The 112314-nt window shown below is 61.2% G+C and carries 109 protein-coding genes, 6 tRNA genes and 3 rRNA genes (2 of these 118 running past the window's edge); 86 read left to right on the top strand and 32 right to left on the bottom strand.

The genetic code is table 11. From position 1 onward, the window contains the following. The 4 genes from OEG79_RS02600 to rpsU all read right to left on the bottom strand — a co-directional run. Nucleotides 1-914, bottom strand: the beginning of a protein-coding gene (locus OEG79_RS02600; RefSeq protein ID WP_264147330.1) for a bifunctional diguanylate cyclase/phosphodiesterase. 2821 nt of this gene lie to the left of the window's left edge; the window shows 914 of its 3735 coding nt (coding positions 1-914); its start codon is at nucleotides 912-914; its stop codon lies off the left edge, out of view. Between the two features lie 149 nt (nucleotides 915-1063). Next, entirely contained in the window at nucleotides 1064-2911 is a 1848-nt protein-coding gene (gene rpoD / locus OEG79_RS02605; protein ID WP_264147331.1) for an RNA polymerase sigma factor RpoD, read from the bottom strand. A gap of 67 nt (nucleotides 2912-2978) precedes the next feature. Continuing rightward, the gene (gene dnaG / locus OEG79_RS02610; protein ID WP_264147332.1) at nucleotides 2979-4979 is read right to left on the bottom strand and encodes a DNA primase; all 2001 of its coding nucleotides are present in this window, start codon (nucleotides 4977-4979) and stop codon (nucleotides 2979-2981) included. 147 nt (nucleotides 4980-5126) lie between these two features. Beyond that, nucleotides 5127-5342 (bottom strand): 30S ribosomal protein S21, encoded by a 216-nt coding sequence (gene rpsU, locus OEG79_RS02615; RefSeq protein WP_003290642.1) that lies wholly within the window; start codon nucleotides 5340-5342, stop codon nucleotides 5127-5129. Nucleotides 5343-5545: 203 nt separating this feature from the next. On the opposite strand from rpsU, the gene tsaD reads away from it, so the two are divergent. Continuing rightward, nucleotides 5546-6571, top strand: a complete 1026-nt coding sequence (gene tsaD, locus OEG79_RS02620) for a tRNA (adenosine(37)-N6)-threonylcarbamoyltransferase complex transferase subunit TsaD (protein ID WP_264147333.1) — start codon at nucleotides 5546-5548, stop codon at nucleotides 6569-6571. Nucleotides 6572-6613: 42 nt separating this feature from the next. Here tsaD and plsY read toward each other — a convergent pair whose 3' ends face one another. After that, entirely contained in the window at nucleotides 6614-7183 is a 570-nt protein-coding gene (gene plsY, locus OEG79_RS02625) for a glycerol-3-phosphate 1-O-acyltransferase PlsY (RefSeq protein WP_264147334.1), read from the bottom strand. Nucleotides 7184-7257: 74 nt separating this feature from the next. Here plsY and folB point away from each other — a divergent pair, with 74 nt between their 5' ends. Both folB and folK read left to right on the top strand, forming a co-directional pair. Next, nucleotides 7258-7614 (top strand): dihydroneopterin aldolase, encoded by a 357-nt coding sequence (folB, locus tag OEG79_RS02630; RefSeq protein ID WP_264147335.1) that lies wholly within the window; start codon nucleotides 7258-7260, stop codon nucleotides 7612-7614. Next, on the top strand, nucleotides 7605-8138 hold the full coding sequence (gene folK, locus OEG79_RS02635; RefSeq protein ID WP_264147336.1) for a 2-amino-4-hydroxy-6-hydroxymethyldihydropteridine diphosphokinase: 534 nt from the start codon (nucleotides 7605-7607) through the stop codon (nucleotides 8136-8138). The genes folB and folK overlap by 10 nt, the downstream gene beginning before the upstream one ends. A 154-nt stretch (nucleotides 8139-8292) precedes the next feature. Here folK and OEG79_RS02640 read toward each other — a convergent pair whose 3' ends face one another. The 11 genes from OEG79_RS02640 to OEG79_RS02690 form a co-directional block, all read right to left on the bottom strand. After that, nucleotides 8293-9522: a multifunctional CCA addition/repair protein gene (locus OEG79_RS02640; RefSeq protein WP_264147337.1), complete on the bottom strand. Its 1230-nt coding sequence runs from the start codon at nucleotides 9520-9522 to the stop codon at nucleotides 8293-8295. A 98-nt stretch (nucleotides 9523-9620) separates the two neighbouring features. Then, entirely contained in the window at nucleotides 9621-11186 is a 1566-nt protein-coding gene (locus tag OEG79_RS02645; protein WP_264147338.1) for a SpoVR family protein, read from the bottom strand. A gap of 10 nt (nucleotides 11187-11196) precedes the next feature. Further along, nucleotides 11197-12468, bottom strand: coding sequence for a YeaH/YhbH family protein (locus tag OEG79_RS02650; protein ID WP_264147339.1), 1272 nt, complete (start codon nucleotides 12466-12468; stop codon nucleotides 11197-11199). A gap of 74 nt (nucleotides 12469-12542) precedes the next feature. Further along, nucleotides 12543-14465, bottom strand: coding sequence for a PrkA family serine protein kinase (locus OEG79_RS02655; protein ID WP_264147340.1), 1923 nt, complete (start codon nucleotides 14463-14465; stop codon nucleotides 12543-12545). Nucleotides 14466-14748: 283 nt separating this feature from the next. Then, nucleotides 14749-15078, bottom strand: coding sequence for a thiosulfate sulfurtransferase GlpE (glpE, locus tag OEG79_RS02660; protein ID WP_264147341.1), 330 nt, complete (start codon nucleotides 15076-15078; stop codon nucleotides 14749-14751). A gap of 39 nt (nucleotides 15079-15117) precedes the next feature. Beyond that, nucleotides 15118-15936, bottom strand: coding sequence for a symmetrical bis(5'-nucleosyl)-tetraphosphatase (locus tag OEG79_RS02665; protein ID WP_264147342.1), 819 nt, complete (start codon nucleotides 15934-15936; stop codon nucleotides 15118-15120). Beyond that, on the bottom strand, nucleotides 15936-16316 hold the full coding sequence (gene apaG / locus OEG79_RS02670; protein WP_264147343.1) for a Co2+/Mg2+ efflux protein ApaG: 381 nt from the start codon (nucleotides 16314-16316) through the stop codon (nucleotides 15936-15938). The genes OEG79_RS02665 and apaG overlap by 1 nt, the downstream gene beginning before the upstream one ends. Before the next feature lie 28 nt (nucleotides 16317-16344). Beyond that, nucleotides 16345-17154, bottom strand: coding sequence for a 16S rRNA (adenine(1518)-N(6)/adenine(1519)-N(6))-dimethyltransferase RsmA (rsmA, locus tag OEG79_RS02675; protein WP_264147344.1), 810 nt, complete (start codon nucleotides 17152-17154; stop codon nucleotides 16345-16347). A 114-nt stretch (nucleotides 17155-17268) separates the two neighbouring features. Further along, complete coding sequence (gene pdxA / locus OEG79_RS02680) at nucleotides 17269-18264, bottom strand: 4-hydroxythreonine-4-phosphate dehydrogenase PdxA (protein WP_413247524.1); 996 nt, start codon at nucleotides 18262-18264, stop codon at nucleotides 17269-17271. Nucleotides 18265-18362: 98 nt separating this feature from the next. Beyond that, complete coding sequence (locus OEG79_RS02685) at nucleotides 18363-19655, bottom strand: peptidylprolyl isomerase (RefSeq protein WP_264147345.1); 1293 nt, start codon at nucleotides 19653-19655, stop codon at nucleotides 18363-18365. Then, nucleotides 19636-22455 carry an LPS-assembly protein LptD gene (locus OEG79_RS02690; protein ID WP_264147346.1) on the bottom strand — a complete coding sequence of 940 codons (2820 nt, stop codon included), beginning with the start codon at nucleotides 22453-22455 and terminating at the stop codon, nucleotides 19636-19638. The genes OEG79_RS02685 and OEG79_RS02690 overlap by 20 nt, the downstream gene beginning before the upstream one ends. A gap of 124 nt (nucleotides 22456-22579) precedes the next feature. On the opposite strand from OEG79_RS02690, the gene OEG79_RS02695 reads away from it, so the two are divergent. The 3 genes from OEG79_RS02695 to OEG79_RS02705 are packed head-to-tail and all read left to right on the top strand — an operon-like array spanning nucleotide 22580 to nucleotide 25035. Beyond that, nucleotides 22580-23605, top strand: a complete 1026-nt coding sequence (locus tag OEG79_RS02695) for an aminoglycoside phosphotransferase family protein (RefSeq protein WP_264147347.1) — start codon at nucleotides 22580-22582, stop codon at nucleotides 23603-23605. Beyond that, complete coding sequence (gene murU / locus OEG79_RS02700; protein WP_264147348.1) at nucleotides 23602-24273, top strand: N-acetylmuramate alpha-1-phosphate uridylyltransferase MurU; 672 nt, start codon at nucleotides 23602-23604, stop codon at nucleotides 24271-24273. Before OEG79_RS02695 ends, murU begins: the two co-directional genes overlap by 4 nt. Next, nucleotides 24274-25035 carry a DnaJ domain-containing protein gene (locus OEG79_RS02705; protein ID WP_264147349.1) on the top strand — a complete coding sequence of 254 codons (762 nt, stop codon included), beginning with the start codon at nucleotides 24274-24276 and terminating at the stop codon, nucleotides 25033-25035. Here OEG79_RS02705 and OEG79_RS02710 read toward each other — a convergent pair. Next, the gene (locus tag OEG79_RS02710; RefSeq protein ID WP_264147350.1) at nucleotides 25032-26030 is read right to left on the bottom strand and encodes an alpha/beta hydrolase family protein; all 999 of its coding nucleotides are present in this window, start codon (nucleotides 26028-26030) and stop codon (nucleotides 25032-25034) included. The two genes, OEG79_RS02705 and OEG79_RS02710, sit on opposite strands and share 4 nt — an antisense overlap. Nucleotides 26031-26143: 113 nt before the next feature. Here OEG79_RS02710 and OEG79_RS02715 point away from each other — a divergent pair, with 113 nt between their 5' ends. The 16 genes from OEG79_RS02715 (at nucleotide 26144) to trpC (ending at nucleotide 45346) form a co-directional block, all read left to right on the top strand. Further along, nucleotides 26144-28549, top strand: coding sequence for a PAS domain S-box protein (locus OEG79_RS02715; protein WP_264147351.1), 2406 nt, complete (start codon nucleotides 26144-26146; stop codon nucleotides 28547-28549). Next, the gene (locus OEG79_RS02720; protein ID WP_264147352.1) at nucleotides 28546-29175 is read left to right on the top strand and encodes a response regulator transcription factor; all 630 of its coding nucleotides are present in this window, start codon (nucleotides 28546-28548) and stop codon (nucleotides 29173-29175) included. The genes OEG79_RS02715 and OEG79_RS02720 overlap by 4 nt, the downstream gene beginning before the upstream one ends. Nucleotides 29176-29478: 303 nt before the next feature. Beyond that, entirely contained in the window at nucleotides 29479-30576 is a 1098-nt protein-coding gene (locus tag OEG79_RS02725; protein WP_264147353.1) for an ABC transporter ATP-binding protein, read from the top strand. Between the two features lie 53 nt (nucleotides 30577-30629). Next, nucleotides 30630-31661 (top strand): ABC transporter substrate-binding protein, encoded by a 1032-nt coding sequence (locus OEG79_RS02730; protein ID WP_264147354.1) that lies wholly within the window; start codon nucleotides 30630-30632, stop codon nucleotides 31659-31661. A gap of 66 nt (nucleotides 31662-31727) precedes the next feature. After that, the gene (locus tag OEG79_RS02735) at nucleotides 31728-32975 is read left to right on the top strand and encodes an ABC transporter permease (RefSeq protein ID WP_264147355.1); all 1248 of its coding nucleotides are present in this window, start codon (nucleotides 31728-31730) and stop codon (nucleotides 32973-32975) included. 134 nt (nucleotides 32976-33109) lie between these two features. Next, nucleotides 33110-33937: an ABC transporter permease gene (locus tag OEG79_RS02740; RefSeq protein ID WP_264147356.1), complete on the top strand. Its 828-nt coding sequence runs from the start codon at nucleotides 33110-33112 to the stop codon at nucleotides 33935-33937. A 103-nt stretch (nucleotides 33938-34040) separates the two neighbouring features. Beyond that, a complete protein-coding gene (locus tag OEG79_RS02745; protein ID WP_264147357.1) occupies nucleotides 34041-35411 on the top strand; it encodes a sigma-54 interaction domain-containing protein in 1371 nt (456 codons plus the stop codon). 180 nt (nucleotides 35412-35591) lie between these two features. Then, on the top strand, nucleotides 35592-36740 hold the full coding sequence (locus OEG79_RS02750) for an iron-containing alcohol dehydrogenase (RefSeq protein WP_264147358.1): 1149 nt from the start codon (nucleotides 35592-35594) through the stop codon (nucleotides 36738-36740). An 82-nt stretch (nucleotides 36741-36822) separates the two neighbouring features. Beyond that, nucleotides 36823-38202, top strand: coding sequence for a DUF3360 domain-containing protein (locus tag OEG79_RS02755; protein WP_264147359.1), 1380 nt, complete (start codon nucleotides 36823-36825; stop codon nucleotides 38200-38202). Nucleotides 38203-38260: 58 nt separating this feature from the next. After that, nucleotides 38261-39715: an NADP-dependent succinate-semialdehyde dehydrogenase gene (gene gabD / locus OEG79_RS02760; RefSeq protein ID WP_264147360.1), complete on the top strand. Its 1455-nt coding sequence runs from the start codon at nucleotides 38261-38263 to the stop codon at nucleotides 39713-39715. A 94-nt stretch (nucleotides 39716-39809) separates the two neighbouring features. Next, nucleotides 39810-40484 (top strand): ribulose-phosphate 3-epimerase, encoded by a 675-nt coding sequence (rpe, locus tag OEG79_RS02765; RefSeq protein WP_264147361.1) that lies wholly within the window; start codon nucleotides 39810-39812, stop codon nucleotides 40482-40484. Beyond that, nucleotides 40481-41161 (top strand): phosphoglycolate phosphatase, encoded by a 681-nt coding sequence (locus tag OEG79_RS02770; RefSeq protein WP_318840828.1) that lies wholly within the window; start codon nucleotides 40481-40483, stop codon nucleotides 41159-41161. The genes rpe and OEG79_RS02770 overlap by 4 nt, the downstream gene beginning before the upstream one ends. Before the next feature lie 205 nt (nucleotides 41162-41366). Next, on the top strand, nucleotides 41367-42857 hold the full coding sequence (gene trpE, locus OEG79_RS02775; protein ID WP_264147362.1) for an anthranilate synthase component I: 1491 nt from the start codon (nucleotides 41367-41369) through the stop codon (nucleotides 42855-42857). 13 nt (nucleotides 42858-42870) lie between these two features. After that, a complete protein-coding gene (locus tag OEG79_RS02780) occupies nucleotides 42871-43467 on the top strand; it encodes an aminodeoxychorismate/anthranilate synthase component II (RefSeq protein ID WP_179543870.1) in 597 nt (198 codons plus the stop codon). Further along, the gene (trpD, locus tag OEG79_RS02785) at nucleotides 43464-44510 is read left to right on the top strand and encodes an anthranilate phosphoribosyltransferase (protein ID WP_264147363.1); all 1047 of its coding nucleotides are present in this window, start codon (nucleotides 43464-43466) and stop codon (nucleotides 44508-44510) included. Before OEG79_RS02780 ends, trpD begins: the two co-directional genes overlap by 4 nt. Beyond that, the gene (trpC, locus tag OEG79_RS02790; protein WP_264147364.1) at nucleotides 44507-45346 is read left to right on the top strand and encodes an indole-3-glycerol phosphate synthase TrpC; all 840 of its coding nucleotides are present in this window, start codon (nucleotides 44507-44509) and stop codon (nucleotides 45344-45346) included. The genes trpD and trpC overlap by 4 nt, the downstream gene beginning before the upstream one ends. Nucleotides 45347-45394: 48 nt before the next feature. Here the strand turns inward: trpC and crp are convergent, their stop codons facing one another. Continuing rightward, on the bottom strand, nucleotides 45395-46039 hold the full coding sequence (crp, locus tag OEG79_RS02795) for a cAMP-activated global transcriptional regulator CRP (protein ID WP_220804025.1): 645 nt from the start codon (nucleotides 46037-46039) through the stop codon (nucleotides 45395-45397). Nucleotides 46040-46273: 234 nt separating this feature from the next. Between crp and OEG79_RS02800 the strand changes: the two genes are divergently transcribed. Beyond that, nucleotides 46274-46696 (top strand): OsmC family protein, encoded by a 423-nt coding sequence (locus tag OEG79_RS02800; RefSeq protein WP_264147365.1) that lies wholly within the window; start codon nucleotides 46274-46276, stop codon nucleotides 46694-46696. A gap of 45 nt (nucleotides 46697-46741) precedes the next feature. Here the strand turns inward: OEG79_RS02800 and coq7 are convergent, their stop codons facing one another. Continuing rightward, a complete protein-coding gene (coq7, locus tag OEG79_RS02805; protein ID WP_264147366.1) occupies nucleotides 46742-47389 on the bottom strand; it encodes a 2-polyprenyl-3-methyl-6-methoxy-1,4-benzoquinone monooxygenase in 648 nt (215 codons plus the stop codon). Between the two features lie 305 nt (nucleotides 47390-47694). Continuing rightward, nucleotides 47695-48525: a formylglycine-generating enzyme family protein gene (locus OEG79_RS02810; RefSeq protein ID WP_264147367.1), complete on the bottom strand. Its 831-nt coding sequence runs from the start codon at nucleotides 48523-48525 to the stop codon at nucleotides 47695-47697. 121 nt (nucleotides 48526-48646) lie between these two features. Between OEG79_RS02810 and OEG79_RS02815 the strand changes: the two genes are divergently transcribed. Then, nucleotides 48647-50128: an AAA family ATPase gene (locus OEG79_RS02815; RefSeq protein WP_264147368.1), complete on the top strand. Its 1482-nt coding sequence runs from the start codon at nucleotides 48647-48649 to the stop codon at nucleotides 50126-50128. Here the strand turns inward: OEG79_RS02815 and OEG79_RS02820 are convergent. The 5 genes from OEG79_RS02820 to hemJ all read right to left on the bottom strand — a co-directional run bounded on the left by OEG79_RS02820 (nucleotide 50115) and on the right by hemJ (nucleotide 54656). Further along, nucleotides 50115-50912, bottom strand: a complete 798-nt coding sequence (locus OEG79_RS02820; RefSeq protein WP_264147369.1) for an SDR family NAD(P)-dependent oxidoreductase — start codon at nucleotides 50910-50912, stop codon at nucleotides 50115-50117. The two genes, OEG79_RS02815 and OEG79_RS02820, sit on opposite strands and share 14 nt — an antisense overlap. A 9-nt stretch (nucleotides 50913-50921) precedes the next feature. Next, the gene (locus OEG79_RS02825) at nucleotides 50922-51866 is read right to left on the bottom strand and encodes a DUF805 domain-containing protein (protein WP_264147370.1); all 945 of its coding nucleotides are present in this window, start codon (nucleotides 51864-51866) and stop codon (nucleotides 50922-50924) included. 126 nt (nucleotides 51867-51992) lie between these two features. Next, nucleotides 51993-53258, bottom strand: coding sequence for an alanine racemase (locus OEG79_RS02830; RefSeq protein ID WP_264147371.1), 1266 nt, complete (start codon nucleotides 53256-53258; stop codon nucleotides 51993-51995). Continuing rightward, nucleotides 53255-54217, bottom strand: a complete 963-nt coding sequence (locus OEG79_RS02835; protein ID WP_264147372.1) for an NAD(P)H-dependent flavin oxidoreductase — start codon at nucleotides 54215-54217, stop codon at nucleotides 53255-53257. Before OEG79_RS02835 ends, OEG79_RS02830 begins: the two co-directional genes overlap by 4 nt. A gap of 10 nt (nucleotides 54218-54227) precedes the next feature. Beyond that, complete coding sequence (gene hemJ, locus OEG79_RS02840; RefSeq protein ID WP_264147373.1) at nucleotides 54228-54656, bottom strand: protoporphyrinogen oxidase HemJ; 429 nt, start codon at nucleotides 54654-54656, stop codon at nucleotides 54228-54230. Between the two features lie 134 nt (nucleotides 54657-54790). Here hemJ and argC point away from each other — a divergent pair, with 134 nt between their 5' ends. The 4 genes from argC (at nucleotide 54791) to erpA (ending at nucleotide 57443) form a co-directional block, all read left to right on the top strand. Further along, nucleotides 54791-55825, top strand: a complete 1035-nt coding sequence (gene argC / locus OEG79_RS02845; protein WP_264148664.1) for an N-acetyl-gamma-glutamyl-phosphate reductase — start codon at nucleotides 54791-54793, stop codon at nucleotides 55823-55825. Beyond that, entirely contained in the window at nucleotides 55822-56565 is a 744-nt protein-coding gene (locus tag OEG79_RS02850) for a DUF6776 family protein (RefSeq protein WP_264147374.1), read from the top strand. Before argC ends, OEG79_RS02850 begins: the two co-directional genes overlap by 4 nt. Continuing rightward, nucleotides 56555-56965, top strand: a complete 411-nt coding sequence (locus OEG79_RS02855) for a bactofilin family protein (protein WP_264147375.1) — start codon at nucleotides 56555-56557, stop codon at nucleotides 56963-56965. The genes OEG79_RS02850 and OEG79_RS02855 overlap by 11 nt, the downstream gene beginning before the upstream one ends. Nucleotides 56966-57092: 127 nt before the next feature. Beyond that, nucleotides 57093-57443: an iron-sulfur cluster insertion protein ErpA gene (gene erpA, locus OEG79_RS02860; RefSeq protein WP_013717362.1), complete on the top strand. Its 351-nt coding sequence runs from the start codon at nucleotides 57093-57095 to the stop codon at nucleotides 57441-57443. Between the two features lie 48 nt (nucleotides 57444-57491). On the opposite strand, the gene OEG79_RS02865 is transcribed toward erpA, so the two are convergent. Together OEG79_RS02865 and OEG79_RS02870 are read right to left on the bottom strand one after the other, a co-directional pair. Beyond that, a complete protein-coding gene (locus OEG79_RS02865; protein ID WP_264147376.1) occupies nucleotides 57492-58583 on the bottom strand; it encodes an anhydro-N-acetylmuramic acid kinase in 1092 nt (363 codons plus the stop codon). Between the two features lie 3 nt (nucleotides 58584-58586). Then, complete coding sequence (locus OEG79_RS02870) at nucleotides 58587-60011, bottom strand: peptidoglycan DD-metalloendopeptidase family protein (protein WP_264147377.1); 1425 nt, start codon at nucleotides 60009-60011, stop codon at nucleotides 58587-58589. Nucleotides 60012-60192: 181 nt separating this feature from the next. Here OEG79_RS02870 and tyrS point away from each other — a divergent pair, with 181 nt between their 5' ends. The 56 genes from tyrS (at nucleotide 60193) to bfr (ending at nucleotide 104957) form a co-directional block, all read left to right on the top strand. Beyond that, nucleotides 60193-61392 (top strand): tyrosine--tRNA ligase, encoded by a 1200-nt coding sequence (tyrS, locus tag OEG79_RS02875; protein ID WP_264147378.1) that lies wholly within the window; start codon nucleotides 60193-60195, stop codon nucleotides 61390-61392. Nucleotides 61393-61954: 562 nt separating this feature from the next. Continuing rightward, nucleotides 61955-63490: ribosomal RNA gene (locus OEG79_RS02880) — 16S ribosomal RNA — on the top strand. 88 nt (nucleotides 63491-63578) lie between these two features. Beyond that, nucleotides 63579-63655, top strand: a tRNA-Ile gene (locus OEG79_RS02885). Between the two features lie 20 nt (nucleotides 63656-63675). Beyond that, nucleotides 63676-63751, top strand: a tRNA-Ala gene (locus OEG79_RS02890). Between the two features lie 240 nt (nucleotides 63752-63991). After that, nucleotides 63992-66884 (top strand): 23S ribosomal RNA (locus tag OEG79_RS02895). 137 nt (nucleotides 66885-67021) lie between these two features. Beyond that, nucleotides 67022-67137: ribosomal RNA gene (rrf, locus tag OEG79_RS02900) — 5S ribosomal RNA — on the top strand. Together the 16S, 23S and 5S rRNA genes with 2 tRNA genes alongside form the textbook arrangement of a ribosomal RNA operon. Before the next feature lie 218 nt (nucleotides 67138-67355). After that, a complete protein-coding gene (birA, locus tag OEG79_RS02905; RefSeq protein WP_264147379.1) occupies nucleotides 67356-68318 on the top strand; it encodes a bifunctional biotin--[acetyl-CoA-carboxylase] ligase/biotin operon repressor BirA in 963 nt (320 codons plus the stop codon). Beyond that, entirely contained in the window at nucleotides 68308-69057 is a 750-nt protein-coding gene (locus tag OEG79_RS02910; RefSeq protein WP_264147380.1) for a pantothenate kinase, read from the top strand. Before birA ends, OEG79_RS02910 begins: the two co-directional genes overlap by 11 nt. 8 nt (nucleotides 69058-69065) lie before the next feature. Further along, entirely contained in the window at nucleotides 69066-69752 is a 687-nt protein-coding gene (locus OEG79_RS02915; protein WP_264147381.1) for an SPOR domain-containing protein, read from the top strand. 141 nt (nucleotides 69753-69893) lie between these two features. Next, nucleotides 69894-69978: transfer RNA gene (locus tag OEG79_RS02920), tRNA-Tyr, on the top strand. Nucleotides 69979-70002: 24 nt separating this feature from the next. After that, nucleotides 70003-70076, top strand: a tRNA-Gly gene (locus OEG79_RS02925). A 26-nt stretch (nucleotides 70077-70102) separates the two neighbouring features. Next, a tRNA-Thr gene (locus OEG79_RS02930) sits at nucleotides 70103-70178 on the top strand. Between the two features lie 84 nt (nucleotides 70179-70262). Then, nucleotides 70263-71456: an elongation factor Tu gene (gene tuf, locus OEG79_RS02935; protein WP_104730409.1), complete on the top strand. Its 1194-nt coding sequence runs from the start codon at nucleotides 70263-70265 to the stop codon at nucleotides 71454-71456. Between the two features lie 53 nt (nucleotides 71457-71509). Then, nucleotides 71510-71585: transfer RNA gene (locus OEG79_RS02940), tRNA-Trp, on the top strand. A 42-nt stretch (nucleotides 71586-71627) separates the two neighbouring features. Next, entirely contained in the window at nucleotides 71628-71996 is a 369-nt protein-coding gene (secE, locus tag OEG79_RS02945; protein WP_264147382.1) for a preprotein translocase subunit SecE, read from the top strand. A 9-nt stretch (nucleotides 71997-72005) separates the two neighbouring features. Beyond that, complete coding sequence (gene nusG / locus OEG79_RS02950) at nucleotides 72006-72539, top strand: transcription termination/antitermination protein NusG (RefSeq protein ID WP_004373446.1); 534 nt, start codon at nucleotides 72006-72008, stop codon at nucleotides 72537-72539. Nucleotides 72540-72658: 119 nt separating this feature from the next. Continuing rightward, a complete protein-coding gene (rplK, locus tag OEG79_RS02955) occupies nucleotides 72659-73090 on the top strand; it encodes a 50S ribosomal protein L11 (protein WP_143504859.1) in 432 nt (143 codons plus the stop codon). Further along, a complete protein-coding gene (gene rplA / locus OEG79_RS02960; protein WP_004373442.1) occupies nucleotides 73090-73785 on the top strand; it encodes a 50S ribosomal protein L1 in 696 nt (231 codons plus the stop codon). The genes rplK and rplA overlap by 1 nt, the downstream gene beginning before the upstream one ends. A 211-nt stretch (nucleotides 73786-73996) precedes the next feature. Continuing rightward, a complete protein-coding gene (rplJ, locus tag OEG79_RS02965) occupies nucleotides 73997-74497 on the top strand; it encodes a 50S ribosomal protein L10 (RefSeq protein WP_017363913.1) in 501 nt (166 codons plus the stop codon). 80 nt (nucleotides 74498-74577) lie between these two features. Next, nucleotides 74578-74949 carry a 50S ribosomal protein L7/L12 gene (rplL, locus tag OEG79_RS02970; protein ID WP_264147383.1) on the top strand — a complete coding sequence of 124 codons (372 nt, stop codon included), beginning with the start codon at nucleotides 74578-74580 and terminating at the stop codon, nucleotides 74947-74949. 221 nt (nucleotides 74950-75170) lie between these two features. Beyond that, the gene (gene rpoB, locus OEG79_RS02975) at nucleotides 75171-79244 is read left to right on the top strand and encodes a DNA-directed RNA polymerase subunit beta (RefSeq protein WP_264147384.1); all 4074 of its coding nucleotides are present in this window, start codon (nucleotides 75171-75173) and stop codon (nucleotides 79242-79244) included. Nucleotides 79245-79307: 63 nt separating this feature from the next. After that, entirely contained in the window at nucleotides 79308-83507 is a 4200-nt protein-coding gene (rpoC, locus tag OEG79_RS02980; protein ID WP_264147385.1) for a DNA-directed RNA polymerase subunit beta', read from the top strand. A gap of 146 nt (nucleotides 83508-83653) precedes the next feature. Continuing rightward, nucleotides 83654-84025, top strand: coding sequence for a 30S ribosomal protein S12 (gene rpsL / locus OEG79_RS02985; RefSeq protein ID WP_004373429.1), 372 nt, complete (start codon nucleotides 83654-83656; stop codon nucleotides 84023-84025). Nucleotides 84026-84129: 104 nt separating this feature from the next. Then, nucleotides 84130-84600, top strand: a complete 471-nt coding sequence (gene rpsG, locus OEG79_RS02990) for a 30S ribosomal protein S7 (protein WP_003246741.1) — start codon at nucleotides 84130-84132, stop codon at nucleotides 84598-84600. Between the two features lie 30 nt (nucleotides 84601-84630). Continuing rightward, entirely contained in the window at nucleotides 84631-86766 is a 2136-nt protein-coding gene (fusA, locus tag OEG79_RS02995) for an elongation factor G (RefSeq protein ID WP_264147387.1), read from the top strand. Nucleotides 86767-86796: 30 nt separating this feature from the next. Then, complete coding sequence (tuf, locus tag OEG79_RS03000) at nucleotides 86797-87990, top strand: elongation factor Tu (RefSeq protein WP_104730409.1); 1194 nt, start codon at nucleotides 86797-86799, stop codon at nucleotides 87988-87990. Between the two features lie 230 nt (nucleotides 87991-88220). Next, nucleotides 88221-88532: a 30S ribosomal protein S10 gene (gene rpsJ, locus OEG79_RS03005; protein WP_003243886.1), complete on the top strand. Its 312-nt coding sequence runs from the start codon at nucleotides 88221-88223 to the stop codon at nucleotides 88530-88532. 83 nt (nucleotides 88533-88615) lie between these two features. Then, nucleotides 88616-89245 carry a 50S ribosomal protein L3 gene (gene rplC, locus OEG79_RS03010; protein WP_264147388.1) on the top strand — a complete coding sequence of 210 codons (630 nt, stop codon included), beginning with the start codon at nucleotides 88616-88618 and terminating at the stop codon, nucleotides 89243-89245. Between the two features lie 14 nt (nucleotides 89246-89259). Beyond that, nucleotides 89260-89862, top strand: a complete 603-nt coding sequence (gene rplD, locus OEG79_RS03015) for a 50S ribosomal protein L4 (RefSeq protein WP_003243889.1) — start codon at nucleotides 89260-89262, stop codon at nucleotides 89860-89862. Then, entirely contained in the window at nucleotides 89859-90158 is a 300-nt protein-coding gene (rplW, locus tag OEG79_RS03020) for a 50S ribosomal protein L23 (protein WP_003243891.1), read from the top strand. Before rplD ends, rplW begins: the two co-directional genes overlap by 4 nt. Before the next feature lie 14 nt (nucleotides 90159-90172). Then, on the top strand, nucleotides 90173-90997 hold the full coding sequence (gene rplB / locus OEG79_RS03025) for a 50S ribosomal protein L2 (protein WP_104730405.1): 825 nt from the start codon (nucleotides 90173-90175) through the stop codon (nucleotides 90995-90997). A 16-nt stretch (nucleotides 90998-91013) separates the two neighbouring features. After that, the gene (rpsS, locus tag OEG79_RS03030; protein ID WP_003243896.1) at nucleotides 91014-91289 is read left to right on the top strand and encodes a 30S ribosomal protein S19; all 276 of its coding nucleotides are present in this window, start codon (nucleotides 91014-91016) and stop codon (nucleotides 91287-91289) included. 11 nt (nucleotides 91290-91300) lie between these two features. After that, on the top strand, nucleotides 91301-91633 hold the full coding sequence (gene rplV, locus OEG79_RS03035; RefSeq protein WP_003103908.1) for a 50S ribosomal protein L22: 333 nt from the start codon (nucleotides 91301-91303) through the stop codon (nucleotides 91631-91633). 13 nt (nucleotides 91634-91646) lie between these two features. After that, nucleotides 91647-92333: a 30S ribosomal protein S3 gene (gene rpsC / locus OEG79_RS03040; protein ID WP_003243898.1), complete on the top strand. Its 687-nt coding sequence runs from the start codon at nucleotides 91647-91649 to the stop codon at nucleotides 92331-92333. Nucleotides 92334-92345: 12 nt separating this feature from the next. Next, nucleotides 92346-92759, top strand: coding sequence for a 50S ribosomal protein L16 (gene rplP / locus OEG79_RS03045; RefSeq protein ID WP_003243901.1), 414 nt, complete (start codon nucleotides 92346-92348; stop codon nucleotides 92757-92759). Next, nucleotides 92759-92950, top strand: a complete 192-nt coding sequence (rpmC, locus tag OEG79_RS03050; RefSeq protein WP_003243902.1) for a 50S ribosomal protein L29 — start codon at nucleotides 92759-92761, stop codon at nucleotides 92948-92950. The genes rplP and rpmC overlap by 1 nt, the downstream gene beginning before the upstream one ends. Before the next feature lie 2 nt (nucleotides 92951-92952). Beyond that, complete coding sequence (gene rpsQ, locus OEG79_RS03055) at nucleotides 92953-93219, top strand: 30S ribosomal protein S17 (protein ID WP_061240715.1); 267 nt, start codon at nucleotides 92953-92955, stop codon at nucleotides 93217-93219. Nucleotides 93220-93242: 23 nt separating this feature from the next. After that, nucleotides 93243-93611: a 50S ribosomal protein L14 gene (rplN, locus tag OEG79_RS03060; RefSeq protein ID WP_003243907.1), complete on the top strand. Its 369-nt coding sequence runs from the start codon at nucleotides 93243-93245 to the stop codon at nucleotides 93609-93611. A gap of 11 nt (nucleotides 93612-93622) precedes the next feature. Beyond that, the gene (gene rplX / locus OEG79_RS03065; RefSeq protein ID WP_003243909.1) at nucleotides 93623-93937 is read left to right on the top strand and encodes a 50S ribosomal protein L24; all 315 of its coding nucleotides are present in this window, start codon (nucleotides 93623-93625) and stop codon (nucleotides 93935-93937) included. A 19-nt stretch (nucleotides 93938-93956) separates the two neighbouring features. After that, complete coding sequence (gene rplE / locus OEG79_RS03070) at nucleotides 93957-94496, top strand: 50S ribosomal protein L5 (RefSeq protein ID WP_003243911.1); 540 nt, start codon at nucleotides 93957-93959, stop codon at nucleotides 94494-94496. Nucleotides 94497-94511: 15 nt separating this feature from the next. Next, on the top strand, nucleotides 94512-94817 hold the full coding sequence (rpsN, locus tag OEG79_RS03075) for a 30S ribosomal protein S14 (RefSeq protein ID WP_003243912.1): 306 nt from the start codon (nucleotides 94512-94514) through the stop codon (nucleotides 94815-94817). A gap of 191 nt (nucleotides 94818-95008) precedes the next feature. Continuing rightward, complete coding sequence (gene rpsH, locus OEG79_RS03080; protein WP_003243915.1) at nucleotides 95009-95401, top strand: 30S ribosomal protein S8; 393 nt, start codon at nucleotides 95009-95011, stop codon at nucleotides 95399-95401. Between the two features lie 12 nt (nucleotides 95402-95413). Further along, entirely contained in the window at nucleotides 95414-95947 is a 534-nt protein-coding gene (rplF, locus tag OEG79_RS03085; protein WP_003463285.1) for a 50S ribosomal protein L6, read from the top strand. 11 nt (nucleotides 95948-95958) lie between these two features. Beyond that, entirely contained in the window at nucleotides 95959-96309 is a 351-nt protein-coding gene (gene rplR, locus OEG79_RS03090) for a 50S ribosomal protein L18 (RefSeq protein WP_013717343.1), read from the top strand. Between the two features lie 3 nt (nucleotides 96310-96312). After that, nucleotides 96313-96813, top strand: a complete 501-nt coding sequence (rpsE, locus tag OEG79_RS03095) for a 30S ribosomal protein S5 (RefSeq protein ID WP_013717342.1) — start codon at nucleotides 96313-96315, stop codon at nucleotides 96811-96813. A 2-nt stretch (nucleotides 96814-96815) separates the two neighbouring features. Further along, nucleotides 96816-96995: a 50S ribosomal protein L30 gene (rpmD, locus tag OEG79_RS03100; RefSeq protein WP_003243922.1), complete on the top strand. Its 180-nt coding sequence runs from the start codon at nucleotides 96816-96818 to the stop codon at nucleotides 96993-96995. Nucleotides 96996-96997: 2 nt separating this feature from the next. After that, nucleotides 96998-97429, top strand: a complete 432-nt coding sequence (gene rplO / locus OEG79_RS03105) for a 50S ribosomal protein L15 (RefSeq protein WP_013717341.1) — start codon at nucleotides 96998-97000, stop codon at nucleotides 97427-97429. Continuing rightward, nucleotides 97430-98758 (top strand): preprotein translocase subunit SecY, encoded by a 1329-nt coding sequence (secY, locus tag OEG79_RS03110; RefSeq protein WP_104730402.1) that lies wholly within the window; start codon nucleotides 97430-97432, stop codon nucleotides 98756-98758. Between the two features lie 28 nt (nucleotides 98759-98786). Beyond that, nucleotides 98787-98903 (top strand): 50S ribosomal protein L36, encoded by a 117-nt coding sequence (gene rpmJ, locus OEG79_RS03115; RefSeq protein WP_003093693.1) that lies wholly within the window; start codon nucleotides 98787-98789, stop codon nucleotides 98901-98903. A gap of 133 nt (nucleotides 98904-99036) precedes the next feature. After that, the gene (rpsM, locus tag OEG79_RS03120; protein ID WP_012019780.1) at nucleotides 99037-99393 is read left to right on the top strand and encodes a 30S ribosomal protein S13; all 357 of its coding nucleotides are present in this window, start codon (nucleotides 99037-99039) and stop codon (nucleotides 99391-99393) included. Between the two features lie 30 nt (nucleotides 99394-99423). Further along, nucleotides 99424-99813 (top strand): 30S ribosomal protein S11, encoded by a 390-nt coding sequence (gene rpsK / locus OEG79_RS03125; protein WP_003243933.1) that lies wholly within the window; start codon nucleotides 99424-99426, stop codon nucleotides 99811-99813. A 17-nt stretch (nucleotides 99814-99830) separates the two neighbouring features. Beyond that, the gene (gene rpsD / locus OEG79_RS03130; protein WP_024309654.1) at nucleotides 99831-100451 is read left to right on the top strand and encodes a 30S ribosomal protein S4; all 621 of its coding nucleotides are present in this window, start codon (nucleotides 99831-99833) and stop codon (nucleotides 100449-100451) included. 22 nt (nucleotides 100452-100473) lie between these two features. Next, entirely contained in the window at nucleotides 100474-101475 is a 1002-nt protein-coding gene (locus OEG79_RS03135; RefSeq protein ID WP_264147389.1) for a DNA-directed RNA polymerase subunit alpha, read from the top strand. A 44-nt stretch (nucleotides 101476-101519) separates the two neighbouring features. Beyond that, nucleotides 101520-101906, top strand: a complete 387-nt coding sequence (gene rplQ, locus OEG79_RS03140; protein WP_003243945.1) for a 50S ribosomal protein L17 — start codon at nucleotides 101520-101522, stop codon at nucleotides 101904-101906. A 238-nt stretch (nucleotides 101907-102144) separates the two neighbouring features. Beyond that, a complete protein-coding gene (katG, locus tag OEG79_RS03145; RefSeq protein ID WP_264147390.1) occupies nucleotides 102145-104355 on the top strand; it encodes a catalase/peroxidase HPI in 2211 nt (736 codons plus the stop codon). A 137-nt stretch (nucleotides 104356-104492) separates the two neighbouring features. Then, nucleotides 104493-104957, top strand: coding sequence for a bacterioferritin (bfr, locus tag OEG79_RS03150; RefSeq protein ID WP_264147391.1), 465 nt, complete (start codon nucleotides 104493-104495; stop codon nucleotides 104955-104957). Between the two features lie 46 nt (nucleotides 104958-105003). Here bfr and uvrA read toward each other — a convergent pair whose 3' ends face one another. Further along, nucleotides 105004-107838, bottom strand: coding sequence for an excinuclease ABC subunit UvrA (uvrA, locus tag OEG79_RS03155; protein ID WP_264147392.1), 2835 nt, complete (start codon nucleotides 107836-107838; stop codon nucleotides 105004-105006). Nucleotides 107839-108029: 191 nt separating this feature from the next. Between uvrA and OEG79_RS03160 the strand changes: the two genes are divergently transcribed. Together OEG79_RS03160 and OEG79_RS03165 are read left to right on the top strand one after the other, a co-directional pair. Then, entirely contained in the window at nucleotides 108030-109424 is a 1395-nt protein-coding gene (locus OEG79_RS03160; protein WP_264147393.1) for an MFS transporter, read from the top strand. A gap of 9 nt (nucleotides 109425-109433) precedes the next feature. Beyond that, the gene (locus OEG79_RS03165) at nucleotides 109434-109925 is read left to right on the top strand and encodes a single-stranded DNA-binding protein (RefSeq protein WP_003463262.1); all 492 of its coding nucleotides are present in this window, start codon (nucleotides 109434-109436) and stop codon (nucleotides 109923-109925) included. A gap of 103 nt (nucleotides 109926-110028) precedes the next feature. Here OEG79_RS03165 and OEG79_RS03170 read toward each other — a convergent pair whose 3' ends face one another. The 4 genes in view from OEG79_RS03170 to OEG79_RS03185 are tightly spaced (each overlapping or abutting the next) and all read right to left on the bottom strand, a layout consistent with a single transcriptional unit that may run on beyond the window. Next, nucleotides 110029-110730: a TadE/TadG family type IV pilus assembly protein gene (locus OEG79_RS03170; protein WP_264147394.1), complete on the bottom strand. Its 702-nt coding sequence runs from the start codon at nucleotides 110728-110730 to the stop codon at nucleotides 110029-110031. Further along, nucleotides 110727-111146, bottom strand: coding sequence for a tetratricopeptide repeat protein (locus OEG79_RS03175; RefSeq protein ID WP_230925650.1), 420 nt, complete (start codon nucleotides 111144-111146; stop codon nucleotides 110727-110729). The genes OEG79_RS03170 and OEG79_RS03175 overlap by 4 nt, the downstream gene beginning before the upstream one ends. Then, complete coding sequence (locus OEG79_RS03180; protein ID WP_264147395.1) at nucleotides 111128-111481, bottom strand: DUF192 domain-containing protein; 354 nt, start codon at nucleotides 111479-111481, stop codon at nucleotides 111128-111130. Before OEG79_RS03180 ends, OEG79_RS03175 begins: the two co-directional genes overlap by 19 nt. Next, nucleotides 111478-112314, bottom strand: partial view of a type II secretion system F family protein gene (locus OEG79_RS03185; RefSeq protein WP_264147396.1) — the 3' portion only. It continues 42 nt past the right edge of the window; the window shows 837 of its 879 coding nt (coding positions 43-879); its start codon lies beyond the right edge, outside the window; its stop codon occupies nucleotides 111478-111480. The genes OEG79_RS03180 and OEG79_RS03185 overlap by 4 nt, the downstream gene beginning before the upstream one ends.

Genomic DNA, 112314 nt, shown 5'->3' on the forward strand with positions numbered 1-112314 from the left:
TCCTGTTCCAGCGCCTCGCGGTTGCGCATCTCGCATTTCAACCGACGGTTGACGCTGAGGATGATGGCAATGATCGCCAGCAGGCCGAGTACGGCTGGCAGGCCGTAGAGCAGGGCTTCATGCCAGGCCTTGCGTGTGTCCAGCACGCCACCGACCCACGGATCCTGCAGCGCGGCGATTTCTTCGGCGCTGAGTTCGGCGAAGAGTTTGTCGAGAATGCCGATCAGCACGTCATGCCCGCGTGGTGCGGCCATGGCCAGCTGATAGCGATAGGGCGTCTCACCGCTGATGTAGAGACCATCGAGTTTCAGTTGGCGCAGACTCCAGACGCTGGAAGCGAGATCGCCGACCATGGCGTCGGCCTGGTGGGTGGCCAGCGCCTGCAGCGCGGCAGCGACGTTCTGCAGCGGTACCAGGTTGAGGTCGGGATGTCGCTGGCGCAGCAGTTCATGCGTGGCGTAATCGCGGACCACTGCGACCTTGAGCCCATACAGGTCTTTGAGCTGCTTGGGCTGCGGGCCGCCGTCGCGGGCCAGGATGATGAGCGGGAAGTCCAGGTAGGGGCGGGTGAAGGTCAGGTATTCCTGGCGTTCGGTTGTCGACATCAGCCCGGGAAGCAGGTCGACCTGCCCCTGGCGAGCCTGTTCCAGCACCGCGCTCCAGTTGTCTTGCTCGACGGCCCGAAAGGTCACGCCAAGACGGTTTTCGATCAGGCGCACGTAGCCGGCGCTCAGACCCTGATACTGGCCCTGTTCGTTGCGGAATTCGAAAGGTGGCCAAGAGACATCGACGCCCAGAGCCAGCTCGGGGTTGTCCGCCAGCCAGGTGCGTTCATTCTCGTTGAGAGTCAGGGCCAGGGCGGGAGTCATCCCGTAAGCCAGACACAACAGCAAAATGGCCGGCAGGCGGGGCATAACGGCCTCGTTTCAGAATCGATATGGTCGCAGTGTAGACCGGTCGATGCGCAGATGGCAGTTTGATTGCAATGCTCTGCGTTGGCGCCATTTTTCGAGGCATGCCGGCCCGGAAAGCAGAACCCCCGGACTGGCCGGGGGTTTTGGTATCACTCGTCGAGGAAGGAGCGCAAATGCTCGCTTCGCGTCGGGTGACGCAGCTTGCGCAGTGCCTTGGCTTCGATCTGGCGGATACGTTCGCGTGTGACATCGAACTGCTTGCCCACTTCCTCGAGGGTGTGGTCAGTATTCATGTCGATACCGAAGCGCATGCGCAGAACCTTGGCTTCACGGGCGGTGAGGCCAGCCAGTACTTCGCGAGTGGCTTCCTTGAGGCTTTCGACGGTGGCCACGTCGATCGGGGACTGCATGGTGCTGTCCTCGATGAAGTCGCCAAGATGCGAATCTTCGTCGTCGCCAATCGGGGTTTCCATGGAGATCGGCTCTTTGGCGATCTTCAATACCTTGCGGATCTTGTCCTCGGGCATTTCCATGCGCTCGCCCAACTCTTCCGGAGTGGGCTCGCGACCCATTTCCTGCAGCATCTGGCGGGAGATGCGGTTGAGCTTGTTGATCGTCTCGATCATGTGCACCGGAATACGGATGGTGCGCGCCTGGTCAGCGATCGAGCGGGTGATCGCCTGGCGGATCCACCAGGTGGCGTAGGTCGAGAACTTGTAGCCGCGACGGTATTCGAACTTGTCCACCGCCTTCATCAGGCCGATGTTGCCTTCCTGGATCAGATCGAGGAACTGCAGGCCGCGGTTGGTGTACTTCTTGGCGATAGAGATCACCAGACGCAGGTTGGCCTCGACCATTTCCTTCTTGGCGCGGCGAGCCTTGGCTTCACCGATGGACATGCGACGGTTGATGTCCTTGATCTCGGCCAGGCTGAGATTGGTCTCGGCTTCCAGGTCGGCCAGCTTCTGCTGGCAGCGCTGGATGTCGGCCTGCAGGTTGCCCAGGGCTTCGGCGTACTTGGCCTTGCCCTTGGCCAGGTCGGCGGCCCAGTCCATGTCGACTTCGTTGCCCGGGAACAGGCGCAGGAAGTCGGCTCGCGGCATGCGTGCATCACGTACACACAGCTGCATGATGGCGCGCTCTTGCGCACGCAGGCGGTCGAGAGCACCGCGCACCTGGCTGACCAGGGCGTCGTACTGCTTGGGCACCAGCTTGATCGGCATGAACAGCTCGGCCAGTGCGGCCAGCTCTTCAGTGGCCTGCTTGCTGCCACGACCGTGCTTCTTCAGGGCCTTCTGGACTTTTTCCTGCTGCTCGGCCACGGCGTTGAAACGGCGGGCTGCCTCTTCCGGGTCCGGGCCGCCATCGCCTTCTTCTTCCTCGTCGTCGCCGCTATCGTCTTCTTCTTCGTCGTCGCTTTCTTCAGCGGCGGCGCCTTCCTTGACGGGAACGGGGGCTGCGGCTTCGTCAGGCACGCTGCCGTCATCCGGGTCGATGTAGCCACTGAGGACTTCGGCCAGGCGGCCGCCTTCGGTGGTGACGCGGTTGTACTCGGCGAGGATGCCGTCGACAGTGCCGGGGAAGTGAGCGATGGCGCTCATGACTTCGCGGATGCCTTCCTCGATGCGTTTGGCGATTTCGATCTCGCCTTCGCGGGTCAGCAGTTCCACGGTACCCATTTCGCGCATGTACATGCGCACCGGGTCGGTGGTGCGGCCGATATCGGTTTCAACGGCGGCGAGGGCAGCAGCGGCTTCTTCGGCTGCAGCCTCGTCGGTGTCGGCTTCGGCCAACAACAGGGCGTCCGCATCCGGAGCACTCTCGAATACGTTGATCCCCATGTCGTTGATCATGCGGATGATGTCTTCCACCTGTTCCGGATCGGAAATATCTTCCGGCAGGTGGTCATTGACCTCCGCGTAAGTCAGGTAACCCTGCTCGCGACCACGGCTGATCAATTCTTTCAAACGAGACTGCTGTTGCGCTTTTACGGACATAACACCCTATCCACTGAAGGTCTTGGCGGGCTGAAAACAAGCCGAGGATTATACCTTGGTTTTGACTTTAGGCGCCAGTTGGGGACTTGCTGCTCGGCGAGGAGGTGAGGCTGTAATGCTCTCTGAGCAACGTCTTTTCCTCGTCTGTGAGCTCGCTGGGGCTTTTATGAATGATGCTGCGGAGCGCCTTTTCACGCCGCCTCTGCGATTGACTGTGTGCAAGTGTAGTAATGGTGTCGAAAAACTGCTGTTCAAGGTTGTCTCCCTGAATCAGCCATTCCTTTTCCGCCAGCGCCCGTAGCAGGCGACCCTGTTCGGTGCCGTGCCAGCGGGCGATCAGTTGCAGCGAACGCAGGTTGGGCGTCTTCTGCAGGGCACCGACCAGCGCTACCAGAAGTTGCGCGTAGGTGTCCTCTTCGTCGGCGAAATGGCTGACATCTTCGACTTTCTGCGCAAGGTGCGGATGATGCAGCAAGGTGCGCAGGGCGATCAGATGTGGTGATTCGACGCTCACCGCGGTGCGCGGGGCACGTGGCGCGAAATCGCCCTTGCCCTTTTTGCTCCACTTTCCGCCGTCTTTCTTCCAGCTGCCTTTGCCGCCTTCGTTATTGCGCTCGTAGTACTGCTGTTGGGGTGGGGCGGGCTGCTCGTAACCGCCAACGTCCGGCAGGCTGTCGTAGTAGGCGCTGTCGGGAATGTCGCCGTAATCCGGGTAATCGCTGCTGGGAGGATGGCTGGGTGTGCTCGGTGCATGGCTGCGTGGTGCACTGGCAACCTGGTTCATGGCTTCGCCGGAAAGACCGGTGATTTCGCTCAGGCGCTGACGCATCAGGGCGCGTAGGTTGTTGCCGGGAATCTTCTCGATCAGCGGTGCGGCCAGGGTGACCAGATGCGCCTTGCCTTCCAGCGAGCGCGGGTCGGCTTCTTCGCAGAGTTGCTGGAAGAAGTAGTCGGCCAGCGGCTGGGCATGCTGGTTGATGCGCGCGCGGAAGGCATCGGTCCCTTCGGCACGCACCAGAGTGTCCGGGTCCTCGCCTTCGGGCAGGAACAGGAAGCGCGCGCGGCGACCGTCCTGCAGGCTCGGCAGGGTCGACTCCAGGGCGCGCCAGGCAGCGTTGCGCCCGGCGGCGTCGCCGTCGAAGCAGAACAGTACGCTGGGCACGATGCGGAACAGACGCTTGAGGTGTTCTTCGCTGGTGGCCGTGCCCAAGGTTGCCACGGCGTTGCGCAGGCCCTGCTGGGCCAGGGCGATGACGTCCATGTAGCCTTCGACCACCATGATCTCGTCGAGATCGCGGTTGAACTTGCGCGCTTCGTACAGGCCGTAGAGTTCCTGACCCTTGTGGAATACCGGGGTTTCCGGCGAGTTCAGGTACTTGGGCTTGTCGTCGCCCAGCACGCGGCCGCCGAAGGCGATAACCCGGCCGCGAGTGTCGCGGATGGGGAACATGATGCGGTCGCGGAAGCGGTCGTAGCGCCGGCCGTTCTCGGCGTTCTCGATCAGCAGGCCGGCATCGATCATGACCTTCTGCTGCAGGGCGTCAGCGCCCAGGTGCTTGAGCAGGTTGTCCCAGCCGGGTGGAGCGAAACCTATGCCGAAGTCGCGGGCGATTTCGCCGGTCAGGCCGCGGCCCTTGAGGTAATCCACGGCGTACTTGCGCTGTGGGTGGCTTTTCAGGGCCTGGCGATAGTGTTCGGCGGCAGCATTGAGCAGCGGGTAGAGTGGCGAGTCGACAGGCTGTCTGGGCTTGTGGCCGCGACCGCTTTCCTCGCGTGGCACCTCCATGCCGGCGCGTTTGGCCAGTTCCTCGATCGCCTGGGGAAACTCCAGTTGATCGTGGTCCATGACGAAACCGAGGGCATTGCCGCCGGCGCCGCAGCCGAAGCAGTAGTAGAACTGTTTGTCCGGGCTGACGGTGAAGGAGGGGGTCTTTTCCTTGTGGAAAGGGCAGCAGGCGCTGTAGTTCTTGCCGGTCTTCTTCAGCTGGATGCGCGAACTCACCACATCGACGATATCGGTGCGGTTGAGCAGGTCATCGATGAAGGATTGCGGGATCAGGCCAGCCATAGATGCTCAGCATACTGTCCGGCGCAAGCGCTGGACAACGGATGGGTAGAAAAGCAAAAACTCCGCTCACTCGCTAAGGCGCGAGGCGGAGTCTTTAAAATGCAATGCCCGGCCGAAGCCGGGCATTCGAGCGTTGCGTGTACGCTATTAGTACAGGCGAACGCTGCGGCGCTGCTCGCGCTGCACTTTCTTGGCGTGACGCTTAACAGCGGCAGCGGCTTTGCGCTTACGCTCAGCGGTCGGCTTTTCGTAGAATTCGCGGCTGCGAACTTCAGCCAGTACACCGGCTTTTTCGCAGGAGCGCTTGAAACGACGCAGGGCTACGTCGAAGGGTTCGTTCTCTTTAACTTTGACGGCTGGCATCCAGGTCGTACCTATCTTTAATTACCGGTTTCAACGCATGCCCGGCAGGTGGCTCGGGGTGCGTCGGTTTTCAAGGGTTGCGGATGTTACCGTCTCGCCGCGCGGAATGCAAAGCCCTTAGGTCGAAAAGCGCTGGTCGCTCCGCCGGGCGGCGCTTATCATGCGCGCCTTTGTTCCACGCGGCAAACCAAGGTTCAAGCTCTATGCTCGTACTGGGATTGGAAACTTCCTGCGATGAAACCGGCGTCGCGCTCTATGACAGCGAGCGTGGCCTGCTGGCTGACGCCCTGTTCAGCCAGATCGACCTGCACCGAGTGTACGGCGGCGTGGTGCCTGAATTGGCCTCGCGTGATCACGTCAAACGCATGCTGCCGTTGATCCGCCAGGTACTGGATGAGGCGGGCAAGCAGACCGCCGATATCGATGCACTGGCCTACACGGCGGGCCCCGGTCTGGTCGGGGCGCTGCTGGTGGGTGCGTCCTGCGCGCAGGCACTGGCCTTTGCCTGGGGCGTGCCGGCCGTCGGCGTGCACCATATGGAAGGTCATCTGCTGGCGCCGATGCTGGAAGAGCAGCCGCCGGCCTTTCCTTTCGTCGCCCTGCTGGTGTCCGGCGGCCACACCCAGTTGGTGCGGGTCGATGGCATCGGGCAGTACCAGTTGCTCGGCGAGTCGCTGGACGATGCCGCCGGCGAAGCCTTCGACAAAACTGCCAAGCTGATGGGTCTGAATTATCCCGGTGGTCCGGAAATCGCCAAGCTGGCCGAACAGGGCACGCCGGGGCGCTTCGTCTTCCCGCGGCCGATGACCGACCGTCCGGGCCTGGATTTCAGTTTCAGCGGCCTGAAGACCTTTGCCCTGAATACCTGGCAGCAATGCCGTGACAACGGCGACGACCTCGACCAAGCCCGTCGCGACATCGCGCTGGCCTTCCAGCAGGCGGTGGTCGAGACTCTGACCATCAAGTGCAAGCGTGCGCTCAAGCAGAGCGGGTTGAAAAGCCTGGTCATCGCCGGTGGCGTGAGTGCCAACAAGGCGCTGCGCGAGCATCTGGAGCGTATGCTCGGCGAGATGAAGGGCAAGGTGTTCTATGCGCGGCCGCGTTTCTGCACCGACAACGGCGCGATGATCGCCTATGCCGGTTGCCAGCGTTTGCTGGCCGGGCAGCACGAAGACCTGGCGATCAAGGTGCAGGCGCGCTGGCCGATGGATTCGCTGCCGGCGATTTGATGCCAGGAGCGGCTTCAGCCGCGATTCGTTGCCACCGAATGCTTAAAAATGCCGTTCGCGACCGGCGAACAGATCACGCAGATTGCTGCGGTGACGCCAGACGATCAGTCCGGTGAGCACGCAGGCCGGTAGCAAGGCCGCAGGCTGTTGCCAGGCCAGCAGTGGCAGCGTCAGTGGTGTGGCGATCAGCGATGCCAGTGAGCTGGTGCGAGTCAGCAGGAATAGCAGAGCCCAGGTCGCCAGGGCGAGCAGGGCGGCCGGGGCATAGAGGCCGAGCAGCATGCCGGCGGCAGTGGCCACGCCCTTGCCGCCACGAAAACGAAAGTACAGCGGGTACAGATGGCCGACCACGGCCGCCAGACCGATCCAGGCCTGCTGGTGCAGGTTGAGGCCGAAGAGTTTGGCGATCAGGATCGGCAGCAGGCCCTTGAGCAGGTCGCCGATCAGGGTCAGCACGGCGAGTTTCTTGCCGGCCACGCGCAGCATGTTGGTGGCACCGGGGTTGCCCGAGCCACTGGCACGTGGGTCCGGCCTGCCAGCGAGTCGGCTGAGCAGGATGGCGAAGGACAGCGAACCGAGCAGGTAGGCAAGGATTGCCAGAAGCCAGAACATGGTGGCCATTCCAGGGCATGGGATGGCCCGATTCTAACGAGGTGCAGCGCCCTTGTCGTGGCGCGGAGAGTGCGGTGGACAGAGTATTTATCGAGGGGCTGGAAGTCGACACGGTGATCGGCGCCTACGATTGGGAGCGCGACATTCGCCAGTGCCTGCGTCTCGACCTGCAGATGGCCTGGGACAACCGCCCGGCCGCAGCCGATGACGATCTCGACCTGGCGCTCGACTATGCCTGCGTGTCCACGCGTATCCAGGCCTTCGCGGCCGAGTCGCAGTTCATTCTGGTCGAGACCTTCGCTGAGCGTCTGGCGCAGCTTCTGATGGATGAGTTCAACATTCCCTGGGTTCGGCTGAAACTGACCAAGCCCGGTGCAGTTCCGGCCGCACGTGGCGGCGTGGGTGTGGAGATCGAGCGCGGATGTCTGTGACTCGGGTCTTTCTCGGCCTCGGCAGCAATGTGCAGCGCGAGGCTCACCTGTGTGCCGGGCTCGATGCGCTGTCTGCTCTGCTCACCGATATGCGCTGCTCGCCGGTTTTCGAAAGCCACGCGGTGGGCATCAAGAGCGGCAACTTCTTCAATCTGGTGGTGGTCGGTGAAACCGAGCTGCCGCTGCTGGAGCTGGATCGCCGGCTGAAATTCATCGAGGCCGATAACGGCCGCTATGCGCCGGATCGCAAGGGCCTGCCGCTGGATATCGACGTGTTGCTGTATGGCGAGCAGGTAGGCAACTTCAACGGCCTGATCCTGCCGCGTGCGGAAATTCTCAAGAACGCCTTCGTGCTCTGGCCTTTGGCCTTGCTCGCACCACAGGTATGTCACCCGCTCGACGGTCGGTCATTCGTCGAACTGCGGACGGCGCTGCAGATCGATCAGCAGCTGTGGCCTGTTGCCTTCCAGTGGCGCGGTGCCGAGCTGACACCGGCCGAGTTGCTACAGGCGCGCTCTTCGTAGCCCGGATGCAATCCGGGGGAACGGACGCTGGGAATGTCCCGGATTGCCTCCGGGCTAAGGGTTGGCATTGACCGGTAGGAGCGGACTTTCCACGAAAAGGTGGGCCGCGGAGCTGTGATGATCGCGGCTGAAACGGAATGCCGCCCAGCCGCTCCTACGAGGCGTGCTGCTCTTTGTAGGCCTTCAGTGCCTGCAGGCGCTCGCGATTGAGCGCCTCGCCCAGCTCCGCGCCCTTGAATCCCTTCTCCAGTAGCGGCTTGACCGCCACCTGCCTTGCTGCCTCGGCGGCGCCCAAAAGGTAAGCGGCTTGCGGGTAGTCGCGCTGCTCCAGGCCCTGACGGCCGCGCGCATCCATCTCACAAGCTGCAACGAACTCGGTGAAGCGCTGCGGGCGGCGGAATACATCGAAGCGCTGCAGCAGCTCAAGCAGCGTCGAGGGGCGAAGTTCCAGCGCTCGGTGGCCGTGGGTATGGAATTCACCCACCAGCATTGCCAGTTCGGCGCAGTCGCGCGGCGCCTTGCAGCGCTCGTTGATCGCCTGGATCAGGCGCAGCCCCTTGTGTTCATGGGCGATATGCCGCGGCCATTCGGTTTCAGGCGTCAGGCCCTTGCCGACGTCATGCAGCAGGCAGGCCCAGCGCACGTTCAGCGGCTGGTCGTGTTCCGCGCACTGGCGCAGCACGCTCAGCACATGCACCCCGGTGTCGACCTCGGGATGGTGCGCTACCGGCTGCGGCACGCCGAACAACTTATCCACTTCCGGCAGCAGCGCAGCCAGCGCGCCGCAATCGCGCAGCACCTGGATGAACACGTCGGGGCGCGGCTCCATCAGTGCACGGGAAGTTTCCTTCCAGCTACGTTCGGCGGTGAGGTGGCTCAGCTCGCCAGACTCGGCCAGCTGACGCATCAGTTCGAGTGTTTCTGGCGCAACGCTGAAACCGAGTAGCGCATAGCGTGCGGTGAAGCGGGCGACGCGCAGTACCCGCAGCGGATCTTCAGCGAAGGCCGGTGATACATGACGCAGCAGGCGGGCCTGCAGATCCCGCTGCCCGCCATAGGGATCGATCAGCCGGCCCTGGTCATCCTCGGCCATGGCGTTGACGGTCAGGTCGCGGCGGATCAGGTCTTCTTCCAGCGTGACATCGGGGCTGGCGTGAAAGGTGAAGCCGCCATAGCCGCGGCCGCTCTTGCGTTCGGTCCGCGCCAGGGCATATTCCTCGCCCGTCTGCGGGTGCAGGAACACCGGAAAGTCGGCGCCCACCGGGCGGTAGCCGAGCTCCAGCATCTGTTCTGCACTGGCGCCGACTACGACCCAGTCCACTTCGCTGACGGGACGGCCGAGCAGGCGATCACGCACTGCGCCACCGACTTTGTAGATCTGCATGTCTGTTCCTCCACTGAGCGCAGAGGATACCGAAGATCTTCAGGGAGCGCCGCGCGCACCGGTTGCCTGATAGCGCAGGCTGCCTGGCCGGCAATCGATCAGATGGGCGGAATGATCAGGTCCAGTCGCGGGTATTCGCTGTCGTTCTCCGCGTTGCCACGTGGCGGTACATGCTGGGTGGTGATCAACTGGTCGCCTTGGCATACCTCCAGGTGGATATCGAAGCCCCACAGCCGATGCAGGTGCTTGAGTACCTCGCCAGTGGAGTCGCCCAGTGGTTTGCGGTCGTGCTGCTGATGGCGCAGGGTCAGCGAGCGATCGCCGCGGCGGTCGATGTTCCAGATCTGCACGTTGGGTTCGCGGTTGCCCAGGTTGTACTGCGCGGCGAGCAGCTCACGGATGGTGCGGTAGCCGGATTCGTCATGGATGGCGGGCACCACCAGCTCGTCTTTCTGGTCGTCGTCGAGGATGCCGAACAGCTTGAAGTCGCGGATCACCTTGGGCGAAAGGAACTGCAGGATGAAGCTCTCGTCCTTGAAGCTGGTCATGGCGAACTTGAGGGTGGTCAGCCAGTCGCTGCCGGCGATGTCCGGGAACCAGCGTTTGTCCTCTTCGGTCGGGTCTTCGCAGATACGGCGGATGTCGCGATACATGGCGAAGCCCAGCGCGTAAGGGTTGATGCCGCTGTAGTAGGGGCTGTCGAACGGCGGTTGGTAGACCACGCTGGTGTGCGACTGGAGAAATTCCATCATGAAGCCGTCGGTGACCAGGCCTTCGTCGTACAGGTCGTTCATCAGGGTGTAGTGCCAGAAGGTGGCCCAGCCTTCGTTCATCACCTGGGTCTGGCGCTGCGGATAGAAGTACTGGGCGATCTTGCGCACGATGCGGATCACTTCGCGCTGCCAGGGCTCCAGCAGCGGCGCGTGTTTCTCCAGGAAGTAGAGGATGTTTTCCTGCGGCTCTGCGGGGAAGCGTTTGCTGTCCTTCTCGCTGCTCTTGTCGGCACTCTTGGGAATGGTGCGCCACAGATCGTTGATCTGCCTCTGCAGGTGTTCTTCGCGATCCTTCTGGCGGCGCCGTTCCTCTTCGGCAGAAATGGGGTAGGGGCGTTTGTAGCGGTCGACGCCGTAGTTCATCAGCGCATGGCAGGAGTCGAGCAGCTCTTCCACGGCGTCGATGCCGTAACGCTCCTCGCACTGCATGATGTACTGCTTGGCGAACACCAGGTAATCGATGATCGAGCTGGCGTCGGTCCAGGTGCGGAACAGGTAGTTGCCCTTGAAGAAGCTGTTGTGGCCGTAGCAGGCGTGGGCGATTACCAGCGCCTGCATGCAGATGGTGTTTTCCTCCATCAGGTAGGCGATGCACGGGTCGGAATTGATCACGATCTCGTAGGCCAGGCCCATCTGACCACGCTTGTAGCCCTTCTCGGTGGCGAGGAAATGTTTGCCGTACGACCAGTGGTGATAGCCCAGCGGCATGCCGACCGAGGCGTAGGCATCCATCATCTGCTCGGCGGTGATTACCTCGATCTGGTTGGGGTAGGTATCCAGCGCGTAGCGCTCGGCGATGCGTGCGATTTCCCTGTCGTACTGGCGGATCAGGTCGAAGGTCCATTCCGATCCGGTGGAGATCGGCTCGCGCTTTCTGTTGCTGGCATTCATGGTTTGGCCCTCAACTCACCAGGCGACGCTGGAACAGTTCGCGGAACACCGGGTAGATGTCCGCAGCGGACACCAGCTGCTGCTGGGCGAAGCTGTCGGCGAAGGCCTCGGCCACCTGTTCGTACTCGAACCACAGTGCCTGGTGCTCACGTGGGGTGATCTCGACGTAGGTGAAGTACTGCACGAACGGCATGATCTGGTTGATCAATATATCCCTGCAGACCGGCGAGTCGTCGTTCCAGTTGTCACCGTCCGACGCCTGGGCGGCATAGATATTCCATTCGTTGACCGGATAGCGCTCGGCCATCACTTCCTGCATCAGCTTCAGGGCGCTGGAGACGATGGTGCCCCCGGTCTCGCGGGAGTAGAAGAATTCCTCCTCATCCACTTCCTTGGCGCTGGTGTGGTGGCGGATGAATACCACGTCGATCTTGTCGTAATTGCGCTTGAGGAACAGGTACAGAAGGATGAAGAAGCGCTTGGCCACGTCCTTGGTGGCCTGGGTCATGGAACCGGAGACATCCATCAGGCAGAACATCACCGCCTTGGAGCTGGGGTTGGGCTGCTTGACCAGCAGGTTGTACTTGAGGTCGAAGGTGTCGAGGAAGGGCACGCGGTGGATGCGCGCGCTGAGTCGTTCGATTTCCTCCTGAATGGCCCGGATATCGCCGAAGTTGTCCGGTTCTTCAAGTCTGAGTCGTTCCAGCTCGGCCTTGGCTTCGCGCAGTTTGGCGCGACTGGAGCCGGACAGGGCGATGCGTCGCGCATGCGCCGAGCGCAGGGTACGTACGATGTTGATGCGCGAGGGGTTGCCCTCGTTGCTGATGCCGGCGCGCACGGTCTTGAAGGTTTCCGCGCCGGTGAGGTGGCGCTTGACCAGGTTGGGCAACTCCAGGTCCTCGAACATGAAATCGAGGAATTCCTCCTGGGTGATCTGAAAAACGAACTCGTCCATGCCCTCGCCGGAGTTGCTCGCCTTGCCGCTGCCTCGTCCGCCACCACCGCCTTGCGGGCGCGGGATGCGCTCGCCGGTGGTGAATTCCTTGTTGCCGGGGTGGACGATGGTCTGCTTGCCGCCGCGGCCGTGATGCAGCACCGGCTCGTCGATATCGCGGCCGGGAATGCTGATCTGCTCGCCGTGCTCCATGTCGGTGATGGAGCGTCGGCTGACGGCTTCCTCCACCGCCTTCTTGATGTGCTCACGGTAACGCCGCAGAAAGCGCTGGCGGTTCACCGTGCTCTTGTTCTTGCCGTTGAGGCGTCGGTCGATCACATAGCTCATGACGGCTCCCTAGCACGCCCGCAGCCGCGGCCGTGCAGCGATTGAGACGGCGCGACGGACGCGCCGTTCAGGGCTTACTGAGACTTGCGAACCCGCAGGTACCACTCCGACAGCAGGCGCACCTGCTTCTCGGTGTAGCCGCGCTCGACCATGCGTTTGACGAAGTCGTTGTGCTTCTGTTGATCCTCCTTGCTGCCCTTGGCGTTGAAGCTGATGACCGGGAGCAGATCCTCGGTGTTGGAGAACATCTTCTTCTCGATCACCACGCGCAGCTTCTCGTAGCTGAGCCAGGTTGGGTTCTTGCCGTTGTTGTTGGCACGCGCGCGCAGCACGAAGTTGACGATCTCGTTGCGGAAATCCTTCGGGTTGCTGATGCCGGCCGGTTTCTCGATCTTCTCCAGTTCTTCGTTGAGCGCCACGCGGTTGAGAATCTCGCCGGTCTCCGGGTCTCGGTATTCCTGGTCCTGAATCCAGAAGTCGGCGTACAGCACGTAGCGGTCGAAGATGTTTTGCCCGTATTCGCTGTAGGACTCGAGGTAGGCGGTCTGGATCTCCTTGCCGATGAACTCGATGTAGCGCGGCGCCAGGTATTCCTTGAGAAAACGCAGATAGCGTTCGCGCACTTCGGCGGGGAACTGTTCCTGTTCGATCTGCTGCTCCAGCACGTAGAGCAGGTGCACCGGGTTGGCGGCCACTTCATGCGGGTCGAAGTTGAATACCTTGGAGAGGATCTTGAAGGCGAAGCGGGTCGACAGACCGTTCATACCCTCGTCGACGCCAGCGCTGTCGCGGTACTCCTGGATCGACTTGGCTTTCGGGTCGGTATCCTTGAGATTCTCGCCGTCATAGACGCGCATCTTCGAGTAGATGTTGGAGTTTTCCGGCTCCTTGAGGCGGCTCAGTACGCTGAACTGCGCGAGCATCTTCAGGGTGTCCGGTGCGCAGTGCGCCTTGGCCAGCGAGCTGTTGATCAGCAGCTTGTCGTAGATGCGGATCTCATCGGTGACGCGCAGGCAGTAGGGCACCTTGACGATGTAGATCCGGTCGATGAACGCCTCGTTGTTCTTGTTGTTGCGGAAGCTGTGCCATTCCGATTCGTTGGAGTGGGCCAGCAGAATGCCGCTGTAGGGGATCGCGCCGAGGCCTTCGGTACTGTTGTAGTTGCCCTCCTGAGTGGCGGTCAGCAGCGGGTGCAGCACCTTGATCGGCGCCTTGAACATCTCGACGAATTCCATCAGGCCCTGGTTGGCCCGGCACAGCGCGCCCGAATAGCTGTAGGCATCGGCGTCGTTCTGTGGAAATTCCTCCAGCTTGCGGATATCCACCTTGCCGACCAGTGCCGAGATGTCCTGGTTGTTTTCGTCGCCCGGTTCGGTCTTGGCCACCGCAATCTGGTTGAGGATCGAGGGGTACAGCTTCACCACGCGGAACTGGCTGATGTCGCCGCCGAATTCCTGCAGGCGTTTGGTGGCCCAGGGCGACAAGATCGAATTCAGATAGCGCCGCGGGATGCCGTAGTCCTCCTCGAGGATGGCGCCGTCTTCGGTAGCGTTGAACAGCCCCAGTGGCGACTCGAACACCGGCGAACCCTTGATGGCATAGAAGGGCACTTTCTCCATCAGTTGCTTGAGCTTCTCGGCCAGCGAGGATTTACCGCCACCCACCGGGCCCAGCAGGTAGAGAATCTGTTTCTTCTCCTCCAGGCCCTGCGCGGCGTGACGGAAGTAGGAGACGATCTGGTCGATGCATTCTTCCATGCCATGGAAGTCGGCGAAGGCCGGATAGCGGCGGATCACCTTGTTGGAGAAGATCCGCGACAACCGCGGATCGGTCGAGGTGTCGAGCAGCTCCGGCTCACCGATAGCCATCAGCAGGCGCTCTGCCGCAGTGGCATAGGCGCTGCGATCCTGCTTGCACAGTTCGAGGTACTCCTGCAGCGAGTACTCCTCCTGGCGGGTCGCCTCGAAACGTTGTTGGAAGTGACTGAAAATGCTCATGACTTCACCTCGCTCGATGCTGAAAGCTGGCTCGGGATCGGTCGTGCGTGCAGGTGCTGGGTGACGCCGGCTCCGCAGAAGTCGGGAACTATCCCCCAAAACCCAAAAGTCGTTACCGATGGCCCGATGCCGGTTGGCCGGCTCTACCTTCAGTGGGATGGCCTGAGTAACAGGATAGTTCGTTCTGCCGAGCGTCAAGGGCGGGACAACGATAACTGGATGTTGCTGCGTGCCGGGAGGAGGCGGCAGGCCAGAGCGGGCGCGGCCTACCGCTGAGGAAAAATTATTCTTCGGAACTTTGCGCCGTTTCGCTTGGATAAGTGGCGCGCCAGAGCTCGAAACCGCCGTCTAGGCTGTACACCTCGGAGAAGCCCTGGCCAGCCAGATAGGCGGCCGCGCCCTGGCTGGAATTGCCGTGGTAGCAGGAGACGATCAGCGGCGCATCGAGGTCGGCGTGAGTGATGAAGTCATGCAGCGAGTGGTTGTCCAGGTGCCGCGAACCGCTGATATGGCCATTGGCAAAGCTGTGCGGGTCGCGGATGTCGACCACGACGGCGCCCAGGGCGCGCAGTTCCTGCGCCTGTTGCGGGGAGATACGCTTGAATTCGCTCATGTTGGTGCCTCGCGTGATTCTTGGGGACGCCTCGGGCGCTTATTCCTTGGGACAGGTGCAGCGGCGAAGTTCTCCGCTGTCGACGTCGAGCAGGGTCATCGCACCATCCCAGACGCAGCCGGTATCCAGTGCGTAGAGGCCCGGTTCGCTGCAATTGCCCTCCAGCGCCGCCCAGTGGCCGAAGATGATCTTCTCGCCGCGCATCTTGCGCTGCGGGTGGCTGAACCAGGGCGCGAAGCCGGGCGGCGCGTTGTCGGCGCCTTCCTTGGTCTTGAGGTCCAGCGTGCCATCTGCCTTGCAGAAGCGCATGCGGGTAAAATAGTTGGTGATGACGCGCAGGCGGGTTACGCCATGCAGGTCCTTGTGCCACTTGGCTGGCTCATTGCCGTACATGCCATCGAGAAACAGCGGCAGGCGGGCATCGTCACGCAGCACCTCTTCGACCTCGGCCGCACGACGCAGCGCCTTGGTCAGCGTCCATTGCGGCGGGATGCCGGCATGCACCAGGGTTACCTCGCGCTCGGCGTCGTGGTGTACCAGCTTCTGCATGCGCAGCCAGTCGAGCAGATCGTTGCGATCCGGTGCATCGATGATTTCGCGCAGGGTATCGCCCTTCTTCAGGCGCTCGATGTTGTGCGCCACGGCCAGCAGATGCAGGTCGTGGTTGCCCAGTACGCAGGTGACCGCGTGACGGATGGAATAGAGAAAGCGCAGGGTTTCCAGCGACTGCGGGCCGCGGTTGACCAGATCACCCACCAGCCAGAGCTGATCATGCGCCGGATCGAAAGCTACCTGCTCGAGCAGGCACTTGAGCGGTTTCAGGCAACCCTGCAGATCGCCGACGGCATACACAGCCATCAGTGAAGCGCTCCCGGTACCGCCAGGCGGAACGGCGCGATGGTCGCCTCGAAGCGTTTACCGTCCTCCGCGAGCATCTGGTAGCTGCCCTGCATGGTGCCGACTTGGGTGGTCATCACCGTTCCGCTGCTGTAGGTGTGGCTGGCGCCTGGCGCGATATGCGGCTGCTGGCCGATTACGCCGGCGCCGCGGACTTCCTGCACGCGGCCGTCGCCATCGGTGATGATCCAGTGGCGTGACAGCAACTGGGCAGATAGCTCGCCGTTATTGACGATGGTCACGGTGTAGGAGAACGCATAGCGGTTCTGCTCCGGCTGCGATTGCGCCGCCAGATAGCGGGAGGTGACGCTGACGTCGATCTGGTAACGAGGGTCGGACATGCGCGTGATCCGTTGAGCTAATTGCAGTTTAGTCCTGCGCAGCAGAGGGCTGCAGGGCCAGCTGGTCGGCCAGGCGGACGAAGGCGGCCAGATCCAGTTGTTCGGGGCGCAGGCTTCCGTCGACGCCGGCCGCGTCGATGGCTTCGGCCGGCAGCAGGTGCTTCAGCGTATTGCGCAGGGTCTTGCGCCGCTGGTTGAACGCCTCGCGCACGACGCGTTCGAGCAGACGGTGATCCTTGGCCGGGTGCGGCAGGGTTTCGTGCGGCACCAGACGGACGATGGCCGAGTCCACCTTGGGCGGCGGGTTGAAGGCGCCTGGGCCGACATTGAACAAGTGCTCAACGCGGCAGTGGTACTGCACCATGATTGACAGACGGCCCCAGTCGCCGCCGCCTGGACCGGCAGCCATGCGTTCGACCACTTCCTTCTGCAGCATGAAGTGCATGTCGCGGATCAGCGGCGCATTGTCCAGCAGGTGGAAAATCAGCGGCGTGGAGATGTTGTAGGGCAGGTTGCCGACCACGCGCAGGCTGCGCGGCGCCGCTTCGAGACGGGCGAAATCGAACTTCAGGGCGTCGCCCTGATTCAGGCGAAAACGCGGATTGTCGCCGAACTTGTTCTGAAGGATGGGAATCAGGTCGAGGTCGAGCTCGATCACGTCGAGTTGTGCGCCGCTGCCGAGCAAGCCCTCGGTAATGGCACCCTGGCCAGGGCCGATTTCCAGCAGGCGCTCATCTTCCTTGGCACGAATGGCACGCAGGATGCGGTCGATCACCCCGGCGTCATGCAGGAAGTTCTGGCCGAAGCGCTTGCGCGCGCGGTGTTGGTATTCGGACATGTGCGGCTCCGCGGAGCTCCCTGAGGCGTGGTGCCCGGGGCTGGATGCAAAAAAAGAAAGTCGCACAGTCTACCAGCGAATGGCGCTGCAGGCGCGGGCCGCGGCCTCAGCGGTTCACCGCCTGCGGCTGGCTGCCATCTGGTAGGCGGTTTCCAGCGCCACTTGCAGGCTGCCGATATCCACCTTGCCGGTGCCGGCAAGATCCAGAGCGGTACCGTGGTCCACAGAGGTGCGGATGATCGGCAGGCCCAGAGTCACGTTGAGCGCTGCACCGAAGCCCTTGAACTTGAGCACCGGCAGGCCCTGGTCATGGTACATGGCCAGCACGGCATCGGCATGCTCGAGGTACTTCGGCGTGAACAGGGTATCGGCCGGCAGCGGGCCGATCAGGTTCATGCCTTGCGCTCGAAGGCGCTCCAGCGTCGGCTCGATGATCTCGATTTCCTCGCGACCCAAGTGCCCGCCTTCGCCTGCGTGCGGATTGAGCCCGCAGACGAGGATGCGCGGCTCGGCGATGCCGAACTTGCCCTGCAGATCGGCATGCAGGATGCAGGTAACGCGCTCCAGACGCTCGGCGGTGATGGCGGCTGCTACATCCTTGAGCGGCAGGTGGGTGGTCACCAGTGCCACGCGCAAGCCACGGGTAGCCAGCATCATCACCACCTGTTCGGTATGGGTCAGCTCGGCGAGAAACTCGGTGTGGCCGGAGAAGGGGATGCCGGCTTCGTTGATCACGCCCTTGTGCACGGGGGCCGTGATCATCCCGGCGAAGGTACCGTCCAGGCAGCCCTGACCTGCGCGGGTGAGCGTTTCCAGCACGTAGGCGGCATTGGCTGGTGTCAGCCTGCCAGGCGTAACCGGGGCTGCCAGTGGCGTATCCCACACATACAGGGTGCCCGCTGCTGCGGGGCGATCGGGCCATTGCGCCGGGCCGACGTCCTGCAGGTCGATGTCCAGCCCGAGCTGCCTGGCGCGTTCGCTCAGCAGTTCGCGGCTGGCGATAGCCACCAGCGGAGCGGGCTGTGCCTGCTGAGCCAGAAGCAGGCACAGGTCGGGGCCGATTCCGGCGGGCTCACCTGGAGTAAGGGCGAAGCTTGGCTGCACAGTCATGGCCGCTCTCTGTATGGCGTGGGGCGCCAGTGTACGCTGCCGGGCCAGGAACGAAAAAGCCCGGCGCTGGGCCGGGCTCTGCGAATTCGAAACGGCTTTTACAGCTTGGTTTCGACGTAGGCTTCGTCGCGAATCTGACGCAGCCAGGTCTGCAGTTCTTCGTCGTATTTGCGGTTGCGCAGCAGGTTGGCGGCCTGTTGCTCACGGAACTGCACGCTGCTGTCGGTGGCGCGGCGGCCCATGACCTGCAGCACGTGCCAGCCGTAAGGACTCTTGAACGGCTTGGACAGTTCGCCGCTGGCGGTGTTGTTCATCACTTCGCGGAACTCGGGTACCAGCGCCTCGGGGTCGATCCAGTTCAGATCGCCACCGTTGAGTGCCGAACCCGGGTCTTCGGAGAAGCTCTTCGCCAGCTCGGCGAAGTCCTCGCCAGCCACGATACGCTGATGCAGACGCTCCACCAGACGGCGGGTTTCCTCTTCGCTGCGGATTTCGCTGGGCTTGATCAGGATGTGACGGACATGTACTTCGTCGCGTACCTGAGTTTCGCCGCCACGCTTCTCGATCAGCTTGAGGATGATGAAGCCGCCCGGCGTACGTACCGGCTCGGTGACTTCCCCCGGGTTCAACTGACGGATCATGCTGTCGAACGGTGGCGGCAGCTGAGCAGCCTTGCGCCAGCCCATCTCGCCGCCTTCCAGCGCGTTCTCGCTGGCGGAGCGGGAGACGGCCAGCTGGGCGAAGTCCGCGCCCTGCTGCAGCTGCTGATACAGCTCCTGCGCCTGACGGTCAGCGGCCTGGATTTCGCTGGAGGACGCGCCTTCGGAAACCGGGATCAGGATGTTGGCCAGGCGGAATTCCTCCGACAGCTGCATCTTGCCCAGGTCGGAAGCGAGGAAGTTCTGCACTTCCTGATCGGTAACCTGAATGCGTTCGGCCACGCGGCGCTGGCGCACACGGCTGATGACCATCTCGCGACGCACCTGGTCACGCGCATCGGCATAGGACAGGCCGTCGCGTGCCAGTGCTTCACGGAACTGCTCCAGGCTCATGCCATTGCGCTGAGCGATGGTGCCCATGGCCTGGTTCAGTTCTTCGTCGGTGATGCGAATGCCGGAGCGGTCGCCGATCTGCAGCTGGATGTTCTCGATGATCAGGCGCTCGAGCACCTGCTGGCTGAGTACGTTGCCAGGAGGCACGGAGCCGCCGCGCTTGTCGATGGTTTGCTGCACTTCACGCAGGCGAGCGTCGAGTTGGCTCTGCATGACCACGTCGTTGTCGACGATGGCCACGACGCGATCCAGTGGACGAACCTGGGCCTGAGCCGTTGCCGCCAGCAGTGCTGCGCCCAACAGCAGGGGGCGCAGGCGATCAGAAAGCTTGGTCTTCACGTTCACGGTAACCTTGAATGCCTTGGTCGAGGAAAGTTTCCACCTTGTTGCCAACAACGCCGCCGAGGCCCTTGAGGACGATCTGCAGGAAGATGCCGCGGTCCGGCTCGTCGTTGCGCGATGGGTTGAGGCTGACTTCGTCGTAATCGATCCAGTAGCGGTTGATCAGGCGCAGCTTCCAGCAGCAGCTGTCGTATTCGAAACCACCGAAGGCTTCGAGAGTACGGTTGCGGCCATAGTCATACTGCCAGCGCGAGATCAGGCTCCACTGCGGAGCCAGCGGCCAGATGACGGAGAAGTCATGCTGGTCGATCTTGTAGTAGTTCTTGATGTAGTTGGGGTTCGGCTGCCCATTACCCAGTGTCGGATTGCCGTAGTCTGGGTTAGTGGTCCAGGTACCGCTGTCACGGTCATAACGCAGTGTGTCGTTACGATAGCGATAGCCGAAGTTGACGACCTTGTTCGGGTTGGCTTCCGGCTGGTAGTGGAACATCGCGCTGCCCGAGCGGGTGGCGTGTTGGTCCGGATCCCAGTTGAAGGTCGAGGAGAAGCGCCAGTCGCGGTTAAAGCGATACAGGTATTCCAGTGCGTAAGGGGATACGTCCGAGGTTGCATCCTGGCGGCCGCGATAGTCGATTCCCGGCATCTGCACCTTGCGGTCTTCGAAGTAGAAGGCTTGGCCGATGCTGAAGCGCTGACGCTCGAAGCCATTCGGCTCGATCCAGCGGCTGGTCACACCCAGCGAAAGCTTGTTCTCGTCACCGATGCGATCCTTGCCACTGAAGCGATTTTCACGCCACAGCGAGGCGTAGCTGAAGGTCGGCTCGCCGGTATCGAATACTGGGATATCGGCTTGGTCTTCTTCCGGTACATAGAGGTAGAAGGCACGTGGCTCCAGAGTCTGACGGAAGTTTTGGCCGAACAGTTGGGTGTCACGATCAAAGTATAGGCCGCTGTCGACGCTGAACAGGCCGACACCGCGGTTGGGTGAGCGCTTGTAGTCGACGCCGAACCATTGACGATTTCGGTCGTTAGCGGCATTCGTAGCGTTAGCGATGTCATCCCGACCTTGCCCATCCAGATCAATCTGGTACTGCGTCTGCATGTACTTGATCTGAGGCTTGATAAAGCCCCAGGTCCAATCCAGCGGCAGGCTGACGCCAGGTTCTACATGTAGGCGCTCGCCGTCGGCACGGTTCAGGCCGGAGAGGCGCCCGTCGTAGTAAGGACCTTCGTCAACACCGTCTTCGTTGATGTAGTTGCCCGAGCGCAGGTTGCGATCAAAACGTACGTACTCGGTCCCATATGTGAAATCCAGGCCGCCCGGATTGAATGGCAGTTTGCCGTCCAGGGTGATCTGCGGCAGGCGATCATACGGCGTCACATCGGTGATATTGGCCAGTTCGTATGCATGCACGTTCAAGCGTGCGCGATAGCTGTCACCGCGGTAGGTCAGCGTACCACGTTGATCAACATAGGTTTTTTTGTCGATGCCCAGATCTGTATCCAGATCCTGGAAGTAATAAGGGTCGCTGATATCGGTGTAGTCGACTTCGGCGAGCAGGCGCGAGTTCAGGCCCTGCTTGTGCTGCCAGCTGTACATCCAGCGCTGGTCTTTGTACTCGGACTGCAGCTTGCGCTCGTCTTCGCTGTCGTCGAGGTAGGCGGCGCCGATCTGGCCTTCGCTGCTCTCGGTCAGGTAGCGGAACTCACCTTCCATCAGCAGGCCGCGTTTGGCCATGTAGGTCGGGTACAGCGTGGCGTCGTAGTTCGGCGCCAGGTTGAAGTAGTAAGGCGTTTGCAGCGAGAAGCCGTTGCTGCTCGACGTGCCGATGCTCGGCGGCAGGAAACCGGACTGGCGACGGTCATCGATCGGGAAGTAGATGTACGGGGTGTAGAACACCGGAATGTCCTTGACCCGCAGCGTCACGTTGGTGGCGGTGCCGAAGCCGGTCGCCGGGTTCAGGGTGACGTTGTTGCCCTTCAGATGCCAGGCATTGTCGCCCGGTTCGCAACGGGTATAGGTGCCATCCTTGAGGCGGATGATCGCGGTCTCTTCGCGCTTGGCGTAGAGCGCGCTGCCGCGCACGTGAGCCTGGTGCATCACGTATTCGGCGTTGTCGATACGGGCTTCGCCGTTATCCAGTTGCAGTTCGGCGCGGTCGCCGACCACCAGCATGCCCTTGTCGCGCAGGCGCACGTTACCAACCAGTTCACCACGGTTTTCCGTCTGGTGCAGGCTGGCTTCGTCGGCCTCGACCTGCATGCCGGACTGGCGCAGGACCACGTCACCGGCGAGGGTGGCGATCTGCTTTTCCTGCTCGAAGCGCGAGGCTTTGGCGGAAACGAACATCGGCGACTCGTCCAGCGGCGTGGTGTCATCCATGCCCGGACGCAGCGGCTCGACATAGGCGCCTGCGCAGTAAGGACCGGCCTCGGCCAGTTGCGCGGCGGTCAGCTTGTCACGCGGGACCCAGTCCAGGTGACTGTAGTCAGGGCTGCGCGAGGCGAGGGCACGGCCCTTGCTCTCGGTGACCAGCACCGGAGCAGCGTCCTGCTTGGCTACGGCCGTAGCGGTGCCGCCGCTGCTGCTGACAGCGTCACGGCTGTGCACCGGACGTGGTGGCAGGGCGCTGGCTGCTGATTTCGGCGCGCATGCCCAGCCGCCCGTTGGCGACGCCTGGCAATCATATTGCTCGGCGGCAAAGGACTGTAGGCTGAACACGGGCTGTAAGGCCAGAAAACTGCCGGTAACCAGCAGTGGGAATTTCTTGCGGAACGCGGGATGTTTTACTGCCATCTTGTTAGTCCGGGCTTCCTGCGCGCTATCGGCCCAGGGGCCGCACGCCTCTCGATGGGCTGAAAAAGATGCTGGATAATAAAGCATGACCCGCGCAACGGCTAGCGCCGTCGGAGACCCCTTGATGTCTGAACACGATGTACGTCTGCAACAGCTGCAAACCTGGCTCGCCGGGCAACTCCCTTCCCTGTTCGCCACGCGTGGCTGGGGGGCTGTCCCCGCGGCAGAACTCACTCCTGCCAGCAGCGACGCCAGTTTTCGCCGCTACTTCCGCTGGCAGGCCGCTGAGCGCAGCCTTATTCTGATGGACGCGCCGCCACCTCAGGAAAATTGCGAGCCCTTCGTGCGTATCGCTGAACTGCTGGCCAGTGCCGGAATGCATGTGCCGCAGGTGCTGGCCGCCGATCTCGAACAGGGCTTCCTGATTCTCGATGACCTGGGCCGCCAGACCTATCTGGATGTGATCGACGAACACAACGCCGATGCGCTGTTCGACGATGCCATCGAGGCCCTGTTACGGCAGCAGCGTCTGCCTCTCGATGACAAGTTGCCGCATTACGACGAGGCCTTGCTGCGGCGTGAGCTGCAGCTGTTTCCCGAGTGGTACGTGCAGCGCCACCTGGGGTGCACCTTTACCGATGAGCAGGAGGCAGCCTGGCAACGCATCAGTCAGCTGCTGATCGACAGCGCTCTGGCTCAGCCTAAGGTCGTGGTGCACCGCGACTTCATGCCGCGCAACCTCATGCAGAGCACGCCCAGCCCGGGGGTGCTGGACTTCCAGGACGCCGTCAACGGCCCGGTCACCTATGACATCACCTGTCTGTTCAAGGATGCCTTCCTCAGTTGGCCCGAAGCGCGCGTGCAGGGCTGGCTGCAGAACTACTGGCGGCGTGCAGAGGCGGCGGGCATCCCAGTACAGGGCTCGTTCGAAGACTTTCTGCGCGCCAGTGACCTGATGGGCGTGCAGCGTCACCTCAAGGTCATCGGCATCTTCGCGCGTATCTGCCATCGCGACGGCAAGCCCAGGTATCTGGGGGACGTGCCGCGGTTCTTCTCCTATATCCAGGCAGTGCTGGCGCGTCGGCCGGAGCTGGCCGAGCTGGGCGAACTGTTCGCCAGTCTGGCGATAGACGAAGGGGCGCGTGCATGAAGGCGATGATCCTGGCTGCGGGTAAGGGCGAGCGCCTGCGTCCGCTGACCCTGCATACGCCGAAGCCGCTGGTGAAGGCGGCTGGCGTGCCGTTGATCGAATATCACGTCCGCGCTCTGGCTGCTGCCGGTTTCACCGAGCTGGTGATCAATCATGCCTGGCTCGGCCAGCAGATCGAGGACTATCTCGGCGACGGCTCGTCCTTTGGCGTGCGCATCGTCTATTCGGCCGAAGGCGAGCCGCTGGAAACCGGCGGCGGCATCTTCAGGGCGCTGCCCTTGCTGGGCAATGAGCCCTTCTTGGTGGTCAATGGCGACATCTTCACCGACTACGCCTTCGCCGCGCTGCGCCAGCCGCTTTCCGGTCTGGCGCATCTGGTGCTGGTGGATAACCCGGCGCATCACCCGAAGGGCGACTTCGTCCTGGCGGCTGGCCAGGTTCAGGATGCGGCAGTGGCCGGCGAGCGGCTGACCTACAGCGGTCTCGCCGTGCTGCACCCGCGCCTGTTTGCCGGCTCTGCGCCTGGAGCCTTCAAGCTGGCGCCATTGCTGCGTGAGGCAATGAGCGCGGGGCAGGTCAGTGGCGAGCATTACGCTGGCTGCTGGATCGATGTCGGCACGCACGAACGGCTGGCCGAAGTCGAGCGTCTGCTGCAGGAGACCCGCTAGGTGCTGTGGCCGGCGACCCTGCTTGGCGCTGCGGCCGGGCTGGCCCTGGCCAGCATCCCGGGGGCGTTGCTCGGCGGCTTGCTCGGGCAGGTGCTGGATCGTCGCCTGCGCCTGCACGGCTGGGACAACCTGCGCGAGCGACTGGGCGGCCGTGCGGCGCCGGCGGATGACGATCTGCTGTTTCTGATGCTGGGGCGCCTGGCCAAGTGCGATGGACGGGTGGTGCAGAGTCATATCCAGCAGGCGCGCTCGGAGATGCAGCGATTAGGACTGGACGCGGCCGGTCAGCGCCGAGCCATCGATGCCTTCTCCCGTGGCAAGACCGGACGTGACAACTTGCGGGGGCCGTTGCTGCGCCAGCGCGAGCGTGCCGACGCGATGTTGCGCGCCTGCTGGCGCATGGCCTGGGTCGACGGGCGGGTTTCGCCCCGTGAGCACGAGCTGATCCTGTTGTGGGGCAAGTGGCTCGGCTGGGACAGTGCCCGGCTCGACAGCCTGGGCGAGGAGTACGCGCCGCGTCGCAGTCAGCAGCCGGCTTCGACTGGCGGCAGCTATCAGGAGGCGCTGCGTCTGCTGGGCGTCAGCGAGGATGCCGAGCCCGAGCAGATCAAGCGCGCGTACCGGCGTCTGCTCAGTCGTCATCACCCGGACAAGCTGGCTGGCTCCGGCGCCTCGCCCGAGCGCATTCGTGCAGCGACCGAAACCACTCGCCAACTGCATCAGGCCTATGCACTGATCCGCCAGCGTAGAGGGATCCGCTAGCCGCTCGTGGCGCGGATATGCAGTGTGAGCCAGCCGCGCAGGCGGCGGTAGAGCTGTTCCTGCTGTATCTCCAGATTGCCCGGCAGGGCTTTCATCGACACCTGGGTATAACTGGGCAAACTGGCTCTTTTGCTCGCCTGCATGCGCTTCAGGGCCGAGATTCGATCGCTGGCCTGATCCTTGTAATAGAAGTCGCCGGCGGCTACCGACAGCTGCGCGACCAGCTCGTCCAGCGGCGGTGCGAAGCCGGCAGGCATTTCGGCGGCCACCATCAGCAGGTTGTGCACATTGGCCGGCTTGCGTTCGTTCAGATAACGCGCAGCCCAGTAGGCGCCGCTGCCGTGGCCCAGCAGGACGATCTCCCTGGCCTGTTGCTGTTCGGCGAAGGCGATGGCGGCGTCGATCCGCTCCATCACGCGCTCGACATGTGCCTGGCGCCTTTGTTCGGCGCTGACCGGACTCTCGTCCGTCTGCAGTGCGTCTTGCTCTACGGCTGCTTCGGCTGGGGACTCGGCGTCGGTTTCGTTCTCGCTCGCAAGTGCGTCATCGCCCGCGGTCGGTGTTGTCACGGTGGCCTGGCGCAGTGGCGGCGGATCGCCGTCCGGGTCCGGCAGCGTCAGGCTCAAGCTGTGCCAGCCGGCATCGGGCAACTTGCGCCGCAGCGGGCCGACCGCTGCAGCGCCATCGGCGTTCTCCACGTCACCGGGCACCAGGATCACCGCGCCTTCGGGTTCGCCCACATTGGCAGGCAGCCACAGGGCGAGGAAGCTTTCGTCGCCTGCCTGCAGCCTCTGCTGTTCACGCTTGTCCAGACGCTGTTCCAGCGTCTGCGCGTCGCTGACGCTGCGTTCGGGCAGCGGGGGGCGTTCGTTGGCCGCAGGCGATTCGGTTTCGCCGGACGCCGTATCCTGTACATCCTCGGCCGGTTCCTGTGCCCAGCCGGTGGCGGCGCAGAGCAGGCAGAAACCGAGCAGTACGAGTGAATGGGGGCGCATCGATCGGGCTCCTTGATATCTGCTGCAGAGCCTAATGCCGTGCCGCGCTTTTGTCAGGCGATGCGGGCGAGACTGGAGTAAGGTAGGGGATCGCGTCACCGGATTCGCCGTACATGAAATCCCTGCTCTCCTGTCTCTTCTTCCTGCTGCTGCTATCGACCGCCCCGGCCTGGGCCGAGAGCACGCGCATGCCGTTGCGCCCGGCCTTCGATGCCGAACAGCGTGCCTGGCTCGAGGCGCATCCAGTGCTGCGTGTCGGGCTGATTCAGCAGGCGCCCTGGGTACAGCGTGGCCAGAACCGGCAGCTGACCGGGGCCAATATCGAGCTGATGCAGCGCCTGCTGGACGGCATGGGGGTCGCGCCTGACTGGCGTCTGTATCCGAGCCACGAGGCGCTGGAGCGCGCCGTCAGCGCGGGCGAGGTGGACCTGGCGCCAGGCCTGCAGCAGACGCCTGCCGGTTTGCGCCTCTGGCACTACTCCATGCCCTACCTGCGTGTGCCGCATCTGGTGGTCGGCGAGCGCAGCGGCAGTGGTGCAGTGGATCTCGATCAGCTGCCGCTGGAGCAGATGGTCGCCCTGCGCTCACCGAGTCAGGCTGCCGAGTACCTGGAGCGCACCCATACCAACCTGCGCCTGCGTGAGGTGCCCTCGGATCGCGCCGCGTTGCTGCTGGTACTGAATCGGGAGGTCAGCTATGCGGTGCTGGATGAAGCGAGCCTCAGCCTGTTGCTGCGCGAATCACGTTTCTCCAGCCTGAGCATCGTCGGCGATATCGGCCTGCCACAGCTGTTGCGTCTGGCCACGCGCCGCGACGAGCCGGTGCTGTCGGCCATCGTCGACCGGGCCTTGCAGGCGCTGCCTGCGCGCGAGCTGGAGGAGCTGCGCGAAACCTGGATGCCGTTGCGTTATCCGCAGTCCACCGATTTCGTCGGTTTCTGGAAGACCTTCGCACTGTTTCTCACGCTGCTGCTGTTGATCGGCGCCACCGCGCTGTATCGGCAGCGCCAGCAGGCGCGCCTGCTCGAGAGCGGACTGCTCGGTGCCCGCGCAGAGCTGGACCGCCACCAGCAGGCCGCCGAAGCGCTACGCCTGAGCCAGTTCTCCATCGACCACAGCACGGTGGGCATTCTCTGGGTCAACTGGGACAGTCACCTGCGTTATGCCAATCGCGCCGCCGAGCGCATGCTCGGCTACGCCGGCGGCGAGCTGGTGGACAAGCCACTGAGTCTGCTGGAGCCCGGCCTGAACATGGATCGCTGGCTCAATCTGTGGAAGCGTGTCCGCGAGCAGGACAATGCTTCGAGGAGTTTCGAGATCGACTGCCTGCGTGCCGATGGCAGTCGCATGCCGGCCGACGTGTCCCTGAGCTTTCTGCGCTATCGCCAGGCCGAGTACCTGGTGGTGTTTCTCAGCGATGTGACCGAACGCCGCCGTGCGCGTGAGGCGCTGGAAGAGAGCGAGGCACGCTTCAAGGGTATCGCCGGCAACGTGCCCGGTCTGGTGTTTCGCCTGGAGCGTTTCGGCGCGGGGCAGGCGGTCAGCTTTGCCTATATCAGCGAGGCCAGTCAGGAGATGGTCGGCTGGCCGGCCCATGAACTGCAGCGTGAGGAACGCGGTATTCGCAGCCTGGTGCATCCGCAGGATCTACCCAGCTACCTCAACAGTCAGATCCTGGCGCTGGAAAGCGAGAGCGACTGGTACTGGCAGGGGCGCATTCTCACTGCGGCGCAGGAGGTGCTGTGGGCAGATATCCGCAGTACGGCACGTCCGCAGGGCAATGGCCGGGTGGTCTGGGACGGGATTCTCTGGGACATCACCGAGAACAAGCTGGCCGAGCTGGAGCTGGCCGACTCGCGGGCACGCCTGCGCCAGCTGTCGGCGCATCTGGAAAGCGTGCGCGAGGAGGAGAAGGCGCGCATTGCCCGCGAAGTGCATGACGAGCTCGGTCAGGTGCTGACCGTGCTCAAGCTGGAGACGGCCATGTGCGAGCTGGTCTGCGCCGGACAGATCCCGGAACTGGACGAGCGCCTGGCCAGCATGAAGCGTCTGATCGCGCAGCTGTTCCAGCTGGTGCGCGACGTGGCCACCGCCCTACGGCCACCCATTCTCGATGCCGGCATCGCCTCGGCCATCGAGTGGCAGGTGCGCCGCTTCGAGGAGCGTACGCAGATCCCCTGTCTGGTCGAAGTGCCTGAACATCTGCCGAACCTGCCCGATGCGCAGGCCATCGGTCTGTTCCGCATCCTCCAGGAAGCACTGACCAACGTCATGCGTCACGCCGGCGCCCATAGCGTCGTGGTACGCCTGTGGCAGGAAGCGGGCAGTTTGTGCCTGTCGGTCAGTGATGATGGCAGGGGCTTCGATCCGGCCCTGCGCAAACCGGGACAGTCCTTCGGTCTGGTCGGCATGCAGGAGCGCATGCTCATGCTCGGCGGCCAGCTGCAGATTGACAGCCGGCCGGGGGAGGGCACTACGCTGTGCGCGCGCATAAACCTGAATGAGGAGATCGCGGCGTGATCCGGGTACTGGTGGCCGAAGACCACACCATCGTGCGGGAAGGCATCAAGCAACTGATCGGCATGGCGCGCGATCTTGAGGTGGCGGGCGAAGCCGGCAATGGCGAGCAACTGCTCGAAGTATTGCGCCGTACACCCTGCGATGTAGTGCTGCTGGACATCTCCATGCCTGGCGTCAACGGTCTGGAGGCGATTCCGCGCATCCGCGCACTGAACGAAGCGCCGGCGATTCTCGTGCTGTCGATGCACGACGAGGCGCAGATGGCGGCGCGTGCACTCAAGGCCGGCGCCGCTGGCTACGCCACCAAGGACAGCGACCCGGCCCTGCTGGTAACCGCGATTCGCAAGGTCGCCGGCGGTGGACGCTATATCGACCCGGCCCTGGCCGATCGCATGGTCTTCGAAGTCGGCCTGACCGACTCGCGTCCGCCCCATGCGCAACTGTCCGAGCGCGAATTTTCGGTATTCGAGCGTCTGGTGCGCGGCGAGGGCGTCAACGATATCGCCCTGCACCTGGCCATCAGCAACAAGACCGTGAGCACCCACAAGGCGCGCCTGATGCAGAAGCTCGGAGCGAACTCGATGGCCGATCTGGTGCGCTATGCGATGGAGCACCGCCTGGTCTGATCGGGCGCTTCTGCAACACGCCTACTGTATGCCGGCGCAGGGTGGATGAGGCTCTTTTCATCCACCGTTGCGATAGCGGTACACCTGCATTGCTGGACATGAAAAGCGGTGTCCAACCTACCCATGGATTACCCATGGGGCATCTTCGATAACCGATGCAATCACTCGGAATTTGTAGGGCGATTCCTACAGAAGATTCTCCTCGCGCCTGATAACAGCCTGTCATCCCGCCCGATTTTTCACCCGTTCCCGCCAACCTACTCTTGAGTCATCGGCCTGAGACAAGAACAAGGGTGTGGTGTGATGGCAAACGATGTACTGGTGAGCTTCCGCGGTGTGCAGAAGAGCTATGACGGCGAGACGCTGATCGTCAAGGATCTCAACCTGGATATCCGCAAGGGCGAGTTCCTGACCCTGCTCGGCCCGTCCGGGTCCGGCAAGACCACCAGCCTGATGATGCTGGCCGGGTTCGAAACTCCGACCGCCGGCGAGATTCTGCTCGATGGTCGCTCCCTGAACAAACTGCCGCCGCACAAGCGCGACATCGGCATGGTGTTCCAGAACTACGCGCTGTTCCCGCACATGACCGTGGCCGAGAACCTGGCGTTCCCCCTGAGCGTACGCGGCATGTCGCGCACCGACATCAGCGAGCGGGTCAAGCGTGCCCTGTCCATGGTGCAGCTCGACAGCTTCCGCAATCGCTATCCAGGCCAGCTCTCCGGTGGCCAGCAGCAGCGTGTGGCGCTGGCCCGTGCGCTGGTGTTCGAACCGCAGCTGGTGCTGATGGACGAACCCCTCGGTGCGCTGGACAAGCAGCTGCGCGAGCACATGCAGATGGAGATCAAGCACCTGCACCAGCGCCTGGGCGTGACGGTGGTGTACGTGACCCACGACCAGGGCGAGGCGCTGACCATGTCCGACCGCGTGGCCGTATTCCATCAGGGCGAGATCCAGCAGATCGCCCCGCCACGCGAACTCTACGAAGCGCCGCACAACACCTTCGTCGCCCAGTTCATCGGTGAGAACAACCGCCTTCCGGGCGAGCTGGTCAGCCGCGATGGCGACCAGTGCGTGGTGCGTCTGGCGCGTGGCGAGGAAGTCCGTGCCATGGCGGTCAACGTCGGCGCCGTGGGCGAGGCGGTGAGCCTGTCGATCCGCCCCGAGCGCATTCGCATCAACGGTGCCAGCGAGAGCTGCCCCAACCGTTTCTCCGGGCGCATCGCCGAGTTCATCTACCTGGGTGATCACGTGCGTATCCGCATGGAGGTCTGCGGCAAGTCCGATTTCTACGTCAAGCAACCCGTGGCCGAGCTCGATCCGGAGCTGGCGGTTGGTGACCTGGTTCCGCTCGGCTGGTCTGTCGAGCATGTCCGCGCGCTCGACCCACTCCAAGCCGAGTGAGCGTTTCGCGCAGTGCTTCACCTTTACCCCGTAACACAGAGGAGCTGATAAGAATGAAGAAATCCCTGAAGCTGGCGGCATTGGCCCTGGGCGTAAGCTGCGCCATGCCGGCATTGGCGGTGGATCTGACAGCGGTTTCCTTCGGCGGCGCGAACAAGGCGGCGCAGATCAAGGCGTTCTACGAACCTTTCGAGAAGGAAACCGGCAACAAGGTGCTGGGCGGCGAATACAACGGTGAAATGGCCAAGGTCAAAGCCATGGTCGATACCCGCAGTGTGAGCTGGGATCTGGTGGAAGTGGAGTCGCCGGAGCTGGCCCGCGGTTGTGACGAAGGCCTGTTCGAAGAACTCGACCCGGCGCTGTTCGGCGATGAGGACAATTTCATCGAAGGTGCCATCCAGCCGTGCGGCGTGGGTTTCTTCGTCTGGTCCACGGTACTGGCCTACAACGCTGACAAGCTCAGTGTCGCGCCGACCGGTTGGGCCGACTTCTGGGACGTGAACAAATTCCCGGGCAAGCGCGGCCTGCGCAAGGGCGCCAAGTACACCCTGGAGTTCGCTCTGATGGCCGACGGTGTGCCGGTCAAGGACGTGTACAAGGTGCTGGCCACCAAGGAAGGCCAGGACCGTGCGTTCAAGAAGCTCGATGAACTCAAACCCAGCATCCAGTGGTGGGAAGCCGGTGCCCAGCCGCCGCAGTACCTGGTGTCCGGTGACGTGGTGATGAGCTCCGCCTACAACGGCCGTATCGCCGCGGTGCAGGGCGAGAGCAACCTGCAGGTGGTGTGGAGCGGCGGTATCTACGACTTCGACTCCTGGGCCATCCCGCGTGGAGCCAAGAACGTGGAACTGGCGAAGAAGTTCGCCGCCTTCACCGTTCAGCCCGAAGCGCAGAAGAGCTACTCGGAGAACATCGCCTACGGTCCGGCCAACAAGCAGGCCATCGACCTGCTGGCACCGGAGCGTCTGAGCCTGATGCCGACCACGCCGGAAAACATCGCCAACCAGGTCGCCATCGACGTGACCTTCTGGGCTGACTACGGCGAGCAGCTGGAGCAACGTTTCAACGCCTGGGCTGCGCGTTAAGTCGCCTATCCGGCCCCGCCCTGCGGCGGGGTCGTCTGAATTTTCTTCTTGCTTGCGGAGTTGTCCATGGCCGCCGTACTGCCTGCCAGCGAATTGCCCGGGTCGAACCTGAAGCAGCGTCTGGCCCGTGCCGAGCGTTTCAACCGCCTGAAATCCAAGGCGTTGATCCTGCCGCTGTTGCTGTTCCTCCTGCTGACTTTCCTGCTGCCCATCGGCGCGCTGCTCATGCGCAGCATGGACAACCCGGAAGTGGTCGGCAGTCTGCCGCGTACCGTCGAGGCGATCGCCGTCTGGGATGGCCGCGGTCTGCCGGATGAGTCGGTGTACCAGGCCATTGCCGCGGACATCGTCGAGGCGCGCCGCAATCAGAGCCTGGGCGATCTGTCCAAGCGCCTGAACATGGAGCTGGCCGGGTTCCGCAGCCTGGTCAGCAGCACCGCACGCAAGCTGCCGCTGCGCGAGGAGCCGGCCTCCTATCAGGAAGCCTTCCTCGATCTGGACGAGCGCTGGGGCGACCCCGCCTACTGGCAGGTGATCCGCCGTAATGCGTCGTCGGTGACGCCGTACTACCTGCTGGCCGCACTCGATCATCGCATCGACGACCTCGGCGAACTGGCCAAGGCCACGCCGGATCAGGCCATCTACCTGGATATCTTCGCCCGCACCTTCTGGATGAGCCTGGTGATCACCGTCATCTGCCTGGTGCTGGCCTACCCCCTGGCCTATCTGCTGGCCAACCTGCCGACCCGTCAGGGCAACCTGCTGATGATTCTGGTGCTGTTGCCGTTCTGGACCTCGATTCTGGTACGTGTGGCGGCCTGGATCGTGCTGTTGCAGTCGGGCGGTCTGATCAACAGCGCGCTGATGTCGCTGGGCATCATCGAGCAACCGCTGCAGCTGGTGTTCAACCGCAGCGGCGTATACGTGGCGATGGTGCACATCATGCTGCCGTTCATGATCCTGCCGATCTACAGCGTGATGAAGGGCATCTCGCCCAGCTACATGCGTGCGGCGGTATCGCTCGGCTGTCACCCGTTCGCCAGCTTCTGGCGGGTGTATTTCCCGCAGACTCTGGCCGGTGTCGGCGCCGGGTGCCTGCTGGTGTTCATCCTGTCCATCGGCTACTACATCACCCCGGCGCTGTTGGGCAGCCCGAACGACCAGATGATCAGCTACTTCGTCGCCTTCTACACCAACACCACCATCAACTGGGGCATGGCCACCGCTCTTGGCGGCCTGCTGCTGGCCGCGACCCTGGTGCTCTATGTGGTGTACAGCTGGCTGGTCGGCGCCAGCAAGCTGAGGCTTGGCTAAAACACGGTCTGCGCAGCAGGCCATCTGATGACCCTCTCCCATTCAGGGGAGAGGGTGGCTTTTTACCTGCCTTCTCCCCCAACCCCTCTCCCGCAAGCGGCAGAGGGGGGCTAAAAGCTAAATGGAGTCACAGCATGCTCAGCCCCTACATGTCACCCATCGAGCGTCTCTGGTACTACGGCCTGCGCATCCTCTGCGCCCTGGTACTGCTGTTCCTGATCCTGCCGGTGCTGGTGATCGTGCCGCTGTCGTTCAACTCGGGCACCTTCCTGGTCTATCCGCTGCAGGGCTTTTCGCTGCGCTGGTACGAGGACTTCTTCATGTCTGCGGACTGGATGCGCTCGCTGAAGAACAGCCTGATCGTCGCCCCGGCCGCCACGCTGCTGGCCATGGTGTTCGGCACCCTGGCGGCCATCGGCCTGACCCGTGGCGAGTTCCGTGGCAAGGCGCTGGTGATGAGCCTGCTGATTTCGCCGATGATCGTGCCGGTGGTGATCATCGGTGTCGCCAGCTACCTGTTCTTCGCCCCGCTGGGGCTGGGCAACAGCTACCTGTCGCTGATCCTGGTCCACGCGGTGCTCGGCGTGCCGTTCGTCATCATCACCGTGTCGGCGACCCTGCAGGGCTTCAACCACAACCTGGTGCGCGCTGCCGCCAGCCTCGGCGCCTCGCCGCTGACTGCCTTCCGCCGCGTGACCCTGCCGCTGATCGCGCCGGGGGTGATTTCCGGTGCGCTGTTCGCCTTCGCCACCTCGTTCGACGAAGTGGTGGTGACCCTGTTCCTCGCCGGTCCCGAGCAGGCCACCCTGCCGCGGCAGATGTTCAGCGGTATCCGCGAGAACCTGTCGCCGACCATCGCCGCCGCAGCGACCCTGCTGATCGGCTTCTCCATCCTGTTGCTGCTGACCCTGGAATGGCTGCGCGGGCGTAGCGAGAAGCTGCGCACCTCGACTCCGGAATAAGTTTCGTCGCATCAGGGCAGAAGGCCCCGTCGGGAAACCTGCGGGGCCTTCGTCGTTTCCGGGCGTAGAATGTGCAGTTTCTTCTCTGTAACAGGGCGGCCTGATGGATTTCGATGATCCCGAATTTCGCGAGCTGATCGATGCGCTGCACGATGGCCTCTACATCACCGATGCCGACGGCCTCACCCTCAAGATCAACAGCGCCTACGAGCGGCTGACCGGGCTGCGCAGCGAGGACGTGGTTGGCCGGCACATGCAGGAACTGGTGGAGCAGGGCGTCATCTCGCAGTCGGTATCGCTGCGAGTGCTCAAGGAAGGCAAGGCGCTGTCGCTGATGCAGAGCGTCAGTCAGGGCAAGCGCCTGCTGGTCAGCGGCACGCCGATCTTCTCCGAGGACGGCAAGGTGCGTTACGTGGTCAGCACCGTCCGGGACATGACCGAGCTGTTGCGCATCAAGCACGAACGCGACGAGCTGCAGCAGCTGAAACAGCTGCGCAACAGCACGGCGAAGCTGCACGCCGGTCAGCGCGACGACTTGCTGCATGCCTCTCCCGTGGCCAGCCTGCCGGCGTCAGGACGCGTTTTCGCCCAGGCGCGGCAGGTCGCCAGCAGTGACGTGAAGGTGCTTCTGCAGGGCGAAACCGGTGTTGGCAAGACGCTGATCGCCCAGTACATCCACAAGAGCAGCCCGCGTGCGGCGCAGCCGTTCCTGGCGCTCAACTGCGGCGCGCTGCCGGAGAACCTGATCGAGGCCGAGCTGTTCGGTTACGTCGCGGGCGCCTTCACCGGCGCCGGCCGCAAGGGCAAGCGCGGTCTGCTGGAGCTGGCCAACCAGGGCACGGTGTTTCTGGACGAGATCGGCGATCTGCCGCTGGCATTGCAGGTCAAGCTGCTCAAGGTGATCGAGGAAAGCCGTTTCATCCCGGTCGGCGGGCTGGAGCTGAAAGAGGTGGACGTGCGCATCATCACCGCTACCCACCACGACCTGCGCAGGATGGTCGCCGAAGGGCGCTTCCGGGCCGACCTTTACTACCGACTGAACGTGGTACCTATCCATATTCCCGCTCTGCGCGAGCGGGCCGATGAAATTCAGCCGCTGCTCCAGTTCTATCTTGCCGAATTCAACCAGCGCCATGGGCGCTCGCTGACCTGGGGCCTGGAAGCTCTGGACGCGCTCACCGAATATGCCTGGCCGGGCAACATCCGTGAGTTGATCAACCTGGTCGAGCGCCTTGTGGTTACCTGCGCCGGCGAGACCATCGAGTTGTTCGATCTGCCGGAGGAGGTGCGTACGGCACGCCTCGACGGAGCTGACGACCATCTGCTACCGCTGCGCAAGCAGGTGGAGAATCTGGAACGGCGCCTGATCGGCAAGGCGCTGGTGCAACACAAGACCACCCGCGAGGCCGCCAAAGCGCTTGGCCTCAGCCAGGCGACCCTGGTGCAGAAGATGAAGCGCTGGGAACAGGGTTGATTGAAAAATGGATCGAAACTCGGTCTTCTGATTGATTTATCAATCAGGATCGCGCTGGGCTGGTCTGTGACAAAACGCCGCAAGCCTTCTACGGCAAGGGTTTGCGCGAGCTGGCACAGGAATCGCTAATGGGAGGGCCCGAACCCGTTCAGCGAAACACCGTATAAAAAGGGCCTGCTGATGAGTATTGCTGCATTCAAGATCGCCAATAAGCTGCTGACCGGCCAGGGTGCCGTGGAGCAGCTGGCGCACGAACTGCCCCGCCTGAAGATCGACAATCCACTGATCGTCACCGACGCCATCCTGATCAAATCCGGCACCGTGGATCACGTGCTCAAGCAGCTCGGCGAGCGTGCCTACGGCATCTTCGACGGCGTCGAGCCGGAGCCTGAGATCGCCATCGTCGAAGCCTGCGCCAAGGTCTACCGCGACGGCGGTCATGATGGCCTGATCGGTGTGGGCGGCGGCAGCGCCATCGACATCGCCAAGGCGGTGGCCGGCTACGTCGGTCATGACGGTGCCCTGGAGGAGCTGTTCGGTGTCGACCAGGTCAAGCGCAAGGGCCCGCCGCTGATCGCCATTCCGACCACTGCCGGCACCGGTTCGGAAGTGACCAACGTATCGATCCTGTCCGACAAGAAGGCTCAGCTGAAGAAGGGCATCGTCAGCGACTACCTGCTGCCTGATGTGGCCCTGGTCAGCCCGGTGATGACCCTGACCTGCCCGCGTGGCGTGACCGCCGCCAGCGGTGTCGATGCTCTGGTGCACGCCGTGGAGTCCTATCTGTCTGTCAATGCCTCGCCGATCACCGATGCCCTGGCCATCGGCGCCATCAGGCTGATCGCCAAGGCGCTGCCCAAGGCCTACGCCAACCCGGCCGATCTGCAGGCGCGTGAAGACATGGCCACCGCCAGCCTGATGGCCGGCATGGCCTTCGGCAACGCTGGGGTCGGCGCCGTGCACGCCCTGGCCTATCCGCTGGGCGGGCGCTTCAACATCGCTCATGGCGTCAGCAACGCTTTGCTGCTGCCGTACGTGATGGCCTGGAACAAGCTGGCCTGTGTCGAACGCATGGCCGAGATCGCCACTGCCCTGGGCGTGCCGACTCACGGCCTAAGCGACAAGGCCGCCGCCGATCTGGCCGTTGAGGCGATGGCTGAACTCTGCGCCAGCGTCGACATTCCCAAGGGTATGCGCAGCTTCGGCGTGCCCGAGGACGCCATCCCGGCCATGGCCGAGGAGGCCAGCAAGATCGACCGTCTGATGCGCAACAATCCGCGTCGTCTGACTGCCGGTGACATCGAGCAGATCTACCGCGCTGCCTACTGATCGCTTTTCACAGCCTATGACCAACAGCCCCGGCCATGTCGGGGCTCGCTGCTTACAACTCTAATAAAGCTGGGTAATTCAAATGTCCGAACTGCATCAACAAGACCTGGGCGTCGAAGCCCCGTACTGGCCGGTGGGGCCATTCAAGGTACGTCTGCCTTTCATTCACTACCGCTTCGAGATCTCCGACTACATGCAGGGCCTGCTCATGTGCGCGGTGGATCTGGCGGCCATCCCGCTGATGACCGAATTCCTCGGCATGCCTTTCGAGGTGGCGCTGGCGGTGGTCATGCTCAACGGCCTGCTGTACCTGACTCACCATCTGCTGGGCGACCCGGTGGTGCCGGGCTGGATCACCCCGGCGATCCCTCTGCTGATGGCCTACTGCAGCCAGTTCCCGGAGGGCCCTGAGCGGGTGCATGCGCTGATTGCCTTCCAGTTGATGCTGGGGATATTTTCCATCGGCCTGGGCATGACGGGGATGGCGCGCAAGGTGGTATCGCTGGTGCCCTCGGCACTGAAGGCCGGCATCATCATGGGCGCCGGCCTCAGTGCGGTGGTCACCGTATTCAAGGAAGGCGGTCGATTCGACAGCTTCCCCTGGACCATTTCCATTGCCATCGGCATCGCCTTCTACCTGGTGTTCTCCATCCACTTCCAGGAGCTGAAGAAACGCAGCCGTTTCTGGTGGAACTTCGCCAAGCTGGGGATCTTCCCCATCATCCTGCTGGCGGTGTTCGTCGCGCCGATCTTCGGCGAGGCGTCCTGGCCGAACATCGAGTGGGGCATCAGCAAGCCGGACTTCGTTACCCTGTGGAACGAGTACACCGTATTCGGCCTGGGCATGCCGCCTTTGATGATGTTCGTCACCGCCATCCCTACCGTGTTTGCCGCTTATCTGGTGGTGTTTGGCGACGTGCTCGGCGCCAAGGCGATCCTTTCCGAGGCGGACCATTTGCGCCGTGACGAGAAGGTCGACTTCAACCCCAACCGTTCGCACCTGATCTTCGGCGGGCGCAACGCCTTCATGAGCATCTTCGGTCCCGACGTGGCCATGTGCGGCCCGCAGTGGTCGGCCATGCAGGTGGTTATTACCGAGCGCTTCAAGGGCGGCGCCAAGGCCATGAAGTCCATCTACGGTGGTGTCGGCTCCTTCCGCTGGGGCACCAATACCGGCCTGCTGCTGCTGCCGGTGGTAACTCTGGTGCAGCCGATCCTGGGTGTGGCGCTGGCATTGACCCTGCTGATCCAGGGCTACGTCAGCGTCCGTCTGGGCATCATGGAAGCGCGCAGCCAGCGTGACCTGGGCATCGCCGGTGTGATCGGCGCGGTGCTGGCGATCAAGGGCGCCGGTTGGGCCTTTGCCATCGGCGTCGGCCTGTGCGCGCTGATCTACGGGGCGCAGATGTTCCGCGGCGAGAACGACCAGACCTTCACCAAGGATCTGCCGCCAGGCGAGTGACCCTGTTCAACCCATCAGTACCGCCAGGGCGGAAAGGCCCTGGCGTGAGGAACGATCCATGCAACTCAACGATCCCGATCTGCTGCGCCACCAGGCCTATATCGACGGCCAGTGGTGCGATGCACCCGACGGCAGCGTCACTGAAATATTGAACCCGGCCAACGGCGAGTCCCTGGGCCATGTGCCGAACCTGGGCGCGGACGAAACCCGCCGCGCCATCGAGGCCGCCCAGGCCGCACAGCCGGCCTGGCGCGCGCTGACCGCCAAGGAGCGTGCGGCGCGCCTGCGTACCTGGTACGAGCTGATGCTCGCCAACCAGGAGGACCTGGCGCAGATCATGACCGCCGAACAGGGCAAGCCACTGCCCGAGGCCCGCGGCGAAGTGCTCTACGCCGCCTCCTTCATCGAGTGGTTCGCCGAGGAAGCCAAGCGCGTCTACGGCGATACCATTCCCGGCCACCAGGCCGACAAGCGCCTGATCGTGACCAAGGAGCCCGTTGGCGTGACGGCGGCGATCACCCCGTGGAACTTCCCCGCGGCGATGATCACCCGCAAGGCCGGCCCGGCCCTGGCTGCCGGCTGCGCCATGGTCCTCAAGCCGGCGCCGCAGACTCCGTTCAGCGCCCTGGCGCTGGCGGTGCTGGCCGAACGTGCCGGCATTCCGGCCGGGCTGTTCAGCGTGCTGCCGGCCGATGCCGAGCGCTCTCGTGAGGTGGGCGCCGAGCTGTGCGCCAACCCCATCGTGCGCAAGCTGTCGTTCACCGGCTCCACCGGCGTCGGCATCAAGCTGATGGAGCAGTGCGCGCCAACCCTGAAGAAGCTGTCCCTGGAGCTGGGCGGCAACGCGCCGTTCATCGTCTTCGATGACGCCGATCTGGATGCGGCGGTCGAGGGCGCCATGGTCGCCAAATACCGTAATGCCGGGCAGACCTGCGTCTGCGCCAACCGCATCTACGTGCAGGATGGCGTGTATGACGCCTTCGCCGAGAAGCTGGCGGCAGCGGTGGCAGGGCTCAAGGTCGGCCACGGCACTGAAGCCGGTGTGACCACCGGCCCGCTGATCGACGCCAATGCCGTGACCAAGGTGCAGGCACATCTGGCCGATGCACTGGGCAAGGGCGCAAAGGTATTGCAGGGCGGCCAGGCGCTGGGCGGCAATTTCTTCGCGCCCACCGTACTGGTCGATGTGACGCCGGACATGCGGGTCGCCCGTGAGGAAACCTTTGGCCCGCTGGCGCCGCTGTTCCGTTTCAGCAACGAGGCCGAGGTGATCCGCCAGGCCAACGACACCGAGTTCGGTCTGGCCGGCTACTTCTACACCCGTGACCTGGGCCGTGCCTTCCGGGTCGGCGAGGCGCTGGAGTACGGCATGGTCGGTATCAACACCGGGCTGATCTCCAACGAAGTGGCGCCGTTCGGCGGCATCAAGGCCTCCGGCCTGGGCCGTGAAGGCTCCAAGTACGGGCTGGATGAGTATCTGGAGATCAAATATCTCTGTCTTGGCGGCATCTGAGGCATTTGCGCGCGCCGCCGTCAGGCGGCGCTGCGAGATGGTCGTCTAGCCGCTACAATGCGCGCCACCGTGATCAAGCACTCAGAGGTGCGCCATGCAACCCTTCGCCATCGCCCCGTCGATCCTTTCCGCCGACTTCGCCCGTCTGGGTGAGGAAGTGGACAACGTACTCGCCGCCGGGGCGGACATCGTGCATTTCGATGTCATGGACAACCACTATGTGCCCAATCTGACCATCGGCCCGATGGTCTGCGCGGCGCTGCGCAAGTACGGCATCACCGCGCCCATCGACGCGCACCTGATGGTCAAGCCGGTGGATCGCATCATCGGTGACTTCATCGAGGCCGGTGCCTCGTACATCACCTTTCATCCGGAAGCGTCCGAGCACATCGACCGCTCGCTGCAGCTGATCAAGAGCGGCGGCGCCAAGGCCGGTCTGGTGTTCAACCCGGCTACCCCGCTGGACGTGCTCAAGTACGTGATGGATAAGGTCGACATGGTCCTGCTGATGAGCGTCAACCCCGGTTTCGGCGGGCAGAAGTTCATCCCCGGCACCCTCGACAAGCTGCGCGAAGCGCGTGCGCTGATCGATGCCAGCGGTCGCGAAATCCGCCTGGAGATCGACGGCGGCGTCAACGTGCAGAACATCCGCCAGATCGCCGAGGCGGGCGCCGACACTTTCGTCGCCGGCTCGGCCATCTTCAACCAGCCGGACTACAAGGCCGTGATCGATGCCATGCGCGCCGAACTGGCCCAGGTGCGTGGATGAAGCCGCTGCGCGCGCTGTGCGCCGGTGAGCTGCCGCGCCTGGTGATGTTCGATCTGGACGGCACGCTGATCGACTCGGTGCCGGACCTGGCCGCAGCGGTGGACCGCATGCTGGTCGAGCTGGGGCGCGCTCCGGCGGGTGTGGAGCAGGTTCGCCAGTGGGTCGGCAACGGCGCCCGCGTGCTGGTTCGGCGTGCTCTTGCTGGCGCTCTGGATCATTCGGCGGTAGGCGAGAGCGAAACAGAGGAAGCGCTGGCGCGCTTTCTCGATATCTATGCCGACTGTCACGAGCTGACGGCGCTCTACCCGGGTGTGCACGAGCTGCTCGAAGCCCTGAGCACAGCGGCGGTGGAGCTGGCGGTGGTGACCAACAAGCCGGAGCGTTTCGTTGCTCCTTTGCTGGAGCAGGTCGGCCTCGGCGGCTACTTCCGCTGGATCATCGGCGGTGACACCCTGCCGCAGCAAAAGCCCGACCCCGCTGCGTTGCTGCAGATCATGCGCCTGGCGGGCGTCGAGGCGACGCAATCGCTGTTTATCGGTGATTCGCGCAACGACGTATTGGCCGCTCACGCCGCAGGCGTGCCCTGTGTCGCGGTCAGCTACGGTTATAACCACGGCCGACCGATCGCCGAAGAAAAACCGAGCCTGGTGGTGGATAACCTCGCCGAACTACTCTGATGGTTGCTTAGGCCGAGCGGCTGCGCTACCGTGGCCGCTCTCCTTTTACCCCGCCTGTCGAGATCGCACCGTGGTGGTTAGCTGCAAACTCTGGATGAAGGTCATCAAGGCTCTGGCCCGTTGGCGCTGGCGCGCCTGATTTCGTCCTGCCGCCGCGCGCGGCCCGTTTGCACCCGACCGTTTTCCCCGAGCCATGAGGCTGATCATGACCCATGAAGAATTCCTGCGTTTAGCCGCCGAAGGCTACAACCGCATCCCGCTGGCCTGCGAAACCCTGGTGGATTTCGACACGCCGCTGTCCATCTACCTGAAACTGGCCGACGCGCCCAACTCCTACCTGCTCGAATCGGTGCAGGGCGGCGAGAAGTGGGGTCGTTATTCGATCATCGGCCTGCCGGCGCGTACCGTGCTGCGCGTTCATGGCCATGATGTCGTGGTCAGCACCGACGGCGTCGAGGTCGAGCGTCACCAGTGTGCCGACCCGCTGGAGTTCGTCGAGCAGTTCAAGGCGCGCTACAAGGTGCCGACCATCGCCGGCCTGCCGCGCTTCAACGGTGGTCTGGTGGGCTACTTCGGCTATGACAGCGTGCGTTACGTCGAGCCCAAGCTGGCAGCGGGCGTCAACCCCGACGCGCTGGGTACGCCGGACATCCTGCTGATGGTTTCCGACGCCGTGGTGGTATTCGACAACCTGGCCGGCAAGATGCACGGCATCGTGCTGGTCGATCCGGCCGAGGCCGATGCCTTCGAGCAGGGCCATGCGCGCCTGCGCGAGATCCTGCACAAGCTGCGTCAGCCGATCACTCCGCGCCTGGGGGTGGACCTTTCCGCGCCGCTGGGCGAGGAGCCGGCATTCCGTTCCAGCTACAGCCAGGACGATTACGAAGCAGCAGTCCGTTCGATCAAGGAATACATCCTGGCCGGCGACTGCATGCAGGTGGTGATCTCCCAGCGCATGTCGATCCCGTTCAAGGCCGCGCCGATCGATCTGTACCGCGCGCTGCGCTGCATCAACCCGACGCCGTACATGTACTTCTTCAACTTCGGTGACTTCCATGTGGTCGGCAGCTCGCCCGAGGTGCTGGTGCGTGTCGAGGACGGCCTGGTTACCGTGCGCCCGATCGCCGGTACGCGCCCGCGCGGCGCCAGCGAGGAAGCGGACAAGGCACTGGAAGAGGATCTGCTGTCCGACGCCAAGGAAATCGCCGAACACCTGATGCTCATCGACCTGGGGCGCAACGACACCGGTCGCGTGTCGCAGGTCGGCTCGGTGAGGCTGACCGAGAAGATGGTCATCGAACGCTATTCCAACGTCATGCACATCGTTTCCAACGTCACCGGCCAGCTCAAACCCGAACTGTCGGCGATGGACGCGCTGCGTGCCATCCTGCCGGCCGGCACCCTGTCCGGGGCGCCGAAGATCCGCGCCATGGAGATCATCGACGAGCTCGAACCGGTCAAGCGCGGTGTCTACGGCGGCGCGGTCGGCTACTACGCCTGGAACGGCAACATGGATACCGCCATCGCCATCCGTACCGCTGTGATCAAGGACGGCGAGCTGCACGTGCAGGCCGGCGCCGGGATCGTCGCCGACTCGGTGCCCGCGCTGGAGTGGGAGGAAACCCTGAACAAGCGCCGCGCCATGTTCCGCGCCGTCGCACTTGCCGAACAGACCGCCGTCCAGGACCAGGAATAAGAGGAGCCGTACCATGCTTTTGATGATCGACAACTACGACTCCTTTACCTACAACGTGGTGCAGTACCTGGGCGAGTTGGGTGCCGATGTCCATGTGATTCGCAACGACGAGCTGAGCATCGCCGAGATCGAGGCGCTCAAGCCCGAGCGCATCGTCGTCTCGCCCGGTCCGTGCACGCCGACCGAGGCGGGTGTATCCATCGAGGCCATCCTGCATTTCGCCGGCAAGCTGCCGATTCTCGGCGTCTGTCTCGGCCACCAGAGCATCGGCCAGGCCTACGGCGGCGATGTGGTGCGCGCGCGCCAGGTGATGCACGGCAAGACCAGCCCGGTGTTCCACGAGGACAAGGGCGTGTTCGCCGGCCTCAACAACCCGCTCACCGTGACCCGCTATCATTCCCTGGTGGTCAAGCGCGAAACCCTGCCGGACTGCCTGGAAATCACTGCCTGGACCCAGCATGAAGACGGCTCGGTCGACGAGATCATGGGGCTGCGCCACAAGACCCTGAACATCGAGGGGGTGCAGTTCCACCCCGAGTCGATCCTCACCGAGCAGGGCCACGAACTTTTCGCCAACTTCCTCAAGCAGACCGGAGGCGTGCGCGCATGAACATCAAGGAAGCCCTCAACCGGATCGTAGCCCAGCTCGATCTGACCACCGAGGAAATGCAGTCGGTCATGCGCGAGATCATGACCGGTCAGTGCACCGATGCGCAGATCGGCGCCTTCCTCATGGGCATGCGCATGAAGAGCGAGACCATCGACGAGATCGTCGGCGCCGCCAGCGTCATGCGCGAGCTGGCCTCGCCGGTGAAGATCGACGCCGAGCGTCTGGTCGACACCTGCGGCACCGGCGGCGACGGCATGAACATCTTCAACGTCTCCACTGCGGCCGCCTTTGTTGTCGCCGCGGCCGGCGGCAAGGTGGCCAAGCACGGCAACCGCGCCGTATCCGGCAAGAGCGGCAGCGCCGATCTGCTGGAGGCGGCCGGGGTCTACCTCGGCCTCAAGCCCGAGCAGGTGGCGCGCTGTGTGGAGAGCGTCGGCGTCGGTTTCATGTTCGCCCCGTCCCATCACGGCGCGATGAAGCATGCCATCGGTCCGCGTCGCGAGCTGGGGCTGCGCACCGTCTTCAACATGCTCGGCCCGATGACCAACCCGGCTGGCGCCCGCCATCAGGTCATCGGCGTGTTCAGTCAGGCGCTGTGCCGGCCCATGGCCGAAGTGCTGCAGCGTCTGGGCAGCGAGCACGTGCTGGTGGTGCATGCGCAGGATGGTCTGGACGAGATCAGTCTGGCTGCGCCCACATTCGTTGCCGAACTCAAGGACGGCACGGTCAGCGAGTACCGTATCCAGCCCGAGGATTTCGGCATCAAGAGCCAGAGCCTGATCGGCCTGACCGTCGACAACGCCGAGCAGTCGCTGGAGCTGATCCGCGACGCACTGGGCCGCCGCAAGACCGAGAATGGCCAGAAGGCCGCCGACATGATCGTGCTCAATGCTGGCGCGGCGCTTTATGCCGCCGACCACGCCGAGAGCCTGCGCGAAGGCATCGCGCTGGCGCATGACGCCCTGCACACCGGGCTGGCGCGCGAGAAGCTGGAAGAGCTGGTGTCCTTTACCGCGGTATTCAAACAGGAGAACGAAGGGTGAGCGTGCCAACCGTGCTGGAGAAGATCGTCGCCCGTAAGTTCGAGGAAGTGGCGGCGCGTCGTGCCCAGGTCAGCCTCGCCGAACTCGAGGCCGCTGCGCGCAGTGCCGATGCGCCGCGAGGCTTCGCCCGTGCGCTGCTGGAACAGGCGGCGCGCAAGCGGCCGGCGGTGATTGCCGAGATCAAGAAGGCCTCGCCGAGCAAGGGCGTGCTGCGTGCCGACTTCGTGCCTGCCGAAATCGCGCGCAGCTACGAGGCCGGTGGCGCCACCTGTCTGTCGGTGCTGACCGATATCGATTTCTTCCAGGGCGCCGACCAGTATCTGCAGCAGGCCCGCGCGGCCTGTTCGTTGCCGGTGATCCGCAAGGATTTCATGGTCGACCCCTACCAGATCGTCGAAGCCCGTGCGCTGGGCGCCGACTGCGTGCTGCTGATCGTCTCCTGCCTGGATGACGCGCGCATGGTCGAACTGGCTTCCGTGGCCAGGGATGTCGGCCTCGATGTGCTGGTCGAGGTGCACGACGGCGAGGAGCTGGAGCGTGCGCTGAATACCCTGGATACGCCACTGGTGGGTATCAACAACCGCAACCTGCACACCTTCGATGTCAGTCTGGAAACCACCCTCGACCTGCTGCCGCGCATTCCCCGTGATCGCCTGGTGGTGACCGAGAGCGGCATTCTCAACCGCGCCGATGTCGAGCTGATGGAAATCAACGAGGTCTACGCCTTCCTGGTCGGCGAAGCCTTCATGCGTGCGGAAAGCCCGGGCAGCGAACTGCAGCGTCTGTTCTTTCCCGAGCGCGGCCGGCCTGCAGCAATCAGCATCGCCCCCGAGTGACGCCCATGAAAAAGCCGGCAATCAAGCCGGCTTTTTCATGGGGTTGGTTCAGCGCGTGCCGAAGACCACCATGGTCTTGCCCTTGACGTGGACCAGGCCCTGTTCTTCCAGGGACTTGAGCACGCGACCGACCATCTCGCGGGAGCAGCCGACGATACGACCGATCTCCTGACGGGTGATCTTGATCTGCATGCCATCCGGGTGGGTCATGGCGTCCGGTTGCTTGCACAGGTCGAGCAGGGTGCGTGCGACGCGACCGGTCACGTCGAGGAAGGCCAGATCGCCGACCTTGCGTGTGGTGTTGCGCAGGCGCTCGGCCATCTGGCTGCCCAGGGCGAAGAGAATGTCCGGGTCCTGCTGGGTCAGCTCGCGGAACTTGGCGTAGCTGATTTCCGCGACCTCGCATTCGGTCTTGGCGCGAACCCAGGCACTGCGTTCCTTCTCTGCGCCTTCCTTCTCGAACAGACCCATCTCGCCGAAGAAGTCGCCGGAGTTGAGATAGGCAATGATCATCTCGCGGCCGTCGTCGTCCTCGATGAGGATAGTGACCGAGCCTTTGACGATGAAGAACAGAGTTTCGCAGCGATCGCCCGCGTAGATGATGGTGCTTTTGGCGGTGTAGCGTCGGCGGTGACAGTGTGCGAGAAGTTTGTCGAGGTTCTTTATTTTAGGTGTAAGGGTAATAGCAACCATGCCCGAGTCCCGAATATGAAAAGTGAAGGCCTTTGTCCAACGGCAATTTCTTATTAGTTATCTGGTCAAGTGTGCCAGCAATCCGGCGTCAGCTTAACAGACGCACCATGAGCGGGGCATTTTTTGCGACATGAGTAACACAACCTGCGGGAACTTTAGCCCAATTGCCGCGCACCGGACTGTCGTCCGCCTGTGCTAACCTGCCGGACTTTTCCACTTTGGGAGCCAATATCGATGAAAGCGCGTGTGCAATGGGCCGGTGAAGCTCTGTTCCTCGGCGAGTCCGGTAGTGGCCATGCCGTGGTCATGGACGGTCCGCCTGATGCCGGTGGCCGTAACCTCGGTATTCGGCCAATGGAGATGTTGCTGATCGGCCTCGGTGGCTGCAGCAACTTCGATGTGGTCAGCATTCTGCGCAAGGGCCGCCAGCCGGTGGAAAGCTGTGAAGTGTTCCTTGACGCCGAGCGTGCCGATGAGGAACCCAAGGTGTTCACCAAGATTCATCTGCACTTCGTGGTCAAGGGGCGTGGGCTGAAAGAGGCTCAGGTCAAGCGGGCAGTGGAACTGTCGGCGGAGAAGTACTGCTCCGCCTCGATCATGCTGGGCCGTGCCGGTGTCGATATCAGCCACGACTACGAGATCATCGAACTGGGCTGAGTTGGCCGGATACAACGAGGGCGCCATTTGGCGCCCTTGTTCGTTTCAGATGCGGTAGGTGCTCCTGGTCATGACCTTCGACAGCAGGGTCATGCCGAACTTCACGGGAGCCGGGAAACGCACGCCGCCTGCTGCCAGGGCGCTGTTGGCGTGCTGCTGCTCATCGACGCGCATCTGTTCGAGGATGGCGCGGGACTTGGCGTCATGTTCGGGCAGTTGCTCCAGATGCTCATCCAGATGCTTGCATACCTGATCTTCGGTGGCGGCGACGAACCCCAGGCTGACGCGATCGCTGACCAGCCCGGCAACGGCACCGACACCGAAGGACAAACCGTAGAACAGCGGATTGAGCACGCTCGGATGGCTGCCCAGTTCGCGAATGCGCTGTTCGCACCAGGCCAGGTGATCGATTTCCTCATCGGCCGCGTGCTCCATGGCACTGCGTACCTCGGGCAGCCTGGCGGTCAGCGCCTGCCCCTGATAAAGCGCCTGGGCGCAGACTTCGCCGGTGTGGTTGATGCGCATCAGGCCGGCGACATGGCGCGACTCTTCGCTGCTCAGCTCCGTTTCCTTTTCCACGATGGCGGGCGAGGGACGAGCCGATGCCCCGCTGAATGGCAGCAGCGTGCGCAGCGCGGCATCGGCTTGCAGCAGCAGGCGGTCGACGGGGGAATACTGGCGTTCGCTGGCCATGAGGCACCTCCAGAGGAAACAACCCGGCTAGTCTACTGCAAAGTCGCCAGATCGTCCGTGGCTCAGAGGCTGTTCCAACCTCCCGCGAGCTAGGATCGCGCAATACCGATGGCGGCCCCGCAAAAACTGGTGAGGAACGGTCGAAGTCGCGGGCGACTGTACTCTCGTACATGGGCATTGCTCGCTTCGCTCACCCCTTGGGGGCTGCACTAAAGTGCGTTGGCCGCAAGCGGCTTTCCGTGCCTGTTTTTAACACAGCAGGGCCGACGCGCAGCAGACTTTGGGCAGTCTCTCAGGGCAGTCTCTCAGGGCAGCTCGCGCAGCACGCGAAAGCCCAGCGCATAGTCGCGATGATGCGGCTGCTTGAGGTCGCGCATGCTGCTGCGCAGGTAGCTAGGGCCGCTGTTCCAGGCGCCCCCGCGGACGACCCGAGGGCTGTTGTCGAGCAGGCCGGCGCTTTGCGTTTCGCTGCCATCGAACTGCAGGGTGAAGCGCGAGGCCGTCCACTCCCAGACATTGCCCGCGGTGTCGTGCAGGCCAAAGCCGTTGGCCGGGAACTGGCCGACGGCTGCCGTCTTGTTGCGCAACAGGCGCGGGCTGGCGCAGCCGCGGCAGTGGGCGCGGGGCGCCTGTTCGTCGCTGTCGAGCGCCTCGCCCCACCAGTAGTAACTCTGGCTGCCGCCGCGTGCCGCATACTCCCATTCGGCTTCGGTCGGCAGGCGATAACGTGCGCCAGTCTCGCGCGACAGCCATTGGGCGTAGGCATGGGCGTCGCGCCAGGACACATGGATGACCGGGCGCTGCGCGGAAAGGCCCCAGCCTTCGTTATTGGGCATGGGCAGTGCGTTGGCTTCGGCGTATTTCTGCCAGTCGGCGAAGGTGACTTCGTAGCGGCCAATGGCGAAGGGCCGGTCGAAGGCAATACTCCGTAGCGGGCGTTCGTTGTCATTGCCGCGACCGCTGGCATCGCCCATATGAAAGGTGCCAGCCGGCACCACCACCAACTCGGGCCCCTGGCCGCCACTGTTCAGCGGGTCGCTCAGGAACTCGGTGGCGACGGCCTGCAGGCTTGCCAGCAGCGCCACTGCGACGATGGATGCGGCTAGTGTGACGCGGCGCGCTTTCAGCACTTGCACGGCGCGAGGCCTCCGGCGACGATCTGCCTGTTCAGACGGTCCATGCTGTGAGCTCCGATTCTGCGAAAGCGCGGATGGTAACCCTGCTCATTCGCCTGGCCAACTTCACAAGGAGCGGGTGTTGAAGAACGATATTCATGATCTTGGGTTGGTGCTGGATTCCAAGGTCAAGCTGGTGGTGATCGAGTCCTGGGACGAGGTTCGCGTGCTGGAGACCCTGACCGGTCTGGCGATCAGGCGTGGTCTCGGCCTGCATACCTGGTCGGTTACCGAAGGGCTGCAGCGCCTGGGATTCGGCGGCGCGCCGGTGGATGAGTCGCCGACCCAGGAGCCGGAAGCGGCGCTGCGCATGATCAAGGCCGACCCGCAGCCGAACCTGTACGTGATGTGCGATCTGCATCCGTATCTCGATGGCAATCCACGGCTGGTGCGCCTGCTCAAGGAAATCGCCATGAGCGAGGCAGCGCACAAGCCGACGCTGGTGCTGGTGTCGCATGCGATCAAGCTGCCGGCCGAGGTGCAGCGATTCGCGGCACGCTTCAGCCTTGCGCTGCCATCGGAGGACGAACTGCTGAGCATCGTGCGCGACGAAGCCGCGCGCTGGAGCGAAAGCAATCGCGGCGCGCGGGTGCGCACCGACAATCGCACGCTGCAGCAGGTGGTGAAGAATCTGCGTGGCCTCAGCCATGCCGAGGCGCGCGCGCTGGCGCGCAACGTGATCTGCGATGACGGCGCCATCACCCAGGAAGACATCCCCGAACTGAACAAGACCAAGTTCCAGCTGCTGGACCTTGAAGGCGTGCTCAGCTTCGAGTACAACACCGCACGCTTCGCCGAGGTCGGCGGGCTGGTGAATCTCAAGCGTTGGCTGGGCGAGCGTCAGGCCAGCTTTCTTGACGGCAAGCAGATCGATGCGCCGAAAGGCGTGATGCTGGTCGGTGTGCAGGGTGGCGGCAAGAGCCTGGCCGCCAAGGCGGTTGCCGGGCTCTGGGGCCTGCCGCTGCTGCGCCTGGATTTTGCCTGCCTGTACAACAAGTTCTTCGGCGAAACCGAGCGCAATCTGCGCGAGGCGCTACGACTGGCCGAGCAGATGGCGCCATGCGTGCTGTGGATGGACGAGGTGGAGAAGGGCCTGGCCAGTGGCGATCATGACGGCGGCGTGAGCCAGCGTGTGCTCGGCACCCTGCTGACCTGGATGGCCGAGCGCAAGGCGCCGGTATTCGTCGTCGCCACGGCCAACGCCATCGACCGACTGCCCCCTGAGCTGGTGCGCAAGGGTCGTTTCGACGAGCTGTTCTTCGTCGACCTGCCCAGTGCCGAAGTGCGAGCCGAGATCTTCCGCATCCATCTGCAGCGACGCGAACTCGAGCCCGCGATTTTCGACCTGGCGCAACTGGCCGCTGCCAGCGAAGGCTATTCCGGGGCGGAGATCGAGCAGGCGGTGGTCAGCGCGCTGTACGCCGGCCAGGCGCAGCAGCAGGCGGTCGATCAGGCTTTGCTGTTGCGTGCCCTGCAGAGCACTGCGCCGCTCTCGGTGGTGATGGCCGAACGTCTGGCTGCGCTGCGTGCCTGGGCGGATGGGCGGACGGTCAACGCTGGTTGAGGTCGGTGAAGGGGCGGGTCAGCCGACCGCTGAGTTTGCGCACCAGCCAGCGAGGTCCCAGGCGCGGGGTCAGGGCCAGCAGGCGGTTGCGCCAACCGGGAATGATGATGGCGCGGTTCTTTTCCAGTGCGCGAACAGTAATCAGCGCCACTTCCTCGGGGCTCATCATCAGCTTGCTGCCGGTCAGACGGCTGACGTCCATCTGCGCCGTGCGGAAGAAGGCGCTGTGGGTTGGCCCGGGGCAGAGCACTGACACCCGCACGCCGCGCTCTCTCAGCTCCTCGCGCAGCCCTTCGGAAAAATGGAGCACATAGGCCTTGCTGGCGTAGTAGCTGCTCATCCAGGGACCGGGCTGAAAGGCAGCCACCGAAGCGACGTTGAGAATCTGCCCGCCGCCGTGTTCGGCCATGCACTGGCCGAGCGCATGGCACAGTCGGGTCAGCGCCAGGACGTTGACCTCGAGCTGTTCCTGCTCGCGGCTCCAGTCCTGTTCCAGAAAGGAACCGGCGCAGCCAAGACCGGCATTGTTCACCAGCAGGTCGATGTGCCACTGGCCCTCTTCCAGCTCCAGCAGCAGGCCGGACAGCTGCAGCGGCTCGCTCACATCACAGAGCCGAAACAGCACCTCGACGCCGAAGCGCTGAGCCAGCTCGCAGGCAATGCTTTCCAGTGCCTCACGCCGCCGCGCCACCAGGATCAGGTTGCGCCCGCGGCGTGCCAGGGCTTCGGCCAGGGCCAGGCCGATGCCGCTGGAGGCGCCGGTGATCAATGCATAGCTGCGCATGGTCGTGACTTAATAACCCACTGTCTGGGGAAGGACGATCGCGGCGACGATGCCGGTCACCGGTACCAGCAGGAACAGCCAGGCCAGGATGGTAACCCCGGTGCTGTTCGGCGGTGGCGGCGGGCCATAGCGATTGGCGCCCTGAGTGCCTGGAATGATCAGCATCAGCAGTGCGAATACGGTACCGACGACAGGGACGAAGTTGAGCAGCCACAGCCAGCCGGACCAGCCCATGTCGTGCAGGCGCTGGACGCCGATGAATACGCCCACCACGATCATGGCGATCACTGCGACACCCATGATCAGAGTGCCCAAGATGCTGGAGATGGCCGAGACCCCTGCGAACACCAGGAGCAACGGCAGCATGCACAGCAGCATGGCCATGGTCCAGCCCAGGTAACGCACCCGGCCGATGCGGCCGTTGACGCTGAAGACCTTGAGTTCCGAGTACTGCGGCAATTGCTCGGCGACATTCGCCTGTGGCGGCGCATAGGGTGATGCCGCAGCCGTCGCCGTAGCCGCAGCGGTTTCCAGCGCCGGCGCGGCTTCGGCCAGTTGCGCCTGACGCGCAAGATATTTTTCGATAATGATGCCGCAGGCCGAGCACTCGATGGACTTGGCCTGTTCATGGCCGCACTTGGGGCAGGTCATGTTTGTCGTGGCAACTCGTTCGGCCTGTGCCGTCTCCGCCTCGGTCGGCACCAGGCTGAGGCTGGCTGCCTGATCCAGTTCCCTGCGTACATTGGCTCCGGCCTTCTGCAGGGCGCTCAGGTATTGTTCGGCTTCGCTCTCGCCAAGGTCGCGCTTGAGCGCCACCGGCGCTCCGCTGAACAGGCTGTCGATGCGTGCCGGGTCGCTCTTGAACAGGCGGGCCAGGTTTTCCTTGACCGTTTCCAGTGACGCCTCGGGCATCAGTTGGCCATCGAACACTATCTTGTAGCGCGGTTGGTTCATGCGGGCTTCCTTGTCGGCGGGAAGTTGAGTTGAGCGAAGCGCCCCGTCCAGCGTCGGGCGAGGCATAAGCCTAGAGTGCCGTGAGGCCAATATACAAGCGGCTTGAAGCGCTGTAGCCGGGGAATTTCAGCCGTTGCCTATTGTGCTCCAGCGGCCGACCAGTTGGCCGCGGCGCAGTAGACGTATTTCGCTGAAATCACCCAGCAGGCCTTCGCTGATGGCCGGGCGCAGAAATACCCAGTCCTGATCCGTCAGTTGGGTGGTCGCGCTGCCGACCAGGCGGTCCTGATTGGCGCTGCGGCCGTACAACTCGTCGTAGGCGAGCCCGGCAGGCGAAACGGGCTGCGCCGGCCAACGGCCGCCGTACAGGTAGTAGGCGTGCTGGCGGTTGGGGTTCCAGGTTTCGATCAGCGGCTGCAATGGCTGCGCGTAGGGCAAGGTGCCGTCCAGCGCCTTAAGCACGGGGCTGGCGATCCACAGTGCCGGCTGATGATCCTCCAGCAGCGTCGTATCGAACTCTGCGGGCTTGAGCAGGGCTGACCCGACGGCAATCTCGTTGAGTGAACTCTGCTGCCGGCTGTGCAAGGGGTAGGTCAGGCTACCCCCGCCATTGAGCAGCGGCCCGGCTGGCCAGAGTTCGGAGAACGCCTGGGCGCTGGCGATGAACTGGCGATAGCGTGCATCGGCCTCGCTGAATGCCCCGATCTGAGCTTGCCAGGGAGGGTTGTGAGCGACATGCGCGTCGTAACCCATCAGTCCCTGCAGCTGCAGCACCGGCAGTTGGCGAAGCTGCTGCATGGCCTGGGCCAGAGCCTGCGGCGTAGCGAAGCCGCCGCGCTGGAGACCGATGTCGATCTCCAGCGCGATGCGCAGTGGCTGACCCAGCGCCTTGGCCAGCTCAGCGTACTGTCGCAGGCGTTGCTCGCTGTCGATCAGCCAGGTCACCTGGCGCTCGGGAGAGAAATCCAGATGGTGCGGCAACTGACGGTAGAAATTCAGTGCGGCCGGGACCGGCATGGGTTTGCCGAGCAGCAGGTCGGCCTGTGGAAAGCTTCTGGCCAGCCGGTTGAGCTGCGGTTGATGAAAGACCATGAAACGCCGGGTTTGCAGGCGTTTGGCCAGGTATTCAAGCAGGCCGGTGCTGGCCAGTGACTTGGCGACCAGGCGCAACTGGCAGCGACCGGCCAGACGCGCTGCCAGCAGATCGGCGTTGGCGTCGAGCCGGTCGAGATCGAGCAGCAGGGTGGGCACGCCGTCGCCGTCACGCTGCAACTGCCGGTTGAGTTCGGCGAAGTAGGCGTCGTGCTCGCGACCACGGTCGGCCGGGCGCAGTGCCCAGCCGCCGAACAGTCCGAGCGCGCCCAGTCCTCCCAGCAGGTGACGACGCTTCATCGCGGCCAGCGTTGCCCCAGCTGCTGGCCGCATGTCAGCGCCGCGCGGTATTCGTTATCGAGCCGCGCGACCAGCTCCTGTACCGAGGGCAGATCGTCGATGCCGCCGACGCCCTGGCCGGCCGACCATACGGTTTTCCAGGCCTTGGCTTCTTCGTCCATTGGCTTGAGTTTCTCGCCGTAGTTGATATCGGCCTTGTTCTGCAGCTGTTTCAGGTCATAGCCGGCCTGCTCCAGGCTCTGACGCATGAAACTGGCCGGCACGCCGGACACTGCGGGTGTGTGAATGATATCGGCGGCTCGCGCCTCGAGGATCATCTGCTTGTAGTCGGCCGAGGCGTTGTTCTCGGTGGTAGCGATGAAGCGCGTGCCCATATAGGCCAGATCGGCACCGAGCAGTTGCGCAGCGAGAATCTCGTGGCCGTGATTGAGGCAGCCGGACAGCAGTACGGTCTTGTCGAAAAACTGACGAATCTCGGCGAGCAGGGCGAAGGGGCTCCAGGTGCCGGCATGGCCGCCAGCGCCGGCGGCCACGGCGATCAGGCCATCCACGCCTGCTTCGGCGGCCTTTTCCGCATGGCGGCGGGTGGTTACGTCATGAAACACCAGGCCGCCGTAGCTATGCACGGCATCGACCACTTCCTTCACCGCACCGAGACTGGTGATGACGATGGGCACGCGGTGTTCGACGCAGATGGCCAGATCCGCCTGCAGCCGCGGGTTGCTGTTATGCACGATCAGGTTGACGGCGAAGGGCGCGGCGTCAGTCGAGAGGCTGGCTTCGATTTCATCGAGCCAGGCGGCGAACCCGGCGCTCTCGCGCTGGTTCAATGCCGGGAAGCTGCCAACGATGCCGCTGTTGCAGCAGGCGCTGACCAGTGCCGGGTTGGACACCAGAAACATCGGCGCGGCCACCAGGGGCAGGCGCAGACGTTGTTCGAGCAGGGCGGGCAGAGACATGGTGAACTCCTCAGAAGGGGCGGACGACAACCAGGATGACGATGCCCAGCAGTGCCAGCACCGGCGCTTCATTGAACCAACGATAGAACACGTGACTGCGGCTGTTCTCGCCGCGCGCGAAGCGCTTGAGTTGAGCTCCGCAGAGGTGGTGATAGATCACCAGCGCCACTACCAGGGTCAGCTTGGCGTGCATCCAGCCCTGGCTGAAGTAGTAAGCCGAATTGAGGCTGAGCAGCCAGATGCCCAGGGCCAGGGTGGCGATCATCGACGGCATCATGATGCCCCGATAGAGCTTGCGCTCCATGACGCAGAAACGGTCGTGACTGGCGGCATCGCTGCCCATGGCGTGGTAGACGAACAGACGCGGCAGATAGAACAGGCCGGCGAACCAGCAGACCATGGCGATGATGTGCAGAGCCTTGAGCCAGAGATAGAGCATTTTCGCCTCTCGCGATGAAAAATGGTCTCGATAGTAGAGGCAGGCCACGCTCTGCGTCACCTCCGGGTTTGGCGCTTGGCCGATGCGGCTTTATCATCGGCAGCTTTCCAATGGCTTTTGCAAAGGGGCATGTGATGATCAAGGTCGGTATCGTCGGCGGCACGGGCTACACCGGTGTCGAACTGCTGCGTCTGCTGGCGCAACACCCGCAGGCAGAAGTGACCGTGATCACTTCCCGCTCCGAGGCCGGCCTGCGCGTCGATGAAATGTACCCCAACCTGCGCGGCCACTATCCGGAGCTGGCCTTCAGCGTGCCGGATGTCGCCACCCTGGGTGCCTGCGATGTGGTGTTTTTCGCCACCCCGCACGGCGTGGCCCATGCACTGGCCGGCGAGTTGCTGGCCGTAGGCACGCGGGTGATCGACCTGTCCGCCGACTTCCGCCTGCAGGACGCCGAGGAGTGGGCCAAGTGGTACGGCCAGCCGCACGGCGCGCCCGAGCTGCTGAGCAAAGCGGTGTACGGCCTGCCTGAAGTCAATCGTGAGGCAATCAAGGCGGCGCGTCTGATCGCCGTTCCAGGCTGCTACCCGACCGCGACTCAGCTTGGTCTCATCCCTCTGCTGGAAGCCGGCCTGGCCGATGCGGGCAGCCTGATTGCCGACTGCAAGAGCGGTGTCAGCGGCGCAGGCCGCGGTGCCAGCGTCGGTTCGCTGTTCTGCGAGGCTGGCGAGAGCATGAAGGCCTACGCGGTCAAGGGCCACCGCCATCTGCCGGAAATTCGTCAGGGCTTGCGCCAGGCTGCGGGCAGTGACGTCGGCCTGACTTTCGTCCCGCATCTGACGCCGATGATTCGCGGTATCCATGCGACCCTGTATGCACGCGTGGCCGATACCTCGGTCGATCTTCAGGCGCTGTTCGAGAAGCGCTACGCCGGTGAGCCGTTCGTCGATGTGATGCCTGCCGGCAGCCATCCGGAAACCCGCAGCGTGCGTGGTGGCAACGTCTGTCGTATCGCCGTACACCGTCCTCAGGGTGGTGACCTGGTGGTGGTGCTGTCGGTGATCGACAACCTGGTCAAGGGTGCTTCCGGTCAGGCGGTGCAGAACATGAACATCCTATTCGGTCTCGACGAGCGTCTAGGCCTGTCGCACGCGGCCCTGTTGCCGTGACGCCGGGCTGGGAGGTCCGCCTCAGCGATCCACGTCGCGAGCGCCGGCGCCGCTGGCTGCTTTTGTTGCTGGTACTCGCCTTGCCGGCGGCCTTTGCCTTGGGATGGTACTGGCCGCAGGCGCATCCCCAGGCATCGCCCGAGGAAACGCACGCCCTGCTGACCCGCGTCGCTGAACAGGAGCAGGAGCTGGAGCTGTTGCGCCAGCGTCTGGCGGTGGTCGGCAGCAGTGACAAGGTCACACAGCAGGCCATGGAGCAGAACCGGCGGACCATCAAGTTGCTGGAGGAGCAGATCTTCAAGCAGCAACAGGACCTCGCCTTCTACAAGGGCGTGCTGGCACCAGCCAGTCGTCGTGAAGGTATGCGCATTCGCGCTTTCGAGTTGCAGGCCACGGAACAGCCGCAGCGATTTCGCTACAAGTTGCTGATGAGTCGGGTCGGGGCCAGCGACGAGGCATTGCAAGGGCGTCTGCGGGTCACGATCGAAGGGCGACAGGGCGGCAAGGCGGCCACCCTGGAGCTTGCGGCGCTGTCCGATGAGGTGAAGGAGAACGACATCCCGTTCTCCTTCAAGCACTTTCAGTCCTTTCCCGAGGCCGGCCGCTTTGGCGAGCTGCAACTACCTGAGGGCTTCAAGCCGCTTCAGGTCAAGGTTCATGCGGAGGTCGAGGGTGACAAACCGCTGAGCCGAACATTCGAATGGATAAAATCAGGAGCGACCATCCCCAATGTGGAGTAAAGACAAGACCAAACCCGACCTGCAGCGTTTCAGCGGCAAGACCAGCCTCATTGCTGCTGGTGCCGAGCTGGTAGGCGACATGCGCTTTCAGGGCGCTGTGCAGGTGGATGGTCGGGTCACCGGTAATCTGCTGGCCAGCGAAGGTCTGGTGCGAGTGAGTGTTGGTGGCGTAGTTGAAGGCGAGATACGTGCACCCCATATCGTGATCGACGGGGAGGTCAATGGCGATGTGTTCGCCAGTGGCCATCTCGAATTGGGGGCGCGTTCCCGGGTACGCGGCAACCTGCAATACGGCCTGATGGAAATGGCCATGGGTGCGCAGATCGAAGGGCGCCTGTGTCACCTCAAGGACGGCGAGCGTCCACTTGAGCTTCCGGCATCGCTGGAAGTCGAGCAATAGTTGACCAATTTTGTAGGGCAAGCGGATAATGCGTGCCCAGCAGGCTGCCGCTGACGATGGTCAAGGCAGCGCAGGTAGTTCAACAACCTGCTAACGCAGTGTGGCGCATGGCGCCGGGAGTTATAGCATGAGCGTCGAAACCTTCACCCCTGCCCCCTTGCACTTTACCCAGGGTGCGGCCAGCAAGGTGAAGAACCTGGTCGATGAAGAGGGCAATCCGCGCCTGAAGCTTCGCGTGTTCGTCACGGGAGGTGGCTGCTCGGGCTTTCAGTACGGCTTCACTTTCGATGAGGATGTGGCCGAGGACGACACCATCGTCGAGCGCGAGGGTGTGAGTCTGGTGGTCGATGCCATGAGCTTCCAGTATCTGGTGGGCTCCGAGGTCGACTATCAGGAAGGGCTGGAAGGCTCGCGTTTCGTGATCAAGAATCCCAACGCCACCACCACCTGTGGTTGCGGGTCTTCCTTCTCAATCTAAAGCCTGGCCGCATGGCAGACGCCGCGCTTGATGCGCGGCGTTTTCGTTTCAGGCGGGGTAGATGGCGCCGAGAACGCGCAAGCCTTTCGCTCCGGTGACGCTCGGGCGATTGCCTGGAATATATTCCAGTGCGCAATGGGCCAGCCAGGCAAAGGCCATGGCTTCAACCCAGTCCGGGTCTACCCCTTCCACTGCGGTGCTGCTCACTTCGGTTCCAGGCAGCATTTCGCTCAGGCGCCGCATCAGGCAGGCGTTGTGTGCGCCGCCGCCGCATACCAGCAGGGCATCGGTGTGCGGCTGGGCACTACGCAAGGCGCTGACGATGCTGCGTGCGGTGAGCTCCACGAGCGTTGCCTGAACGTCCTCGTCGGCCAGCGACGGCAAGGCTTGCAGATGGCCCAGCAGCCAGTCGAGGTTGAACAGTTCGCGACCAGTGCTCTTCGGGCCTTGTGTGGCGAAGAAAGGATCGCTCAGCAGTCGGGTCAGCAGTTCGGGGCTTATGGTGCCGCTGGCCCCCCAGGCGCCATCGCGGTCGTAGGTCAGGCCCCGGCAATGCTGAATCCAAGCGTCGAGCAAAACGTTACCGGGGCCGCTGTCGAATCCCAGAACCTCCTGGCCAGGCGATATCAGGCTGAGGTTGCTGAAACCGCCGACATTGAGTACGGCGATATGCCGCTGGCTGCTGCCGAACAGGTCATGATGGAAAGCAGGGACCAGCGGAGCGCCCTGGCCGCCGGCAGCCACATCGCGCCGACGAAAATCTCCGACCACGCAGATGCCGGTGAGCTCGGCCAGTAGCGCCGGGTTGCCGATCTGGATGGTGAAACCGCGCGCGGGTTCATGTCGCACCGTCTGGCCATGGCTGCCGATGGCGCGAATCTGCTGTGCGGTCAGCCCTTGTTGCTGGAGCAATTCATTGATGGCGCTGGCGGCCAGTTCGACCCAGTGCTGTTCGGCAATGGCTGCGCGCGCAAGTTCATCATCACCCGAAGTGCAGAGCGCCAGCAGATCGCGGCGCAGCTGTTCTGGCATCGGGCGATAGAGTGTGGCGAGGAGGCGGGGGCGCTGATCCTGATCGATCAGCGCGATGTCCAGTCCGTCCAGACTGGTACCGGACATCACGCCAATATAGAGGGGCACGGCTTACTGCTGGTTGGCGGCCAGCATGGTGGCCTTTTCCTGGTCCATGCGTGCCATCAGCGGTTTGCTCTGCTGCATGAAGCGTTGCTTCTCGCTGGCTGCAATCGGGTCGGCCATCGGCAGCTTCTGGCTGAGCGGATCTACGTGAACGCCGTTGACCTGGAACTCATAGTGCAGGTGCGGGCCAGTGGAAAGACCGGTGGTGCCGATGTAGCCAATGATCTGACCCTGCTTCACGTTCACGCCGTTGCGAATGCCCTTGGCGAAGCCCTGCATGTGCGCGTAGAGGGTGCGATAGCGCTGGCCGTGTTGAATGATCACGGTGTTGCCGTAACCGCCATTGCGACCCGCCAACGCCACCCGACCATCGCCGGCTGCCTTGATCGGCGTGCCGCGTGGGGCCGCATAGTCGACACCTTTGTGCGCACGAATCTTGTTCAGAATCGGATGCTTGCGGCCGTTGGAAAAGCGCGAGCTGATCCGTGCGAAGTCCACCGGCGTGCGGATGAAGGCCTTGCGCATGCTTTCGCCGTTGGCGTTGTAGTAGCTGGTGGTGCCTTGCTTGTTGGTGTAGCGCACGGCGGTATAGGTCTTGCCGCGGTTGGTGAAGCGCGCCGAGAGAATGTTGCCGGTGCCGACACGCTTGCCGTTCACCACCTTCTCTTCGTAGATCACTTCGAACTCGTCGCCTTCGCGAATATCCATGGCGAAATCGATGTCGTAGCCGAATACGTTGGCCAGATCCATGGTCAGGCTATGCGAAAGGCCTGCACGTTTGGCGGAGAGGAACAGCGAACTGTTGATCACGCCGCGGCTGTAGGCGGTCACGACTTCTGGCTTGACTTGCTCGCTCTGGAATTCGAAACCCTTGTCGGTGCGGCTGAGGCGGATGGTTTCCAGCTCGCTGAGCTTGCTCTGCAGGGTCTTCAGCTTGCCTTCTTCATTCAGTTCGAACTCCAGCACCTGGCCTACCTTGAGGCGGCTGAACTGCTTGGCATCCTTGCTGCTATTAAGGGCTTCATGCAGATCGTTGGCATTCAGACCGACCTTGGCGAACACGGTAGAAAGCGTATCGCCATTGCTGACCGTGATGTTGTGGTGGCTGGGATCGGAGGGGATGGTGTCGGCGGTTTCTAGGGAGGCTTTCTCAGCGTCTTCTGCGCTGTTATCGGCGGTGTTGGTGCCTTGCTCGATGTCGGCGAATGGCGAAGCGGCACCTGATACCGGCAGTCCCGCTCGGAGATCGTCTTTTTCCTGCAACACCATCTCGGCATCGTTGCCCAGATCCAGGTCGAGGAAGGTTTTCTGCGCTTCAACTTCACGCGAAGGAAACACCAGCAGAGCCAGGCTCAGCAGCGCAGCTACACCGCTAGCAGCCAGGATATGGCTCTTAGGGTAGGGCGGGGCTTTCGGGATATTTTGCGTCATGGCGTGAGGCGTTTTCTTGGAATGTGCATTAACTGTATAAAATATAACCAAAATCGGCTTGGGGCAACCCTTGACTTGCCGAGCGGACGCTCAGGGCGCTTTCCCTGGGCAAAACTTGTAATTAGTTCGCGATCTTGTATGGTTGGTTCCCTTTCAATTTCCAGTGGTTGCGGGTTTTGTCATGAAGTCGGTCGAAGAGCAGCTGGCGCTGATCAAGCGTGGTGCGGAAGAGGTTCTGGTTGAGGCTGAGCTGGTCGAAAAGCTCAAGCGTGGTCAGCCGCTGCGGATCAAGGCTGGTTTCGATCCTACGGCGCCAGATCTGCACCTCGGTCATACCGTCCTTATTAATAAGCTGCGTCAGTTCCAGGATCTGGGGCATCAGGTGATATTCCTGATCGGCGACTTCACCGGGATGATCGGCGACCCCAGCGGCAAGAGTGTCACTCGCCCGCCGCTGACTCGCGAGCAGGTGCTGGAGAATGCTGAGACCTACAAGCAGCAGGTCTTCAAGATTCTCGATCCGGCCAAGACCGAGGTCGCTTTCAACTCTACCTGGATGGATCAGCTCAAGCCTGCCGACTTCATTCGTCTGGCTTCGCAGTACACCGTGGCGCGCATGCTTGAGCGCGATGATTTCGACAAGCGCTACACCAGCAATCAGCCGATCGCCATTCATGAGTTCCTTTATCCGCTGGTGCAAGGGTACGACTCCGTGGCGCTCAAGGCGGACGTCGAGCTGGGTGGCACCGATCAGAAGTTCAACCTGCTGATGGGGCGCGAGTTGCAGCGCGCCTATGGTCAGGAGTCGCAGTGCATCGTCACCATGCCGTTGCTGGAAGGTCTCGACGGCGTGAAGAAGATGTCCAAGTCCTTGGGCAACTATGTAGGTATCCAGGAAGCGCCGGGCGTGATGTACAACAAGCTGGTATCCATGCCTGATGCGCTGATGTGGCGCTACTTCGAGCTGCTCAGCTTCCGCTCGATGGAAGAGATCGAGCAGTTCAGACGTGATGTCGCGCAGGGGGCGAACCCGCGTGACATCAAGATCAAGCTGGCTGAAGAGCTTGTCGCGCGTTTCCATGGCGAGGAGGCGGCCGCCAATGCGCACCGTTCCGCTGGTAACCGAATGAAAGATGGCGAGCTGCCGGAAGATCTGCCTGAGGTCGAACTGGTTGCGGCTGAAGATATGCCGATTTCATCCGTCCTTAATAAGGCAGGCCTGGTGAAGAATGCGGCAGGAGCGCGGGATCTGCTGGGCTCTGGGAGTGTGCGTGTCGACGGTGAAGTGGTCGATCGCGCTTTCCTGTTCAAGGTGGGGGCGACCCATGTCTGTCAGGCGGGCAAGAAGGCCTTTGCGCGCGTCACTCTCAAGGCTGAGTAAATAAACGCAATTAAAGCTTGACGCGCATTCTGCTGGATGTAGAATGCGCGCCACTTCAGCGGCGAAGCGCTTCAAAAACTTCTTGTTAATCAATAAGTTAAGTTAAATGAAGGGTTTGCAAGGCTGGGTCTGGCGTGTAGAGTGCGCGCCGGTCGACAGGGTGGCGGTTTGATCCTGTTGGTGGTTCGGTCGAATGGATCGAAAGCGGTTTGAAAGAGGTGGTTGACAGCGGTTTTGAACGCTGTAGAATGCGCATCCCGCTGGAGAGAAGAAGTTCTGATCGAAAGCGCAAGTGGTTGAGTAGAAAGAAGTTTCCTCGGAAACAAGATCGAAAAACAGCTTGACAGATTGAAAGGCTGCTGTAGAATGCGCGGCCTTGGTTGAGACGAAAGACTTGACCGACTGCTCTTTAACAACTGAATCAAGCAATTCGTGTGGGTGCTTGTGAGGTAAGACTGATAGTCGACTGATTATCAGCATCACAAGTAACACTCGTGAATTCGAGAGTTTATTTGCGATTGCTGAGCCAAGTTTAGGGTTTTCTCAAAACCCAAGCAGTATTGAACTGAAGAGTTTGATCATGGCTCAGATTGAACGCTGGCGGCAGGCCTAACACATGCAAGTCGAGCGGATGAAGGGAGCTTGCTCCTGGATTTAGCGGCGGACGGGTGAGTAATGCCTAGGAATCTGCCTGGTAGTGGGGGATAACGTTCCGAAAGGAACGCTAATACCGCGTACGTCCTACGGGAGAAAGCAGGGGACCTTCGGGCCTTGCGCTATCAGATGAGCCTAGGTCGGATTAGCTAGTTGGTGAGGTAATGGCTCACCAAGGCGACGATCCGTAACTGGTCTGAGAGGATGATCAGTCACACTGGAACTGAGACACGGTCCAGACTCCTACGGGAGGCAGCAGTGGGGAATATTGGACAATGGGCGAAAGCCTGATCCAGCCATGCCGCGTGTGTGAAGAAGGTCTTCGGATTGTAAAGCACTTTAAGTTGGGAGGAAGGGTTGTACGTTAATACCGTGCAATTTTGACGTTACCGACAGAATAAGCACCGGCTAACTTCGTGCCAGCAGCCGCGGTAATACGAAGGGTGCAAGCGTTAATCGGAATTACTGGGCGTAAAGCGCGCGTAGGTGGTTCAGTAAGTTGGAAGTGAAATCCCCGGGCTCAACCTGGGAACTGCTTTCAAAACTGCTGAGCTAGAGTACGGTAGAGGGTAGTGGAATTTCCTGTGTAGCGGTGAAATGCGTAGATATAGGAAGGAACACCAGTGGCGAAGGCGACTACCTGGACTGATACTGACACTGAGGTGCGAAAGCGTGGGGAGCAAACAGGATTAGATACCCTGGTAGTCCACGCCGTAAACGATGTCAACTAGCCGTTGGGATCCTTGAGATCTTAGTGGCGCAGCTAACGCATTAAGTTGACCGCCTGGGGAGTACGGCCGCAAGGTTAAAACTCAAATGAATTGACGGGGGCCCGCACAAGCGGTGGAGCATGTGGTTTAATTCGAAGCAACGCGAAGAACCTTACCTGGCCTTGACATGCTGAGAACTTTCCAGAGATGGATTGGTGCCTTCGGGAACTCAGACACAGGTGCTGCATGGCTGTCGTCAGCTCGTGTCGTGAGATGTTGGGTTAAGTCCCGTAACGAGCGCAACCCTTGTCCTTAGTTACCAGCACCTCGGGTGGGCACTCTAAGGAGACTGCCGGTGACAAACCGGAGGAAGGTGGGGATGACGTCAAGTCATCATGGCCCTTACGGCCAGGGCTACACACGTGCTACAATGGTCGGTACAAAGGGTTGCCAAGCCGCGAGGTGGAGCTAATCCCATAAAACCGATCGTAGTCCGGATCGCAGTCTGCAACTCGACTGCGTGAAGTCGGAATCGCTAGTAATCGTGAATCAGAATGTCACGGTGAATACGTTCCCGGGCCTTGTACACACCGCCCGTCACACCATGGGAGTGGGTTGCTCCAGAAGTAGCTAGTCTAACCTTCGGGGGGACGGTTACCACGGAGTGATTCATGACTGGGGTGAAGTCGTAACAAGGTAGCCGTAGGGGAACCTGCGGCTGGATCACCTCCTTAATCGAAGACATCAGCTTCTTCATAAGTTCCCACACGAATTGCTTGATTCACTGTAGAAGACGATGCTGTAACGCGGCGACCCTGTTATAGGTCTGTAGCTCAGTTGGTTAGAGCGCACCCCTGATAAGGGTGAGGTCGGCAGTTCAAATCTGCCCAGACCTACCAATTCAGGTGCAGATGCTTACGGGGCCATAGCTCAGCTGGGAGAGCGCCTGCTTTGCACGCAGGAGGTCAGCGGTTCGATCCCGCTTGGCTCCACCATTACAGCATGATCGTAGAGAGTTCAGAAATGAGCGCTTCAGGGTTGCCTGTTGAGTGCTGATTTCTGGTCTTTTGACCGGTACTCGTTCTTTAAAAATTTGGATATGTGATAGAAGTGACTAACGACGTGTTTCACTGCACGTTGTTAATCAAGGCAAAATTTGTAGTTCTCAAGACGCAAATTTTCGGCGAATGTCGTCTTCACGATTGAGACAGTAACCAGATTGCTTGGGGTTATATGGTCAAGTGAAGAAGCGCATACGGTGGATGCCTTGGCAGTCAGAGGCGATGAAAGACGTGGTAGCCTGCGAAAAGCTTTGGGGAGTCGGCAAACAGACTGTGATCCAGAGATCTCTGAATGGGGGAACCCACCTAGGATAACCTAGGTATCTTGTACTGAATCCATAGGTGCAAGAGGCGAACCAGGGGAACTGAAACATCTAAGTACCCTGAGGAAAAGAAATCAACCGAGATTCCCTAAGTAGTGGCGAGCGAACGGGGACTAGCCCTTAAGTTGATTTGAGTGTAGTGGAAGGCTCTGGAAAGTGCCGCCGTAGTGGGTGATAGCCCCGTACACGAAACGCTCTTATCAATGAAATCGAGTAGGACGGGGCACGAGAAACCTTGTCTGAACATGGGGGGACCATCCTCCAAGGCTAAATACTACTGACTGACCGATAGTGAACCAGTACCGTGAGGGAAAGGCGAAAAGAACCCCGGAGAGGGGAGTGAAATAGAACCTGAAACCGTATGCGTACAAGCAGTGGGAGCCCACTTTGTTGGGTGACTGCGTACCTTTTGTATAATGGGTCAGCGACTTATATTCAGTGGCGAGCTTAACCGAATAGGGGAGGCGTAGCGAAAGCGAGTCTTAATAGGGCGCTTTAGTCGCTGGGTATAGACCCGAAACCGGGCGATCTATCCATGGGCAGGTTGAAGGTTAGGTAACACTGACTGGAGGACCGAACCGACTACCGTTGAAAAGTTAGCGGATGACCTGTGGATCGGAGTGAAAGGCTAATCAAGCTCGGAGATAGCTGGTTCTCCTCGAAAGCTATTTAGGTAGCGCCTCGTGTATCACTGCTGGGGGTAGAGCACTGTTTCGGCTAGGGGGTCATCCCGACTTACCAAACCGATGCAAACTCCGAATACCAGCAAGTGTCAGCACGGGAGACACACGGCGGGTGCTAACGTCCGTCGTGAAAAGGGAAACAACCCAGACCGTCAGCTAAGGTCCCAAAGTTATGGTTAAGTGGGAAACGATGTGGGAAGGCTTAGACAGCTAGGAGGTTGGCTTAGAAGCAGCCATCCTTTAAAGAAAGCGTAATAGCTCACTAGTCGAGTCGGCCTGCGCGGAAGATGTAACGGGGCTCAAACCATACACCGAAGCTACGGGTTCACACTTTGTGTGAGCGGTAGAGGAGCGTTCTGTAAGCCTGTGAAGGTGAGTTGAGAAGCTTGCTGGAGGTATCAGAAGTGCGAATGCTGACATGAGTAACGACAATGCGAGTGAAAAACTCGCACGCCGAAAGACCAAGGTTTCCTGCGCAACGTTAATCGACGCAGGGTTAGTCGGCCCCTAAGGCGAGGCAGAAATGCGTAGTCGATGGGAAACGGGTTAATATTCCCGTACTTCTAGTTACTGCGATGGAGGGACGGAGAAGGCTAGGCCAGCACGGCGTTGGTTGTCCGTGTTTAAGGTTGTAGGCTGGTTTCTTAGGTAAATCCGGGAGATCAAGGCCGAGAGCTGATGACGAGCGTTCTTTTAGAATGCGAAGTGGTTGATGCCATGCTTCCAGGAAAAGCTTCTAAGCTTCAGGTAACTAGGAACCGTACCCCAAACCGACACAGGTGGTTAGGTAGAGAATACCAAGGCGCTTGAGAGAACTCGGGTGAAGGAACTAGGCAAAATGGCACCGTAACTTCGGGAGAAGGTGCGCCGGTGAGGGTGAAGTATTTACTACGTAAGCCCATGCCGGTCGAAGATACCAGGCCGCTGCGACTGTTTATTAAAAACACAGCACTCTGCAAACACGAAAGTGGACGTATAGGGTGTGACGCCTGCCCGGTGCCGGAAGGTTAATTGATGGGGTTAGCGCAAGCGAAGCTCTTGATCGAAGCCCCGGTAAACGGCGGCCGTAACTATAACGGTCCTAAGGTAGCGAAATTCCTTGTCGGGTAAGTTCCGACCTGCACGAATGGCGTAACGATGGCGGCGCTGTCTCCACCCGAGACTCAGTGAAATTGAAATCGCTGTGAAGATGCAGTGTATCCGCGGCTAGACGGAAAGACCCCGTGAACCTTTACTATAGCTTTGCACTGGACTTTGAGCTTGCTTGTGTAGGATAGGTGGGAGGCTTTGAAGTGGGGACGCCAGTTCTCATGGAGCCATCCTTGAAATACCACCCTGGCAACCTTGAGGTTCTAACTCTGGTCCGTCATCCGGATCGAGGACAGTGTATGGTGGGTAGTTTGACTGGGGCGGTCTCCTCCCAAAGAGTAACGGAGGAGTACGAAGGTGCGCTCAGACCGGTCGGAAATCGGTCGTAGAGTATAAAGGCAAAAGCGCGCTTGACTGCGAGACAGACACGTCGAGCAGGTACGAAAGTAGGTCTTAGTGATCCGGTGGTTCTGTATGGAAGGGCCATCGCTCAACGGATAAAAGGTACTCCGGGGATAACAGGCTGATACCGCCCAAGAGTTCATATCGACGGCGGTGTTTGGCACCTCGATGTCGGCTCATCACATCCTGGGGCTGAAGCCGGTCCCAAGGGTATGGCTGTTCGCCATTTAAAGTGGTACGCGAGCTGGGTTTAGAACGTCGTGAGACAGTTCGGTCCCTATCTGCCGTGGACGTTTGAGATTTGAGAGGGGCTGACCTTAGTACGAGAGGACCGGGTTGGACGAACCTCTGGTGTTCCGGTTGTCACGCCAGTGGCATTGCCGGGTAGCTATGTTCGGAAGAGATAACCGCTGAAAGCATCTAAGCGGGAAACTTGCCTCAAGATGAGATCTCACTGGAGCCTTGAGCTCCCTAAAGGGCCGTCGAAGACTACGACGTTGATAGGTTGGGTGTGTAAGCGCTGTGAGGCGTTGAGCTAACCAATACTAATTGCCCGTGAGGCTTGACCATATAACACCCAAACAATCTGCCCTCAAAGCAGAGGGTGTCGATGGTGAAGTCGACAGAAAGCCGAAAATTTGCGAGAGCTACAAGCCTCTATCACGTATCCAAGGGATAGCGTCCATGACGACATCCCAACCGAATTGCTTGACGACCATAGAGCGTTGGAACCACCTGATCCCATCCCGAACTCAGAAGTGAAACGACGCATCGCCGATGGTAGTGTGGTGCTTCACCATGTGAGAGTAGGTCATCGTCAAGCTCCTATACGAAACCCCAGATCTCCAAAGAGGTCTGGGGTTTCTTCTTTGTGGTGCGGAAACTGTCTTGGCCTGCACATGCTCGTGCTGCTTGTTGACCGCCAAGTTCGCGTGCCTGGTAGCGATTCATCGCGTCAGGTCGTGTCTTCAGCTCGCCGTTTTCTATGCAAGCCGAGGCCCCATCGTTATCATGCCAGCCTTGTTCGTAGCGGGGCCTCGCATGCTGGAATTGTTGAAACTTCTGCAGGATGGTCGATTCCATTCCGGTGAAGCCCTCGGAGGGCAGCTCGGGATAAGTCGCAGCGCCATCTGGAAGCAGTTGCAGGGCCTGGAGGCAGAGCTGGGGGTCGAGGTATTCAAGGTCCCTGGTCGCGGCTATCGGTTGTCGTCGCCCATGATCCTGCTCGATGCCGAGCGGATATCTCAAGCTATACCTGATCTGGGCTGGCCGGTGGCAGTCGAGCCGAGCGTAGATTCCACGAATGCCGAGATCTTTCGCCGTCTCGGGGCAGGGGCGCGAGCGCCTTTTGTCTTGCTGGCTGAGCGTCAGACGGCTGGCCGTGGTCGGCGCGGGCGCGTCTGGGTCAGTCCGTTCGCAGATAATCTCTACTGCAGCGTCGTGCTGCGTGTCGATGGTGGGATGAGCCAGATCGAGGCATTGAGTCTGACGGTGGGGCTCGCTGTCGTTAAGGCATTGCAGGCATGCGGTGTGAAGAGCGCACAGCTGAAGTGGCCCAATGACGTGCTGGTCGAAGGGCGAAAGATATCCGGGATTCTCCTGGAGCTCGCTGGCGATCCGGCCGATGTCTGCCATGTCGTGATAGGCATCGGTATCAACGTGAACATGGCGGAAGCGGCTGATGCTGTCGATCAGCCGTGGACATCCGTCCGGCAGTGTGTGGGCCGTATGGTCGATCGAAATGATTTGGCTGCAGTGTTGCTCCTGCAGTTGCGCGACTACCTTTCCGTGCACTGGCAGCATGGCTTCGCCGGTTTGCGGGAGGAGTGGGAGGCGCTGCATGCATGGCGGGGACGCTCTGTGGCGTTGACCGCCGGGAGCAATGCGATCCAGGGAGTCGTGCTTGGTGTTGATGAGCGGGGTGCAATTCGCCTGAGTGTGGATGGCGTCGAGCGCGCTTACAGTGGTGGAGAGTTGAGCCTGAGGTTGCAGCATGATTCTTGAGCTCGACTGCGGTAACAGCTTTATCAAGTGGCGAGTGATTTCCGAAGATGGAAGTCAGCGACTCTTCGCGGGTGTCGTGGATTCTGATTCTGCTCTCTTTGAGTCTCTGGCTTCGACTCAGGGATTGCGAGTGAGTCGCTGTAGGCTGGTCAGTGTGCGCAGCGATGCGGAGACCGAGCAACTTGTGGCGCGCCTGCGCGAGCTTCTTGGGGTTGAGGCGGTCTGTGCTCAGTCGGCCAGTCAGGTCGGTGCTGTACAGAACGGTTATGAGGACTATCGCCGTCTAGGTCTGGATCGCTGGCTCGCTGTGTTGGGAGCCTATCACCTGGGGCAGCGTGCTTGTCTGGTGGTCGATCTGGGTACGGCGGTGACTGCTGACTTCATAGCGGCCGATGGTAAGCATCAGGGAGGATTCATTTGTCCCGGGCTGCCGTTGATGCGGGATCAGCTGAGCACGCATACGAGGCGTATTCGCTATGATCGTGAAGTCGCGCTAGCGGCCTTGCAGGAACTTGAGCCCGGGCGCTCGACTGCCGAGGCGGTCGAGCGCGGTTGTTTGCTGATGCTCCGCGGCTTCGTTGCCGAGCAGCTGCTTCAGGCGCGCGCTCGTTTCCCTGAGGGGTTCGAAGTCTTTCTGACTGGTGGGGATGCGGAGCTGGTGCGTGATATCGTGCCGGGAGCGCAGGTCGTTACGGATCTGGTATTTGTCGGGCTGGCGATCGCCTGTCCCTTGAGTTGAGGCGAAGCATGCGCTGGATTCTGCTATTGCTCCTGCTACTTAATGCCTTCTATTACGTCTGGCATCAGCAGCAGGCGCCTCTGCGTGCCAAGGAGGTTGCTCCGGCGGATGCCTATCAGACGGCTCGCAAGGATATTCGTCTGCTGAGTGAGGTTGGGGCTTCCAGCCCGCGTAGCCAAACTGCGGCGCCGGTCGCTGAGGTCTCTCCTGAAGCGGCTGTTTGTCTCTTCCTTGGCAGTTTCGAGGAGGAGGCCCGGGCGAAGGTCGTCGAGCAGCGTCTGTTGAGTCTGGATATCCAGGCCGATGTGCGCAGTGTCGATGCGGCGGCTGGTGTCGAGTACTGGGTATATCTGCCGCCTCTGGCTTCTCGCCAGGCCTCGCTGAGGCAGTTGCGTGAACTGCAGGCGCGGCGTATCGATAGCTACATCATCACTCAGGGGGAACTCGCCAATGGCATATCGCTTGGCATATTCCCGCGCAACGATTCGGCCAACAGCGTGATGCAGCGTCTGCGTGATGTGGGCTACGAGCCGCAGATCCGCGAATTGCCGCGCGCGCACCGCAATTTCTGGGTGCGTGTAGCTCCGCAAAGCCGTCGTCTGGCTGACGAGTACCTGCTTGGGCGACTTGCCGGAGACTTTGCAGGTTTGCAGCATCAATTAATGCCTTGTGAAGGCGTTGCATTGCCTCAGTAGTTTGCATAGAATGGCGCCCGCTTCGCAGGGTGGTCAAAGTTGGTTCCCGACGAAGATGTTGTCAAAGTAGCTAACCTCAAGATTTTAATGAGAAAAAGCTTGACAGCAGGGTGGCAGATCTAGAAAATGCCGCCTCACTTTGGAGGGGTTCCCGAGCGGCCAAAGGGATCAGACTGTAAATCTGACGTCATCGACTTCGAAGGTTCGAATCCTTCCCCCTCCACCAGATTCAGCGTGAGCTACAGGCTCCGCGGGTATAGTTCAGTGGTAGAACCTCAGCCTTCCAAGCTGATGATGCGGGTTCGATTCCCGCTACCCGCTCCAGTTTGTTGTTGGCGCAATAGAGTTTGGCTCATGTAGCTCAGTTGGTAGAGCACACCCTTGGTAAGGGTGAGGTCAGCGGTTCAAGTCCGCTCATGAGCTCCATCTAATAAAGGCAGATATGAAAGTATCTGCCTTTGTTTTAATGGCGGCATAGCTTGCTCAATTCTTCGCTAGGAGACGGTCAAGATGGCTAAAGAGAAATTCGAACGTAACAAACCGCACGTCAACGTTGGCACCATCGGTCACGTTGACCACGGTAAAACCACTCTGACCGCTGCTCTGACCCGCGTCTGCTCCGAAGTTTTCGGTTCGGCCAAGGTTGACTTCGACAAGATCGACAGCGCTCCGGAAGAAAAAGCTCGTGGTATCACCATCAACACCGCGCACGTAGAGTACGACTCCAACATTCGTCACTACGCGCACGTTGACTGCCCGGGCCACGCCGACTACGTGAAGAACATGATCACCGGTGCTGCCCAGATGGACGGCGCGATCCTGGTCTGCTCGGCTGCCGACGGCCCCATGCCGCAAACCCGTGAGCACATCCTGCTGTCCCGTCAGGTAGGCGTACCGTACATCGTTGTCTTCCTGAACAAGGCTGACATGGTTGACGACGCTGAGCTGCTGGAACTGGTCGAGATGGAAGTTCGCGACCTGCTGAGCACCTACGACTTCCCGGGTGACGACACTCCGATCATCATCGGCTCCGCGCTGATGGCTCTGAACGGCGAAGACACCAACGAGCTGGGCACTTCTGCTGTCAAGAAGCTGGTCGAGACTCTGGATACCTACATTCCGGAGCCGGTTCGTGCCATCGACAAGCCGTTCCTGATGCCGATCGAAGACGTGTTCTCGATCTCCGGCCGCGGTACTGTAGTGACCGGTCGTGTTGAGCGCGGTATCGTCAAGGTCCAGGAAGAAATCGAAATCGTTGGTCTGCGTCCGACCACCAAAACCACCTGCACCGGCGTTGAGATGTTCCGCAAGCTGCTGGATGAAGGTCGTGCTGGTGAGAACTGCGGCGTGCTGCTGCGCGGCACCAAGCGTGATGAAGTCGAGCGTGGTCAGGTTCTGGCCAAGCCGGGCACCATCAAGCCGCACACCAAGTTCGAAGCAGAAGTGTACGTATTGTCCAAGGAAGAAGGTGGTCGTCACACCCCGTTCTTCAAGGGCTACCGTCCGCAGTTCTACTTCCGTACCACTGACGTAACCGGTTCGTGCGAACTGCCGGAAGGCGTTGAGATGGTAATGCCGGGCGACAACATCAAGATGGTTGTCACCCTGATCAAGCCGATCGCCATGGAAGACGGCCTGCGCTTCGCAATTCGCGAAGGCGGTCGTACCGTCGGTGCCGGCGTGGTTGCCAAGATCATCGAATAATCGGTTGATCTGTCCCTCTCGGGCCGGCATAATGGTCGGCCTGATTTTGTTCTAGGTCAGTAGCTCAATTGGCAGAGCGGCGGTCTCCAAAACCGCAGGTTGGGGGTTCGATTCCCTCCTGACCTGCCATTTTCTAACGAATTTGGCGTGTCTTTCACAGGATCCTCTCGAATGAATGCTAAGGCTGAAGCCAAAGACTCTCGCTTTGATCTGGTCAAGTGGCTGGTTGTCGCTGCCCTGGTTGTTGTGGGTGTCGTGGGTAATCAGTACTTCTCTGCTGAGCCGGTTCTGTATCGCGTTCTGGGTCTGGTTGTGCTGGGTGGTCTTGCTGCTTTCGTGGCGTTTCAGACTGCTCGTGGCCAATCTTTCGCGGTGCTGCTGAAAGAAGCGCGCGTCGAAATTCGTAAGGTTGTCTGGCCGACCCGCCAGGAAACCACGCAGACCACTCTGATCGTGGTTGCTGTTGTTCTGGTGATGGCGCTGCTGTTGTGGGGGCTCGATTCCCTGCTCGGTTGGCTTATTTCCCTGATTGTTGGTTAAGGGTGTCTCGTGGCTAAGCGTTGGTACGTCGTGCATGCTTACTCGGGTTACGAGAAGCATGTCATGCGCTCGCTCATCGAGCGCGTGAAACTGGCTGGTATGGAAGATGACTTCGGCGAGATTCTCGTTCCCACTGAAGAAGTGGTCGAGATGCGCAATGGTCAGAAGCGCAAGAGTGAGCGCAAGTTCTTCCCTGGCTACGTTCTTGTGCAGATGGAAATGAACGAGGCGACTTGGCACTTGATCAAGGATACGCCGCGCGTCATGGGCTTCATCGGTGGTACTGCCGACAAACCGGCGCCCATCACTGAGAAAGAAGCTGAAGCCATCCTGCGTCGTGTCGCTGACAGTGGCGACAAGCCCAAGCCGAAGACGCTGTTCGAGCCGGGCGAGATGGTTCGTGTTGTCGATGGTCCGTTCGCCGATTTCGGTGGCGTGGTCGAAGAAGTGAATTACGAAAAGAGCCGCATCCAGGTTGCTGTGACCATTTTTGGTCGCTCCACCCCGGTCGAGCTGGAGTTCAGTCAGGTCGAGAAGGCATAACTGACATAAGCATCCCTCACCCCGCAGCCGCAGGCTGCGGGGTTTTGTCGTCACTGGGATAAATGCGTAAGTAACCTCGGGGAGCCGTCAGGCGTTCGAACCCGAAATTGGAGTAGCTAATGGCTAAGAAGATTCAGGCTTATATCAAGCTGCAGGTTAAAGCCGGTCAGGCAAACCCGTCGCCACCCGTTGGTCCCGCTCTGGGTCAGCACGGTGTGAACATCATGGAATTCTGCAAGGCGTTCAACGCCAAGACTCAAGGCGTCGAGCCGGGTCTGCCGACTCCCGTGATCATCACTGTATACAGTGACCGCAGCTTTACCTTTGAAACCAAGAGCACCCCGGCTGCTGTACTGCTGAAGAAGGCCGCTGGCCTGACCAGCGGTTCCGCTCGTCCGAACACCGTCAAAGTAGGCACCGTTACCCGTGCTCAGCTGGAAGAGATCGCCAAGACCAAACAGGCTGATCTGACTGCCGCTGACCTGGATGCGGCCGTGCGCACCATCGCCGGCTCCGCTCGTAGCATGGGCCTGAACGTGGAGGGTGTGTAATGGCTAAGTTGACCAAGCGCCAAAAGGCCATCGCGGCCAAGGTTGAAGCCGGCAAGGCCTACACCTTCGAAGAAGCTGCCAGCCTGCTGGCCGAGCTGTCTGCCGTCAAGTTCACCGAGTCCTTCGACGTCGCCGTGAACCTGGGTGTAGACCCGCGTAAATCCGACCAGGTTGTACGTGGCGCCACCGTTCTGCCGAACGGCACTGGCAAAACCGTACGCGTTGCCGTGTTCACCCAGGGCCCGGGCGCTGAAGCTGCCCTGGCTGCCGGTGCTGACAAGGTCGGTATGGATGATCTGGCTGCCGAAATGAAGGCCGGTGATCTGAACTACGACGTGGTCATCGCTTCTCCGGACGCCATGCGTGTTGTTGGCCAGCTGGGTCAGGTTCTCGGTCCGCGCGGCCTGATGCCGAACCCGAAAGTCGGCACCGTGACTCCGGACGTCGCTACCGCTGTCAAGAATGCCAAGGCTGGTCAGGTGCGTTTCCGTACCGACAAGAACGGCATCATCCACACCTCCGTTGGCAAGGTCGGCTTCGAAGCCGCTGCGCTGAAGCAGAACGTGGAAGCCCTGCTGGCTGACCTGAAGCGTCTGAAGCCGTCGACTTCGAAAGGCATCTACGTCAAGCGCGTGACCCTGAGCACCACCATGGGGCCGGGTCTGATCATCGATCAGGCTTCGCTCGACGCGTAAGTGATTGGCCGGCAGCGTGCGTGCTGTCGGCCTTGAAAGATTGGGGTCCCTGCCTGGCGGGGGCTATCCAAGACCGTAGGTGACTCGCGTTTTAAATGTCAGGTTCGCCTGATGGCCTACGCAGATGGTGCTCCCGATTCGTTACCGAATCAGACACCAAAACGCCGCCGAACCTCGGTTTGGCGAAACGGTAAAATCCAGGAGTAAACCCGTGGCAATTAAACTCGAAGACAAGAAGGCCATCGTCGCTGAAGTCAACGAGGCTGCCAAAGCCGGTCTGTCCGCTGTCGTGGCTGATGCCCGTGGCGTGACCGTCGGCGCAATGACCGGACTCCGTAAAGAGGCCCGCGAAGCTGGTGTGTACGTGAAAGTCGTGCGTAACACCCTGCTCAAGCGCGCCGTTGAAGGCACTCAGTTCGACGTGCTCAACGACGTGTTCAAAGGCCCGACCCTGATCGCTTTCTCCAACGAACACCCGGGCGCTGCTGCTCGTCTGTTCAAGGAGTTCGCCAAGGGTCAGGACAAGTTCGAGATCAAGGCAGCTGCGTTCGAGGGCAAGTTCCTCGCAGCAAACCAGATCGACGTACTGGCAAGCCTGCCGACCCGTGATGAGGGCATTGCGCAGCTGATGAGCGTTATCCAAGGCGCCACCAGCAAGCTCGCTCGCACACTGGCAGCTATTCGCGACCAGAAAGAAGCTGCTGCTGCCTAAGGCGGCGTGAGCACTTTCGAAATCAAACGTTTAATTTGATGGTCGCGTAGGCCGTCACCCCAATACAGGAATTGATAGTCATGTCTCTGACTAACGAGCAAATCATCGAAGCTATCGGCCAGAAATCCGTTATGGAAATCGTTGAGCTGATCAAGGCGATGGAAGAAACCTTCGGCGTTACCGCTGCTGCTGCCGTTGCCGCTGGCCCGGCTGCTGGTGCTGCTGCCGCTGCTGAAGAGCAGACCGAGTTCAACGTTGTTCTGGCTGAAGCCGGCGACAAGAAAGTGAACGTGATCAAGGCTGTTCGCGAGCTGACCGGTCTGGGTCTGAAAGAAGCCAAAGAGAAAGTCGACGGCGCTCCTCAGGTCATCGCTGAAGGCCTGAGCAAAGAAGCTGCAGAAGACGCCAAGAAGAAGCTGGAAGAAGCTGGCGCCAAGGTCGAGCTCAAGTAAGTTCGCATCTTGCGTCTACAGCCCGAGCGACTCGCATAAGGCTGATGGCTGGTGGCTTTTGCCACCGGCCTTTTTCCGTTCTAGGTTGGCTGTTCGACAGCCGACCTGGAGCAGAAAAAATCCCGCCCGAGAGGCGGTCGCAAACCGAGGGTTTGCAAGATTTTCTGGTCATCGCCGCCGGCGCTGGCCAAACAAGCAGGTGACCAAGCTGGGGAACGCTGATGGCTTACTCATACACTGAGAAAAAACGTATCCGCAAGGACTTTAGCAAGTTGCCGGATGTCATGGATGTGCCTTACCTCCTGGCCATCCAGCTGGATTCGTATCGCGAATTCCTGCAGCAAGGGGTGAGCAAGGAACAGTTCCGTGACATCGGCCTGCATGCGGCCTTCAAATCCGTATTCCCGATCATCAGCTACTCCGGCAACGCCGCTCTGGAGTACGTCGGCTATCGCCTGGGCGAGCCGGCGTTCGACGTCAAGGAGTGCGTCCTGCGTGGCGTGACCTTCGCCGTGCCGCTGCGCGTGAAAGTGCGCCTGATCATTTTCGACAAAGAATCGTCGAACAAAGCGATCAAGGACATCAAAGAGCAGGAAGTGTACATGGGCGAAATCCCGCTCATGACCGAGAACGGTACCTTCGTCATCAACGGTACCGAGCGTGTGATCGTGTCCCAGCTGCACCGTTCGCCGGGTGTGTTCTTCGACCACGACCGTGGCAAGACCCACAGCTCGGGCAAGCTGCTGTACTCCGCTCGCATCATTCCTTACCGCGGTTCCTGGCTGGACTTCGAGTTCGACCCGAAGGACGCGGTATTCGTGCGTATCGACCGTCGCCGCAAACTGCCGGCTTCCGTCCTGCTGCGTGCGCTGGGCTACAGCACCGAAGAAGTGCTGGATGCCTTCTACGACACCAACGTCTTCCACGTTAAGGGCGAGACCCTGAGCCTGGAGCTGGTTCCGCAGCGTCTGCGCGGTGAAGTCGCGGTCCTGGACATCAAGGACGCCAGCGGCAAGGTGATCGTGGAGCAGGGTCGTCGTATCACTGCCCGTCACATCAATCAGCTGGACAAGGCTGGCATCAAGGAGCTGGAAGTTCCGCTCGATTACGTCATTGGCCGTACCACTGCCAAGGCCATCGTGCACCCGGCTACCGGCGAGATCATCGCCGAATGCAATACCGAGCTGACCGCCGACCTGCTGGCCAAGATGGCCAAGGCTCAGGTTGTGCGTTTCGAGACGTTGTACACCAACGACATCGACTGCGGTCCGTTCATCTCCGACACCCTGAAGATCGACAGCACCACCAATCAGCTGGAAGCGCTGGTCGAGATCTACCGCATGATGCGTCCTGGCGAGCCGCCAACCAAGGATGCCGCCGAGACCCTGTTCAACAACCTGTTCTTCAGCGCCGAGCGTTACGATCTGTCCGCCGTTGGCCGCATGAAGTTCAACCGTCGTATCGGTCGCACCGAGATCGAAGGTTCGGGCGTGCTGAGCAAGGAAGACATCGTTGCCGTACTGAAGACTCTGGTCGATATTCGTAACGGCAAGGGCATCGTCGACGACATCGACCACCTCGGTAACCGCCGCGTTCGTTGCGTTGGCGAAATGGCCGAGAACCAGTTCCGTGTCGGCCTGGTGCGCGTAGAGCGTGCGGTCAAGGAACGCCTGTCGATGGCCGAAAGTGAAGGCCTGATGCCGCAGGACCTGATCAACGCCAAGCCGGTTGCGGCAGCGGTGAAGGAGTTCTTCGGTTCCAGCCAGCTCTCGCAGTTCATGGACCAGAACAACCCGCTCTCCGAGATCACCCACAAGCGTCGCGTCTCCGCACTCGGCCCAGGCGGTCTGACCCGTGAGCGCGCCGGCTTCGAAGTCCGCGACGTGCACCCGACCCACTACGGCCGCGTGTGCCCGATCGAAACCCCTGAAGGTCCGAACATCGGTCTGATCAACTCGCTGGCTGCCTATGCCCGCACCAACCAGTACGGCTTCCTGGAAAGCCCGTACCGTGTGGTCAAGGAAGGCAAGGTCACCGACGAGATCGTGTTCCTGTCCGCCATCGAAGAAGCCGATCACGTGATCGCGCAGGCTTCCGCCACCCTTAACGACAAGGGTGAGCTGGTCGACGAGCTGGTTGCCGTGCGTCACCTGAACGAATTCACCGTCAAGGCGCCGGAAGACGTCACCCTGATGGACGTTTCGCCGAAGCAGGTCGTTTCCGTCGCTGCCTCGCTGATTCCGTTCCTCGAGCACGACGACGCCAACCGTGCACTGATGGGTTCGAACATGCAGCGTCAGGCTGTACCGACCCTGCGCGCCGACAAGCCGCTGGTAGGTACCGGCATGGAGCGCAACGTCGCCCGTGACTCCGGCGTATGCGTGGTGGCTCGTCGTGGTGGTGTGATCGACTCGGTCGACGCCAGCCGTATCGTGGTTCGCGTCAACGACGACGAAGTCGAAACCGGTGAAGCCGGTGTCGACATCTACAACCTGACCAAGTACACCCGCTCCAACCAGAACACCTGCATCAACCAGCGTCCGCTGGTGAGCAAGGGTGATCAGGTTTCGCGTGGCGACATCATGGCCGACGGCCCGTCCACCGACATGGGTGAACTGGCGCTGGGTCAGAACATGCGCGTCGCGTTCATGCCGTGGAACGGCTTCAACTTCGAAGACTCCATCTGCCTGTCCGAGCGCGTGGTTCAGGAAGACCGCTTCACCACCATCCACATTCAGGAACTGACCTGTGTGGCGCGTGACACCAAGCTCGGCCCAGAGGAAATCTCCTCTGACATCCCGAACGTGGGTGAAGCTGCTCTGAACAAGCTGGACGAAGCCGGTATCGTCTACGTCGGCGCCGAAGTCGGCCCGGGCGACATCCTGGTTGGCAAGGTCACTCCGAAAGGCGAGACCCAGCTGACTCCGGAAGAGAAACTGCTGCGCGCGATCTTCGGTGAGAAGGCGTCCGACGTTAAGGACACCTCGCTGCGTGTGCCGACCGGCACCAAGGGTACCGTTATCGACGTACAGGTCTTCACCCGTGACGGCGTCGAGCGTGACAGCCGTGCCTTGGCGATCGAGAAGCAGCAGCTGGACGAGATCCGCAAAGACCTGAACGAAGAGTTCCGCATCGTCGAGGGCGCGACCTTCGAGCGTCTGCGTTCGGCCCTGGTCGGTGCCACTGCCGAAGGCGGTGCCGGTCTGAAGAAAGGCACCGTGATCACCGACGAGTTCCTTGACGGTCTCGAGCGTGGCCAGTGGTTCAAACTGCGCATGGCCGACGACGCCCTGAACGAGCAGCTGGAGAAGGCCCAGGCCTACATCTCCGACCGCCGTCAGATGCTCGACGACAAGTTCGAAGACAAGAAGCGCAAGCTGCAGCAGGGCGACGACCTCGCTCCGGGCGTACTGAAGATCGTCAAGGTCTACCTGGCCATCCGCCGTCGCATCCAGCCGGGTGACAAGATGGCCGGTCGTCACGGTAACAAGGGTGTGGTCTCGGTGATCATGCCGGTTGAAGACATGCCGCACGACGCCAACGGTACTCCGGTCGACATCGTGCTGAACCCGCTGGGTGTTCCGTCGCGTATGAACGTCGGTCAGATCCTTGAAACCCACCTGGGCCTGGCGGCCAAGGGCCTGGGCGAGAAGATCAACCGCATGCTCGAAGAGCAGCGCAAGATCGCCGAACTGCGCAAGTTCCTCAACGAGATCTACAACGAGATCGGTGGGCGCAAGGAAAACCTCGACGAGTTCTCCGACAACGAGATCCTCGAGCTGGCGAAGAACCTCAAAGGCGGTGTACCGATGGCGACTGCCGTGTTCGACGGCGCCAAGGAAACCGAGATCAAGGCCATGCTGAAGCTGGCCGATCTGCCTGAGAGCGGCCAGATGCGCCTGTTCGACGGTCGTACCGGTAACCAGTTCGAGCGCCCGACCACTGTCGGTTACATGTACATGCTCAAACTGAACCACCTGGTGGACGACAAGATGCACGCCCGTTCCACTGGTTCCTACAGCCTGGTTACCCAGCAGCCGCTGGGTGGTAAGGCGCAGTTCGGTGGTCAGCGTTTCGGGGAGATGGAGGTCTGGGCTCTGGAAGCCTACGGCGCGGCCTACACCCTGCAGGAAATGCTGACGGTGAAGTCGGACGACGTGAACGGCCGTACCAAGATGTACAAGAACATCGTGGATGGCGATCACCGCATGGAGCCGGGCATGCCCGAGTCCTTCAACGTGTTGATCAAAGAGATTCGTTCGCTCGGCATCGACATCGATCTGGAAACCGAATAACACGACGTGAATCGGCAGCGGGGCAAGACCAGCCCGCTGCCCGCTCCGCCAGGAGGAAAGGCCTTGAAAGACCTACTGAATTTGCTGAAAAACCAGGGTCAGATCGAAGAGTTCGACGCCATCCGTATCGGGTTGGCCTCGCCTGAGATGATCCGTTCGTGGTCGTTCGGTGAAGTTAAAAAGCCGGAAACCATCAACTACCGTACCTTCAAGCCTGAGCGCGATGGTCTGTTCTGCGCCAAGATCTTTGGCCCGGTAAAGGACTACGAGTGCCTGTGCGGCAAGTACAAGCGCCTCAAGCACCGTGGCGTGATCTGCGAGAAGTGCGGCGTTGAAGTCGCCCTGGCCAAGGTTCGTCGTGAGCGCATGGCGCACATCGAACTGGCTTCGCCGGTCGCCCACATCTGGTTCCTGAAGTCCCTGCCGAGCCGTATCGGCCTGCTGATGGACATGACCCTGCGTGACATCGAGCGCGTGCTCTATTTCGAGAGCTACGTGGTGATCGACCCGGGCATGACCACCCTGGAAAAGGGTCAGCTGCTGAACGACGAGCAGTACTTCGAAGCCCTCGAAGAGTTCGGTGACGATTTCGACGCGCGCATGGGCGCCGAAGCCGTTCGCGAGCTGCTGCACGCCATCGACCTGGATCACGAGATCGGCCGCCTGCGCGAAGAGATTCCGCAGACCAACTCCGAGACCAAGATCAAGAAGCTGTCCAAGCGCCTGAAGCTGATGGAAGCCTTCAAGGATTCCGGCAACCTGCCCGAGTGGATGGTGCTGACCGTTCTGCCGGTTCTGCCACCGGACCTGCGTCCGCTGGTTCCGCTGGACGGTGGCCGTTTCGCGACTTCGGATCTCAACGATCTGTATCGCCGCGTGATCAACCGTAACAACCGCCTCAAGCGCCTGCTGGATCTGTCGGCGCCGGACATCATCGTGCGCAACGAAAAGCGCATGCTGCAGGAAGCGGTCGACGCCCTGCTGGACAACGGCCGTCGCGGTCGCGCCATCACCGGCTCGAACAAGCGTCCGCTGAAGTCCCTGGCCGACATGATCAAGGGTAAGCAAGGTCGCTTCCGTCAGAACCTGCTCGGCAAGCGCGTGGACTACTCCGGTCGTTCGGTCATTACCGTAGGCCCGACCCTGCGTCTGCACCAGTGCGGTCTGCCGAAGAAGATGGCCCTCGAGCTGTTCAAGCCCTTCATCTTCGGCAAGCTGGAAATGCGTGGTCTGGCGACCACCATCAAGGCCGCCAAGAAGATGGTCGAGCGCGAACTGCCGGAGGTCTGGGACGTTCTCGCTGAAGTGATCCGCGAACACCCCGTGCTGCTCAACCGTGCGCCGACCCTGCACCGTCTGGGTATCCAGGCGTTCGAGCCGGTACTGATCGAAGGTAAAGCCATCCAGCTGCACCCGCTGGTGTGCGCCGCGTACAACGCCGACTTCGACGGTGACCAGATGGCCGTTCACGTGCCACTGACCCTGGAAGCCCAGCTCGAAGCGCGCGCGCTGATGATGTCGACCAACAACATCCTCTCGCCGGCCAACGGCGAGCCGATCATCGTGCCGTCGCAGGACGTGGTACTGGGTCTGTACTACATGACCCGTGAAGCGGTGAACGCCAAGGGTGAAGGTCGCGTATTCGCCGACCTGCAGGAAGTCGACCGCGTATTCCGCGCCGGCGAAGCGTCCCTGCACGCCCGCGTGAAAGTGCGTATCAACGAAACTATCAAAGAGAAAGATGGTTCGATCACCCATAACACCCGCATCGTCGACACCACCGTCGGTCGTGCGCTGCTGTTCCAGGTTGTGCCGGCCGGTCTGCCGTACGACGTGGTCAACCAGCCGATGAAGAAGAAGGCGATCTCCAAGCTGATCAACAAGTGCTACCGCACTGTGGGTCTGAAGGACACCGTGATCTTCGCTGACCAGCTGATGTATACCGGTTTCGCCTACTCGACCATCTCCGGTGTGTCGATCGGCGTGAACGACTTCGTCATTCCGGAAGAGAAGGCGCGCATCATCAATGCCGCTACCGAGGAAGTGAAGGAGATCGAATCGCAGTACGCCTCCGGCCTGGTAACCCAGGGCGAGAAGTACAACAAGGTGATCGACCTCTGGTCCAAGGCCAACGACGAAGTGTCCAAGGCGATGATGGCCAACCTCTCGAAAGAGCCGGTTGTCGATCGCGAAGGCAAGACCGTCGAGCAGGAGTCGTTCAACTCCATGTACATGATGGCGGACTCCGGTGCTCGTGGTAGCGCCGCCCAGATCCGTCAGCTGGCCGGTATGCGTGGTCTGATGGCCAAGCCGGACGGCTCCATCATCGAAACGCCGATCACCGCGAACTTCCGCGAAGGCTTGTCGGTTCTGCAGTACTTCATCTCCACCCACGGTGCTCGTAAAGGTCTGGCGGATACCGCACTGAAGACCGCGAACTCCGGTTACCTGACCCGTCGTCTGGTTGACGTGGCTCAGGACCTGGTGGTGACCGAGATCGACTGCGGCACCGAGCAGGGCCTGGTCATGACCCCGCACATCGAAGGCGGCGACGTGGTCGAGCCGCTGGGTGAGCGCGTGCTGGGCCGTGTCATTGCCAAGGACGTGTTCAAGCCTGGTACCGAGGAGGTCATCGTTCCGGCCGGCACCCTGATCGACGAGAAGTGGGTCGAGTTCATCGAGCTCAACAGCATCGACGAAGTGGTCGTGCGTTCGCCGATCACCTGCGAAACCCGCTATGGCATCTGCGCCAAGTGCTACGGCCGCGACCTGGCTCGTGGTCACCGCGTCAACATCGGTGAGGCGGTCGGTGTCATCGCTGCGCAGTCCATCGGTGAGCCGGGTACCCAGCTGACCATGCGTACCTTCCACATCGGTGGTGCTGCCAGCCGTACTTCGGCTGCCGACAGCGTCCAGGTGAAGAACGGTGGTGCGATCCGTCTGCACAACCTGAAGTACGTCGAGCGTGTCGATGGCAACCTGGTAGCGGTTTCCCGTTCCGGCGAGCTGGCTGTGGCTGACGAGTTCGGTCGTGAGCGTGAGCGCTACAAGCTGCCGTACGGTGCCGTGATCTCGGTGAAGGAAGGTGACAAGGTCGACGCTGGCGCCATCGTCGCCAAGTGGGACCCGCACACCCACCCGATCGTGACCGAAATGAAGGGTATCGTGACCTTCGTCGGCATGGAGGAGGGCATCACCATCAAGCGTCAGACCGACGAACTGACCGGTTTGACCAACATCGAGGTTCTCGATCCGAAGGATCGTCCGGCTGCTGGTAAGGACATTCGTCCGGCCATCAAGATGGTCGACGCCAACGGCAAGGAACTGCTGCTGCCGGGTACCGACGTTCCCGCCCAGTACTTCCTGCCTGCCAACGCCCTGGTCGGCGTGGCAGACGGTGCGCAGATCGCGGTCGGTGACGTTATCGCCCGTATCCCGCAGGAAACCTCGAAGACCCGCGACATCACCGGTGGTCTGCCGCGCGTTGCCGACCTGTTCGAAGCCCGTCGTCCGAAGGAAGCTTCGATCCTGGCGGAAATCAGCGGCACCATTTCGTTCGGTAAAGAGACCAAGGGCAAGCGCCGTCTGGTCATCACCCCGACCGATGGCAGCGATCCGTACGAGGAGCTGATTCCGAAGTGGCGTCACCTGAACGTCTTCGAAGGCGAACAAGTGAACCGCGGCGAAGTGATCTCCGACGGCCCGAGCGATCCGCACGACATCCTGCGTCTGCTGGGTGTCAGCGCGCTGGCCAAGTACATCGTCAACGAGATCCAGGACGTTTACCGTCTGCAAGGCGTGAAGATCAACGACAAGCACATCGAGACCATCCTGCGTCAGATGCTGCGCAAGGTTGAGATCACCGAAGCTGGCGACTCGTCCTTCATCAAGGGCGACCAGATGGAGCTCACCCAGGTGCTGGGCGAGAACGAGCGTCTGGCCGAAGAGGACAAGTTCGTCGCCAAGTACACCCGCGTACTGCTGGGTATCACCAAGGCGTCGCTGTCCACCGAGTCCTTCATCTCGGCAGCGTCCTTCCAGGAAACCACCCGCGTCCTCACCGAGGCGGCGGTTACTGGTAAGCGCGACTACCTGCGTGGTCTGAAAGAGAACGTGGTCGTGGGTCGTCTGATCCCGGCCGGTACCGGTCTGGCCTATCACAGCGAGCGCAAGCGCAAGCGTGATGCCGACAAGCCGGTACGTGTCAGCGCCAGTGAAGTGGAAGCCGCACTGACCGAAGCGCTGAACTCCAGCGGCAATTGAGTCGAAGCCCTGCTGGTTCGCTAGCGGGGCTTTGCCTTGACTGGGGACGTGAGTCTCTTTAGACTCATGCACCCCTAAATTTGGCAGGGCGTTCGGCTCTGCCATCTTTATTTGTGAGCGTCGAAAGACAACAGTGGAGCTAGTAGATGGCAACTATCAACCAGCTGGTACGTCAGCCGCGTAAGCGTATCGTCGAGAAATCCGACGTGCCTGCGCTGCAGAACTGCCCGCAGCGTCGTGGCGTGTGCACCCGTGTGTACACCACTACGCCGAAAAAACCTAACTCGGCACTGCGTAAAGTGTGCCGCGTGCGTCTGACCAACGGCTACGAAGTTTCTTCGTACATCGGCGGTGAAGGCCACAACCTGCAAGAGCACAGCGTCGTGCTGATCCGTGGCGGTCGTGTAAAAGACCTTCCGGGTGTGCGCTACCACACCGTGCGTGGTTCGCTGGATACCTCCGGCGTCAAAGACCGCAAGCAGGGTCGTTCCAAATACGGTACCAAGCGTCCGAAATAAGGCCGCTTGATCCTTTCTATTTAGTTGAGTCGATAAGAGTAAGGTCGGGCGCGGTGTTTACCGTCAGTCCCGGGCTAACCTGAAGACCGTTTGAGGGCTTATCAATGCCAAGACGTCGTGTAGCAGCAAAGCGTGAGATCCTGGACGATCCGAAATACGGAAGCCAGATCCTCGCCAAATTCATGAACCACGTGATGGAAAGCGGCAAGAAGGCCGTGGCCGAGCGCATCGTTTACGGTGCTCTGGACACTGTCAAGGCGCGCAAGAACAGCGATCCCCTGGAGATCTTCGAGAAAGCTCTCGACGCCATCGCTCCGCTGGTCGAAGTCAAGTCCCGCCGTGTAGGCGGTGCTACCTACCAGGTTCCGGTCGAAGTTCGTCCGTCCCGTCGTAATGCTCTGGCCATGCGCTGGCTGGTGGACTACGCGCGCAAGCGTGGCGAGAAGTCCATGGCTCTGCGTCTGGCTGGTGAGCTGCTGGATGCTGCTGAAGGCAAAGGTGCTGCGGTCAAGAAGCGTGAAGACGTTCACCGTATGGCTGAAGCCAACAAGGCTTTCTCGCACTACCGCTTCTAATCTCAGCGACACTAACTTTGCGAGGGCTTTATGGCTCGTACTACACCGATCAATCTCTACCGTAACATCGGTATTTGTGCACACGTGGATGCGGGTAAAACCACTACCACAGAGCGCGTGTTGTTCTATACCGGTGTAAACCACAAGATGGGTGAGACCCACGATGGCGCTTCGACCACCGACTGGATGGTTCAGGAGCAAGAGCGTGGTATTACCATCACTTCCGCTGCGGTAACCGCCTTCTGGGCTGGTTCGCAGAAGCAGTACAAGAATCACCGTGTAAATGTTATCGATACCCCCGGTCACGTTGACTTCACTATTGAAGTAGAGCGCTCGCTGCGCGTGCTCGATGGTGCTGTCGTTGTGTTCTGCGGTACCTCGGGCGTTGAGCCGCAGTCCGAAACCGTATGGCGTCAAGCCAACAAGTACGGTGTCCCGCGTATCGTCTACGTGAACAAGATGGACCGTCAGGGTGCCAACTTCCTGCGCGTTGTCGAGCAGATCAAGAAGCGCCTGGGTCACACCCCGGTTCCGCTTCAGTTGCAAATCGGTTCTGAAGAGAACTTCGTGGGTCAGGTTGACCTGCTGCGCATGAAGGCCATCTACTGGAACGAAGATGACAAGGGTATGACCTTCCGTGAGGAAGAGATCCCTGCTGAGCTGCAGGCTCAGGCTGAAGAGTACCGCTCGAACATGGTTGAAGCTGCCGCTGAGGCCAACGAAGAGCTGATGAACAAGTACCTGGAAGAGGGCGACCTCTCCCTCGAAGAGATCAAGGCCGGTCTGCGTCAGCGCACCATCGCCTGTGAAATCGTTCCGGCCGTACTGGGTTCCTCCTTCAAGAACAAGGGCGTGCCTCTGGTTCTCGATGCGGTTATCGACTTCCTGCCGGCTCCAACCGACATCCCGGCGATTCAGGGTATCCATCCTGATCACCTGGAGCAGGGCGATGATGCGCCGAAAGACGAGCGTCAGGCTTCTGACGATGCTCCGTTCGCGGCGCTGGCGTTCAAGATCGCTACCGACCCCTTCGTTGGTACTCTGACCTTTACCCGTGTTTATTCCGGTGTTCTCGCTTCCGGCGACTCCGTGATCAACTCGGTCAAGGGCAAGAAGGAGCGCGTTGGTCGTATGGTGCAGATGCACGCCAACCAGCGTGAAGAGATCAAGGAAGTGCGCGCGGGCGACATCGCTGCTCTGATTGGCATGAAGGATGTCACCACCGGTGACACCCTGTGCGATCTGGACAAGCAGATCATCCTCGAGCGTATGGACTTCCCGGAGCCGGTTATCTCGGTTGCTGTCGAGCCGAAAACCAAGGCTGACCAGGAGAAGATGGGTATCGCCCTGGGTCGTCTGGCTCAGGAAGACCCGTCGTTCCGCGTCAAGACTGACGAAGAAACCGGTCAGACCATCATCTCCGGTATGGGTGAGTTGCACCTGGACATCCTCGTTGACCGCATGAAACGCGAGTTCAACGTCGAAGCTAACATCGGTAAGCCGCAGGTTTCCTACCGTGAAACCATCACCAAGGACAATGTCGAGATCGAAGGCAAGTTCGTTCGTCAGTCCGGTGGTCGCGGTCAGTTCGGTCACTGCTGGATCCGTTTCTCGGCTCCGGACGTGGACGACAAGGGCAACATCACCGAAGGTCTGGTGTTCACCAACGAAGTTGTAGGTGGTGTGGTTCCGAAGGAATACATCCCGGCGATCCAGAAGGGTATCGAAGAGCAGATGAAGAACGGCGTTGTTGCCGGCTATCCGCTGATCGGCCTGAAGGCTACCGTGTTTGATGGTTCCTACCACGACGTCGACTCCAACGAGATGGCGTTCAAGATCGCTGCCTCCATGGCGACCAAGCAGCTGGCCCAGAAGGGCGGTGGCAAGGTGCTCGAGCCGATCATGAAGGTGGAAGTGGTAACTCCTGAGGACTACATGGGTGACGTGATGGGTGACCTGAACCGTCGTCGTGGTCTGATCCAGGGTATGGAAGATTCGGTATCCGGTAAGGTAATCCGTGCCGAAGTTCCGCTGGGCGAGATGTTTGGTTACGCTACCGACGTTCGTTCCATGTCCCAGGGTCGCGCCAGCTACTCCATGGAATTCTCCAAGTACGCAGAAGCTCCGTCGAACATCGTCGAAGCACTGGTTAAAAAACAAGGCTAATCCCGCCCTTTAAGTAAGAGGTTTACTGTCGTGGCTAAGGAAAAATTCGAACGTAACAAACCGCACGTCAACGTTGGCACCATCGGTCACGTTGACCACGGTAAAACCACTCTGACCGCTGCTCTGACCCGCGTCTGCTCCGAAGTTTTCGGTTCGGCCAAGGTTGACTTCGACAAGATCGACAGCGCTCCGGAAGAAAAAGCTCGTGGTATCACCATCAACACCGCGCACGTAGAGTACGACTCCAATATTCGTCACTACGCGCACGTTGACTGCCCGGGCCACGCCGACTACGTGAAGAACATGATCACCGGTGCTGCCCAGATGGACGGCGCGATCCTGGTCTGCTCGGCTGCCGACGGCCCCATGCCGCAAACCCGTGAGCACATCCTGCTGTCCCGTCAGGTAGGCGTACCGTACATCGTTGTCTTCCTGAACAAGGCTGACATGGTTGACGACGCTGAGCTGCTGGAACTGGTCGAGATGGAAGTTCGCGACCTGCTGAGCACCTACGACTTCCCGGGTGACGACACTCCGATCATCATCGGCTCCGCGCTGATGGCTCTGAACGGCGAAGACACCAACGAGCTGGGCACTTCTGCTGTCAAGAAGCTGGTCGAGACTCTGGATACCTACATTCCGGAGCCGGTTCGTGCCATCGACAAGCCGTTCCTGATGCCGATCGAAGACGTGTTCTCGATCTCCGGCCGCGGTACTGTAGTGACCGGTCGTGTTGAGCGCGGTATCGTCAAGGTCCAGGAAGAAATCGAAATCGTTGGTCTGCGTCCGACCACCAAAACCACCTGCACCGGCGTTGAGATGTTCCGCAAGCTGCTGGATGAAGGTCGTGCTGGTGAGAACTGCGGCGTGCTGCTGCGCGGCACCAAGCGTGATGAAGTCGAGCGTGGTCAGGTTCTGGCCAAGCCGGGCACCATCAAGCCGCACACCAAGTTCGAAGCAGAAGTGTACGTATTGTCCAAGGAAGAAGGTGGTCGTCACACCCCGTTCTTCAAGGGCTACCGTCCGCAGTTCTACTTCCGTACCACTGACGTAACCGGTTCGTGCGAACTGCCGGAAGGCGTTGAGATGGTAATGCCGGGCGACAACATCAAGATGGTTGTCACCCTGATCAAGCCGATCGCCATGGAAGACGGCCTGCGCTTCGCAATTCGCGAAGGCGGTCGTACCGTTGGTGCCGGCGTGGTTGCCAAGATCATCGAGTAATCGACGATCCGCTTGAAAGAAAAGGGCCCTTCGGGGCCCTTTTCTTTTGTCTCCGCCATCCCTGGCGGGCGACCCTTTGGGCCGTCGCGGGGCGACGTCAAAAATCACTCCCGGTGATTTTTTGAACTGGTTAAAAGTTGACACCCCCAGGGGGCATCCGTACAATTGCGCCTCCCTCGAGCGGGCGTAGTCCGTCTGTGGGGATTAGCAGTTTGGAATCTGAGGTCAAAATGCAAAACCAACAAATCCGTATTCGGTTGAAGGCTTTTGACCATCGCCTGATCGATCAATCTACCCAGGAAATCGTGGAAACCGCGAAACGTACTGGTGCTCAGGTGCGTGGTCCGATTCCTCTGCCTACTCGTAAGGAGCGGTACACCGTTCTGATTTCTCCGCACGTCAACAAGGACGCGCGCGATCAGTACGAAATCCGCACTCATAAGCGTGTTCTGGACATCGTCCAGCCGACGGATAAAACCGTTGACGCGCTGATGAAGCTCGACCTTGCGGCAGGCGTGGAAGTGCAGATCAGCCTCGGCTAAAACCTGGCGGTTTTAGTCGTGTAACGCTCTGAAATGGGCGGCCATAGCGGGTGAAAGCCCCGTACACTCATGAGGTTTACAACATGACTATTGGTGTAGTCGGTCGTAAGTGCGGCATGACCCGCATTTTCACCGAAGAAGGTGTCTCCATTCCGGTCACGGTCATTGAGATCGAGCCGAATCGCGTCACCCAGTTCAAAAACGAGGAGTCCGATGGCTACCGCGCAGTGCAGGTCACTGTCGGCGAGCGTCGTGCCTCGCGCGTCAGCAAGGCTCAGGCCGGTCACTTCGCCAAGGCGAACGTCGCGGCAGGTCGTACCGTTCTGGAGTTCCGTGTTGAAGGCGGCGAGTACCAGGCCGGCGATCTGATCAACGCTGAAATCTTCCAAGCTGGTCAACTGGTGGATGTCACCGGTCAGTCCAAAGGTAAAGGCTTTGCCGGTACCATCAAGCGTTGGAACTTCCGCGGCCAGGACAACACTCACGGTAACTCCGTTTCTCACCGTGTACCGGGTTCCATTGGTCAGTGCCAGACCCCGGGTCGTGTATTCAAGGGCAAAAAGATGTCCGGTCATCTGGGCGCTGAGCGCGTGACCGTACAGTCCCTGGAAGTCGTTCGCGTAGACGCCGAGCGTAACCTGCTGCTGGTCAAGGGTGCCGTTCCGGGCGCTACTGGCGGCGACGTTATCGTTCGTCCGGCTGTCAAGGCGTAAGGGGAGAATCTGAGATGCAATTGAATGTAAATGGCGCTCAGGCGATCGAAGTGTCCGACGCGACCTTTGGTGGCGAGTTCAACGAGACCCTGGTTCACCAAGCAGTCGTAGCCTACATGGCTGGCGGCCGTCAGGGCACCAAAGGCCAGAAGTCCCGTTCCGACGTTTCCGGTGGCGGCAAGCGCCCGTGGCGTCAGAAGGGCACCGGTCGTGCCCGTGCTGGTACCACTCGTGGTCCGATCTGGCGTGGCGGTGGTGTGACCTTCGCAGCGTCCACCCGTAATCACGACCAGAAGCTGAACAAGAAGATGTACCGCGCTGCTCTGCGCTCCATCCTTGCTGAGCTGGTTCGTACCGACCGTCTGGTAGTGGTTGAAGACTTCGCTGTCGAAGCTCCGAAAACCAAGGCTCTGCTGAGCAAGCTGAACGGCCTGGGTCTGAACGATGTGCTGATCGTATCCGATGCGGTCGATCAGAACCTGTACCTGGCTGCCCGCAACCTGCCGCACGTCGATGTACGTGACGTCCAGGGTTCCGATCCGGTCAGCCTGATCGCGTACGAAAAAGTGCTGGTCACTGTTTCGGCCGTGAAGAAATTCGAGGAGCTGCTGGGATGAACCAGGAACGCGTATTCAAAGTGCTGCTTGGCCCGCACATCTCCGAGAAGGCCACGGTTCTGGCTGACAAGCAAGGTCAGTTCGTTTTCAAAGTCGCTACCGATGCGACCAAGCTGGAAATCAAGAAGGCCGTCGAAAGCCTGTTCAACGTGAAGGTTGAGCGCGTTACTACCCAGAACGTTCTGGGCAAGAGCAAGCGCACCGCCCGCGGTCTGGGCAAGCGTAACGACTGGAAGAAGGCAGTTATCTCCCTTCAGCCGGGCCAAGATCTCGATTTCACCAGCAGTGCTGAGTAAGGAAGGGGTGCATCATGGCAATCGTTAAATGCAAACCGACTTCCGCTGGCCGCCGTTTTGTGGTCAAGGTGGTCAATCAGGAGCTGCACAAAGGCGCTCCGTACGCTCCGCTGCTCGAGAAGAAGTCGAAGTCCGGTGGTCGTAACAACAACGGTCGTATCACTACCCGTCATATCGGTGGTGGTCACAAGCAGCATTACCGTCTGGTCGACTTCCGTCGCAACGACAAAGATGGCATCCCAGCCACTGTCGAGCGCGTGGAATACGATCCGAACCGTACTGCTCACATCGCTCTGCTGAAGTATGCCGACGGTGAGCGTCGCTACATCATCGCCCCGAAAGGCGTTGTAGCTGGCGATCAGCTGGTAGCTGGCAACATGGCGCCGATCAAGCCGGGCAACAGCCTGCAGCTGCGCAACATTCCGGTTGGTTCGACCGTTCACGGTATCGAGCTGAAGCCGGGCAAAGGCGCGCAGATCGCTCGTTCCGCTGGTGCTTCCGCTCAGCTGGTCGCGCGTGAAGGTGCTTATGTGACTCTGCGTCTGCGCTCCGGCGAAATGCGCAAAGTCCTGGCTGAGTGCCGTGCGACCCTGGGTGAAGTCTCGAACTCCGAGCATAGCCTGCGTTCGCTGGGTAAGGCTGGTGCCAAGCGCTGGCGTGGCGTTCGTCCGACCGTTCGTGGTGTTGCCATGAACCCGGTTGATCACCCGCACGGTGGTGGTGAAGGTCGTACCTCCGGTGGTCGTCATCCGGTGTCGCCATGGGGCTTCCCGACCAAGGGCGCGAAGACCCGTGCTAACAAGCGCACCGACAACATGATCGTCCGTCGTCGCAAGTAAATAGAGGGATACGACAGTGCCACGTTCTCTGAAAAAAGGTCCTTTTATCGATCTTCACCTACTGAAGAAGGTCGAAGCGGCGGTGGAAAAGAACGATCGCAAGCCGGTTAAAACCTGGTCGCGTCGCTCCATGATCCTGCCGCAGATGGTCGGTCTGACCATCGCTGTGCATAACGGTCGTCAGCATGTCCCGGTTCTCGTGAACGAAGACATGGTCGGCCACAAACTGGGCGAATTTGCCGGCACTCGTACCTATCGTGGTCACGTTGCCGACAAGAAAGGCAAGCGTTAAGGGGTTTGGAAATGGAAGTAGCCGCTAAGTTGTCGGGCGCTCGCATCTCCGCCCAGAAAGCTCGCCTGGTCGCCGACCAGATCCGCGGGAAGAAGGTGGGCGAAGCGCTCAACCTGCTGGCTTTCAGCAGCAAGAAAGCCGCCGAGATCATGAAGAAAGTGCTGGAGTCGGCCGTTGCCAACGCCGAGCACAACGAAGGCGCGGACGTTGATGACCTGAAGGTCAGCACCGTTTTCGTCAACGAAGGGCGTTCGCTTAAGCGCATCATGCCGCGTGCCAAAGGCCGTGCTGATCGCATCGTCAAGCGGTCTTGCCATATCACTGTCAAGGTTGCGGACAAGTAACGGAGTCGATCAGATGGGTCAGAAAGTACATCCCGTTGGCATCCGCCTGGGAATCGTCAAGGATCACACTTCGGTCTGGTATGCAGATGGTCGCAATTATGCCGACTACCTGAACGCCGACCTGAAGGTTCGTGCATACCTGCAAGACAAACTAAAAAGCGCGTCCGTTAGCCGTATCGACATCGCTCGTCCGGCTCAAACCGCACGCATCACCATCCACACCGCTCGTCCCGGCATCGTGATCGGCAAGAAAGGTGAAGATGTTGAGAAGCTGCGTCAGGACCTGACCAAGCAAATGGGTGTGCCGGTGCACATCAACATCGAAGAGATCCGCAAGCCGGAGCTCGACGGTATGCTGGTTGCGCAGAGCGTAGCTCAGCAGCTGGAGCGTCGCGTCATGTTCCGTCGCGCCATGAAGCGCGCAGTACAGAACGCCATGCGCATTGGTGCCAAGGGCATCAAGATCCAGGTGAGCGGTCGTCTTGGCGGCGCTGAAATTGCCCGTACCGAGTGGTATCGCGAAGGTCGTGTGCCTCTGCACACCCTGCGTGCCGATATCGATTACGCCACCTACGAAGCGCACACCACTTACGGTGTGATCGGCGTCAAGGTTTGGATCTTCAAGGGTGAGGTCATTGGTGGCCGCACTGAAGAGCTGAAGCCGCAAGCGCCCGCTCCTCGTAAAGCTGCTAAGAAATAAGGAGTACGCATCATGTTGCAACCAAAGCGTACGAAGTTCCGCAAGCAGATGACCGGCCACAACCGTGGTCTGGCTCAGCGCGGTAGCAAGGTCAGCTTCGGCGAATTCGCGCTGAAGTCTGTCGCCCGCGGTCGTCTCACCGCTCGTCAGATCGAGTCCGCTCGTCGTGCTCTGACTCGTCACGTTAAGCGTGGCGGCAAGATCTGGATCCGCGTCTTCCCTGACAAGCCGGTTACCAAGAAGCCTCTTGAAGTGCGTATGGGTAAAGGTAAGGGTGGCGTTGAATACTGGGTAGCCCAGATCCAGCCAGGCAAGGTCCTGTACGAGATCGAAGGCGTATCCGAAGAGCTGGCGCGCGAGGCATTCGCCCTGGCTGCTGCAAAGCTGCCGCTCGCCACCACCTTTGTTAAGCGGACGGTGATGTGATGAAAGCGACCGAACTTCGTGAAAAAAGCGCACAACAGCTGAACGAGCAACTGCTCGAGCTGCTGCGCGACCAGTTCAATCTGCGTATGCAGAAGGCGACTGGCCAGCTGGGGCAGTCTCACCTGCTCTCGCAAGTGAAGCGCGACATCGCTCGCGTCAAGACTGTCCTCAGCCAGCAGGCAGGTAAGTGATCATGGCCGAAGTTGAAAAAACAGTCCGTACGCTGACCGGCCGTGTTGTCAGCGACAAGATGGACAAGACCATCACCGTTCTGATCGAGCGTCGCGTCAAGCACCCGATCTACGGTAAATACGTCAAGCGTTCGACCAAACTGCACGCTCACGACGAAACCAACCAGTGCAAGATCGGCGACAAGGTTTCCATCCGTGAAACCCGTCCGCAGTCCAAGACCAAGTCCTGGGCTCTGGTTGAAGTCGTTGAACGCGCCGTTGAAGTCTAAGGGCTAGGGGTCGGAGAAATTTTATGATTCAGACTCAATCCATGCTCGATGTGGCTGACAACAGTGGTGCACGTCGCGTTATGTGCATCAAGGTGCTGGGCGGCTCGCATCGTCGCTACGCCGGCATCGGCGACATCATCAAGGTCACCGTCAAGGAAGCAATTCCGCGCGGCAAAGTGAAGAAAGGTCAGGTCATGACCGCGGTGGTCGTTCGTACCCGTCACGGCGTTCGCCGTGCCGACGGTTCGATCATCCGCTTCGACGGCAACGCTGCTGTTCTGCTGAACAACAAGCAAGAGCCGATCGGTACCCGTATCTTCGGGCCAGTGACCCGTGAACTGCGTTCCGAGAAGTTCATGAAGATCGTCTCGCTCGCCCCTGAAGTGCTTTAAGGAGATCCGACATGCAAAAGATTCGTCGTGACGACGAGATCATCGTGATCGCCGGCAAAGACAAAGGTAAGCGCGGTAAGGTGCTCAAGGTTCTCGCTGACGACCGTCTGGTCGTCGGTGGCATCAACCTGGTGAAGCGTCATACCAAGCCGAACCCGATGTCGGGCGTTCAAGGCGGTATCGTCGAGAAAGAAGCGCCACTGCACGCTTCCAACGTTGCCATCTTCAACTCTGAGACCAACAAGGCTGACCGCGTTGGCTTCAAGATCGAAGACGGCAAGAAAATTCGTGTCTTCAAGTCCACCCAGAAGCCGGTTGGCGCTTGAGAATCCGTAGGTAAATACCATGGCACGACTGAAAGAGATTTACCGGAAGGAAATCGCGCCCAAGCTGAAGGAAGAACTGAAGCTGGCCAACGTGATGGAAGTTCCGCGCATCACCAAGATCACCCTGAACATGGGCCTGGGCGAAGCGATCGGTGACAAGAAAGTCATCGAGAACGCTGTTGCCGACCTCGAGAAGATCACCGGTCAGAAAGTCGTTGTGACTCATGCCCGCAAGTCGATCGCTGGTTTCAAGGTTCGTGAAGGTTGGCCGATTGGCGTCAAGGTCACTCTGCGTCGCGAGCGTATGTACGAGTTCCTGGATCGTCTGCTGTCCATCTCCCTGCCGCGCGTACGTGACTTCCGCGGCCTGAATGCCAAGTCCTTTGACGGTCGTGGCAACTACAGCATGGGCGTGAAAGAGCAGATCATCTTCCCGGAAATCGATTACGACAAAATCGATGCGCTGCGTGGTCTGGACATCACCCTGACTACCACTGCCCGTAACGATGATGAAGGCCGCGCTCTGCTGCGTGCTTTCAACTTCCCGTTCCGCAACTGATCGGAGTCCTGGACAATGGCCAAGACAAGCATGAAGAACCGCGAGCTGAAGCGTCAGCAAACGGTTGCCAAGTACGCCAAGAAGCGTGCCGAGCTGAAAGCGATCATCGCCAACCCGAACTCCACTCCGGAAGCTCGTTGGGAAGCTCAGGTCGCTCTGCAGAAGCAGCCGCGTGACGCCAGCGCCTCGCGCCTGCGTAACCGCTGCCGCATCACCGGCCGTCCGCACGGCGTTTACCGCAAGTTCGGTCTGTCGCGTAACAAACTGCGCGAAGCCGCCATGCGTGGTGACGTACCGGGCCTGGTGAAAGCCAGCTGGTAAGCAGTAGTAAAAGACCAAGCCGGCCTCGTGCCGGCTTTGTCTTTATATGAACAAGCCCCTTTTGGGGCTTGCTTCATTTTTGATCGGTCTCTAGAATGTCCGGCTCTCCTGAGCCTGGCATTTCCATGCCGAGCTTTTGGATGATCCCACAGCCCTCGGGCTGTTCTTTTTGTATCAGGAGCGTCTAGCCCATGAGTATGCAGGACCCGTTAGCGGACATGCTAACTCGTATCCGTAATGCCCAGATGGCTGAAAAGTCCGTCGTAAGCATGCCATCCTCCACTCTGAAGGTGGCTGTAGCCAAAGTTCTGAAAGACGAAGGTTACATTGCGGGTTATGAAGTCAATGGTGAAGCCAAGCCACAACTGTCCATCGAGCTGAAGTACTTCGAAGGCCGTCCGGTCATCGAGGAAGTCAAGCGCGTGAGCCGTCCTGGCCTTCGTCAGTACAAATCCGTCGATGACCTGCCGAAGGTTCGCGGCGGTCTCGGTGTTTCCATCGTCTCCACCAACAAAGGTGTGATGACGGATCGCGCTGCGCGCGCTGCCGGTGTCGGCGGCGAAGTGCTCTGCACCGTGTTCTAAGGGGGGATAAGCATGTCTCGCGTTGCTAAGAACCCCGTTGTGCTGCCTGCCGGTGTCGAGATCAAACTCGCCGGTCAGCAGCTTTCGGTCAAGGGCGCCAAGGGCACCCTGGAACTGAACGTTCATTCGTCCGTAGAAGTTATCCAGGAAGGTAGCGAACTGCGTTTTGCCGCCCGTAATGGCGACCAGCAGAACCGCGCCATGGCCGGTACTACTCGCGCCCTGGTTAACAACATGGTTATCGGTGTCAGCCAAGGCTTCGAGCGCAAGCTGCAACTGGTCGGCGTGGGCTACAAGGCCCAGGCAAAAGGTCAGGTGCTGAACCTCGCGCTGGGCTTCTCTCACCCGATCGACTACGAACTGCCGGCAGGCGTCGTGGCCGAAACCCCGAACCAGACCGAGATCCTGATCAAGGGTATCGACAAGCAACTGGTGGGTCAGGTGGCTGCGGAGATCCGTGACTTCCGTCGTCCTGAGCCTTACAAGGGCAAAGGCGTTCGTTACGCGGATGAAGTTGTCCGTCGTAAAGAAGCCAAGAAGAAGTAAGGGGCTGAGAAATGACCGACAAAAAACTTACTCGTCTGCGTCGCGCTCGCAAGGCACGCCTGAAAATGCACGAGCTCGAAGCCGTGCGTCTGTGCGTGTATCGCTCTTCGCAGCACATCTACGCCCAGGTCATCTCGGCCGACGGCAGCAAGGTTCTGGCCAGCGCCTCTACCTTGGACAAAGCACTGCGTGATGGCGCCACCGGCAACGTCGACGCGGCCAAGAAGGTTGGTGCGCTGGTTGCCGAGCGTGCGAAAGCCGCTGGTGTGACTCAGGTGGCATTCGACCGTTCTGGCTTCAAGTACCACGGCCGCGTCAAGGCGCTGGCTGATGCTGCTCGTGAAGGCGGGCTGGAGTTCTAAGTTATGGCAAATAACGACCAAAAGCGCGACGAAGGCTACATCGAGAAGCTGGTTCAGGTTAACCGCGTTGCCAAAACCGTAAAGGGCGGCCGTATCTTCACCTTCACCGCGTTGACCGTGGTGGGTGATGGCAAGGGTCGCGTCGGTTTCGGCCGTGGCAAGTCCCGTGAAGTTCCGGCTGCCATCCAGAAGGCGATGGAAGCTGCGCGTCGCAACATGATCCAGGTGGATCTGAACGGCACCACTCTGCAGTACCCGATCAAGTCCGCTCATGGCGCCTCCAAGGTGTACATGCAGCCGGCTTCGGAAGGTACCGGTATCATCGCCGGCGGCGCCATGCGTGCCGTTCTGGAAGTGGCTGGTGTACAGAACGTTCTGGCCAAGTGCTACGGCTCGACCAATCCGGTGAACGTGGTTCATGCCACTTTCAACGGTCTGAAGACCATGCAGTCTCCGGAATCCGTTGCGGCCAAGCGTGGCAAGAGCGTCGAGGAGATTCTCTAACCATGGCTAACACCGTCAAAGTGACTCTGATCAAGAGCACCAATGGCCGCCTGGCCAATCACAAAGCTTGCGTCAAGGGCCTGGGCCTGCGTCGCATCGGTCACACCGTAGAGGTTCTGGATACTCCGGAAAACCGCGGCATGATCAACAAGGCTTACTACCTGCTGAAGGTGGAGGGTTAATCATGCAACTGAACGATCTGCGTTCCGCGCCGGGTGCCCGTCGCGAAAAGCACCGTCCGGGCCGTGGCATCGGTAGCGGTCTGGGCAAGACCGGTGGCCGTGGTCACAAAGGTCAGACCTCCCGCTCCGGTGGTTCCATCGCTCCGGGCTTCGAGGGTGGTCAGCAGCCGCTGCACCGCCGTCTGCCGAAGTTCGGCTTCGTCTCCCTTAAGGCTATGGATCGCGCTGAAGTGCGTACCTCCGAGCTGAACAAGGTAGAGGGTGTTGTAACTCTGCAGGCTCTGAAGGATGCCAATCTGGTTGGCCAACACGTACAGCGTGTGAAAGTCATGCTGTCCGGTGAGGTTACCCGTGCGGTCACCCTAAAAGGTATCGCCGCCACCAAGGGTGCGCGTGCGGCTATCGAAGCAGCTGGCGGTAAGTTCGAGGACTAAATGGCTAAGCAAGGTGCTCTCTCAGCGCTGGCAGGTGGCGGGTTGTCCGAACTCTGGGCTCGTCTGCGTTTCCTGTTCCTGGCGATCATCGTCTACCGGATAGGTGCGCACATCCCGGTTCCTGGCATCAACCCAGACCGACTGGCGGATCTGTTCCGGCAGAATGAGGGGACCATTCTTAGCTTGTTCAACATGTTTTCCGGCGGCGCGCTGGAGCGGATGAGCATCTTTGCGCTGGGGATCATGCCGTACATCTCGGCATCGATCATCATGCAGCTGATGACCGCCGTCAGCCCGCAGCTGGAGCAGTTGAAGAAGGAAGGTGAAGCTGGCCGTCGCAAGATCAGCCAGTACACCCGCTACGGCACTCTCGTCCTGGCATTCGTTCAGGCCATCGGCATGTCCGTTGGTTTGGCGAGCCAGGGCGTAGCGTTTTCGGTCGATTTCGGCTTCCACTTCGTGGCGATCACCACCTTCGTGGCGGGCGCGATGTTCATGATGTGGCTGGGCGAGCAGATCACCGAGCGCGGTGTCGGCAACGGTATCTCGATGCTGATTTTTGCAGGCATCGTGGCCGGTCTGCCGGCGGCGATTGGGCAGTCTTTCGAGTCTGCTCGTCAGGGCGATATCAATATTTTCGCTCTGATCGCCATCGGCCTGCTGGCAGTAGCGATCATCGGTTTCGTGGTGTTCATCGAGCGTGGTCAGCGTCGCATTGCGGTGCACTACGCCAAGCGTCAGCAGGGCCGCAAGGTCTTCGCTGCGCAGACCAGCCACCTGCCGTTGAAGGTGAACATGGCGGGCGTAATCCCGGCCATTTTCGCCAGCAGCCTTCTGCTGTTCCCGGCCTCGCTGGGTGCCTGGTTCGGTCAGTCCGAGGGTTTGGGCTGGCTGCAGGACATTTCGCAGGCTATCGCTCCTGGTCAGCCGTTGAACATTCTGCTGTTTAGTGCAGGGATCATTTTCTTCTGCTTCTTCTACACGGCGCTGATGTTCAACCCGAAAGACGTAGCGGAAAACCTGAAGAAGTCCGGTGCCTTTATTCCGGGCATCCGTCCGGGCGAGCAGTCTGCGCGCTATATCGATGGCGTTCTGACCCGCTTGACCATGTTCGGTGCTCTGTACATGACGGCCGTGTGCCTGCTGCCCCAGTTCCTGGTGGTTGCGGCCAACGTTCCGTTCTACCTTGGCGGGACCTCGTTGCTGATCGTGGTCGTGGTTGTCATGGACTTCATGTCCCAAGTGCAATCGCACCTCGTGTCTCACCAGTACGATTCCCTGATGAAGAAAGCCAACCTGAAGGGCTATGGCAGCGGCATGCTCCGCTGATCCACCCGTAAGGTTCGAGGAGTTGGTAATGAAAGTTCGTGCATCGGTGAAAAAGCTGTGCCGTAACTGCAAGATTATTCGTCGCGACGGCATCGTGCGGGTGATCTGCAGCGCAGAGCCGCGTCACAAGCAGCGCCAAGGCTGAGTGTGAACCACGCGTGATAAGCCCGGCAGCTAGTGCGCTGCCGGGTTGATTATTTGTTTTTACAGCGTTAATATCTCGCGCCCTATTTCTTGGCTTCCGGGGCGTAGGTAGCTGTCAATTGGAGTTCCACTGAATGGCCCGTATTGCAGGCGTTAACATTCCGGATAACAAGCACACTGTTATCTCGCTGACCTACATCTATGGTGTTGGTCGCACCACTGCACAGAAAATCTGTGCCGCTACCGGTGTAAACCCGGCTGCGAAAATCAAGGATCTGACTGACGAGCAGATCGAACAGCTGCGTGGCGAAGTTGCCAAGGTGAATACCGAAGGCGACCTGCGTCGTGAAGTGAATATGAAGATCAAGCGCTTGATGGATCTGGGTTGCTACCGCGGCCTGCGTCATCGTAAGGGTCTGCCGGTTCGCGGTCAGCGCACCAAGACCAACGCTCGCACCCGTAAGGGCCCGCGTAAGCCGATCCGCAAGTAATCGCATTCGCGAATCGACAGGAATTTAGTCATGGCAAAACCTGCTGCTCGTACTCGTAAAAAAGTCAAAAAGACAGTGGTTGATGGCATCGCCCACATTCACGCGTCTTTCAACAACACCATCGTGACCATTACCGACCGTCAGGGTAACGCCCTGTCCTGGGCTACCTCTGGTGGTTCGGGTTTCCGCGGCTCGCGTAAGTCCACTCCGTTCGCTGCCCAGATCGCCGCTGAGCGCGCTGGTCAGGCTGCTCTGGAGTATGGCCTGAAGAACCTCGACGTTAACGTCAAGGGCCCGGGTCCAGGTCGCGAATCCGCTGTGCGTGCTCTTAACGCCTGCGGCTACAAAATCGCCAGCATCACCGACGTGACGCCTATCCCGCACAACGGGTGCCGTCCGCCGAAGAAGCGTCGCGTGTAAACAGGAGACAGTGAGAAATGGCTCGTTACATTGGTCCCAAGTGCAAACTGTCTCGCCGTGAAGGCACCGATCTCTTCCTGAAGAGCGGTGTTCGCGCGCTTGAATCTAAGTGCAACATCGAAGCAGCTCCCGGTATTCACGGTCAGCGTCGCGGTCGCCAGTCCGACTACGGCACCCAGCTGCGTGAAAAGCAGAAAGTCCGTCGTATCTACGGCGTTCTGGAGCGTCAGTTCAGCGGTTACTACAAGCAAGCTGCCAGCCAGAAGGGCGCCACCGGCGAAAACCTGCTGCAACTGCTGGAGTGCCGTCTGGATAACGTGGTTTACCGTATGGGCTTTGGTGCTACCCGCGCCGAATCCCGTCAGCTGGTTTCGCACAAAGCAATCAGCGTCAACGGTCAGACCGTAAACGTACCGTCCTACCAGGTTAAAGCTGGCGACGTCGTTGCTGTTCGCGAGAAATCGAAGAACCAGCTGCGCATCGCTCAGGCTCTCGAGCTCTGCGCCCAGCGCGGCCGTGTTGAGTGGGTAGAAGTAGACGCTGAGAAGAAGTCTGGTGTGTTCAAGAACGTACCGGCTCGTAGCGATCTGTCCGCTGACATCAACGAGAGCCTGATTGTCGAGCTCTACTCCAAGTAAGGGCTAGAAAATAGGTGCATCCATGCAGATTTCGGTAAATGAGTTCCTGACCCCCCGTCACATCGATGTGCAGGAGGTCAGTCCGACCCGCGCCAAGATCACCCTCGAGCCTCTCGAGCGTGGTTTCGGCCATACCCTGGGCAACGCGCTGCGTCGCATCCTGTTGTCCTCCATGCCTGGCTGTGCAGTAGTCGAGGCCGAGATCGACGGCGTACTCCATGAGTACTCCGCGATCGAAGGTGTGCAGGAAGATGTAATCGAGATCCTGCTCAACCTGAAAGGTCTGGCTATCAAGCTGCACGGCCGTGACGAAGTGACCCTGACTCTGGCTAAGAAGGGCCCGGGCGTAGTTACCGCTGCCGATATTCAGCTGGATCACGATGTCGAAATCGTCAATGGCGACCACGTCATCGCCAACCTGGCCGCCAACGGCTCGCTGAACATGAAGCTCGTTGTAGCTCGTGGTCGCGGCTATGAGCCGGCTGACGCTCGTCAGAGCGACGAAGATGAAAGCCGCAGCATTGGTCGCTTGCAGCTGGATGCTTCGTTCAGCCCTGTGCGTCGGGTTGCTTACGTGGTGGAAAACGCCCGTGTCGAGCAGCGCACCAACCTGGACAAACTGGTTATCGACCTGGAAACCAACGGTACCCTGGACCCTGAAGAGGCCATCCGTCGTGCCGCGACCATCCTGCAGCAGCAGCTTGCCGCGTTCGTCGACCTCAAGGGTGACAGCGAGCCGGTTGTGGTCGAGCAGGAAGACGAGATCGATCCGATCCTGCTGCGTCCTGTCGATGACCTGGAACTGACCGTACGTTCGGCAAACTGCCTCAAGGCAGAGAACATCTACTACATCGGTGATCTGATTCAGCGCACCGAAGTAGAGCTGCTCAAAACCCCGAACCTGGGCAAGAAATCCCTGACTGAAATCAAGGATGTTCTGGCTTCTCGTGGTCTGTCCCTCGGTATGCGCCTCGACAACTGGCCGCCGGCAAGTCTGAAGAAAGACGATAAGGCCACTGCCTGATCGTCATCATCACCGAACGAACAAGTTTGGTAAGGAATTGAACCATGCGTCATCGTAAAAGTGGCCGTCACCTCAGCCGCACCAGCGCTCACCGCAAGGCCATGTTCCAGAACATGGCGGTCTCGCTGTTCGAGCACGAGCTGATCAAAACTACCCTGCCGAAAGCCAAGGAACTGCGTCGCGTTGCCGAGCCGCTGATCACCCTGGCCAAGGAAGACAGCGTTGCCAACCGTCGTCTGGCCTTCGACCGTACCCGTTCGAAAGCCATCGTGGGCAAACTGTTCAACGATCTGGGCAAGCGCTACGCCACCCGTAACGGCGGCTACCTGCGCATCCTCAAGTGCGGTTTCCGCGCTGGTGACAACGCTCCGATGGCTTACGTTGAACTGGTCGACCGTCCGGTCGGCGGTTCGGTAGAAGCTGCCGAGTAAGTTGCTGGTTGTACAAGAAACCGGGCCTAGTGCCCGGTTTTTTGTTGTCTGGATTTACGTTTTCGAACGGCGGGCTGGCGCGTTGCCAGGCAGATTGCGGTGGTTCGGTCTTGCGAAAGAAATTGGCTATCGAGCCGTTACGTGTGATGAATTGGTTCCCTAGGCGAAGCGGGTCTAGGCTTGTCCCATCGTTGGTCGTAGATGCTGCGACCGACCCGATGTGGAGAAGGAGAGAAGCATGTCGAACCAAGGTAAATGCCCATTCAATCACGGTGCCGGTGGCGGCACGACCAACAGGGATTGGTGGCCGAATCAGCTGCGTCTGGACTTGCTGACCCAGCATTCGTCCAGGTCGAATCCTCTGGGCGAACAGTTCAACTACGCCGAAGAGTTCAAGAAGCTCGATTACAGCGCACTCAAGGCCGACCTGCTCAAGCTCATGACCGACAGCCAGGACTGGTGGCCGGCCGATTTTGGCAGCTACGCCGGTCTGATGATCCGCATGGCCTGGCACTCGGCCGGCACCTACCGCACCGGCGACGGCCGTGGCGGCGCTGGCCGCGGTCAGCAGCGCTTCGCCCCGCTCAACTCCTGGCCAGACAATGTCAGTCTGGACAAGGCTCGCCGTCTGCTGTGGCCGATCAAGCAGAAATATGGTCAGAAGATCTCCTGGGCCGACCTGATTGTTCTCGCCGGTAACGTCGCTCTGGAGTCCAGCGGTTTCCGTACCTTCGGCTTCGCTGCCGGTCGCGAAGACACCTGGGAGCCGGATCAGGACGTGTACTGGGGCCGCGAGACCACCTGGCTGGCCGGTGACGAGCGTTACGCCAGCGGATCGGGTGGCGTGCCCAAGGGCGAGGGCGACAGCGTGCTGGTCGGCGAGGACGATGCCGACGGCAAGGTCCACTCTCGCGATCTGGAGAACCCCCTGGCTGCCGTGCAGATGGGCCTGATTTACGTCAACCCGGAAGGCCCGGACGGCAACCCCGACCCGCTGCTCGCTGCTCACGATATCCGCGAGACGTTCGCGCGCATGGCCATGAACGACGAGGAAACCGTCGCACTGATCGCCGGCGGCCATACCATTGGCAAGACTCATGGTGCCGGCCCGGCCAGCCATGTCGGGCCTGACCCGGAAGCGGCGGACCTGGAGATGCAGGGCCTGGGCTGGGCCAACAGCTTCGGCAGCGGCAAGGGCGCCGACACCATCACTTCCGGTCTGGAAGTCACCTGGACCAGCACTCCGGCGCAGTGGAGCAACGACTTCTTCAAGTTCCTCTTCGACTTCGAGTGGGAACTGACCAAGTCGCCGGCCGGTGCTCACCAGTGGGTGGCCAAGAATGCGGGGGAGATCATTCCGGGGCCGACGCCGGATTCGCCGAAGCGCAAGCCGACCATGCTCACCACCGACCTGGCGCTGCGTTTCGATCCGGCGTACGAGAAGATCTCCCGGCGTTTCCGTGACGATCCGCAGGCCTTCGCCAACGCCTTCGCCCGTGCCTGGTTCAAGCTGACCCACCGTGACATGGGACCCAAGGCCCGCTACATGGGCCCGGAAGTCCCGGGCGAAGATCTGATCTGGCAGGATCCGCTGCCCAAGGCGATTCACAAGCCGAGTGCCGCCGATATCGCGTCTGCACGGTTGAAGATCGCCGCGCTGGGCCTGTCCGCCGGCGACCTGGTGTCGCTGGCCTGGGCATCGGCTTCGACCTTCCGGGGTGGCGATAAGCGCGGTGGCGCCAATGGCGCGCGCATTCGCTTTGCGCCGCAGCGCGACTGGAAGGCCAATCAGCGTGCAATGCAGGTGCTGCCTAAGCTGGAGGCGCTCCAGCGGGAGTGCAAGCTGTCGTTGGCCGACATCATCGTCCTGGCCGGCAATGTGGGCATCGAGCAGGCAGCGGCGGCAGCCGGCTTCTCCGTCGAAGTGCCGTTCGCTCCGGGTCGGGTCGATGCGCTGGAGGAGCAGACCGATGTCGAGTCCTTCCATCACCTGGAGCCGTTCGCCGACGGCTTCCGCAACTATCTGAAGGCCCCTTCGAAAGTGCCGGCCGAGCATCTGCTGGTCGACAAGGCCCAGTTGCTGACTCTGACCGCACCGGAGATGACCGCGCTCGTCGGTGGCCTGCGTGTATTGGGCGCCAACTGGGACGGTAGCAGCCACGGCGTGTTCACCGACAAGCCGGGCACGCTGAGCACCGACTTCTTCGTCAACCTGCTGGACATGGGCACCGAATGGAAGCGCGCCGGTGACCTCTTCGAAGGGCTGGATCGCAAGACCGGCGCCAAGAAGTACACCGGTACCCGGGTCGACCTGGTGTTTGGCTCGAATTCGGTGCTGCGTGCCCTGGCAGAGGTCTATGCGCAGGCCGATGCCGGAGAGAAGTTCGTCAAGGACTTCGTCGCGGCCTGGACCAAGGTGATGAACCTGGACCGTTTCGATCTGGCCTGAGCCTGACCGGCGCATCGCTGGTGCGTCAGTAAACCGCAACGCCTCCCTCGGGGAGGCGTTGTGCTTTTACTTGACCGGGCAGGGTGTCAGGCGGAGCATTGCCCTCTGTTCATGAATGCAACAAGGATTTGTCCGGCATGAAAGGCCATACCGAAGTCGTCGACTATCTCAAGCATCTGCTCAAGGGCGAACTGGCTGCTCGCGACCAGTATTTCATCCATTCGCGGCTGTATGAGGACTGGGGCTTCAGCAAGCTCTACGAGCGCATCAACCACGAGATGGAAGAGGAAACCCAGCACGCCGACGCGCTACTCAAGCGCATCATCTTCCTCGAGGGTGTGCCGGACATGGTGCCCAACGCCTTCACCTTAGGGCAGACCGTGCCCGAGGCGCTGAAGCTCGACTTGGCCTTGGAATACGAGGTGCGCGCGGCGCTGAGCAAGGGCATCGAGCTGTGCGAGAAGCATCAGGATTACCAGACCCGCGAGATCCTCCTGACTCAGCTCAAGGACACCGAGGAAGACCACGCCTACTGGCTGGAGATCCAGCTGCAGCTGATCGACAAGCTCGGGCTGGAGAAGTACCTGCAGAGTCAGATGTAAGCTGACCCGCAAAGAAAGAGCCCCGCATGTGCGGGGCTCTTTCGTTTCAGGCGCGGTCGCGTTCCAGCAATGGCTTGAGGAAGTGTCCGGTGTGCGAGGCCGGATTGGTCGCCACCTCTTCCGGGGTGCCGGTGGCGATGATCATGCCCCCCCTGGAGCCGCCCTCGGGGCCGAGATCGACCAGCCAGTCGGCGGTCTTGATCACGTCCAGGTTGTGCTCGATCACCACCACGGTGTTGCCGTGATCGCGCAGGCGGTGCAGCACGTCGAGCAACTGCTGGATATCGGCGAAGTGCAGACCGGTGGTCGGCTCGTCGAGGATGTACAGGGTCTTGCCGGTATCGCGCTTGGACAGCTCGCGACTCAGCTTGACCCGCTGCGCTTCGCCACCGGACAACGTCGTCGCGCTCTGGCCCAGCTTGATATAGGACAGGCCGACGTCGATCAGCGTCTGCAGCTTGCGGGCGATGGCCGGTACGGCATCGAAGAAGGCGCGGGCGTCCTCGATGGTCATGTCCAGCACTTCGGTGATGCTCTTGCCCTTGTACTTCACTTCCAGGGTTTCGCGGTTGTAGCGCTTGCCCTTGCAGACATCGCAGGGCACGTAGATGTCCGGCAAAAAGTGCATTTCCACCTTGATCACACCGTCGCCCTGGCAGGCCTCGCAGCGCCCGCCCTTGACGTTGAAGGAGAAGCGCCCCGGGCCGTAGCCGCGCGAGCGCGATTCCGGCACGCCGGCGAAGAGTTCGCGGATCGGCGTGAACAGGCCGGTGTAGGTTGCCGGGTTGGAGCGCGGCGTACGGCCGATCGGGCTCTGGTCGATGTCGACCACCTTGTCCAGGTGCTGCAGGCCGTCGAACGAATCGTAGGGTGCTGCTTCCAGGCTGGTGGCGCCGTTCAGCGCGGTGGCGGTGATCGGGAACAGGGTGTTGTTGATCAGCGTCGACTTGCCCGAGCCGGACACGCCAGTGATGCAGGTGAGCAGGCCGACCGGAATCTCCAGATCGACCTTGCGCAGGTTGTTGCCACGCGCGCCCTTGAGCTTGAGCGACTTCTTCTTGTCGCGCGGGGTGCGGGTGGCCGGGTACTGGATCTTCTTGCGTCCGGACAGGTAGCTGCCGGTCAGCGACTCGGGGGCGGCCATCACCTGATCGGGGGTGCCCTGCGAGACGATCCGCCCACCGTGCACGCCGGCGCCGGGGCCGATATCCACCACGTAGTCGGCCAGGCGGATGGCGTCCTCGTCGTGCTCGACCACGATCACCGTGTTGCCGAGGTTGCGCAGGTGGGTGAGGGTGGCCAGCAGGCGCTCGTTGTCGCGCTGGTGCAGGCCGATGGAGGGCTCGTCAAGGATGTACATGACGCCCACCAGACCGGCGCCGATCTGGCTGGCCAGGCGGATGCGCTGCGCTTCGCCGCCGGACAGGGTGTCGGCGCTGCGATCGAGGGTCAGGTAGTCGAGGCCGACGTTGACCAGGAACTGCAGGCGCTCGCGGATTTCCTTGAGGATCTTCTCGGCGATCTCGCCGCGGCGGCCGGTCAGGTGCAGTTTGCCGAAGTAATCGCAGGCATCACCCACCGGCAGGCCGGTGACTGCCGGCAGGGTCTTCTCGCCAACCCAGACGTGTCGTGCCTCGCGGCGCAGGCGGGTGCCGCGGCAGTCGGGGCAGGGCTGGGTGCTGAGGAACTTGGCCAGTTCCTCGCGCACGCTGTTCGACTCGGTCTCGCGATAGCGGCGCTCGAGGTTGGGGATGATGCCCTCGAAGGGGTGGGAGCGTTTGACGATATCGCCGCGGTCATTGAGGTACTTGAAGTCCACGCTCTGCGTGCCGCTGCCGAACAGGATCACCTTCTGGTGCTCGGCGGCCAGCTCGTCGAACGGCTTTTCCAGGCTGAAGCCATAGTGGCTGGACAGTGAACCGAGCATCTGGAAGTAGTAGACGTTGCGCCGGTCCCAGCCGCGAATGGCACCTTCGGCCAGGGTCAGCTCGCCGTTGACCAGGCGCTTGGCGTCGAAGAACTGCTTGACGCCCAGGCCGTCACAGGTCGGGCAGGCGCCGGCCGGGTTGTTGAAGGAGAACAGCTTGGGTTCCAGCTCGCTGATCGAATGGCCGCAGTGCGGGCAGGCGAAGCGTGCGGAGAAGATGATCTCCTCACCCGGCTCATCGTCCATCGGCGCGACCAGGGCGATGCCGTCGGCCAGGCCGAGGGCGGTTTCGAAGGATTCGGCCAGACGCTGCTGCAGGTCTTCGCGCACCTTGAAGCGATCCACCACCACATCGATGGAATGCTTTTTCTGTTTATCCAGCTTGGGCAGTTCGTCCAGTTCATGCAGCTTGCCGTTGACCCGGGCGCGAACGAAGCCCTGCGCGCGCAGCTCCTCGAATACCGACAGATGTTCGCCCTTGCGCTCGCGCACCACGGGGGCGAGCAGCATCAGCTTGCGGCCCTCCGGCAGGGCCAGCACCTGATCGACCATCTGGCTGACGGTCTGCGCCTCCAGCGGCACGTCGTGATCCGGGCAGCGCGGCGTGCCGACACGGGCATAAAGCAGGCGCAGGTAGTCGTAGATCTCGGTGATGGTGCCGACGGTCGAGCGCGGGTTGTGCGAGGTCGACTTCTGCTCGATGGAGATGGCCGGCGACAGACCTTCGATGGTGTCGACGTCGGGCTTTTCCATCATCGACAGGAACTGGCGGGCGTAGGCCGACAGCGACTCGACATAACGGCGCTGGCCTTCGGCGTAAAGCGTGTCGAACGCCAGCGAGGACTTGCCGGAGCCGGACAGACCGGTGATCACGATCAGCTTGTCGCGCGGCAGGGTCAGGTCGATGTTCTTGAGGTTGTGGGTGCGTGCCCCACGGATCAGGATCTTGTCCACTTAGGGAACCTCTGAAAGCTGTCTGCGTTGCCATTGCCGCGTCAGATTCTGGCGGCTTGCAACGGGCCTCGCTGGGCGGGCGGAAAACGGTCGAGTATAGGGCCTGCCGCTACCCTGCGGCAAAGTGTGCGCCTGTGCCGAAACGACACCGGCTGCTAGAATCGCCGGCTGATTTCCTCAGGGTTCATTCGATGCACGATCCGCACAGCGAGCGCATGAGTAGTAGCGAGACCCGCGCGGCCGGTGGCCTGGCGATGGTGTTCGCGTTTCGTATGCTGGGCATGTTCATGGTGCTGCCCGTGCTGGCCACCTACGGCATGGATCTGCGCGGCAGTACGCCGGCGCTGATCGGCCTGGCCATCGGTGCCTATGGTTTGACCCAGGCTGTGCTGCAAATTCCCTTCGGCGTGCTCAGTGACCGCATCGGCCGACGCCCGGTGATCTATGCCGGCCTGCTGATATTCGCCGCCGGCAGCGTGCTGGCGGCCAATGCCGACTCGATCTGGGGCGTGATCGCCGGTCGCGTGCTGCAGGGCGCCGGAGCGATTTCCGCAGCGGTGATGGCGCTGCTCTCGGATCTGACCCGCGAGCAGCATCGGACCAAGGCCATGGCCATGATCGGCATGAGCATCGGCCTGTCGTTCGCCGTGGCGATGGTGGTCGGCCCGCTGCTGACGCGGGCTTTCGGTCTGTCCGGGTTGTTCTGGGCCACCGGGGCGATGGCGCTGCTCGGCATCCTGATCGTCGTCGGCATCGTGCCCAGGGATGCCGGGCCGTTGCAGCACCGCGAGTCCGGCGTGGCGGCACAGGCGCTGTGGCCGACGCTCAAGCATGGCGACCTGCTGCGCCTGGACTTCGCCATCCTGGCCCTGCATGCGGTGCTCATGGCCAGCTTCGTCGCCCTGCCGCTGGCGCTGGTGGAGCAGGGCGGGCTGGTCAGGGAAGAGCACTGGTGGGTCTATCTCACTGCGCTGCTGATCGGCTTCTTCGGCATGGTGCCGTTCATCATCTACGGCGAGAAGAAGCGCCAGATGAAACGCGTGCTGCTGGGCGCGGTGACGGTGCTGCTTCTCTGCGAGCTTTACTTCGCACTTTTCGGCGATGGTTTGCGGGCGCTGGTGCTGGGCATCGTGGTGTTCTTCACTGCGTTCAACCTGCTCGAGGCCTCGCTGCCGTCGCTGGTCAGCAAGGTGGCTCCGGCGGGCGGCAAGGGCACGGCGATGGGCGTCTATTCCACCAGTCAGTTCCTCGGCGCCGCGCTGGGTGGCATTCTCGGCGGCTGGCTGTACCAGCATGTGGGCCTGAGCGGCGTGTTCATCGGCTGCGCCTTGCTCTGTGCGATTTGGCTGGCCATTGCTGTTACTATGCGCGAACCGCCGTACGTGACCAGTCTGCGCCTGCCGCTCGACGCCGCGGCACTGGCCGATGTCGGACTGGTCGAACGCCTCAAGGCGACGCCTGGAGTGGCGGACGCCGTGGTGGTGGTCGACGAAGCGGCCATCTATATAAAAGTCGATACCCAACAAGTGGATCGCACGACGCTGGAAAGCCTGATCGTATCGGCGCCAGCGGCGTGCCGAGTCTAGGAGAACGTTATGGCCCGTGGGGTTAACAAAGTCATTCTGGTCGGCACCTGCGGCCAGGACCCGGAAACACGCTACCTGCCTAGCGGCAACGCGGTAACCAACCTGAGCCTGGCCACCAGCGAGCAGTGGACCGACAAGCAGACCGGGCAGAAGGTCGAGAAGACCGAGTGGCACCGCGTTGCGCTGTTCGGCAAGGTTGCCGAGATCGCCGGCGAATACCTGCGCAAGGGTTCGCAGGTGTACATCGAGGGCAAGCTGCAGACCCGCGAGTGGGAAAAGGACGGCATCAAGCGTTACACCACCGAGATCATCGTCGACATGCAGGGCACCATGCAGCTGCTGGGCGGTCGTCCGAGTGGTGACGAAGGCGGCGCGCCGCGCCAGTCGCGTCCGGCTCCGCAGCGCGAGCCACAGCAGGCTCCGCGTCAGGAGCGTCCGGCTCCACAGCAGGCGCAGCCGGCACCTGACTACGACAGCTTCGACGACGATATCCCGTTCTGACTGAACGAATGTCATGAAAAACCCGGCCTGCCTTCGCTTGCCGGGTTTTTTATTGCCTGCGTTCGAGTGTGGTTCGGTCTGCCGTGACGATCCGACCTTCGGTTCAGGGGCAGAGCATGCGGTTGCCGCAATAGTCCTCGTCATAGGACGCCGGGCTCTGCATGCGTACGGTGGCCTCGGAGGTGACGACGAAACCGCGCCGCCCTCGGCAGACAGCCTCGTATTCGCTGGTGGTCTCGCGCGAGACCTCGCGGAAGCTGGCTACGGTCTGCCGGTGATTGAATGCCGAGGCGGAGCTGAGCAGGTGCTCGACCATCGGCACTATCAGGCGCATGCAGTACTGCACGCGGATCTTCAGCAGGTTGGCATCCTGCAGGCTCAGGCCGCTGCCGTCGTTCTGGTGGTGCATCAGGTTGCTGTTACGGATTGCCAGACGTGTTTCGCCATCACCGAGCAGGTCCTCATGATCTTCTTCGTAGTCCGCGAACATCGCGGTGCTGGGACTGACGCGAGTGATCAGCACGAAATTGTCGACCTCCAGGGCCGTCCGCTCCATGCGCTCGTTTTCCGGGAACTGGCTGAACATCGGGTACATGCCACGTAGCAGGCCGCGGCGCATGTCGGTGTACTGCGCGCTGTTCATCGAGCCGATACGGGCGGCCTGAAACGCGGCGTAGTTCAGGCCGTTCTTGGCCGAGTAGATCAGCGCGGCCTGCACGGCACCGAAGATCAGGATGATCAGCACCGGGATGATGATCAGAAACTCCACCATTGCCTGGCCATGTTCGGTGCGGCGCGGACTCATGGGCTGGCCTCCAGCAGCCGCTCGGCACGTTTGAGCGCCAGGTCGGCATGCGGGCTCTGCGCGCTGAGATAGCGCTGCATCTCGCTGGCGGTCAGCCGGGCTTCCTGAAGCTGTACCTGAAGCAGGTTGTGCCAGGCACGCGCGTGCTGCGGATCGCGGGTCAGCGCATCGCGGTAACTGGCGATGGCGCCGGCGTGATCACCCTGGCGTGCCAGGCTGTTGCCACGCTGGAAGCGCACGCCCGCGTCGGTGGGCAGGGCCCTGGCCAGACGTTCGTAAAGTTCGCTGGCGCGGGCGTAGTCCGCGTCGCTATAGGCGCTGTCGGCCTGGCGCTGCAGCTCTACCAGGTCGCCGCTCGCCAGAGTGGCGCAGCCGGTCAGGGTGAGCAGGATGAGGGTCAGCGATAGTGCTCGCATTGCACGATGTCTCCAGGTTGGATGCCGAGGCGCTGGCACTCGCCCGCAGCCAGTTCTATGACGCTGCGTGCTGGCCAGCACAGACTCAGGCTCCAGGGCTTCAGGGTGTGGCGCACGGCGATGACGCGCTGCTGGCCGTCCAGGTACAGCAGGTCGATGGCAAAGCGCATGAAAAAGCAGTGCACCGAATTGCACGGGGCGATCCACAGGCCGGTGGCCGGTGCCAGCCTGCTGCGGCCAAGCAGGCCCTTCAGGCGGGACCAGAGGGTAAAGGCGGGCTCCAGGCTCAGCGGTAGCTGGCGCCCGTCATGACCGAGCAGCTGCGCCGTGATCATGCTTCACCCAGGAACTTGACGACGATGGGGAAGAGCAAGATGACGAAGGTCAGCGGGAAGATGAACACGATCAGCGGAATGATCAGCTTTACTGGCGCCTCCATGGCGGTTTTCTCGGCACGCTGGAAGCGTTCTTCCAAGCGCTGCTGAGCCTGGATCTGCAGGGTGGTGCGCAGGCTGCTGCCCATCTTTTCCGCCTGGATCACCGAACGCACGAAGGTCGACACGTCCTTGATGTTGATCCGCTGCTCCATGCGCGCCAGCGCTTCGGCACGCGGCAGACCGGAGCGGATATCACGCAGGACAATGCGGAACTCGTTCTTCATGGCGCCGTTGGGACCCTTGTCCACAGCCTGCTGCAGCGCGCCGAGGAAGTTCAGACCGGCGTCCACGCACATGGTCAGGTACTCGAGAAATACCGGCAGGTTGCGGACGATGTCCTGGTCGCGGCGCTTGTGCGTATCGTGAATCCACATCACCGGCAGCAGCGCGCCCATGGCGACCATGAGCGCCACGACCGACCAGATGATGCCGCTCTTGCCGGTGGCCATGGGCAGGATTGCCAGTAGCGGCAACAGCAGGCTCATGGTCAGGCACAGCGCGACGAAGTCCTCCGCCGTGAGCACGTACAGCGCCCCGGTCTTCTGCAGCTTCGCGTCGACCTTGTCCATCAGGCGCGGTGGCAGGTTGCTGCAGAGGAAATGGTTGATCAGACGCACCAGAGGCCAGATCGGCCGAACCCAGCTTGGCACAGGGTCCATGTAGGCGCGGTTTTCCTCCGGCAGCAGCGAGAGCAGCGAGATCAGCAGCAACAGGAAACAGGTGACGGTAAT

Origin of the sequence: Pseudomonas sp. Z8(2022), from assembly GCF_025837155.1 — a bacterium.
Classification (GTDB): Bacteria; Pseudomonadota; Gammaproteobacteria; order Pseudomonadales; family Pseudomonadaceae; genus Aquipseudomonas.

Bases quoted from the DNA above. Each gene is read 5' to 3' on its own strand.
- OEG79_RS02780 (WP_179543870.1), top strand. From the start codon at position 42,871: ATGCTTTTGATGATCGACAACTACGACTCCTTTACCTACAACGTGGTG.
- OEG79_RS03160 (WP_264147393.1), top strand. From the start codon at position 108,030: ATGCACGATCCGCACAGCGAGCGCATGAGTAGTAGCGAGACCCGCGCG.
- plsY (WP_264147334.1), bottom strand. From the start codon at position 7,183: ATGTTCTGGCTTCTGGCAATCCTTGCCTACCTGCTCGGTTCGCTGTCC.
- OEG79_RS03135 (WP_264147389.1), top strand. From the start codon at position 100,474: ATGCAGATTTCGGTAAATGAGTTCCTGACCCCCCGTCACATCGATGTG.
- katG (WP_264147390.1), top strand. From the start codon at position 102,145: ATGTCGAACCAAGGTAAATGCCCATTCAATCACGGTGCCGGTGGCGGC.
- pdxA (WP_413247524.1), bottom strand. From the start codon at position 18,264: ATGACTGTGCAGCCAAGCTTCGCCCTTACTCCAGGTGAGCCCGCCGGA.
- rpsL (WP_004373429.1), top strand. From the start codon at position 83,654: ATGGCAACTATCAACCAGCTGGTACGTCAGCCGCGTAAGCGTATCGTC.
- OEG79_RS02830 (WP_264147371.1), bottom strand. From the start codon at position 53,258: ATGAAGCGTCGTCACCTGCTGGGAGGACTGGGCGCGCTCGGACTGTTC.
- rpsC (WP_003243898.1), top strand. From the start codon at position 91,647: ATGGGTCAGAAAGTACATCCCGTTGGCATCCGCCTGGGAATCGTCAAG.
- murU (WP_264147348.1), top strand. From the start codon at position 23,602: ATGAAGGCGATGATCCTGGCTGCGGGTAAGGGCGAGCGCCTGCGTCCG.
- crp (WP_220804025.1), bottom strand. From the start codon at position 46,039: ATGGTTGCTATTACCCTTACACCTAAAATAAAGAACCTCGACAAACTT.
- rpe (WP_264147361.1), top strand. From the start codon at position 39,810: ATGCAACCCTTCGCCATCGCCCCGTCGATCCTTTCCGCCGACTTCGCC.
- rplW (WP_003243891.1), top strand. From the start codon at position 89,859: ATGAACCAGGAACGCGTATTCAAAGTGCTGCTTGGCCCGCACATCTCC.
- rplX (WP_003243909.1), top strand. From the start codon at position 93,623: ATGCAAAAGATTCGTCGTGACGACGAGATCATCGTGATCGCCGGCAAA.
- OEG79_RS02855 (WP_264147375.1), top strand. From the start codon at position 56,555: ATGTGGAGTAAAGACAAGACCAAACCCGACCTGCAGCGTTTCAGCGGC.
- OEG79_RS02820 (WP_264147369.1), bottom strand. From the start codon at position 50,912: ATGCGCAGCTATGCATTGATCACCGGCGCCTCCAGCGGCATCGGCCTG.
- tyrS (WP_264147378.1), top strand. From the start codon at position 60,193: ATGAAGTCGGTCGAAGAGCAGCTGGCGCTGATCAAGCGTGGTGCGGAA.
- OEG79_RS03180 (WP_264147395.1), bottom strand. From the start codon at position 111,481: ATGATCACGGCGCAGCTGCTCGGTCATGACGGGCGCCAGCTACCGCTG.
- OEG79_RS02740 (WP_264147356.1), top strand. From the start codon at position 33,110: ATGCTCAGCCCCTACATGTCACCCATCGAGCGTCTCTGGTACTACGGC.
- bfr (WP_264147391.1), top strand. From the start codon at position 104,493: ATGAAAGGCCATACCGAAGTCGTCGACTATCTCAAGCATCTGCTCAAG.
- OEG79_RS02725 (WP_264147353.1), top strand. From the start codon at position 29,479: ATGGCAAACGATGTACTGGTGAGCTTCCGCGGTGTGCAGAAGAGCTAT.
- rplL (WP_264147383.1), top strand. From the start codon at position 74,578: ATGTCTCTGACTAACGAGCAAATCATCGAAGCTATCGGCCAGAAATCC.
- erpA (WP_013717362.1), top strand. From the start codon at position 57,093: ATGAGCGTCGAAACCTTCACCCCTGCCCCCTTGCACTTTACCCAGGGT.
- trpD (WP_264147363.1), top strand. From the start codon at position 43,464: ATGAACATCAAGGAAGCCCTCAACCGGATCGTAGCCCAGCTCGATCTG.
- OEG79_RS02715 (WP_264147351.1), top strand. From the start codon at position 26,144: ATGAAATCCCTGCTCTCCTGTCTCTTCTTCCTGCTGCTGCTATCGACC.
- OEG79_RS03165 (WP_003463262.1), top strand. From the start codon at position 109,434: ATGGCCCGTGGGGTTAACAAAGTCATTCTGGTCGGCACCTGCGGCCAG.
- rpsE (WP_013717342.1), top strand. From the start codon at position 96,313: ATGGCAAATAACGACCAAAAGCGCGACGAAGGCTACATCGAGAAGCTG.
- rpoD (WP_264147331.1), bottom strand. From the start codon at position 2,911: ATGTCCGTAAAAGCGCAACAGCAGTCTCGTTTGAAAGAATTGATCAGC.
- rpmD (WP_003243922.1), top strand. From the start codon at position 96,816: ATGGCTAACACCGTCAAAGTGACTCTGATCAAGAGCACCAATGGCCGC.
- rplV (WP_003103908.1), top strand. From the start codon at position 91,301: ATGGAAGTAGCCGCTAAGTTGTCGGGCGCTCGCATCTCCGCCCAGAAA.
- OEG79_RS02910 (WP_264147380.1), top strand. From the start codon at position 68,308: ATGATTCTTGAGCTCGACTGCGGTAACAGCTTTATCAAGTGGCGAGTG.
- OEG79_RS02915 (WP_264147381.1), top strand. From the start codon at position 69,066: ATGCGCTGGATTCTGCTATTGCTCCTGCTACTTAATGCCTTCTATTAC.
- rsmA (WP_264147344.1), bottom strand. From the start codon at position 17,154: ATGTCCGAATACCAACACCGCGCGCGCAAGCGCTTCGGCCAGAACTTC.
- rpsG (WP_003246741.1), top strand. From the start codon at position 84,130: ATGCCAAGACGTCGTGTAGCAGCAAAGCGTGAGATCCTGGACGATCCG.
- rpmC (WP_003243902.1), top strand. From the start codon at position 92,759: ATGAAAGCGACCGAACTTCGTGAAAAAAGCGCACAACAGCTGAACGAG.
- rplD (WP_003243889.1), top strand. From the start codon at position 89,260: ATGCAATTGAATGTAAATGGCGCTCAGGCGATCGAAGTGTCCGACGCG.
- OEG79_RS02755 (WP_264147359.1), top strand. From the start codon at position 36,823: ATGTCCGAACTGCATCAACAAGACCTGGGCGTCGAAGCCCCGTACTGG.
- rplA (WP_004373442.1), top strand. From the start codon at position 73,090: ATGGCTAAGTTGACCAAGCGCCAAAAGGCCATCGCGGCCAAGGTTGAA.
- OEG79_RS03170 (WP_264147394.1), bottom strand. From the start codon at position 110,730: ATGAGTCCGCGCCGCACCGAACATGGCCAGGCAATGGTGGAGTTTCTG.
- trpE (WP_264147362.1), top strand. From the start codon at position 41,367: ATGACCCATGAAGAATTCCTGCGTTTAGCCGCCGAAGGCTACAACCGC.
- OEG79_RS02800 (WP_264147365.1), top strand. From the start codon at position 46,274: ATGAAAGCGCGTGTGCAATGGGCCGGTGAAGCTCTGTTCCTCGGCGAG.
- rplF (WP_003463285.1), top strand. From the start codon at position 95,414: ATGTCTCGCGTTGCTAAGAACCCCGTTGTGCTGCCTGCCGGTGTCGAG.
- dnaG (WP_264147332.1), bottom strand. From the start codon at position 4,979: ATGGCTGGCCTGATCCCGCAATCCTTCATCGATGACCTGCTCAACCGC.
- rplQ (WP_003243945.1), top strand. From the start codon at position 101,520: ATGCGTCATCGTAAAAGTGGCCGTCACCTCAGCCGCACCAGCGCTCAC.
- rpsN (WP_003243912.1), top strand. From the start codon at position 94,512: ATGGCCAAGACAAGCATGAAGAACCGCGAGCTGAAGCGTCAGCAAACG.
- rpsM (WP_012019780.1), top strand. From the start codon at position 99,037: ATGGCCCGTATTGCAGGCGTTAACATTCCGGATAACAAGCACACTGTT.
- rpsD (WP_024309654.1), top strand. From the start codon at position 99,831: ATGGCTCGTTACATTGGTCCCAAGTGCAAACTGTCTCGCCGTGAAGGC.
- OEG79_RS02640 (WP_264147337.1), bottom strand. From the start codon at position 9,522: ATGCAGATCTACAAAGTCGGTGGCGCAGTGCGTGATCGCCTGCTCGGC.
- glpE (WP_264147341.1), bottom strand. From the start codon at position 15,078: ATGAGCGAATTCAAGCGTATCTCCCCGCAACAGGCGCAGGAACTGCGC.
- OEG79_RS02735 (WP_264147355.1), top strand. From the start codon at position 31,728: ATGGCCGCCGTACTGCCTGCCAGCGAATTGCCCGGGTCGAACCTGAAG.
- OEG79_RS02645 (WP_264147338.1), bottom strand. From the start codon at position 11,186: ATGAATGCCAGCAACAGAAAGCGCGAGCCGATCTCCACCGGATCGGAA.
- coq7 (WP_264147366.1), bottom strand. From the start codon at position 47,389: ATGGCCAGCGAACGCCAGTATTCCCCCGTCGACCGCCTGCTGCTGCAA.
- secE (WP_264147382.1), top strand. From the start codon at position 71,628: ATGAATGCTAAGGCTGAAGCCAAAGACTCTCGCTTTGATCTGGTCAAG.
- argC (WP_264148664.1), top strand. From the start codon at position 54,791: ATGATCAAGGTCGGTATCGTCGGCGGCACGGGCTACACCGGTGTCGAA.
- rpsJ (WP_003243886.1), top strand. From the start codon at position 88,221: ATGCAAAACCAACAAATCCGTATTCGGTTGAAGGCTTTTGACCATCGC.
- rpsH (WP_003243915.1), top strand. From the start codon at position 95,009: ATGAGTATGCAGGACCCGTTAGCGGACATGCTAACTCGTATCCGTAAT.
- birA (WP_264147379.1), top strand. From the start codon at position 67,356: ATGCTGGAATTGTTGAAACTTCTGCAGGATGGTCGATTCCATTCCGGT.
- OEG79_RS02730 (WP_264147354.1), top strand. From the start codon at position 30,630: ATGAAGAAATCCCTGAAGCTGGCGGCATTGGCCCTGGGCGTAAGCTGC.
- rpsU (WP_003290642.1), bottom strand. From the start codon at position 5,342: ATGCCAGCCGTCAAAGTTAAAGAGAACGAACCCTTCGACGTAGCCCTG.
- rpsQ (WP_061240715.1), top strand. From the start codon at position 92,953: ATGGCCGAAGTTGAAAAAACAGTCCGTACGCTGACCGGCCGTGTTGTC.
- folK (WP_264147336.1), top strand. From the start codon at position 7,605: ATGTCTGTGACTCGGGTCTTTCTCGGCCTCGGCAGCAATGTGCAGCGC.
- apaG (WP_264147343.1), bottom strand. From the start codon at position 16,316: ATGTCCGACCCTCGTTACCAGATCGACGTCAGCGTCACCTCCCGCTAT.
- rplR (WP_013717343.1), top strand. From the start codon at position 95,959: ATGACCGACAAAAAACTTACTCGTCTGCGTCGCGCTCGCAAGGCACGC.
- secY (WP_104730402.1), top strand. From the start codon at position 97,430: ATGGCTAAGCAAGGTGCTCTCTCAGCGCTGGCAGGTGGCGGGTTGTCC.
- rplP (WP_003243901.1), top strand. From the start codon at position 92,346: ATGTTGCAACCAAAGCGTACGAAGTTCCGCAAGCAGATGACCGGCCAC.
- OEG79_RS02710 (WP_264147350.1), bottom strand. From the start codon at position 26,030: ATGCGCCCCCATTCACTCGTACTGCTCGGTTTCTGCCTGCTCTGCGCC.
- OEG79_RS02770 (WP_318840828.1), top strand. From the start codon at position 40,481: ATGAAGCCGCTGCGCGCGCTGTGCGCCGGTGAGCTGCCGCGCCTGGTG.
- tuf (WP_104730409.1), top strand. From the start codon at position 70,263: ATGGCTAAAGAGAAATTCGAACGTAACAAACCGCACGTCAACGTTGGC.
- OEG79_RS02690 (WP_264147346.1), bottom strand. From the start codon at position 22,455: ATGGCAGTAAAACATCCCGCGTTCCGCAAGAAATTCCCACTGCTGGTT.
- OEG79_RS02745 (WP_264147357.1), top strand. From the start codon at position 34,041: ATGGATTTCGATGATCCCGAATTTCGCGAGCTGATCGATGCGCTGCAC.
- rplO (WP_013717341.1), top strand. From the start codon at position 96,998: ATGCAACTGAACGATCTGCGTTCCGCGCCGGGTGCCCGTCGCGAAAAG.
- OEG79_RS02665 (WP_264147342.1), bottom strand. From the start codon at position 15,936: ATGGCTGTGTATGCCGTCGGCGATCTGCAGGGTTGCCTGAAACCGCTC.
- gabD (WP_264147360.1), top strand. From the start codon at position 38,261: ATGCAACTCAACGATCCCGATCTGCTGCGCCACCAGGCCTATATCGAC.
- OEG79_RS02835 (WP_264147372.1), bottom strand. From the start codon at position 54,217: ATGTCTCTGCCCGCCCTGCTCGAACAACGTCTGCGCCTGCCCCTGGTG.
- rpoB (WP_264147384.1), top strand. From the start codon at position 75,171: ATGGCTTACTCATACACTGAGAAAAAACGTATCCGCAAGGACTTTAGC.
- OEG79_RS02825 (WP_264147370.1), bottom strand. From the start codon at position 51,866: ATGAACCAACCGCGCTACAAGATAGTGTTCGATGGCCAACTGATGCCC.
- OEG79_RS02655 (WP_264147340.1), bottom strand. From the start codon at position 14,465: ATGAGCATTTTCAGTCACTTCCAACAACGTTTCGAGGCGACCCGCCAG.
- rplE (WP_003243911.1), top strand. From the start codon at position 93,957: ATGGCACGACTGAAAGAGATTTACCGGAAGGAAATCGCGCCCAAGCTG.
- rplK (WP_143504859.1), top strand. From the start codon at position 72,659: ATGGCTAAGAAGATTCAGGCTTATATCAAGCTGCAGGTTAAAGCCGGT.
- rpsK (WP_003243933.1), top strand. From the start codon at position 99,424: ATGGCAAAACCTGCTGCTCGTACTCGTAAAAAAGTCAAAAAGACAGTG.
- tsaD (WP_264147333.1), top strand. From the start codon at position 5,546: ATGCTCGTACTGGGATTGGAAACTTCCTGCGATGAAACCGGCGTCGCG.
- OEG79_RS02650 (WP_264147339.1), bottom strand. From the start codon at position 12,468: ATGAGCTATGTGATCGACCGACGCCTCAACGGCAAGAACAAGAGCACG.
- OEG79_RS03175 (WP_230925650.1), bottom strand. From the start codon at position 111,146: ATGCGAGCACTATCGCTGACCCTCATCCTGCTCACCCTGACCGGCTGC.
- rpmJ (WP_003093693.1), top strand. From the start codon at position 98,787: ATGAAAGTTCGTGCATCGGTGAAAAAGCTGTGCCGTAACTGCAAGATT.
- fusA (WP_264147387.1), top strand. From the start codon at position 84,631: ATGGCTCGTACTACACCGATCAATCTCTACCGTAACATCGGTATTTGT.
- hemJ (WP_264147373.1), bottom strand. From the start codon at position 54,656: ATGCTCTATCTCTGGCTCAAGGCTCTGCACATCATCGCCATGGTCTGC.
- OEG79_RS02870 (WP_264147377.1), bottom strand. From the start codon at position 60,011: ATGACGCAAAATATCCCGAAAGCCCCGCCCTACCCTAAGAGCCATATC.
- OEG79_RS02695 (WP_264147347.1), top strand. From the start codon at position 22,580: ATGTCTGAACACGATGTACGTCTGCAACAGCTGCAAACCTGGCTCGCC.
- OEG79_RS02750 (WP_264147358.1), top strand. From the start codon at position 35,592: ATGAGTATTGCTGCATTCAAGATCGCCAATAAGCTGCTGACCGGCCAG.
- rplN (WP_003243907.1), top strand. From the start codon at position 93,243: ATGATTCAGACTCAATCCATGCTCGATGTGGCTGACAACAGTGGTGCA.
- rplC (WP_264147388.1), top strand. From the start codon at position 88,616: ATGACTATTGGTGTAGTCGGTCGTAAGTGCGGCATGACCCGCATTTTC.
- rplB (WP_104730405.1), top strand. From the start codon at position 90,173: ATGGCAATCGTTAAATGCAAACCGACTTCCGCTGGCCGCCGTTTTGTG.